At 46.4% G+C, this 115,343-nt stretch carries 116 protein-coding genes, 1 pseudogene and 2 riboswitches (2 of these 119 cut by a window edge); of the genes and pseudogenes, 25 read left to right on the forward strand and 92 right to left on the reverse strand.

The window, feature by feature from the left end; genetic code table 11:
- From K2225_RS03235 to K2225_RS03250, 4 genes are all read right to left on the reverse strand, one after another.
- Positions 1-1,650: the 5' portion of a dihydroorotate dehydrogenase gene (locus K2225_RS03235; RefSeq protein ID WP_220583443.1), read on the reverse strand. The gene continues 114 nt to the left of window position 1, outside the view; the window shows 1,650 of its 1,764 coding nt (coding positions 1-1,650); the start codon lies at positions 1,648-1,650; its stop codon lies beyond the left edge, outside the window.
- A 72-nt stretch (positions 1,651-1,722) separates the two neighbouring features.
- Positions 1,723-2,748, reverse strand: coding sequence for a ribosome small subunit-dependent GTPase A (rsgA, locus tag K2225_RS03240; RefSeq protein ID WP_220583444.1), 1,026 nt, complete (start codon positions 2,746-2,748; stop codon positions 1,723-1,725).
- A 155-nt stretch (positions 2,749-2,903) separates the two neighbouring features.
- Positions 2,904-3,683, reverse strand: a complete 780-nt coding sequence (locus K2225_RS03245) for an ABC transporter permease (protein ID WP_146813374.1) — start codon at positions 3,681-3,683, stop codon at positions 2,904-2,906.
- Positions 3,673-4,641, reverse strand: a complete 969-nt coding sequence (locus K2225_RS03250; RefSeq protein ID WP_220583445.1) for an ATP-binding cassette domain-containing protein — start codon at positions 4,639-4,641, stop codon at positions 3,673-3,675. The genes K2225_RS03245 and K2225_RS03250 overlap by 11 nt, the downstream gene beginning before the upstream one ends.
- Before the next feature lie 781 nt (positions 4,642-5,422).
- On the opposite strand from K2225_RS03250, the gene K2225_RS03255 reads away from it, so the two are divergent.
- Positions 5,423-5,671, forward strand: coding sequence for a hypothetical protein (locus tag K2225_RS03255; protein WP_220583446.1), 249 nt, complete (start codon positions 5,423-5,425; stop codon positions 5,669-5,671).
- A gap of 12 nt (positions 5,672-5,683) precedes the next feature.
- Here the strand turns inward: K2225_RS03255 and K2225_RS03260 are convergent, their stop codons facing one another.
- On the reverse strand, positions 5,684-6,031 hold the full coding sequence (locus tag K2225_RS03260) for a hypothetical protein (protein ID WP_220583447.1): 348 nt from the start codon (positions 6,029-6,031) through the stop codon (positions 5,684-5,686).
- 159 nt (positions 6,032-6,190) lie between these two features.
- Here K2225_RS03260 and K2225_RS03265 point away from each other — a divergent pair, with 159 nt between their 5' ends.
- From K2225_RS03265 to K2225_RS03275, 3 genes are read left to right on the forward strand one after another with little or no spacing between them, the layout of a single operon-like run.
- Positions 6,191-6,868, forward strand: a complete 678-nt coding sequence (locus tag K2225_RS03265) for a hypothetical protein (protein WP_220583448.1) — start codon at positions 6,191-6,193, stop codon at positions 6,866-6,868.
- 12 nt (positions 6,869-6,880) lie between these two features.
- Entirely contained in the window at positions 6,881-7,621 is a 741-nt protein-coding gene (nfsA, locus tag K2225_RS03270; RefSeq protein WP_220583449.1) for an oxygen-insensitive NADPH nitroreductase, read from the forward strand.
- A 15-nt stretch (positions 7,622-7,636) separates the two neighbouring features.
- Complete coding sequence (locus tag K2225_RS03275) at positions 7,637-8,362, forward strand: NAD-dependent protein deacylase (protein WP_220583450.1); 726 nt, start codon at positions 7,637-7,639, stop codon at positions 8,360-8,362.
- A 72-nt stretch (positions 8,363-8,434) separates the two neighbouring features.
- Here the strand turns inward: K2225_RS03275 and K2225_RS03280 are convergent, their stop codons facing one another.
- Together K2225_RS03280 and dacB are read right to left on the reverse strand one after the other, a co-directional pair.
- Positions 8,435-9,646 carry a cation:proton antiporter gene (locus K2225_RS03280; RefSeq protein WP_220583451.1) on the reverse strand — a complete coding sequence of 404 codons (1,212 nt, stop codon included), beginning with the start codon at positions 9,644-9,646 and terminating at the stop codon, positions 8,435-8,437.
- 105 nt (positions 9,647-9,751) lie between these two features.
- Positions 9,752-11,377, reverse strand: coding sequence for a D-alanyl-D-alanine carboxypeptidase/D-alanyl-D-alanine endopeptidase (dacB, locus tag K2225_RS03285; protein ID WP_255574144.1), 1,626 nt, complete (start codon positions 11,375-11,377; stop codon positions 9,752-9,754).
- Between the two features lie 183 nt (positions 11,378-11,560).
- Between dacB and K2225_RS03290 the strand changes: the two genes are divergently transcribed.
- Complete coding sequence (locus K2225_RS03290) at positions 11,561-12,295, forward strand: poly-gamma-glutamate hydrolase family protein (protein WP_220583452.1); 735 nt, start codon at positions 11,561-11,563, stop codon at positions 12,293-12,295.
- Between the two features lie 58 nt (positions 12,296-12,353).
- Here K2225_RS03290 and K2225_RS03295 read toward each other — a convergent pair whose 3' ends face one another.
- Both K2225_RS03295 and K2225_RS03300 read right to left on the reverse strand, forming a co-directional pair.
- The gene (locus K2225_RS03295) at positions 12,354-12,998 is read right to left on the reverse strand and encodes a hypothetical protein (protein ID WP_220583453.1); all 645 of its coding nucleotides are present in this window, start codon (positions 12,996-12,998) and stop codon (positions 12,354-12,356) included.
- 434 nt (positions 12,999-13,432) lie between these two features.
- Positions 13,433-13,882, reverse strand: a complete 450-nt coding sequence (locus K2225_RS03300) for a hypothetical protein (RefSeq protein WP_220583454.1) — start codon at positions 13,880-13,882, stop codon at positions 13,433-13,435.
- A gap of 282 nt (positions 13,883-14,164) precedes the next feature.
- Here K2225_RS03300 and K2225_RS03305 point away from each other — a divergent pair, with 282 nt between their 5' ends.
- On the forward strand, positions 14,165-15,070 hold the full coding sequence (locus tag K2225_RS03305; protein WP_220583455.1) for a VanW family protein: 906 nt from the start codon (positions 14,165-14,167) through the stop codon (positions 15,068-15,070).
- A 58-nt stretch (positions 15,071-15,128) separates the two neighbouring features.
- Here K2225_RS03305 and K2225_RS03310 read toward each other — a convergent pair whose 3' ends face one another.
- From K2225_RS03310 to K2225_RS03340, 7 genes are all read right to left on the reverse strand, one after another.
- The gene (locus K2225_RS03310; RefSeq protein WP_220583456.1) at positions 15,129-15,710 is read right to left on the reverse strand and encodes a DUF4256 domain-containing protein; all 582 of its coding nucleotides are present in this window, start codon (positions 15,708-15,710) and stop codon (positions 15,129-15,131) included.
- Positions 15,711-15,891: 181 nt separating this feature from the next.
- Entirely contained in the window at positions 15,892-17,184 is a 1,293-nt protein-coding gene (locus K2225_RS03315) for an NCS2 family permease (protein WP_220583457.1), read from the reverse strand.
- A gap of 69 nt (positions 17,185-17,253) precedes the next feature.
- Positions 17,254-17,354: riboswitch (purine riboswitch) on the reverse strand.
- Between the two features lie 262 nt (positions 17,355-17,616).
- Positions 17,617-19,155, reverse strand: a complete 1,539-nt coding sequence (locus K2225_RS03320; protein ID WP_220583458.1) for a SagB/ThcOx family dehydrogenase — start codon at positions 19,153-19,155, stop codon at positions 17,617-17,619.
- A gap of 18 nt (positions 19,156-19,173) precedes the next feature.
- Positions 19,174-21,120, reverse strand: coding sequence for a TOMM precursor leader peptide-binding protein (locus tag K2225_RS03325; protein WP_220583459.1), 1,947 nt, complete (start codon positions 21,118-21,120; stop codon positions 19,174-19,176).
- Positions 21,117-23,045 carry a bacteriocin maturation protein gene (locus tag K2225_RS03330; RefSeq protein ID WP_220583460.1) on the reverse strand — a complete coding sequence of 643 codons (1,929 nt, stop codon included), beginning with the start codon at positions 23,043-23,045 and terminating at the stop codon, positions 21,117-21,119. Before K2225_RS03330 ends, K2225_RS03325 begins: the two co-directional genes overlap by 4 nt.
- Positions 23,046-23,107: 62 nt before the next feature.
- The gene (locus K2225_RS03335) at positions 23,108-23,281 is read right to left on the reverse strand and encodes a hypothetical protein (protein WP_220583461.1); all 174 of its coding nucleotides are present in this window, start codon (positions 23,279-23,281) and stop codon (positions 23,108-23,110) included.
- A gap of 397 nt (positions 23,282-23,678) precedes the next feature.
- Complete coding sequence (locus K2225_RS03340; protein ID WP_220583462.1) at positions 23,679-24,137, reverse strand: hypothetical protein; 459 nt, start codon at positions 24,135-24,137, stop codon at positions 23,679-23,681.
- 120 nt (positions 24,138-24,257) lie between these two features.
- Between K2225_RS03340 and K2225_RS03345 the strand changes: the two genes are divergently transcribed.
- Positions 24,258-24,695, forward strand: a complete 438-nt coding sequence (locus K2225_RS03345) for a hypothetical protein (protein ID WP_220583463.1) — start codon at positions 24,258-24,260, stop codon at positions 24,693-24,695.
- A 24-nt stretch (positions 24,696-24,719) separates the two neighbouring features.
- Here K2225_RS03345 and K2225_RS03350 read toward each other — a convergent pair whose 3' ends face one another.
- The 5 genes from K2225_RS03350 to K2225_RS03370 form a co-directional block, all read right to left on the reverse strand.
- Entirely contained in the window at positions 24,720-25,745 is a 1,026-nt protein-coding gene (locus K2225_RS03350; protein ID WP_220583464.1) for a DUF2332 domain-containing protein, read from the reverse strand.
- Positions 25,746-25,783: 38 nt separating this feature from the next.
- Positions 25,784-26,413, reverse strand: a complete 630-nt coding sequence (locus K2225_RS03355) for a hypothetical protein (protein WP_220583465.1) — start codon at positions 26,411-26,413, stop codon at positions 25,784-25,786.
- Between the two features lie 103 nt (positions 26,414-26,516).
- Positions 26,517-27,347, reverse strand: a complete 831-nt coding sequence (locus K2225_RS03360) for an ABC transporter ATP-binding protein (RefSeq protein WP_220583466.1) — start codon at positions 27,345-27,347, stop codon at positions 26,517-26,519.
- 222 nt (positions 27,348-27,569) lie between these two features.
- Entirely contained in the window at positions 27,570-28,571 is a 1,002-nt protein-coding gene (locus K2225_RS03365) for a DUF3231 family protein (protein ID WP_220583467.1), read from the reverse strand.
- Between the two features lie 11 nt (positions 28,572-28,582).
- Positions 28,583-28,801, reverse strand: coding sequence for a hypothetical protein (locus tag K2225_RS03370; protein ID WP_220583468.1), 219 nt, complete (start codon positions 28,799-28,801; stop codon positions 28,583-28,585).
- 619 nt (positions 28,802-29,420) lie between these two features.
- On the opposite strand from K2225_RS03370, the gene K2225_RS03375 reads away from it, so the two are divergent.
- Positions 29,421-29,900, forward strand: a complete 480-nt coding sequence (locus K2225_RS03375) for an SRPBCC family protein (protein WP_220583469.1) — start codon at positions 29,421-29,423, stop codon at positions 29,898-29,900.
- Between the two features lie 4 nt (positions 29,901-29,904).
- Here K2225_RS03375 and K2225_RS03380 read toward each other — a convergent pair whose 3' ends face one another.
- On the reverse strand, positions 29,905-32,259 hold the full coding sequence (locus K2225_RS03380; RefSeq protein WP_220583470.1) for a penicillin acylase family protein: 2,355 nt from the start codon (positions 32,257-32,259) through the stop codon (positions 29,905-29,907).
- Between the two features lie 109 nt (positions 32,260-32,368).
- On the opposite strand from K2225_RS03380, the gene K2225_RS03385 reads away from it, so the two are divergent.
- Together K2225_RS03385 and K2225_RS03390 are read left to right on the forward strand one after the other, a co-directional pair.
- A complete protein-coding gene (locus tag K2225_RS03385) occupies positions 32,369-33,373 on the forward strand; it encodes an aldo/keto reductase (RefSeq protein ID WP_220583471.1) in 1,005 nt (334 codons plus the stop codon).
- A gap of 180 nt (positions 33,374-33,553) precedes the next feature.
- Positions 33,554-34,030, forward strand: coding sequence for a DUF456 domain-containing protein (locus K2225_RS03390; protein WP_220583472.1), 477 nt, complete (start codon positions 33,554-33,556; stop codon positions 34,028-34,030).
- Positions 34,031-34,094: 64 nt separating this feature from the next.
- On the opposite strand, the gene K2225_RS03395 is transcribed toward K2225_RS03390, so the two are convergent.
- Positions 34,095-34,532 (reverse strand): RDD family protein, encoded by a 438-nt coding sequence (locus K2225_RS03395; protein WP_220583473.1) that lies wholly within the window; start codon positions 34,530-34,532, stop codon positions 34,095-34,097.
- A gap of 225 nt (positions 34,533-34,757) precedes the next feature.
- Between K2225_RS03395 and K2225_RS03400 the strand changes: the two are divergent.
- Together K2225_RS03400 and K2225_RS03405 are read left to right on the forward strand one after the other, a co-directional pair.
- Positions 34,758-34,942, forward strand: a pseudogene (locus K2225_RS03400) (IS1595 family transposase); the annotation flags it as partial.
- 68 nt (positions 34,943-35,010) lie between these two features.
- Complete coding sequence (locus K2225_RS03405) at positions 35,011-35,214, forward strand: hypothetical protein (protein WP_220583474.1); 204 nt, start codon at positions 35,011-35,013, stop codon at positions 35,212-35,214.
- Positions 35,215-35,399: 185 nt separating this feature from the next.
- On the opposite strand, the gene K2225_RS03410 is transcribed toward K2225_RS03405, so the two are convergent.
- From K2225_RS03410 to K2225_RS03440, 7 genes are all read right to left on the reverse strand, one after another.
- Positions 35,400-36,188 (reverse strand): TerC family protein, encoded by a 789-nt coding sequence (locus tag K2225_RS03410; RefSeq protein ID WP_220583475.1) that lies wholly within the window; start codon positions 36,186-36,188, stop codon positions 35,400-35,402.
- 27 nt (positions 36,189-36,215) lie between these two features.
- On the reverse strand, positions 36,216-36,596 hold the full coding sequence (locus tag K2225_RS03415; RefSeq protein ID WP_255574151.1) for a sporulation protein: 381 nt from the start codon (positions 36,594-36,596) through the stop codon (positions 36,216-36,218).
- A gap of 516 nt (positions 36,597-37,112) precedes the next feature.
- Entirely contained in the window at positions 37,113-37,577 is a 465-nt protein-coding gene (locus K2225_RS03420; RefSeq protein ID WP_220583476.1) for a helical membrane plugin domain-containing protein, read from the reverse strand.
- Positions 37,577-40,513, reverse strand: coding sequence for a formate dehydrogenase subunit alpha (gene fdhF / locus K2225_RS03425; protein ID WP_220583477.1), 2,937 nt, complete (start codon positions 40,511-40,513; stop codon positions 37,577-37,579). Before fdhF ends, K2225_RS03420 begins: the two co-directional genes overlap by 1 nt.
- Positions 40,506-41,309, reverse strand: a complete 804-nt coding sequence (gene fdhD, locus K2225_RS03430; protein ID WP_220583478.1) for a formate dehydrogenase accessory sulfurtransferase FdhD — start codon at positions 41,307-41,309, stop codon at positions 40,506-40,508. The genes fdhF and fdhD overlap by 8 nt, the downstream gene beginning before the upstream one ends.
- 267 nt (positions 41,310-41,576) lie before the next feature.
- Positions 41,577-42,818, reverse strand: a complete 1,242-nt coding sequence (locus tag K2225_RS03435; protein ID WP_220583479.1) for an MFS transporter — start codon at positions 42,816-42,818, stop codon at positions 41,577-41,579.
- A gap of 60 nt (positions 42,819-42,878) precedes the next feature.
- Positions 42,879-43,469, reverse strand: a complete 591-nt coding sequence (locus K2225_RS03440; protein WP_220583480.1) for a DUF2087 domain-containing protein — start codon at positions 43,467-43,469, stop codon at positions 42,879-42,881.
- Between the two features lie 208 nt (positions 43,470-43,677).
- Here K2225_RS03440 and K2225_RS03445 point away from each other — a divergent pair, with 208 nt between their 5' ends.
- Positions 43,678-43,938, forward strand: coding sequence for a hypothetical protein (locus K2225_RS03445; protein ID WP_220583481.1), 261 nt, complete (start codon positions 43,678-43,680; stop codon positions 43,936-43,938).
- Positions 43,939-44,026: 88 nt separating this feature from the next.
- Here the strand turns inward: K2225_RS03445 and K2225_RS03450 are convergent, their stop codons facing one another.
- The 7 genes from K2225_RS03450 to K2225_RS03480 all read right to left on the reverse strand — a co-directional run bounded on the left by K2225_RS03450 (position 44,027) and on the right by K2225_RS03480 (position 51,100).
- Positions 44,027-44,731, reverse strand: a complete 705-nt coding sequence (locus K2225_RS03450) for a LutC/YkgG family protein (protein WP_220583482.1) — start codon at positions 44,729-44,731, stop codon at positions 44,027-44,029.
- Positions 44,728-46,155 carry a LutB/LldF family L-lactate oxidation iron-sulfur protein gene (locus tag K2225_RS03455; protein ID WP_220583483.1) on the reverse strand — a complete coding sequence of 476 codons (1,428 nt, stop codon included), beginning with the start codon at positions 46,153-46,155 and terminating at the stop codon, positions 44,728-44,730. The genes K2225_RS03450 and K2225_RS03455 overlap by 4 nt, the downstream gene beginning before the upstream one ends.
- Positions 46,156-46,169: 14 nt before the next feature.
- Positions 46,170-46,886 (reverse strand): (Fe-S)-binding protein, encoded by a 717-nt coding sequence (locus K2225_RS03460; protein WP_220583484.1) that lies wholly within the window; start codon positions 46,884-46,886, stop codon positions 46,170-46,172.
- A gap of 78 nt (positions 46,887-46,964) precedes the next feature.
- The gene (locus tag K2225_RS03465) at positions 46,965-47,669 is read right to left on the reverse strand and encodes a FadR/GntR family transcriptional regulator (RefSeq protein ID WP_220583485.1); all 705 of its coding nucleotides are present in this window, start codon (positions 47,667-47,669) and stop codon (positions 46,965-46,967) included.
- A gap of 79 nt (positions 47,670-47,748) precedes the next feature.
- Positions 47,749-49,332, reverse strand: a complete 1,584-nt coding sequence (locus tag K2225_RS03470) for an L-lactate permease (RefSeq protein WP_220583486.1) — start codon at positions 49,330-49,332, stop codon at positions 47,749-47,751.
- Positions 49,333-49,519: 187 nt separating this feature from the next.
- Positions 49,520-50,152: a flavodoxin family protein gene (locus tag K2225_RS03475; protein WP_305038432.1), complete on the reverse strand. Its 633-nt coding sequence runs from the start codon at positions 50,150-50,152 to the stop codon at positions 49,520-49,522.
- An 87-nt stretch (positions 50,153-50,239) separates the two neighbouring features.
- Positions 50,240-51,100, reverse strand: a complete 861-nt coding sequence (locus K2225_RS03480) for a DUF1028 domain-containing protein (RefSeq protein ID WP_220583487.1) — start codon at positions 51,098-51,100, stop codon at positions 50,240-50,242.
- A 262-nt stretch (positions 51,101-51,362) separates the two neighbouring features.
- On the opposite strand from K2225_RS03480, the gene K2225_RS03485 reads away from it, so the two are divergent.
- Positions 51,363-51,710, forward strand: a complete 348-nt coding sequence (locus K2225_RS03485; RefSeq protein WP_220583488.1) for a YflT domain-containing protein — start codon at positions 51,363-51,365, stop codon at positions 51,708-51,710.
- Between the two features lie 38 nt (positions 51,711-51,748).
- On the opposite strand, the gene K2225_RS03490 is transcribed toward K2225_RS03485, so the two are convergent.
- The 4 genes from K2225_RS03490 to K2225_RS03505 all read right to left on the reverse strand — a co-directional run bounded on the left by K2225_RS03490 (position 51,749) and on the right by K2225_RS03505 (position 56,163).
- The gene (locus tag K2225_RS03490; protein WP_220583489.1) at positions 51,749-53,197 is read right to left on the reverse strand and encodes a phospholipase D family protein; all 1,449 of its coding nucleotides are present in this window, start codon (positions 53,195-53,197) and stop codon (positions 51,749-51,751) included.
- A gap of 530 nt (positions 53,198-53,727) precedes the next feature.
- The gene (gene thiT / locus K2225_RS03495; protein WP_220583490.1) at positions 53,728-54,294 is read right to left on the reverse strand and encodes an energy-coupled thiamine transporter ThiT; all 567 of its coding nucleotides are present in this window, start codon (positions 54,292-54,294) and stop codon (positions 53,728-53,730) included.
- An 88-nt stretch (positions 54,295-54,382) separates the two neighbouring features.
- Positions 54,383-54,482, reverse strand: a riboswitch (TPP riboswitch).
- Between the two features lie 81 nt (positions 54,483-54,563).
- Positions 54,564-55,304: an alpha/beta hydrolase gene (locus tag K2225_RS03500; RefSeq protein ID WP_220583491.1), complete on the reverse strand. Its 741-nt coding sequence runs from the start codon at positions 55,302-55,304 to the stop codon at positions 54,564-54,566.
- Positions 55,258-56,163 (reverse strand): SDR family oxidoreductase, encoded by a 906-nt coding sequence (locus K2225_RS03505; protein ID WP_220584003.1) that lies wholly within the window; start codon positions 56,161-56,163, stop codon positions 55,258-55,260. Before K2225_RS03505 ends, K2225_RS03500 begins: the two co-directional genes overlap by 47 nt.
- A gap of 204 nt (positions 56,164-56,367) precedes the next feature.
- Here K2225_RS03505 and yfkAB point away from each other — a divergent pair, with 204 nt between their 5' ends.
- Together yfkAB and K2225_RS03515 are read left to right on the forward strand one after the other, a co-directional pair.
- Complete coding sequence (gene yfkAB, locus K2225_RS03510) at positions 56,368-57,492, forward strand: radical SAM/CxCxxxxC motif protein YfkAB (RefSeq protein WP_220583492.1); 1,125 nt, start codon at positions 56,368-56,370, stop codon at positions 57,490-57,492.
- A gap of 18 nt (positions 57,493-57,510) precedes the next feature.
- Positions 57,511-58,092: a YgjP-like metallopeptidase domain-containing protein gene (locus tag K2225_RS03515; protein ID WP_220583493.1), complete on the forward strand. Its 582-nt coding sequence runs from the start codon at positions 57,511-57,513 to the stop codon at positions 58,090-58,092.
- A 40-nt stretch (positions 58,093-58,132) separates the two neighbouring features.
- On the opposite strand, the gene zupT is transcribed toward K2225_RS03515, so the two are convergent.
- Entirely contained in the window at positions 58,133-58,939 is an 807-nt protein-coding gene (zupT, locus tag K2225_RS03520; RefSeq protein WP_220583494.1) for a zinc transporter ZupT, read from the reverse strand.
- 216 nt (positions 58,940-59,155) lie between these two features.
- Entirely contained in the window at positions 59,156-59,821 is a 666-nt protein-coding gene (locus tag K2225_RS03525; protein WP_220583495.1) for an SIMPL domain-containing protein, read from the reverse strand.
- 123 nt (positions 59,822-59,944) lie between these two features.
- On the opposite strand from K2225_RS03525, the gene K2225_RS03530 reads away from it, so the two are divergent.
- On the forward strand, positions 59,945-61,402 hold the full coding sequence (locus K2225_RS03530; RefSeq protein WP_220583496.1) for a flavin monoamine oxidase family protein: 1,458 nt from the start codon (positions 59,945-59,947) through the stop codon (positions 61,400-61,402).
- Positions 61,403-61,577: 175 nt separating this feature from the next.
- Here K2225_RS03530 and K2225_RS03535 read toward each other — a convergent pair whose 3' ends face one another.
- On the reverse strand, positions 61,578-62,732 hold the full coding sequence (locus K2225_RS03535) for a S1C family serine protease (protein ID WP_220583497.1): 1,155 nt from the start codon (positions 62,730-62,732) through the stop codon (positions 61,578-61,580).
- An 11-nt stretch (positions 62,733-62,743) separates the two neighbouring features.
- Positions 62,744-63,895 carry a zinc-ribbon domain-containing protein gene (locus K2225_RS03540; protein WP_220583498.1) on the reverse strand — a complete coding sequence of 384 codons (1,152 nt, stop codon included), beginning with the start codon at positions 63,893-63,895 and terminating at the stop codon, positions 62,744-62,746.
- A 439-nt stretch (positions 63,896-64,334) separates the two neighbouring features.
- On the opposite strand from K2225_RS03540, the gene K2225_RS20160 reads away from it, so the two are divergent.
- Complete coding sequence (locus tag K2225_RS20160) at positions 64,335-64,829, forward strand: 3D domain-containing protein (RefSeq protein WP_220583499.1); 495 nt, start codon at positions 64,335-64,337, stop codon at positions 64,827-64,829.
- A 113-nt stretch (positions 64,830-64,942) separates the two neighbouring features.
- Here K2225_RS20160 and K2225_RS03550 read toward each other — a convergent pair whose 3' ends face one another.
- Positions 64,943-65,179, reverse strand: a complete 237-nt coding sequence (locus tag K2225_RS03550) for a hypothetical protein (protein ID WP_146813490.1) — start codon at positions 65,177-65,179, stop codon at positions 64,943-64,945.
- 663 nt (positions 65,180-65,842) lie between these two features.
- Between K2225_RS03550 and K2225_RS03555 the strand changes: the two genes are divergently transcribed.
- Positions 65,843-67,090, forward strand: a complete 1,248-nt coding sequence (locus K2225_RS03555) for a YeeE/YedE family protein (RefSeq protein WP_220583500.1) — start codon at positions 65,843-65,845, stop codon at positions 67,088-67,090.
- A 305-nt stretch (positions 67,091-67,395) separates the two neighbouring features.
- Here K2225_RS03555 and K2225_RS20165 read toward each other — a convergent pair whose 3' ends face one another.
- From K2225_RS20165 to K2225_RS03585, 6 genes are all read right to left on the reverse strand, one after another.
- Positions 67,396-67,500 (reverse strand): putative holin-like toxin, encoded by a 105-nt coding sequence (locus K2225_RS20165; protein ID WP_146813494.1) that lies wholly within the window; start codon positions 67,498-67,500, stop codon positions 67,396-67,398.
- Between the two features lie 154 nt (positions 67,501-67,654).
- A complete protein-coding gene (locus tag K2225_RS03565) occupies positions 67,655-68,050 on the reverse strand; it encodes a secondary thiamine-phosphate synthase enzyme YjbQ (protein ID WP_220583501.1) in 396 nt (131 codons plus the stop codon).
- 4 nt (positions 68,051-68,054) lie between these two features.
- Positions 68,055-69,023: a diaminopimelate epimerase gene (gene dapF / locus K2225_RS03570; RefSeq protein ID WP_220583502.1), complete on the reverse strand. Its 969-nt coding sequence runs from the start codon at positions 69,021-69,023 to the stop codon at positions 68,055-68,057.
- A gap of 75 nt (positions 69,024-69,098) precedes the next feature.
- The gene (locus K2225_RS03575) at positions 69,099-71,123 is read right to left on the reverse strand and encodes an iron ABC transporter permease (protein ID WP_220583503.1); all 2,025 of its coding nucleotides are present in this window, start codon (positions 71,121-71,123) and stop codon (positions 69,099-69,101) included.
- Between the two features lie 14 nt (positions 71,124-71,137).
- Positions 71,138-72,148, reverse strand: a complete 1,011-nt coding sequence (locus K2225_RS03580; RefSeq protein ID WP_220583504.1) for an ABC transporter substrate-binding protein — start codon at positions 72,146-72,148, stop codon at positions 71,138-71,140.
- 201 nt (positions 72,149-72,349) lie between these two features.
- A complete protein-coding gene (locus K2225_RS03585) occupies positions 72,350-73,171 on the reverse strand; it encodes a helix-turn-helix domain-containing protein (protein ID WP_220583505.1) in 822 nt (273 codons plus the stop codon).
- Positions 73,172-73,541: 370 nt separating this feature from the next.
- Between K2225_RS03585 and K2225_RS03590 the strand changes: the two genes are divergently transcribed.
- On the forward strand, positions 73,542-73,838 hold the full coding sequence (locus K2225_RS03590; protein ID WP_220583506.1) for a hypothetical protein: 297 nt from the start codon (positions 73,542-73,544) through the stop codon (positions 73,836-73,838).
- Between the two features lie 25 nt (positions 73,839-73,863).
- Here K2225_RS03590 and K2225_RS03595 read toward each other — a convergent pair whose 3' ends face one another.
- From K2225_RS03595 to K2225_RS03680, 18 genes are all read right to left on the reverse strand, one after another.
- Positions 73,864-74,070, reverse strand: coding sequence for a cytochrome C oxidase subunit IV family protein (locus K2225_RS03595; protein ID WP_146813506.1), 207 nt, complete (start codon positions 74,068-74,070; stop codon positions 73,864-73,866).
- A 20-nt stretch (positions 74,071-74,090) separates the two neighbouring features.
- The gene (gene qoxD / locus K2225_RS03600) at positions 74,091-74,465 is read right to left on the reverse strand and encodes a cytochrome aa3 quinol oxidase subunit IV (protein ID WP_206946216.1); all 375 of its coding nucleotides are present in this window, start codon (positions 74,463-74,465) and stop codon (positions 74,091-74,093) included.
- 1 nt (position 74,466) lies between these two features.
- Positions 74,467-75,072, reverse strand: a complete 606-nt coding sequence (gene qoxC / locus K2225_RS03605) for a cytochrome aa3 quinol oxidase subunit III (RefSeq protein WP_206946215.1) — start codon at positions 75,070-75,072, stop codon at positions 74,467-74,469.
- Between the two features lies 1 nt (position 75,073).
- Positions 75,074-77,017, reverse strand: a complete 1,944-nt coding sequence (gene qoxB, locus K2225_RS03610) for a cytochrome aa3 quinol oxidase subunit I (protein ID WP_220583507.1) — start codon at positions 77,015-77,017, stop codon at positions 75,074-75,076.
- A gap of 24 nt (positions 77,018-77,041) precedes the next feature.
- Positions 77,042-77,989: a cytochrome aa3 quinol oxidase subunit II gene (gene qoxA / locus K2225_RS03615; RefSeq protein WP_220583508.1), complete on the reverse strand. Its 948-nt coding sequence runs from the start codon at positions 77,987-77,989 to the stop codon at positions 77,042-77,044.
- 432 nt (positions 77,990-78,421) lie between these two features.
- Positions 78,422-79,456, reverse strand: coding sequence for a zinc-binding dehydrogenase (locus tag K2225_RS03620; RefSeq protein WP_220583509.1), 1,035 nt, complete (start codon positions 79,454-79,456; stop codon positions 78,422-78,424).
- Positions 79,457-79,554: 98 nt separating this feature from the next.
- Entirely contained in the window at positions 79,555-79,998 is a 444-nt protein-coding gene (locus K2225_RS03625; RefSeq protein ID WP_220583510.1) for a GyrI-like domain-containing protein, read from the reverse strand.
- Between the two features lie 39 nt (positions 79,999-80,037).
- Positions 80,038-80,400, reverse strand: coding sequence for a GNAT family N-acetyltransferase (locus K2225_RS03630; RefSeq protein WP_220583511.1), 363 nt, complete (start codon positions 80,398-80,400; stop codon positions 80,038-80,040).
- Positions 80,401-80,560: 160 nt separating this feature from the next.
- Positions 80,561-81,061, reverse strand: a complete 501-nt coding sequence (locus K2225_RS03635; RefSeq protein WP_220583512.1) for a DUF4188 domain-containing protein — start codon at positions 81,059-81,061, stop codon at positions 80,561-80,563.
- Positions 81,062-81,074: 13 nt separating this feature from the next.
- A complete protein-coding gene (locus tag K2225_RS03640; protein ID WP_220583513.1) occupies positions 81,075-81,611 on the reverse strand; it encodes a GNAT family N-acetyltransferase in 537 nt (178 codons plus the stop codon).
- 188 nt (positions 81,612-81,799) lie between these two features.
- Positions 81,800-82,216 carry a hypothetical protein gene (locus K2225_RS03645; protein WP_220583514.1) on the reverse strand — a complete coding sequence of 139 codons (417 nt, stop codon included), beginning with the start codon at positions 82,214-82,216 and terminating at the stop codon, positions 81,800-81,802.
- A 137-nt stretch (positions 82,217-82,353) separates the two neighbouring features.
- On the reverse strand, positions 82,354-82,821 hold the full coding sequence (locus K2225_RS03650) for a thioesterase family protein (RefSeq protein ID WP_220583515.1): 468 nt from the start codon (positions 82,819-82,821) through the stop codon (positions 82,354-82,356).
- 12 nt (positions 82,822-82,833) lie between these two features.
- On the reverse strand, positions 82,834-83,787 hold the full coding sequence (locus K2225_RS03655) for a 3-hydroxyacyl-CoA dehydrogenase NAD-binding domain-containing protein (RefSeq protein WP_220583516.1): 954 nt from the start codon (positions 83,785-83,787) through the stop codon (positions 82,834-82,836).
- A gap of 2 nt (positions 83,788-83,789) precedes the next feature.
- The gene (locus K2225_RS03660) at positions 83,790-84,680 is read right to left on the reverse strand and encodes a beta-keto acid cleavage family enzyme (RefSeq protein WP_220583517.1); all 891 of its coding nucleotides are present in this window, start codon (positions 84,678-84,680) and stop codon (positions 83,790-83,792) included.
- A 468-nt stretch (positions 84,681-85,148) separates the two neighbouring features.
- The gene (locus K2225_RS03665) at positions 85,149-85,691 is read right to left on the reverse strand and encodes a TetR/AcrR family transcriptional regulator (RefSeq protein WP_220583518.1); all 543 of its coding nucleotides are present in this window, start codon (positions 85,689-85,691) and stop codon (positions 85,149-85,151) included.
- Between the two features lie 205 nt (positions 85,692-85,896).
- Positions 85,897-86,085, reverse strand: coding sequence for a hypothetical protein (locus K2225_RS03670; RefSeq protein WP_220583519.1), 189 nt, complete (start codon positions 86,083-86,085; stop codon positions 85,897-85,899).
- 50 nt (positions 86,086-86,135) lie between these two features.
- Positions 86,136-86,687, reverse strand: coding sequence for an ATP-binding protein (locus tag K2225_RS03675; protein ID WP_220583520.1), 552 nt, complete (start codon positions 86,685-86,687; stop codon positions 86,136-86,138).
- A 61-nt stretch (positions 86,688-86,748) separates the two neighbouring features.
- Complete coding sequence (locus tag K2225_RS03680; RefSeq protein WP_220583521.1) at positions 86,749-87,576, reverse strand: helix-turn-helix domain-containing protein; 828 nt, start codon at positions 87,574-87,576, stop codon at positions 86,749-86,751.
- Positions 87,577-87,689: 113 nt separating this feature from the next.
- On the opposite strand from K2225_RS03680, the gene K2225_RS03685 reads away from it, so the two are divergent.
- Positions 87,690-88,898, forward strand: a complete 1,209-nt coding sequence (locus tag K2225_RS03685) for an MFS transporter (protein WP_220583522.1) — start codon at positions 87,690-87,692, stop codon at positions 88,896-88,898.
- 97 nt (positions 88,899-88,995) lie between these two features.
- Here the strand turns inward: K2225_RS03685 and K2225_RS03690 are convergent, their stop codons facing one another.
- The gene (locus K2225_RS03690) at positions 88,996-89,367 is read right to left on the reverse strand and encodes a VOC family protein (RefSeq protein ID WP_220583523.1); all 372 of its coding nucleotides are present in this window, start codon (positions 89,365-89,367) and stop codon (positions 88,996-88,998) included.
- 125 nt (positions 89,368-89,492) lie between these two features.
- Entirely contained in the window at positions 89,493-89,912 is a 420-nt protein-coding gene (locus K2225_RS03695) for an NUDIX hydrolase (RefSeq protein WP_220583524.1), read from the reverse strand.
- A 79-nt stretch (positions 89,913-89,991) separates the two neighbouring features.
- On the opposite strand from K2225_RS03695, the gene K2225_RS20170 reads away from it, so the two are divergent.
- Together K2225_RS20170 and K2225_RS03705 are read left to right on the forward strand one after the other, a co-directional pair.
- Positions 89,992-90,324, forward strand: a complete 333-nt coding sequence (locus K2225_RS20170) for a TIGR04104 family putative zinc finger protein (RefSeq protein ID WP_370632717.1) — start codon at positions 89,992-89,994, stop codon at positions 90,322-90,324.
- 43 nt (positions 90,325-90,367) lie between these two features.
- Positions 90,368-90,670, forward strand: a complete 303-nt coding sequence (locus K2225_RS03705) for a hypothetical protein (RefSeq protein ID WP_220583526.1) — start codon at positions 90,368-90,370, stop codon at positions 90,668-90,670.
- A gap of 20 nt (positions 90,671-90,690) precedes the next feature.
- Here the strand turns inward: K2225_RS03705 and K2225_RS03710 are convergent, their stop codons facing one another.
- Positions 90,691-92,088 (reverse strand): DUF2254 domain-containing protein, encoded by a 1,398-nt coding sequence (locus K2225_RS03710; protein ID WP_220583527.1) that lies wholly within the window; start codon positions 92,086-92,088, stop codon positions 90,691-90,693.
- Between the two features lie 413 nt (positions 92,089-92,501).
- Between K2225_RS03710 and K2225_RS03715 the strand changes: the two genes are divergently transcribed.
- Complete coding sequence (locus K2225_RS03715) at positions 92,502-93,371, forward strand: DMT family transporter (protein ID WP_220583528.1); 870 nt, start codon at positions 92,502-92,504, stop codon at positions 93,369-93,371.
- Positions 93,372-93,460: 89 nt separating this feature from the next.
- Here K2225_RS03715 and K2225_RS03720 read toward each other — a convergent pair whose 3' ends face one another.
- The 4 genes from K2225_RS03720 to K2225_RS03735 all read right to left on the reverse strand — a co-directional run bounded on the left by K2225_RS03720 (position 93,461) and on the right by K2225_RS03735 (position 98,829).
- A complete protein-coding gene (locus K2225_RS03720; RefSeq protein ID WP_220583529.1) occupies positions 93,461-93,814 on the reverse strand; it encodes a DUF2200 domain-containing protein in 354 nt (117 codons plus the stop codon).
- A gap of 97 nt (positions 93,815-93,911) precedes the next feature.
- On the reverse strand, positions 93,912-97,082 hold the full coding sequence (locus tag K2225_RS03725) for a glycoside hydrolase family 113 protein (RefSeq protein ID WP_220583530.1): 3,171 nt from the start codon (positions 97,080-97,082) through the stop codon (positions 93,912-93,914).
- Between the two features lie 193 nt (positions 97,083-97,275).
- Positions 97,276-98,112, reverse strand: coding sequence for an STAS domain-containing protein (locus K2225_RS03730; protein WP_220583531.1), 837 nt, complete (start codon positions 98,110-98,112; stop codon positions 97,276-97,278).
- A 447-nt stretch (positions 98,113-98,559) separates the two neighbouring features.
- On the reverse strand, positions 98,560-98,829 hold the full coding sequence (locus K2225_RS03735; RefSeq protein ID WP_220583532.1) for a hypothetical protein: 270 nt from the start codon (positions 98,827-98,829) through the stop codon (positions 98,560-98,562).
- A gap of 549 nt (positions 98,830-99,378) precedes the next feature.
- Here K2225_RS03735 and K2225_RS03740 point away from each other — a divergent pair.
- Entirely contained in the window at positions 99,379-99,762 is a 384-nt protein-coding gene (locus K2225_RS03740; RefSeq protein ID WP_220583533.1) for a DoxX family protein, read from the forward strand.
- A gap of 289 nt (positions 99,763-100,051) precedes the next feature.
- Here K2225_RS03740 and K2225_RS03745 read toward each other — a convergent pair whose 3' ends face one another.
- The 15 genes from K2225_RS03745 to K2225_RS03815 all read right to left on the reverse strand — a co-directional run.
- Positions 100,052-100,303 (reverse strand): DUF3221 domain-containing protein, encoded by a 252-nt coding sequence (locus tag K2225_RS03745; RefSeq protein WP_220583534.1) that lies wholly within the window; start codon positions 100,301-100,303, stop codon positions 100,052-100,054.
- A 152-nt stretch (positions 100,304-100,455) separates the two neighbouring features.
- Complete coding sequence (locus tag K2225_RS03750; RefSeq protein WP_220583535.1) at positions 100,456-101,457, reverse strand: aldo/keto reductase; 1,002 nt, start codon at positions 101,455-101,457, stop codon at positions 100,456-100,458.
- Between the two features lie 159 nt (positions 101,458-101,616).
- On the reverse strand, positions 101,617-102,717 hold the full coding sequence (locus K2225_RS03755; protein ID WP_220583536.1) for an NADH:flavin oxidoreductase: 1,101 nt from the start codon (positions 102,715-102,717) through the stop codon (positions 101,617-101,619).
- A 222-nt stretch (positions 102,718-102,939) separates the two neighbouring features.
- Positions 102,940-103,296 carry a hypothetical protein gene (locus tag K2225_RS03760; protein WP_220583537.1) on the reverse strand — a complete coding sequence of 119 codons (357 nt, stop codon included), beginning with the start codon at positions 103,294-103,296 and terminating at the stop codon, positions 102,940-102,942.
- A 72-nt stretch (positions 103,297-103,368) separates the two neighbouring features.
- Positions 103,369-103,869 (reverse strand): DUF2716 domain-containing protein, encoded by a 501-nt coding sequence (locus K2225_RS03765; protein WP_220583538.1) that lies wholly within the window; start codon positions 103,867-103,869, stop codon positions 103,369-103,371.
- A 206-nt stretch (positions 103,870-104,075) separates the two neighbouring features.
- On the reverse strand, positions 104,076-104,549 hold the full coding sequence (locus tag K2225_RS03770) for a DUF4367 domain-containing protein (RefSeq protein ID WP_220583539.1): 474 nt from the start codon (positions 104,547-104,549) through the stop codon (positions 104,076-104,078).
- 559 nt (positions 104,550-105,108) lie between these two features.
- Complete coding sequence (locus tag K2225_RS03775; RefSeq protein WP_220583540.1) at positions 105,109-105,588, reverse strand: GNAT family N-acetyltransferase; 480 nt, start codon at positions 105,586-105,588, stop codon at positions 105,109-105,111.
- A gap of 202 nt (positions 105,589-105,790) precedes the next feature.
- Positions 105,791-106,351, reverse strand: coding sequence for an RNA polymerase subunit sigma (locus K2225_RS03780; RefSeq protein ID WP_255574166.1), 561 nt, complete (start codon positions 106,349-106,351; stop codon positions 105,791-105,793).
- Between the two features lie 98 nt (positions 106,352-106,449).
- Positions 106,450-107,073 (reverse strand): HAD family hydrolase, encoded by a 624-nt coding sequence (locus tag K2225_RS03785; protein ID WP_220583541.1) that lies wholly within the window; start codon positions 107,071-107,073, stop codon positions 106,450-106,452.
- A 407-nt stretch (positions 107,074-107,480) separates the two neighbouring features.
- Positions 107,481-110,636 (reverse strand): bifunctional cytochrome P450/NADPH--P450 reductase, encoded by a 3,156-nt coding sequence (locus K2225_RS03790; protein ID WP_220583542.1) that lies wholly within the window; start codon positions 110,634-110,636, stop codon positions 107,481-107,483.
- An 80-nt stretch (positions 110,637-110,716) separates the two neighbouring features.
- A complete protein-coding gene (locus K2225_RS03795) occupies positions 110,717-111,292 on the reverse strand; it encodes a TetR/AcrR family transcriptional regulator (protein ID WP_220583543.1) in 576 nt (191 codons plus the stop codon).
- Positions 111,293-111,470: 178 nt separating this feature from the next.
- Complete coding sequence (locus K2225_RS03800) at positions 111,471-112,673, reverse strand: Bcr/CflA family efflux MFS transporter (RefSeq protein ID WP_220583544.1); 1,203 nt, start codon at positions 112,671-112,673, stop codon at positions 111,471-111,473.
- A 385-nt stretch (positions 112,674-113,058) separates the two neighbouring features.
- Entirely contained in the window at positions 113,059-114,003 is a 945-nt protein-coding gene (locus K2225_RS03805; RefSeq protein WP_255574170.1) for a lipase/acyltransferase domain-containing protein, read from the reverse strand.
- 87 nt (positions 114,004-114,090) lie between these two features.
- Complete coding sequence (locus K2225_RS03810; RefSeq protein WP_220583545.1) at positions 114,091-114,747, reverse strand: methanogen output domain 1-containing protein; 657 nt, start codon at positions 114,745-114,747, stop codon at positions 114,091-114,093.
- Between the two features lie 163 nt (positions 114,748-114,910).
- Positions 114,911-115,343: the 3' portion of a Gfo/Idh/MocA family protein gene (locus K2225_RS03815; RefSeq protein WP_370632718.1), read on the reverse strand. 260 nt of this gene lie beyond the right edge of the window; only the last 433 of its 693 coding nucleotides appear in the window; its start codon lies off the right edge, out of view — the gene reads right to left on this strand; it ends in the stop codon at positions 114,911-114,913.

A 115,343-nucleotide genomic window follows, 5' to 3' on the forward strand; every position in this document is an offset into this window, starting at 1 on the left:
AAAAATTCCTGCAGCAAAGGCGGGGATTCCTCCGATTAGGAACATCCACCAGAACCACCTTTTCCCCTGGTGGTACCCCCACAAAGCGCTCATCAGGACGAGAGAACCGACACTGAAGAGTGCGCTTCCGAATCCGGCGCGGTCGTGAGCGATGACGGGGATCAATCGTTCATTGAAGTTCTGAATCAGTTCAGGCGGCATGCATAAGTATTGGACATCTGTCGGAATAAAGACCCCGGTCATGCCAATATAGGAAATGATCATGCCTCCAAGGACAAACGAGAATCCCAGAACGACAAAGCAAAATTGCCCATAGACACCAAGCAGCCACGTACGATCATTTTTCCGATTCTTCGATGTTGGATTTCCAGACAGACCTCTGGACTTAATCCAACCCGTCACATATAAGGGCAGGAGGATGATCCAGAATAACAGGTGCAGCCAGTCAAAATAACCATAACCGATAAAAAAGAGAATACCTAGAAAACCTGCGATTGCAGCAAAATCAATGGCCTGCTTCCCCCACTTTTCTCCCTTTGAAACAGAAAATCGAGCCAGCCACATGTATAGCAGCCCACCGGAAATCATCGTGCCGGCAAGCGTCATCCGGTCATGGGCCATAAACCAGAGGATCCGTTCATTGAACAAAAGCACTTCCTGTCTCGATATCCCCAGAAATGCTTCATCATAAGGAAGGATGACGGAGGTCAAACTGAACACCAAGGCAAGGAGTCCCCCTAGAAAAACGGCCAGTCCAAAAAGGAAGTACCACATCCAGCCGGTTTCTCTTTCACATGCTTCTAATTTTTCATCCAGCAGCGCTTCATGGATCCGCTTGGGTAATCCAGGGCCAGATTCAACGTATTCGGCTGAGAGAAACACCATGTTTGCTCCTGCGGATAGGAGGTCGAGCGCATCTGCAGGCTCTCCCACCCCTCCGACCGTGATCACATCATAGCCCTGGAGCTTTTCCAATGCATCCTTGTGCGCTTCTATTGTCCCCTCCCTACTGGATTCTTCTAAGATGACCCCTTCCACTCCTTCAAGTCTACGAACTTCAGAAACGTCTCCACTGGGCACTCTTAAAAAAACAGGTTTCCATTTTGAGAGGATATCGATAAGTTCCGGCTTCCACTCATGATGCGGGACACTGAATATCCCGTGAAAAGGCTGTAGTGCTTCTGCCATTTTCATGATTTCCTCTTGGGACCCACGCAAGTGAAAGAGAAAGGGAATCTCTGCATCCACCGTTTCAAGACGTCGGACCGTTTCTTCCAGACCGATCGCCTCCCCCTGATCAGGAAGCAGCAGCCGCCCTTCATTTCTTATGGGGTCGTCCCCTTTCTCTGGTTCCAGTGTCACCGGTCCAATTTCAATCATGCTGAATCCTAGATTACGGAAGGCTTTCGTACCTGATAATCGTGGATCGATCTTTCCTGATAGCCCCACAGGTCCAGGGATCGGCTCTTCTCCTAATGAAGTTGCGAGTCGTTCAGAGATCTCCTCTCTCCCTAGGAAATGAATGATATGCCCGCCTCCTGGAAGAGAGGCAATCCGGTTCATATTTTTATGTAAAAATTCCCTTGAAGTCACAGGGGAAAGTTTTGATAGCCAAGGTTTGAACAACACATGATAAGACCAATCCGGCATAATATCTTCCTTTTCAATAAGAATGTTTCAACTCCATAAGAAAAGAGGCACCGGAACCGGCACCTCTTTTTCCTACTTGATCGCGTTCGGTCCGTGCAGCATCCGGTTTGTGCGATGCGTTCCGTACCGATCCTTCAACTCGAGCCGCTTCAACTCCCGTTTCAACTTGTTGTAGCTTTTCAGACGTGCAACATCGAGTTCACCTTCGTCGATGGCCTGCTGGACCGCACATCCCGGCTCTCGTTCATGCTTGCAGTCTCTGAACTTACAAGATGCGCTCAAACGATCGATATCAGAGAACGTCTGGTCGACCCCTTCTTCATCGCCACCCCATAGCTGCAATTCACGCATGCCGGGTGTGTCAATGATGTAGGTTCCGTTCGGCAGTTCGAACAACTCTCTATGTGTCGTCGTATGCCGCCCGCGTTGATCCTCTTCACGGACGCCCTGGGTGGCTTGTTTCTCCATACCGAGCAGATGGTTGATGAGTGTCGACTTGCCGACACCAGAAGAACCGACAAGGGAAATCGTGTCGCCCACTCGCAATTCAGTGACCAGTTCTTTCATTCCTGTGCCTGTCAAACTATCGACGGCATAGACAGGAACACCAGGGGCGACACTTTCGACTTTAGCGATATGTTCAGGAACCGTGTCGCACAAGTCCCTTTTGGTTAAGACGACGACGGGGCTTGCGCCGCTCTCATAAATTTGCTGGACATACCGCTCTATTCTTCTCAAGTTAAATTCCTGAGTCAGGGCAGTGACGATAAAAACCGTCCCGACGTTCGCTGCAATGATTTGCTCCTGATGACTTCCGCCCGCCTTTTTCCTCGACAAGACTGTCTGACGGTCCAGGACGCGGTGGATTTTTGCACGCGCGCCTGCATCATAAGGTTCAAATACGACCCAATCCCCGACAGCCGGATAATCTTTGTCTACCTCGACGGTATGATGAAACCTTCCGGATACTTCTCCGTTTCGCTCCTGCTCATCATCCACGACCGTGTACAAGCCATGAGTCAGACGGGTGACCCTTCCGATGTGGTCCCCTTCGTGCATTTGTGCTTTGAAAAATTCTGTAAAATCATTCCGTTTCATTCGATTCCTCCTGAAATTTTGGAGGACGTTACGAGTGATGTCCTCCGTGATTTGATTGATTTATATTGGATAGAATGGTTACGTTTGCCATAAAACATCACTCCTAACTTTTTAGTTGGTTCTATTATATCAGAATTTTTGGTCAGTGATTCTATTTATCCGCGGGAAACGGCTTTTTTTGCAGAAACGGCTGCGAATGTGATGGTGATGGTGCATACGATAAGGATGGCAAAAACCCCCTGCATCAAATCCCAAAACACCCAGCCGTCAATAAGAGCCGTGCGCATACTTTCGAAAATGTAGGTCGTCGGGTTGATCGTCGCTGCGATTTTCAGCCACTGGGCTTCAATCAGATCATACGGGACGAACGTCGTACTTAGAAAAATGAGCGGGAAAAAGATAAATGTTCCCGCTTGTGCGGCCTGGGCATTTCCTGTACGGAGCGCGACTCCAGCAGAATATCCGGCAAACGCCAGCCCCCAGCCAACGGCAATCAGCAACACAAACAGAATGCCACCAAAACCGGTGACCACTTCAAGCCCAAGCAAAAAGGCGATGCCTATGATGAGAAGCGTCTGCACGACAAGTTGAAGCATTCCTGCGATGATCGGTCCGAGGACGATTGCCAGTCTCGAGGCAGGTGTCAGCAGCAACCGCGAGAAAAAACCGTTCTCGATGTCTTTCACAATGCTCTGTCCGGCTCCCCCGGCTCCCCCAATGGCGGCAGAGACGATGGAGACAGGCAGAATGAACGCTAAATAGTTCGCACCTTCGAATGTCGGCAGTTGGGAGATCCCACTCAAACCGCCTTCATAAACAAGGAGGAAAAAAGCCGATATGATCAAGTTAGGGATGAAAGAAAATGGATTACGCAACGTCGTTTTGATGTTTCTTACCGTCATGAGCCACGTATCTTTCCATAGATTATTCCCCATCTGCTCTCACTCCCTCTTTTTTCTCACTCGTGATTTTCAAGAAAATATCATCCAGGGTTGGAGAGGAGAGTTGGATGTCCTCTATTTCATAGCCTTCCTGATCAAACAGACGGACAACTTCAAGCAATTGTTTTGTCCCCTCTTCTACATAAATGAGAACCTTATTATGCCGACTGATCACATCAACGTCCGCCATTTGTCCACGTAAGTACTCCACAGCCTCGGCTTGCTGGTTTTCATCTTTTAATGTAAGTGTGATCAAATCATTCCCGATTTGGGCCTTCAACTCTTTCGGCGTGCCTGTGGCTACAATCTCTCCATCATTGATGATGCTGATGCGGTGAGCCAGAGAATCGGCCTCCTCTAAATACTGGGTGGTAAGAAAAATGGTGGTGCCCACTTCTTCATTCAGCCGCCGCAGTTCCTCCCAGATGGCCATGCGGTTCGAAGGGTCAAGCCCTGTGGTCGGTTCATCGAGAAAAAGAATCTTCGGTTCATTGACGAGTGTCAGAGCGAGGTCCAGACGTCTGCGCATCCCGCCCGAATAGTTGCCGATTCTCCGTTCCGCTGCTTCTGTCAGCTGCACAATCTCCAACAGCTCCTGGGCCCTCTTTTTTCCTTCTTCTTTACGGAATCCGAAAATATTCGCTTGAAGCTCGATCATTTCCCTTCCGGTCAGGTCAGGATCCACGCCAGTTTCCTGCAGCGCTACTCCTATATAACGTCTGACTTTTTCCGGCTCTCGAATGACGTCATGACCAGCCACTTCTGCTTTGCCGGATGTCGCATTAATGAGCGTCGTTAAAATTTGGACGGTGGTCGATTTTCCTGCTCCGTTAGGACCTAAAAACGCGAAAAATTCTCCTTCCTCTACTTCAAATGAAACATCTTTTACAGCTTGAACATTTCCTTTTTTGAACGTTTTAGTCAAATGCTCGACAACGATTTTTCCATTCATCCCTATCCCTCCAGTCATCGATCCATATCTCTACTATATACAAAAGTCCCACCATAATCACTTCCCCAAACCCATCCCACTACATTGACTTGTTATTGGGCAGGATTGTGGAAGACTCAGTTTCGAGATGGCTCCGGGATTCGTTGCCTTGTTGAGCGTCAGGGGTGGGTGTAAGAGAGAAACGAACCCCTTCACTGTGGGAGAGGATGCTTTCACTATCCTGGTGTTTGTAAGCATAAAACGCTCTATAATAAGCTTGCCGCATACAGAATAGCTTCATTGGCAGTTCATTCACTTTAAGTTGCCATGCGAATGAAGGCAGCTTATTCCAGATGAGGTTTCGAGGTACTTATAGGCAAAGGGGCGGAGGGGAATGGCGAGACTCCTGCGGGAAAAAAGTGCATGGTGAGACCCCACAGGACGAAGTCCGAGGAGGCTCAAAAGATTAGAGGAAGTTCGATTAAGTTCGGCACGTCCTGTGCCAACATCGAACGACCCCACCTCGTGCGGGGCCCCGCGGAAAGCGAGCTATTCCCCGCAGCCCCATCCACTCAACAAAAGTCTCGAAACTAAGTCTTTAAGAATGGGGAGCTTTATTAAAAGATAAATAAAAATAAAGGATTTGAGGTTTGAAACTGTTTCAAGCGGGGAATCTATATTCTTACGTCACAACGGAAAACCGCCAAAACTAGACGGTTTTCACGGTTGAAACAGGATTTCAAAACGTGATAGAATCTTTAATAATAAGAATTTTCAGAATAAATTTGAGGAGGTGAATACCATGGAGATTACTCAATTGTATCCTTGGTTGATGCCGGCCCTTTTGATCATTAGTATCGGTACGTTGTTCGGTTCATACTTAACGTTTAGAGCAGAAAAATACATGATGTTGATGGCGATTGGTATGGTACAGACGCTGATTAGTACGATGCTTGCAACAAGTGTCGGACCGCTTTTGTTCGGGATTGGGTTGACACAATTCTACGTAGGAATCGTCAACATGAAAAAGGTGAAAGGCTATGAGACATGAGGAATCATCGTCTTATAGTTCTTTCACCTTTTTTTCTATATAGATACATAAATCTCCAAGCGTCGGAAATTGAGATAACTCTCGACCTCTCGGTAGCTCCTGATGGCTGTTCGGAGGGAGCTCCCAATGTTGAATGAGGGCCGCGAACGCTTCCATAAATGGATCACGGTCATTTTTAAAAATGGTGGCAAGTTCGATATTTGTGGTCAAGTGTTCCAGTGGATGTTCATTCCTTTCATCGCTGTACAAATGCACATAATAGACCACACTCCGATAAATGGCGACCGTTGTTCTTGGGTCCTGGGCCTTTTTCTTTTCTTTCTTTGACTGAAAAGCTCTGAAACTGTAGATTTCCCCCATCCCCCTACCTCCTTGTTTCTCTATGAAGATATATTTCTTTTTTTCATTTCCTTAATCCTTCAAGAATGCAGATATTCTTTGTAAAAGTTTCACCCTCATGAATTTTTGCCTGTTGTGGTATCCTGTAGAAAAGAGCTTTTTTAAGTGAGGGAATAATTTATGATGATGAAAAACGCGGGGTGGATCGGCTTGTTCCTCCTTTTGTTGGTCGGATGCAGTTCTAATGCAGATGCAGAGGACACGTTAAATATAAATCCACTTGAAGGAGAAGATGCCCTCACAGAGGAAGAGACAGCTGAAGGGAATGGAAATAAAATGCAGCTCACCCTCGATGGAGTTTCTTATCCGTTCACAGCCAAGGATTACCCGATTTTATCCCAATATATACATAATTTTGATCAGCCGGAAGAATACCTGCGCAAGCTTCCTTTTTCTAAAATAAGAGAAGATCAGTATTTAGTGGAGTTTGCCTGTCATGAGAAGCGCTGCTCACATTTATTGATTGATTTTCAACAAAATCACTCGTTTCTCATGAGTGATTTGAGCCAACTGGTTTCAAGCCACATTTCTCCTGATCAGCAGTATGTGGCGTTCCTTTTCGAACGCACGCATGAAGAAATGGCGGTACACCAGTTGGTCGTCATGGACCTGGATACGCTCGAACCGATTGAGCTTGAACCCGGAGAAGACCACCTCCTCCCGAAACCGAATCAGTATCAATACGCGATCCATTCTGTTACTTTTATGGATGAAGAACGTTTACAAATCACAAGTGACGATCCAATGGCAGACTCGGATACGAAGGACCCGGTCCGGACGCAATGGATCTACCAATAGGAGGACAGAATCATGAATCAAACCATTGAAACGATTTTGAACCACCGTTCGATACGAAAATTCAAAGATACACCAGTGACAGACGACCAGCTGAACACGATTTTGTCTGCGGCCCAGCAGGCGTCCACATCGAGCTACATGATGGCTTACACGATCATTGGCGTGACAGATGAAAAGAAAAAAGCACAACTTGCGGAAATCACCGGTCAAGGGTATGTGAAAGATAACGGTCATTTGATGATTTTCTGTGCTGATCTTTACCGTCATACCCTTCACGCCTCTTCAGAGCAGTACGAGGAGATGCTTTCCAATCTTGAAAACAGTGAACATTTTCTCGTTTCTGCGATTGACGCAGCCCTTGCTGCACAAAATGCGGCGGTTGCTGCAGAGTCGATGGGGCTTGGTATCTGTTATATCGGAAGCATCCGTAACCAGCTCGATAAAGTGGATGAAATCCTTGGGCTGCCGAAGCATGTGCTTCCATTGTTCGGCATGGTGCTCGGGGAACCTGCTCACCAGCCTGACAAGAAACCGCGTCTCCCGAAAGAAGCCATCTATTTTGAAAATGAATACAAGCGCGACCATAAAGATGAGCTCGGTGCTTTTGACGAGACGATCGCCGCCTATTATCAGTCTCGCCAGACGAATACGAGAAATGACTCCTGGACTGACCAAATGCTGCGCCGCTTCACAAAGCCAATGCGGATGGACGTCACCAGTATCGTGAAAAAGAAAGGCTTCAACAAGCAGTAAGAGGAGTTGCCATCTATGTATGAAACGATTGCTCTTAACATAAAGAGTGCCGAACGGATCGCCGTCCTGACGGGTGCCGGGGTGTCGACGGCAAGTGGAATTCCGGATTTCCGCTCAAGCGAAGGGTTATGGACGGAAGATCATGATCGCGAGTACTATATGTCGACCGATTACTTTTTCCAAGACCCCGAGGACTTCTGGAAGAAATATAAGGCGATCTTCCGGATGAAGCTGTTGAAAAACTACCGGCCGAACCTTGTCCATCAATTTATTAAAGAATTGGAAACCGATGACCGTGAAGTCTCGGTCATCACGCAGAACGTGGACGGACTTCACAGCCTTGCCGGAAGTTCCCGTGTCCTTGAATATCACGGGACGTTGAACCGATCGAGCTGTCCGGCCTGCGGCAGATCCTATTCGTTGGATGATGTCATGAATGTCGCTGTACCGGTTTGTGAGGATTGCGGGGCGGTTTTGAAGCCGGATGTTCTGTTGTTTGGTGATCTGATCACCGCTCATGATGAGGCTGAATCGATCATTGAAAAAGCTGATCTTTTGCTCGTCATGGGCACGTCGCTTTTCGTCACTCCTTTCAACTTGCTCCCCTACCTTGCCTATGAACAGGAAAACACGACAACCGTTCTCATCAACAACGAACCGACAGATAAGGACCGTCTTTTTGACTATGTCCTACACGAAGACCTGTCAGCAGCGATCTCGAGAATAAAAGAAGCCATGTAAAAAAAAGCCTCCTTCAGCTGAAGGAGGCTTTTTTCCATTATCTGTATGACCTGGTACACCAGATTATGGATATTATATTAATCCAAGTTTTTTGATGACTGGTTTTAAGGTGAGTCCTTGGACGATCAGGGAGAAGAGGACGACGGAAAAGGTGAGCAGCAGTACTTGTTCCCGGCCGTCGAAATCCATGGGCAGACTCAAGGCGAGAGCTATGGAAAGACTTCCTCTCAACCCACCCCAGTTGATGAGGATTCTTTCCTTGGAAGACAGTTCTTTCACCCATCCTGTTCCGATATAGACGGCGATGGTACGTCCAATGAGAACAATAGCGATCGCTCCGACAATATAGCCCCAGTTCCCTGCAAGATCAATGTTCCGAATTTCAATACCGACCATCAGGAAGATCAGTGCATTCGCAAGCAGGGTGACACTATCCCAGAATGTATTGATATTCGTTTTCGTTTCTTCCGACATGCCGATCTTTGCGCCGTAGTCACCGAAGACGAACCCACCGACGACGACGGCGATGACGCCTGAAGTATGGAAATGTTCAGCAATGAAGTAACTCCCAAAAAACAACAGCGCACTAAAGGCCACTTCCAACGGATAGTCATCGTAGACGCGAATCACTTGTGAGAACACATAGCCCAAGATAAGTCCAATAAGGGCACCACCGACGGCAAACTTCAGGAACATGAACACTCCACTGCCAAGACCAGCCCACCCCATTTCGATGTAAGTCAACAAGTAGATGCTCGCAATTTTGAAAAGGACGACAGCAATGCCGTCATTAAACAGCGACTCCCCTTCCATAATCGTCGACATTTTTTGTTTCACACCGAGGGATTTGAAGATGGAAAGCACACTGATCGGATCCGTTGCACTCATGAGCGCAGCAAAGGTAAACGCGACAGCAAGCGGCAGGTCCAAAAAGAAATAAGCCGCTGCCCCGATGCTGAGCGACGATATGAACGTCCCTAAAAATGCGAGCCCCAACACCGTTTTCTTTTGGGAAAAAAGATGATGAAAAGGAAGCTTCAACGTCGCATCCCCCAGTAGAATCGGAAGGAAAAGGGAGATGACGGTCGCCTGGAATACTTCCGACTGTGTAATGTAGCTTTCCGCTTCTTCAATGAAAGGCACCTCGGTCAGGCCGAGGACGAGACCGACGAGAACTAAGGCGATCGAGTCTGGTTCTTTCAATAGTTTAGCGATGGCGATGACCGTGACAGAGATGGCGAGCAACAATAGAATTTGAATAAAAACATCATGAAATCCGTGCATGAAAAACCCTCCCGGTATGAAATAGCTACAGTTAGTCTTTCCCTTCTTGGTCTCCCCTTACCCATAAAAAAACGGACGTAAGATACGTCCGCGCTTCCGTTATTCCTATACTGACAGCTGATGCTCTGAAAGGATGACCGCCAACCGGTCTTCGATCTCGTCTACATCTTCTGATAAGAAATGATTGAACACCATCGCAAAAATGAGCGGTTCCCTGTCTTTTGTGGTTACATACCCGGAAAGGGAGGAAACACCACTCAGCGTCCCTGTTTTCGCCCTGACATTTCCTTCCGCACTGGTTCCCTGCATCCTTTGGCGCAACGTGCCGCCGACAAACCTTCTCTCATTCCCAGCCACAGGCAGCGACCGTCGGAATTCAGGGAACCATTCTTTCTCTTGAACCTGAAATAGCAATTGGGAGATTTCATGAGCAGGAATGAAATTTGTCGCTGACATCCCCGATCCATCATTCAGCTGTATCGTATCCATGTTCACTCCTAAACAGCGCATTTTCGCTCCGATAACTTCCAATCCTTTTTCCCAGCTTCCTTCATCGTGAACGACCTTGCCCATCTCCTTCACTAATACTTCCGCATGCCCGTTGTTGCTCAGCTTCATAAAGGGAAGAAACAATTCTTTCAAAGGCATGGACGAATGCTCATACAAGCGAGTCGCCCGTTCTGGCGTTTCAGCGAATGTAGTGCGTGATCCTTTTACCCGTACACCCTGTTTTACTAACGACTGGTGAAAGAGTTCAGTCACGAGCCCTGTCGGTTCAAAAACCGCAACCCACGATTTAGAAACAGGATCACCGACCTCCAAGGTCCCCTCGACCAGGATCTTATTGGTCCCGTGCTCCCTCTCCACCTTTAATTCATCTTCTGTTTTGGCCTTTCCAGTCTTTGTCCTATTCAAAATGGCTACATATTCGTTATCCGGGGTCACTTTGATCGATGCTGGTTGTCCCTCTTTTTTTCCAGGTGTGACACGGATTAATACGGTCCCTGCATCATAATCCTGATCCGGAGACACCGTCAAGGCAGACACTTGCGATGCGTAGTACTCACTTTCCTGCGACCATAGAATCCCAGGAGACAAGCGGATCTTGTCATACCACGAATCATCCGCTATGACATCTCCTGTCACTTCTTTGATGCCCTTCTCCCGTAAAGAAACCGCCATCGCATCCAAGTCTTCTACTGTCAGGGTTGGATCTCCTTTTCCCTTCAAATATAGGTTTCCTTCCAGCGTGCCGTCATCGATCCCCCCGTCCGTCCACAATTCAGTTGTAAATGTGTACTCGGATCCAAGCGTCTCCAATGCGGCAGCTCCTGTAAACAATTTTGTGTTCGAAGCAGGCGTCAACCTTAGGTGGGCATTCTTTTCATAAACCACCTCTCCGGAGTACGCGTGGCGTATGCTCACCCCAGCCACCGCCCCGTGTAGAGCCTCATCTTCTAATAAACGATCCATTTTTTCTTTCAATGCCGTCTCCCCTTCCGAGACCTCCTTTTCTTCTTGCGTCGTTGGATGTAAAACCAACATCCTAACAAGGGGAAGAAAAGGGATGACAAGCTGCATTCTCTTTGGTGTCGACATCTCTATGTACAGGCCTCCTGAAATCTTGCCTACGTTCATCGTAGCAGAGCAGACAGATTTTGTAACTTCCTCTCTGTTCCTATCCTGCCACTTCTTCAAGGTATATAGGACTGTTTTCACGGCTGTTTTCATATGCTATCCTCTTCCTGAAGCTTTTTTGAAAAACTGATGCCCCACAGAAACTGCCTACTTATCATAGATGTCTAACGCATGCATACGTGCAAATTCTCCTTCATTCCCTTCATGGATCAAGCATATGGTTATCCATATGCCCCCATTATTGATAGAGTACCTTTAGAAGGAAGAGGTGTAGAAATGAAGCTGAAAATCACCCTGGCCGTCGCTGTTACCGTTGCAGCACTGCTATGGTTTTTAAATGAAGACAAAGAAAAAAGCTCACAAAAAGCTGAAGACGACTGTTCCGGAGATCGGTTCTGTTCGTTTGAAGAGCTGACTGCGGTCTACGAAGAAGGAAAAGACTGGGTCATTGCCACAAGTACAGAAGGGAACCAGCAATGGCTTGTCAGCGCGATCCATGGCGGTGGGATTGAAGAAACGACCTCGACGCTTGCAGAAGCGATTGCAGGAGATGATTACCCCTATTACGCATTCAAAGGAAGGTTGGCATCCAATAATTTCAGAAACTTACATATCACTTCAACAAACTTTGATGAGCCTCAAGCCCTTGAAATGGTCGCAAAAGCCAATCATCACATTTCCATTCACGGAGCAGGCGGTGATGAGCCTAAAACACTGATTGGCGGTCGGGATCAAGAGTTGATGGGTATTGTAAAGCATCATTTAGAAGAAGAAGGTTTTGCCGTCGAAGAAGCTCCTGAACACCTGGACGGCGATCACCCCGACAACTATGTCAACAAAACGAAGACAAAGAAAGGGGTGCAGCTTGAGATTACCCGGGCCCAAAGAAAGGCGTTTTTTAAAAACGGGGACATCCGTTATTCATCAAGGAAGGATGCTGCAAATAAGACCGAAGCGTTTACATCTTATGTAGAAGCCATTCAGAAAGCAATGAAAGAATATCGAGACTAGCAAACGTAACGCTCCACCAGGTGTGGAGCGTTTTAACTGCTAAGACTTACACAACCATTCACCCTTTTATCCAATCAAATTCACCATTCTCAATCACTTGTAAAAGGGTGTTCTCTCCCTCGATTTTATATTCACCGCCCACACCTTCTCCATCCATACGCCCCCAAATACGGACGGCATCCTTACCGACTACGATTTGAATCTCGTCTTCGTAAGATCCTCCTTCCAGCCAGATCGAATAAAGGTGCGTGGATAAGCCCTCATCCGAGGTCACGAGAGTCATATCCGAAGGGATCTGCAGCAAGCTTTTCATCTCTTCGGGACTTTCCAAAGTGACGGATTTGAATGGTTTCCCCATCTCACTGTAAATCTGGATTTCCGTGATCATTTGTCCTGAGCTTATGTGATTCGGGAGGGCTTCGCCGAATGTGGTCGTTGTTGGTTTGTTGATCAAATAGAACACAACAGGTGTAGCCAGAAGAAAAGCAAGCATCAATCCGATCACCAGTCCTGTCTTTCTCCTGAAGAGCAAGGATAAAAAGGCGAAAACGGCTGCTCCTATGATGCTTATGAGTACGAACACATTTCCAATGTTCACATCATCCTTAAAGTAGGCCCCTGTCGCCCCCACGGCAATCAGTGTCACGGCGGCCATGATGGGGAGAACAATCAGCGCTGTCTTGCGTAAGCGTTCGTCTACCAAGAAAATCCCTCCATTCTCCATACCTTTTACAATTCCATCTCCGGCTTCAAAAAGATAGAGAGGATTGCTTCCCCACCTTTTCCGAAAGTCGAACTTCCAATCCAAACATTTAAAAATGAGCACAAGAAATTAAAAAGAAGCTTCCATTTCCTAAAAAGCCTCTTTGAATGGAAATTCCTATGATGATCAAGTCATTTAACCGTGACAAGAAAGGTCACAGGGTGTTCTTTCGCTTATTTCTTATTCTTTTTAAACCCACCGATAGCCAGGAAAACGATGAAGAACAAAATGATCCATGAACCGATACCCATCTATTCTCCCTCCCTAAAAGTTTCATTGACTTCTTTACGTGCCAGAACGATAAAAGTTTCATGATCCAGGCTGTGCTCTTATTCCTTTCTATTCATCGGCAGGTGATTCCCTCCGAGAAGTCATCAATAGAAGGAACCTTCCAGGATTTCTTTGATTCCCCCCAAATGCTGGATGAGGGATAACCCGGAGAAAAAAACGTAAAAACAGCTGAGGACAAGCACTTTCCCGAGTGGTTTCCCTTTAAGGACATCCATCCCCACCCAGAAAATCGCTACTATAATGGCCGTGAAAAAAAGGTGGTACTCCATCGCTTGAGACTCAATACGATCGACGAGCGCTTTCGCTCTCCATTCATCCCCTTCAGGCGGTTGATAAGTGACCCTCTTTTCTTCAACCCCCCACGCATTCATAGACTGTACAACGACTGCATTCCCCTCTTTTTCCAACACATCATAACCGAGCGGGGAATACCCAAAAGGATAAGCGAGGAAATAGGATAGAAGAAATGCGGCCAGAAGAAACGCGATGTATAGAAGGATGCGTCTGGCTTTATTTAGCAACTCTTCATTCATGATCATGCCTCCTTATGCCATCCAGACTAAAACCTTCCCCTCCCATACGAGTTCATCCTTAAAATGGTTTCACCCTATGTTCCATTCACCCCTTGAATGAACATCCCTTTTCATTCCAAGCTTAACGTTGTTTCAGTATGTAACTCTTCTCCGAACCATCAAGATTCAAAATTTTATTACCACTGTATGCAGATCGTACCTTTAAAGACTGCCAACCCTTTCCTAAAGTCTTTCACATGATTCCTACAGCACCTACTCATACTAACTTCAGGAGGAGTCAGGATGAAAATTGCCATTCTTTCACTATGCTTATTAATCAGTACCCCGTTCATTCAGGAACAGCATGCATCGATCACTCATGACGGTGAAAAGTTAATGACCGTTAACCGTGAGGATTTCAAGGATGACATGTTAGGAAAGCCCTTTATCGATACAAAAAAAACCGCGCAGTTGATTGCCGCACTGGAAACTGAAATCAACCGCGAACCAGTACCCGCATCAATTGGAGAAGCTGAGGAAATCATCCCCGGTAAACCAGGAGCCAAGGTCGATCAAAGAAAGTTCACTGAAGAATTTTATCGCTATTTAAATAGTAACGGACCCGCGGTCATCCAAACCCCCACCCTCCCCGTTCACCCGAGAGTGGATAGTGAATTGCTAGCGACCATCCGCACGAAACAGATCGGCCAATACGTCACTTATTTTAATAAAAACAATCACGAACGCGCCCACAATATCCGTCTGGCTGCAGAAGCATTGGACAGTCATGTCGTCTTTCCCGGAGAGGTTTTCTCTTTTAATCAGGTGGTTGGGAAAAGGACAGTGGAAAAGGGATATAAGAAAGCTCCGGTCATCGTCAAAGGAGAAGTGACAGAAGGGATCGGTGGAGGTATCTGTCAGCTATCTTCCACATTGTTCAACTCGGTAGACAAAGCCGGTGTGAAGATTTTAGAACGCTATTCGCACAGCAAGCGTGTCCCTTATGTACCGGAAGGGCGTGATGCGACAGTGAGCTGGTACGGTCCTGATTTCACATTCCAAAACCCGTACAACCAGCCTTTATTGATTCGTTCGAAGGTGTATGGCGGACAGATGATTGTAAAAGTCTATTCTTCTGATGTGATCAATACGGAACCAAAGGAAGTTCCTGATGCAAGCAAGCAACTTCCGGAAGAGATGGTGCAATGAATACAAAAAAAGCCTGTGCCCCTTGAAATGACAGGAGATACAGGCTTTTCATATGAAATCACACCAAGAGGGATCCCCGGAACCCTCTAGCCTTATAATAAGACTCAGCTCCATTGTGATACAAGAAGACGTGATCGAAGCGGCGATCACAAAAAAGCGCCCCGCCAAGTTCTCTAATCTTCGCAGGAGTATGAACCCAGCTTGATGTTTTCAAATCAAATTCTCCAAGCTCTTGCAGGGCGCGATACTGTTGTTCGGTCAAAATTTCGATTCCTATTGAAGTAGCCAGATCCACCGCACTCGTTTCAGGCTTATATTTTTTTCTCGACTCCAGGGCAGCACGATCATAACACACGCTTCTGCGGCCTTTAGGACTTTCCTTTGAACAATCATAAAAGATGTAGGCGTCCTTCTCTTGATCGTAACCGACAACATCTGGTTCGCCGCCTGTTCTTTCCATTTCGTATAGAGACCACAATTTTTCAGGCTGTTCCTCAAGTTTGGCCCGGACTTGGTTCCATTCCAGCTCCTCATGACGATTCCTATACTTCTCGAAACGTGCTTCTAATACTTGAAGCAGTTCTTCTTTTTCTTCTTGTGAAAGTTGCGATTTTTGACTGATACTCGTGTCCTTTGTCATCTTCCTTCCTCCCCAATGGTTGATATCTTCTATCTTACTATAAAGAACTTATTTAAGCTCAAGAGTGTCCTGGGTTATGTGAGAGGACACACGCGTTTTGTGTACGCTGAAACCAAAAAAATCTGCCTCAGACTTTATCAAGTCAGGGCAGATCTTTTTCTCCAGCAGTATTCATGAATATTTATAGGAATACAAAGTACATAATGAACAGGCCACCAAGCGTGTACATAATCGGATGAACCTGCTTCCAATCTCTTTTCGCAATCATAGCAAATGGATAAAGAATAAACCCAAGCGCAATACCTGTCGCGACACTGAACGTGAGCGGCATCATGATGATCGTGACAAACGCCGGCACGACGATTTCAAATCGGCTCCAGTCGATCTCTTTCACTTCTGTCGCCATCAGAGCACCAACGATGATCAGCGCAGGGGCCGTCACTTCCGGTGTGATGACACCGAGGACAGGAGAGAAGAACAAAGCGATAAAGAAACAAATCGAGATAACCACGCTTGTAAATCCTGTGCGGCCACCGACAGCAACACCTGCGGATGATTCGACGAAGGAAGCCGTTGTCGATGTCCCGAAGATGGCCCCCGCTACTCCGGACGTGGAGTCAGCTAAAAGAGCACGGCCTGCGTTTGGAATTTTGTTGTCTTTCATAATTCCCGCCTGGCTGGCTACGGCAATAAGCGCGCCTGCCGTATCAAAAAACGCGACAAACAAGAAGGTGAAAATAACCGCTAAGACTTCCGGTCTGAAGATATCCCCTAAATGCTGAAATACTACGCCGAAGGTTGGCTCAAGGCTTGGAATTTCTCCCACGACCGATTTAGGTACATCCACCAATCCAACAATCATGCCGATGATGCTGGTAATGACAATCCCGTAGAAAATCCCTCCACGAATACCACGCACAAGCATCATTAGTGTAACGATAAAGCCGAACGCGGCAAGGGCCGTTGTCGGTGAGGTCAATTGCCCAATGGATACGAACGTCTCTTCGCTCCCAACCACGATGCCGGCATTTTTTAAACCGATGAACGCAATGAAAAAGCCGATGCCTCCTGCAATCGCATGCTTCAAGTCCTTCGGAATCACATTGATGATCTTCTCCCGGATCTTAAGCAGACTGAGGATCATAAAGATGATTCCAGCGATAAAGACGCCGGTCAAAGCCACCTGCCATTCAATCCCCATCCCGATGACTACAGAAAAGGTGAAGAATGAGTTCAGTCCCATACTGGGTGCGATCCCTACAGGAAAGTTAGCAAGAAGCCCGATTAACAGCGATCCGACAATGGCGGATAAAGCCGTAGCCGTAAAAAGTGCCCCTTTATCCATCCCCGCCTGACTCAGAATGATCGGATTGACGACTAATATATAAGCCATAGAAAGAAACGTCGTAATCCCCGCGAGCGTTTCTTTTTGAAAGTTCGTTTCACGTTCTTTGAATTGAAAAAAGTTTCTCATGATGTCCCCTCCTAACAAAAACAAAAAAAGCACCGGCCATCTACCGGTGCTTATACATAAGGAAAGGAACATAGACGTTCCATCCCTTGTAGACGAGCTATTTCCGGTAGCTGGTAGAAACGTTCAGGCCGTATTCCTGAACTTATACAAGGTGCTGCTGTTTTGAATTATAGGGAGAATCATAACAATTCAATAGTCGGGGGTCAATGGATATGGAAAATGTCCGGGAATTCACTTTTTTCTGATTTCTAATCCGAATTTCCGCATGACTTTTCCCATTCATGAAAGAGCTTGTCCAAATTTCCTGCAAGAGTGAGCCGTACACACAAGGCCTAGGTCTAACTGCTCAACCACCGGATGAATTCACGAGTATTAATTCCCTTCACTATCTTGTTGAAAAGCGGTGACTGCCCCAGGCAGGCACCGCGATGATCAGGTATGCAAACTTCCAAGCAGACAGCTCTTCGGGTGGTAACGGCCTAGAGGGATTTGAATAAGTGTCGTTTCTCCGCACCCTTCCAACTGATAGATCCGATCACAAGCCTTCGCATCATACCCAAGCAGCGGATGCCCGTTCATACCAAGGGCACTGGCTGTTAACAGCAGTCTTTGAAGGAGCATGCCCGCTTCCATCTGCTGAATCCGGTACCCCCTGTACCCGAACACTTTTTTATAGTGAGTCCGTTCTCCAGCAATATGAAGGCAGATCGGTACTTGATGGAGATTGACGTTATCGAGCTTCATCGCTTTCTGCAAGGGAAGGCGGAAATCCCCTTGATCGACTTCAATCAATGAATGAGTTTGAGCGTCATAGCGGTAGGCGCCGTCAGGCAATCCTTCCATTCCATGAAAACATCCATAAATCGTCATGGAAGAGCGGTGTTCTTTCTCATAAAGGTCAGTAGAATATGGTTGGACTGTCCCTTTTAAAAGCAGAGCAAGCTGCTTCAAAGAAATCTTTTGGTTGATAAAATCCAGTTCTGGTGAATGCCGCTTCCGGCAGGCTTCAGCCAGATCGTAGTCCGGGGGTTCAACATCCGGTAGCGGCTGGGCAGGCTCCGTATGGCGGACGTCTTCTTTGCCTGTGAGTAGACGAAATTGTTGAGGAGAATCAAACATGGACTGTTGATTGATTTCTTGGATGTACGGAAAATCCAGCACGTTTATGGAACGCTGGTAGTGACGGGTCTCGACTGCGGGAATGTCTCCGCTCCATTCTGAAAGAGGCATCTCCTCTCTTATGAATTCTCTATCAGCGAAAGGAACGATGGCGTAAGTGGTCTCCTCCCCCTCATCAACCCCCAGCAGATGATTGATCCGACGGTCAAGGAATTGAAAATGAACGTTAGTAGAAAATCCAGCACGGGCGCTGACTTCCTGCCACTGTCCGAGAAGCGCTCCCGCATCCAGGCCTTGAAGGCGATAGGAGAAATGATTGTATTTAAAAAAGTTCTTCCAAAACATCGTCGTTACGAATAAAATCCCCTGCGCATCAGTTCCATCCCAGCGATTTCCAAGAGCTCTCCTCAAATAAGAATCCACATTCCCTTTTCTGATCAAAAGCAGACGGTGGTGAGCGGCATCGTAATGGTAGATGCCTTCTGGGACATCTTCCATTTTCAGATAGATATAAAGTTCACTCGGATACAACCCGCCGCCCGAAGGTACGAAACGACGGAACGCCTGCATGGTCTCGGCGCCCAAACCGTCCGTACCCGGGTTTGCGGTTTCGCTGTACCGGGTCTGCCCGTACGTGTACCAAAGTAAATGACCGAGTCTTTTAAGCCCCGTTGTAGAGGCCAATGACTCTTCATTGATTGAAAATGGGAGGTCACAGTCGAGCGGGACTTCCTGTAGATGCTGGTAGAGTTTATAGGGAAGCGGCGCATCATCCCACGCGGGCTCCCAATCCGCAGGAATCACCCGCTCACTCTGAAATTGCAAGTGGTATAAGAACCGGTCAAGATCCATCACACGCCTCCTTTGCCATTAAGGGAATGGGTGCGGATAAGGGTTAAGCTCATCAAGAGTCAGAGGCCGATTGGAATAACCGAGCTTTTCAGGGACTTCCAGGACTCTCTTCAATCCTTCGAGACGTCTGAGGTGATGTCCGAAAGTCATCGGCAGCATCCCCGGAATCAACACTTTGACACAGGATAGTCCATTCCTTTTCAATTCACTTGCGGTCTGGTCTATGACGATGACATCCAAGTTCATTTCCCGGAAAATATCCAGCAGATCTTTGACATCCTCTGTAAGGTCAGGATGTGTCTGCTTCTGATGAAAAGCTTCTTCGAAAGTCTGCACAGGACCATCCTGATTTAATAAAAAGCCGAGGCGTTCTTCTGCTTCCGGGAGTCCATACACCATTCCGTGATCATCCATTTTTTTCACGAGGGAAGAATCGTGAAGCATTTTCACGTATTTCTCTCTGTTCTCTTTGAACTCTTTATTCAACGGCTCAATCATGCCGGCACTTTCAAATACCGCACTCTTCACGGCTTTGACAGGATCCAGATGGGCTCCGGCGGCACAGATCAGATTCAAATCTCCGGAATCCGTTTTGCTCTTCTTGATCACGGTCAGGATGCAGGGAATGCCGTGTTCCATCGTCGCATTGTACAAATAAAGATCGTATCCTGCAATCTCTTTCATCCGATCGATCATCAAAAGCAATTCCTGGTCACCGGATGAAGAAGGATCCAGACGAGGAAGCGGCAGTTCTGCATACCAGGATAAGAGAAAAGAATCACGTTCCAGGACTTCCATCATCCCGTGGAAAATAGCCTCTTCCCTGCTTCCTCCGATGGCGCATCCGTTGGAGGTTTCAAAAATGAACCCGCCGCTACAGCCCATGCTGTAGTAAGCAAGTCTTTCCGGTACTAAGATCGGGGTGTTTTTCTGTAATGAGTATCCCCACACCCAGTTCATTTTTTTATCGGGATGATAAGGGGTGAAAGGAAAATCTTTTGTTGCATACTGTTCATTCGAATGCACACCGACATCGAGAGGATTAAGCGCTGAATGGAGGTTGCTGTAGCTGTCATAGACAAGCGTTCTTTTTCCTTTTGGATCCATCCCGCAGAAGCGCTCGAGGCCTTCCAGGATGGCCGTCCTTTCACTGGCCGCATAGGAATTCGTCCTCCCTGCCGACCCTTCATTGCCGTTCAAGAGCGGGAGATTCACTATCACATCAGCGAACGGGGTCTCAAAATCGATCATTTTATGGTTGAGAATTCCTGTACGCGGGTCGAGGTAATCTTTGGTCAGGAAGGTGCTCAGCTCCTCTATCGACCTTGATCGGTAACTGCCTTCACTGATTTTCAAACTCGGATTCAGGACGATTTCAGCATGGGAAGCGGCATCCTCTATGACTGTGCTGCAATACGGGCATTGGGAATCGGGCAAAAAAGGATGGCTTGAGCTTTCCAGGGTCCTCATGTTGATCAAATGGACAGCCTTTTCTGTAAGGGGGTGTTTCCCTTCGCTCCAACGCTGGACCTCATTTTTAATCAAACAAGCCATCTGCAGGGCTCCGTTGAGAGAAGCCCATTCATCCGGCCTTGCCTGTGTATGCTCCATAAGGGTTTGTTGAATGTTCCAAAGGTCTTTGCGGTCGCCTGCTGTCATGGTTCTTCTCACATCCGCACATTGCGAACACCCTTCAGCACCAGAACGCACAAACGGGCCGATGACTCCTTCACCAAAAGCAACAAAACCTCTCAGCCAATCAATGCCATATTCCCGCGCGATCCTTTCTCCTGTCAGAGAGGCGGCCGGACTCCAACCATCCTCTAACACAAGAAGTAAATCCGTGTTGTCTGGAACTTCTTTTTCAAAACTTGATAAACGAGTCATTTCATAATCCGTCTTCAGTTCCTTGACGACACAATCAAGCAGGACACCTCCGCCTACAACCGTAATCAAAGTGCTCATCGGCTATCCTCCCTTTCCATCCATACCCCGCAAAGGTGGATCATCCCATCCGCTTCGAAAGGATCCATGGATATTTTGAGAAAGCAAGGTCTGCACTGTCGTTTTTCCAACTGTGTGACTGCGCGATGAAGGACCTCCTGGTTATCATTCGCTTCCATAGAAGCAAGATCAAAAGAGTCCATCGATTCATTTTCAAAATATAGCTGCGAGCACGAAAGGAAGGAGTAAGCGGATGGAAGGCCTCTATTTTGCTGCTCCATGAGAACAAGGAATAACGCCTGTCGGACTGCCAAGGTCTGATGCAGCGCAACCGCCCCTCTCCACTTGCTGCGGCGCGTTCTCATCCACACCACAGGAAAGCCGAAACTATCTTCTGATATCGCAAGCTCAGGTTCTTGATCCATTGTCTGGAGAGCCTGCCAATAATAACGGCAATGTTCATCTTCGATTTTGTTCAAGGTGATCTTTCTTGCTTTTTTGACTTTGTGATGGTCCCCGATCATCCAATTCCTTTCAACTGCTTTCTGCAGTGCTCTGAGGCAGGCCTCTGTTTGATTTTCTCCTGAACCGATGGAAAAAGCATCTTCAGAAACCGGTTGTGATGATTCCGTGTGAGGGTTTGAAGTTTGTAAGATTTCCCGTTTCAGCGGCTTCACATACGTCTCCACCCCCATGAGACCCGCTTCCCGTCTTGCCTCTTCATGGGTTCTCCCGCCGGCAATGATTTCTGGATTCAATGGCTGTGAGCGGACATGGACGACTTGAACGCCGCATTGGGAGAGAGGGAGCTGTTCTAAATCATTTTCTTCCCAATGATGGAAGACCCCAAAAGGGCTCGCCGCCAGCTCACCAAAATAGTAGAGGCATTCGTTCTGGTCTTTGTTATGAGTGATTCTTTCTTCCCCAGGAGCCATTTTTTCTGTCGAGATCTTCTTTGTAGCAAGCGGATGCGGTTTAAAAGGATGCCACCTTCCTTCGAGAGTTTCCATGTTCATCAGATAGACGTGGTTGGTCTGATGAGGGTCCTTTACTCCTGTTATCTTCTTGAACAGTTCAAAGACCAGGATCGTCGAAAGCATGGATTGAGCGGGACCAGAGACATTCAAAGTGGATGCTTTTTTCATAGGATGTGGCAGGCTCCGCCAGGCTGATTCCCAATCTTTTTGTGAAGCTTCATCTATATGGGGCCCCGCGATTCCATAAGCTCCTAGAACGACAGCCGAAAGGAAACCTTTGTCATTTTCCAGACAATGGTTCATGATGCTCTGAAGTTCTTCCACCTTTTCTTCTTGTGATACGTAGAGAACCGCATCGTAAGGAGCGATCTCCTCCGCCCAGGAAAAAGACTCTTTTTCAACAAAGATATTCACTGATACATCAGGGTCCACTCTTTTGGCTGCTGTTTCTAATTCCGATAACCGGTGTACGTTTGTTTTCTTAGGATCTGTAAGAAAGACAGAGACATCTCCTAATCCGGATTGAAGCATGGCGGATACGAGTCCCGTCACCATCGTCCCTTCACCAATCGCCAACACTTTGCTCTGCCGAAACTTTTGGAAATGATAGGCTGGGGAATCAACGAAACTTTCTAAGTATTCGATTTGGGAGACGAACGCTTCCACTACCTGCTCTTTCAATTCATGAGGCCGTTCCTGACTGACATCTAAAAGGAACCCGTTCTGATAAAGGGTATCGGTAATGTCATAAAGCCGTTCACGATAAGGATTCGGCAGGCCATCCGTCAGACTTTCCATCGAATGACTTCCGTCCAGCATCGGGATGAGCTTCTCAATCCACTGCTGGATCATCGGGCCTTCCATCTGGAATGAACCCGCATTGTTTCTGAAATAAACACGGTCGGTCTCCGGCATAAAGAACGTACCCTTTTTGATTTTCAAACACATGGAAGGTTGGACCTTTATCATGACGTTCCTCCTTGCCAACTAAGGTAACTTCCTAACCGATTTTATGTAGGCTGATACCGGGGTTATGCGTGGACAACACTGAAGAACCCCTGTCGGAAGATCCAACAGGGGTAAGTATTTTCATTGATCGCATTCTTCACCGTCCAGGCATCAGCGTCCTCCGCATCGTCCACATCCACCACAACGGGCACAGCCTCCACAACGAGCGCAGCCTCCGCATCCGGCACAGCGGGCACAACCTCCGCATCCCGCGCAGCGGGCGCAGCCCCCACATCCACCACAACCAAAGCAACTGAAACAACCGAAACATCCTCCGATTCCGAACCCAAGCCCTACACACAGACGTGCGTCATTCGAATAAGCTTCTTGCTGCTGACTCGGCACCAATGGTTGAGCCCGATATTCACCGACGTCTAAGTTTTGAATTTGATTTTGAAATTCATTCACTTTGTTTTTCCCTCCATCGTTCCATCCTTTGTGAACTAAAAACACAAAGCACTACGTTCACAACAACGTATGATGAAAGCCTAAGGATTGTTACTGTTCAGGTGGTCGTAACAAACGAAGTGGGATTGGGAAATGGTTGGCGTGATCCCGACCGTCTGCCAAACAAAAAACAGGATCGCTTTCCATTTAAGATAAATTCCTGATCCTGGAGATCTGCCCTATATTCATACCGATCCATCCTCCCAGCATAGGAAAAAAATCGAGAGGAAAGGTCAAACTTGCCTCACCCAAGTTAAACGTAAACAAAGCCACGATGATCCCAAGGATTAAAACTAATAGGAAGATCAATTCTATGATTCTTCTTCTTTTCCATCTTTTTTTCCCCATGTGTTCGATATCAAAAGCAAGCACCCGCTTATACGTCTTCGTTCCTACTGCATGCCCCGTTATAAGTGTGTACAACAAATTGGCCGCATAAATGGATAAAACAATACAGCATATGCCAATGACAACCGTAAGTGCGCCACCATTTTGAGAATATATAACGAAAAGAATAAAAAAGAAAAGCAAGAGAAGGTTGGAATGAATCAATTGTTTCTTTTTTAAACGTTTGACTTCTTGCCTATCCCATTCCATTTCACCCATACTAAATCCCCCCTTTTCCACTTCTCAAAAAGATTTTGATTTCCCTCACAGCCGTCCCCTTTACATGCAGCATAGACATAGAGATAATTGGGTGTAATCAACGAGTAAGGGGGTGAGCGTATGCGTAATTTCTTAGCCGTTTTAGTGGTCTGGAACTTCGCATTTGTGCTCATACAGTTTTCCAACCCGCTAAGAGCCACTTACGAGCATGCCTCTGTCCCATTCACGCCAGGTGAATCGCATACCGTCTATCTAGCGGTGTTTCTATTACTCATGCTTGTTTTATTCCCATTATCTTTTTTAATGAATAGAATGGTCGACCGCTTGGAAATCGGACGTTTTTTCATCAAATTAGGCTTATACGTAACGGTATGTTCGTTGATATGGATATTCGTTGATCCCTATTTCATTTTCTTCTACGAAATGATTGTCGTTGTTGCTTTGTTTGCGGTCTTATATGAATGGCTCGGCAAGGTCTCCCGCAACGTTTTGCTTAAGCTTGTCAGAGGTGTATTAACCTTCAGCTTTCTCGTTGCCTTTATTCTTTTTGTGAGTTAACTTGAGAGAATCGTTTTTCATAAGTCACCAATGCCAATCAAACCACCGTCCATGCCCGTCTGTTTCACCAATCGTCTTTGTCATAAAACGGCCGCTGATAAAAGCATCCACGTGGAGCATTCGATCATTCATATTGTTGTAGATATGGAACACGTCTCTTTTCTGTCCGATATGACTCACTTTACGGAGAAGCTCTTCTTTTACGCTTTCCGGCATCTGGTTGGCGACATGGGTATGGAAGATACATAAAGTAGAATCATCTGGAATGGCATCAGCGATTTGAGGCAGCATGACGACTCCATCCCCCTCCATTAAGGCTGGTGGGGTCGTTCTTACTTGCTCGACGGCCGCTTCAAAATTTTTTCTTCGTTCTTCATGTTCCGGCCAAATGAGCGCCTTCAACCAATGAACATCTTCCTCCTGAGTTAAATCACTCACATGTAAGTCGATCCCGACTCTTTTTTTCACAGAAGGCGTGCGTTCTAGTAAATTTCGAGAAAGCGCCCCTTTTCTTACCTTCGACTTGAGATGAACGAAAGCGTCTGGGTTTCCGTAAACCTGGTCGTCCCCGTACGAATAGCTGTACTGATCCCACAATAATTGCAGTCCGGCACTTGTACCGATTTCAATGAGGGATAGAGGCTTTTCCGTTTGTTTATGCATAGAGCAAAAGACAGGGTAAAGATAGGCGCACCTTCGAACCTCGTTGGTCTGGACTCGTTTCGTTTGCAGCCGTTGAACAATGGCTTCCTCCTGTTTCATGCAAAAAGATTTAAAGATTGGAAAAGGATTTCGCTCGGTATCCGGATTGTCGGTTACGCTTTGGTAGAAGCTTGATAGTTCATGGTCGGCCCCTTGCAAAAGTAAATCGTGGACAGCAGCGAAGAGCAGGTTGGGAACAGGCTGTCCTTCCCCTGATTTCATACACAATTGTAAAACATACTCATCTTCAGCAATTTGTAGAGACAACTGTTTATAAAGATCACTCGATCCTTCACACTCTTCCCTTGCAAAATCTATGAATCTTTCAGCGATCCTTTGTGTTTTCATAGGTTTTCCTCCCTTTCAACGAACCATACCGCATTTCTTTATCTTTTCAAGACCATGGAATCAATCACTTCTCCATCCGGCTTATGTAAAAGTTTAATTTCTTTATGGGAATGGAATGATTTTTCAATGTACCAGACATACAAATCATTCCACCTGAGCTTTATGAACTCACTTTCTTCTGGAAGCAAAGATTTTACATTCAACATCGTTGCTTTTTCATCTCCCACCTTCACAGATCGCTCGTCGCCTTTTCGAACAAGGCTGTAAACGAGATCATCCCCATGAACGAAAAGACGATTCAATTCCCCACCAATTCTTTCCGTATCCAAAAGGTTCATGGACATCATTCCCGCCTTCCAGCCAAAGATCCCTTTTTGAACCTTAGCCGCTCCTATATGACGGTCATCCTTGATAAAAAAGAACAAAGCTTCTTTATCCACTTGTTGAACGGGAATTAACGTGAGCCCTTCCTCAGTGGCGTGGAGGGCTTCTTCAGGTTCATCGTAGGCACCTGCTTTTCCAACCATCATCCATACAGCTAGTAAGAGGAGAATTGTTATTGCGAAGGAAAGAATTCCTCTTTTTTTCAAATGCATCACCTGCTTATAAAGGTAGTACTGATGGTGCATCCTTATTTTGGAAACACCCTCTTTCAAAACATAACACACGGTTTCTCTCCTGCAAAGAAATACAAAGACGAGGGAACGAGGAGCCGGGCCATGCTCAGCAAATAAAAAAAAAGCCTGGAGGAATTTCCTCCAAGCTTGTTGTTCATCCATAGAGACTGACGGGCTTTGTTTGTTCCGTTCCGGCCTCTTGTCCGATCAAATCATAAGTAATCAGTGCTGGACGGTGGGTCCGTGGATCGGTGACAATCGCGGCATCAATATTGAATACCCGTCTCAAAACAGAAGATGTCATCACTTCATGGGCGGTCCCTTCCTTAATGATCTTGCCACCATTCAAAGCGACCAAATGATCAGCAAAGCGTGCCGCATGATTCAAATCGTGCAGCACCATGACGATGGTGCGGCCTTCTTCCTTATTCAACTTTTCCAAAAGCGTGAGGACTTCTAGCTGGTGAGCAAGGTCCAAATAGGTGGTCGGTTCATCCAATAGCAGCAAATCCGTCCCTTGCGCTAAAGCCATCGCAATCCACACTTTCTGCCGCTGGCCGCCGGATAAGGCATCGATTGGACGTTCCGAAAATTGTTGCACGCCCGTGACCTCAAGCGCCCATTGAATGATATCCCTGTCTTCATCCGTCAACTTACCAAAGCCACGCTGATGTGGGAAACGACCATAAGAAACGAGCTCATAGACCGTCAATCCACTCGGTGCCTGAGGGGTTTGGGGGAGAACCGCCATCTTCTTGGCAATTTCCTTCGTGGATTCTTTATGAATCGCTTTGCCGTCCAAATAGACGATGCCCGACTTTGGTTCAAGCAAACGCGACATCGTTTTCAAAATGGTCGACTTCCCGCACCCGTTCGGACCGATGATCGTCGTGATTTCTCCTTCAGGGATCTGCAAGTTCAAATCCTCGACAATTTTCACTTCACCATAGGCAATGCCTAAGTCCTGCATGGACATTCTCACCATTCCTGTGCACCTCACCTTTTCAATTCAAAAAAATAGATCCGTTCATTGGAGATAGTAATAATCATTCTCAATTAATCGTATACGCAATTTCCTATTTCGTCAAGGAACAACAAAAGCTCTTGCGCCGGAAGTGGCTTATTCGATATATGTGATCCACAGTGCCCCTCTTTAAATTTTTCTAAGCCATAAAAAAAAAGCCTCTTGTTGAGACAAGAAGACTTCTCAGGACAGTTGATCACGGTCAGGGGCAAGCGGCGGTTGTTCCAGCCATCCCTTCTTAATACTCAGGACCGCTCCGTCGGATGCAAACTTGGCTGTTTCCCATACGAGACGGGCAAAGGCCAGGGATAAATCTTTTCTTGCGATTTGTGATAAAGCCGTTCCATAATTGCCCAACCCGCTCGCTGAGGCCAAACCTGTATGATAATGCATCAAACGATCAGAGAATGGAGGGATTTTTGATTCCGTCACTTCCGGATCCCACAACTGCGGGGCAGGCAGATCCTCAGCTGTCAGTTGATTGATAAAAATGTCGATATGCTTATGGGAGATCTTCTTCCCCCGATGCAAGTATTGCTTCAGGTCCTCTGATTTTGCTGACTGGCTGAAGGCAATCATCAAAGACTTCCCAAGCATGTTCGTATCCAAGTTAACGTAAAGCTCCTTGATTTCCTGCGCAGAAATAGCTCTTTGCTTGCCTCTTAATTTACCGAGAAAGGACGTATCTTCGACAAAGGAAACCTCTGTCGGTATCGGAATGCTTGGCGTACGAATGACGATTCCTTTTTCAAGCAGCGCTTCAATCGCATCATTGAAGACCTTCACATATTCCTCCATGTTCTTCTTAAGGAACATCCGAATGTCTCTTCTGTGGGAAGCGAACAACGCGTTGGAATAGTTGATGATGGACGTCCGGCTCATTTCTTTCAGATAGAACAAATAAAATTTGTCTGAGAACATCCGGGGCGCATCCAGAAAAACATCCTGCTCGCCGAAACCATGGGGAGTTTTCATCCCCTCCTGCTTGAATAATTCTTGATAAGCTGAAATTCTTTCCTTGATCAGGTTCGCGTTATCTCCAAGTAGTTGTTTTGCATCCCGGTCCACGACATGATGCTGAAAACTCTCCATGACCACATCAAGCATCGTTTCTCCTATGTATCCGGCCCATAAGACCCCGATCTCCCCTGAAGTTAATGGAACAATACGACCATCCTGACTCATGACTCGTCACCTCACTTATATCGTTGGGCTGTTGAAAAATATTGAAACCAAAAACGGAATTCATCGAAAAATACTTCCGGGGTCAATTCGATGTTATCGAAAAAGTCCTCCAACACCTCTTCCTCCACTTCATCCAGCAGGCCTGTCACGTATAAAGGGGTTTGAAAACGGCCGTACATCTCCGCGTATCCGTATGTTTCAAAAACGTCTTTCATTTGTTCTTCCGTCATAAGCGCACACTCCTTTACTATAGGGTGGCACGATTTCTCTATTCATATTCCATTTTCCTTACAAACGGTTCAAGTACCTGGCAGGATTGTGGAAGACTTGATTTTGAGACTTTTATGGGAGCTTAGGGGCTCCGGGAAAAGGTTCGCTTTCCGTGGGCGAGTGATGAGCCTCCTCGAGCTAACGCTCTGCGGGGTCTCATCTACCACGCACTTCCCACAGGAGTCTCACCGTTTCCCTCCGCCCCTTTACCAAATGAGGTTCTCCAAATCCCTCTTATAGAAACCTGCCTAGTTGTGTTGTGAAATCCTGCTTAATCTGCATCGGTATAGGGTTCCTAACTACAAAAGCTCTTATTACTGGAAGGTAGTTTCGAGAATGTCTTACGAAAAGTGGGCGGAGGGGAATGGCGAGACTCCTGCGGGAAAAAAGGGCAGGGTGAGACCCCACAGGACGCAGTCCGAGGAGGCTCACCGCGCTCCCGCGGAAAGCGAGCTATTCCCCGCAGCCCCATCAACTCAACTAAAGTCTCGAAACTGCGTCTTCAAGTAAAGGGAGCTTATCTGGAAGAATGGTGTTGCGGTATAATGATAGGAAAGTCAGGGGGAAGGAGTGGTTAGAGTGCCTGTGATTATTCATCGGACTTTTATCGAAGCACCTGCGGAGGTGTGCTTCGATCTTGCAAGAAATGTGGATGTGCACACGCAAACCACCAGCAACACAAAAGAAAAAGCCGTGGCTGGGGTGACGGAAGGGTGGATGGAAGAAGGAGATGAAGTGACGTGGGAAGCGAAACACCTCGGGATCCGGCAACGACTGACTGCACGGATCACAGAAATGGATCGGCCGCATCGTTTTGTCGATGTGATGGTCAAAGGAGCCTTCCATTCGTTCACTCACACCCATGAGTTTCTTGAAGAAGCAGGAGGCACGATGATGGTGGATACGTTCGCCTATCAATCACCACTCGGGCCCCTAGGTCTTATGGCCGACCGTCTTTTTCTGGAGAAATATATGAAAAGTTTTATCGAACTTCGTGCCCTTGAACTGAAGAAGAGGGCGGAAAACAAAAAAGACTCAGAGTTGAACTCTGAGCCTTGAATGATTACGGAGTGAGGGTCAAAACTTCGCCATCCACTCCATCGGTGGATGTCAGGTGGTACTCCCCTTCCACCCAATCGTCCAGTTGATCATGGTACCAGTCGCTCCTGAAGTGGCCGGATTGTCCCGGGCCGACGACATGGTAGGCTTTTGTCGAATCATCCATGTTGATGACAAACCGCCACGATGCTCCGTGATTGACGAGGCCTTCGCTGTTGAAACCAGCGGCACGCACCGTTACTCGGCTCCCACTAACAGGATAAGGATCACCCGGATTCAGGAATCGTTCCAGGAATCCGATGCTTGAAAGCGGATGGGTGAATTCAACGGCATGTGCATCTCCCCACGCCCATTCAGAAGGGTTTTTTCCAAACTCCTCTTTCACTTCAGTCAACGTCGCTTGAAAAGCCTCGGAAATCACGGACTCCATACCTCCCGCTTTTTCTACCCAACGGGACTCCTCGCCCATCCGCAGCAATTCATCCGTCGTTTGCCCAGAACCTTCGAAGAATTTTTGAATGTCTCCGGACAGATCAACATTGTAAAGTTCATCCTCGATGTTCGCCATCCAGCGGTGGAAAATCAACGGCTGCGCCAGCGCTCGGTCATCCTCCCTGTTCCATTCTTCCATCAGTGCAATGGTTTCTTTTTCCATAGAAGTTACGGGTTCAACATAATCAAGCAGGAGAGGCAGGAACTCTTCTGCCTGGAGGTTTTTCACATCCATCTGCATCGCTTGGAATTGCTCCGGTGTCAGTTCATTTTCTCCTTCGAGCATCTGACTGATGCGCGCGTAACGATAGGGCTGCGCCCAATTGTGGCTGATGTGGTAAGGGTAGTCCTCCGCTGTAATTTTATTGTTTGCCGTTGCAATGAATCCTCCCTCAGGGTTGACCACTCGCGGCAGCTCGTCAAAAGGAACGAATCCCTGCCACTCATCCTCAGATTCCCATCCACGCATAGGAAGGAGGGCATCATCCGGTTCATTGTAAATCGGCACTTGACCATTCGCCTTGTAGGCAATCGTTCCATCTTTACTTGCAAAAACGAAGTTCTGTGCCGGAACGAGGAATTTTTCCAACCCTTTTTCAAACGACTCCCAATCATCCGCGCGGTTCATTTCGAGCACCGCTTCCAGTTCTGTCGTCGCATCAAGGGCGGTCCATCGTAAGGAGAGCAGCGTATCTTTTCCGGACTCTCCTGCATAGTCGCTGATGACAGGACCGTGACGGGTCTCTACGACCTCAAGTTCCACCGGATCCCCGTCTTTCACATCAATCGTTTCTGTGAAAACATCCGCCTCTTCCCATTCGTCTTCATATAGAAATTGGTTCGGATTCTCTGGATTCCTTTTTTCTAAGTACAGCTGCTGGACGTCGGGCCCAACGTTCGTGACCCCCCACGCGATATTGTCGTTATGGCCGAGGATAATGCCGGGAACCCCTGCAAAAATCACCCCGGAAACGTTATAACCAGGGGCCTCCAAATGCATCTGATACCAGATCGATGGGGTGGCCATTCCGAGGTGCGGGTCGTCAGCGAGCATCGGGGAGCCAGAAGCCGTCCGATCTCCGCTCACGACCCAGTTGTTGCTGCCATTGAACTCGTTCGGAATGATGACGTTGGCAAAGCTTTTTTCAATATCAACGGCTTCTGCATCTGCCAGAACCGTCGGGGCGTCTTCAGGGTACGTCGGAAACAGTTCATACGCTTCTTCCTCTGAGAAATTCTGCAGTAAGTAATAGTTGAACGCCTGACGCTCCCAGTGGCCGCCAAGGTCGAACGCCATGTATTTGCCGATCGTCAATGAATCGAGCGGGGTCCACGGGTCAGGATCGATGTTCATCATCGCAAACTCCGGAGGCAGCGGTTCGTTTTCCATGAACGCGTTGACTCCTTCTGCAAAAGCCTCCAGCCGCTCGGTGGCTTCGTCTGAATAAACGGCTAGCGATTTTTCTGCAGCTCGCCTGAGGCCGAGCGTCCGGAAATAACGGTCCTGATCAATCGTTGCTTCCCCGACTACTTCACTTAACCTCCCGGAGGCCTGCCTGCGCGCAAGCTCCATTTGAAACAGCCGATCCTGCGCCTGCACATAGCCTTGAGCGCGAAAGACATCAAGTTCACTTTCTGCCTGAATGTGAGGCACCCCCTGCTCATCCCTCGTCACGGTAACAGAGGCTTCCAGTCCGGTGAGTGTTGCCTCTCCATTTGTATCTGGCAGACTCCTTAGTGTGTAAGCGTTTACAAAAATGACGGCACTAACCAACAATAACAAGATGATTCCAAGGGTCAGCCAGGTCGCCTTTTTCCAACGTGGCTTTTTCTTTTTTTGTGGATCGATCTGTCTAGCTGTCTCCATTCCCCCACCTCCAGAACTTTTCTCCATTATATCTCATTTTCGAGAAAATAGATTAAAAAACTTCGGAACGGGAATGAGACGAATGTGCTTGATTATGGAGGTGTAAAAAATGGAAAAGATCAAAATTAGCGATACATCCATGGAAGCGAGCCGCATCGGCCTTGGCACATGGGCGATCGGCGGCTGGATGTGGGGAGGCACGGATGAAGAACAATCCGTGAAAACCATCCACTCCGCGCTTGACCAGGGCATCAACTTAATCGATACCGCCCCTGCTTATGGGTTCGGACGCTCAGAAGAAATCATCGGAAAAGCTGTGGAACAATATGGACGACGCGAAGATCTTCTGCTTGCGACAAAAGTGGGCATCGACTGGAACGAAGACTCTGTTTTCCGTAATGCCAGCAAAGAGCGTATCCATAAAGAAGTCGAAGATTCACTGAAACGATTGAAAACCGATTATATTGATATTTATCAGGTCCACTGGCCGGATCCGATGACACCGATCCACGAAACAGCGGAAGCTCTATCTTACCTGTACAAACAAGGAAAAATCCGTGCGATCGGCGTCAGTAACTTTTCACCAGAACAGATGGATACTTTCCGTGAAGCGGCACCACTGCACACGTTGCAGCCACCGTACAATCTGTTTGAACGGGACATCGAATCGAAAACCCTGCCTTATGTCCAGGACCATAATATCACGACCATCTCATATGGCTCTTTATGCCGAGGACTGCTGTCAGGAAAAATGTCTACGAAGCGAGAGTTTGAAGGCGATGATTTGAGAAACAATGATCCGAAATTCCAACAGCCGCGCTTCAAACAGTACTTGAACGCCGTCAACGAACTGGAACAGCTCGCTGAAAACCGTTTCGGCAAGAGTGTGCTTCAGCTCGCCATCCGCTGGGTGCTTGACCAGCCAGGATCCGGAATCGCCCTTATGGGAGGCCGGCGCCCGGATCAGCTAAACCCGATCGACGGTGTCGACAGCTTTACCATCGATGAAGAAACGAAAAGGGATATTGATGAAATATTGCTGAAACACGTGAATGATCCGGTTGGACCAGAGTTCATGGCTCCCCCTGACCGTCAAGAATTAGGATTAAAATAGTTGTTGAGCGGGCCCTCTCTCGTATGAGGGTCCGTTTTTACGTTGCAGGACATTGGAGCGGAGTTAGAGGACATGAAAAGATTGAACGAGCACCGGCAACTAGAAACCAATAAAGTTTAGAAACTTTTATTCTCGTCAATCGTATATAGGAAAGAAACAGAAATCAGGAGGTACACGTTTATGGATATTTTAATATGGGTGATCATCATTGCCTGTTTCATCGCTAGTTTTGCAAGCGTCATTTTTCCAATCATCCCGGCACCGCTCGTGCTATGGATCGGATTCCTTGCCTATGCGTTCTTTATCAATGGCAGCGGACTTTCGGTCTTCTTCTGGGTCGGAGCGGTCGTTTTAACCATACTGCTTATCGTCTCTGACATTATCGCCAACAGCTATTTCGTGAAAAAGTACGGCGGAAGTAAATGGGGCGAGCGTTCGGCGGCCATCGGTGTCATTATTGGATCGTTCATTATTCCGCCGTTCGGCATCATCGTCATTCCATTCGTGCTTGTCATCATTGTGGAACTGGTTCAGAAACGATCGTCGGAAGAGGCGTTCAAAGCCGCCATCGGCTCTCTGTTCGGATTTCTCAGTGGTACGGTTGCCAAGATCATTATTCAGGCGATTCTCATTATCTGGTTTTTCTTTGACATTTAAATTCCAAAAAAATCTCAGAGCTATTGGCTCTGAGATTTTTTGTATGTAGTCTTATGAATAGCGTTCAAGCTTGAACTTCGTCGTGTTCGCTTCGATTACGATCATCAGGCGCATTCTTCGTTACATAGGTTCCGCCAATCAAATCATGGATCCCTCTTTTATCTTCTCTCAGTCCGACCATAAAGGCACTGACAACCAGAGCGATGCCGAACGTCACAAAGTACAATAAGCCACCAACGAGCTCACGTAAGACAATGTTAATAAAAGTAATCTCTGACCCATCGGCTTTGACAATTCTGTTCCCCAAAGCTCTTCTGCCGAGCGTATACCCATGCCAGATCGGTGGTAAAAGAAGAGCATAAAAGATCGACAATACATCGGCAACTGTGAAACTCTCCTGTACAACGAACTCTCCCGTAATGACACCGAAAAAGCCCGCTAAGATGAACCCATCCAAAAATCTTGCTCCAAGCCTGTTCCAGAACCCGGCCGGATTTTCCATACCTCTTCCCCCTATGCCTCTATAGGACTATCTATGTATATAGACATATTATCATGGATGATCTTGGTATTTTCAAAGATTACCTACTCGAAACCCACCTAACAAAAATAAAAAAGATCTCAGGGATTAGATATCTGAAATTTTTTTATACATTTTCAGTTCTTCTCTCTATGCTTTTCTTTTATTAAGACTTTCAATAAGGCTCTGTTAAAGTTTAGATTGATATGGATACAGTGTTTTAACGGCGTGGCAATGAAAGATCTCAATCATTACCTGACCTGGTTTCAGGCATTATAGAGTATCCATCATCAGCGTAATGAAGTGACGATGCATGATATGATAGTAAAAGGAATTTATTCCCAAGTGCCAAAACCTATGATACCCTTAGATTATCTACTTTTACTGTGTAAAGGTTATTTCTTTATTCAAGGATCTGAACAAATTCTTTAAAGAAGAAAAATTTATGAGGAGTGTCTTGGTGGGATTTTATTATTTATTCTTACTCGTTATCGGAATTGTACTAATTGTAATTGGAGCACTTAAAAAGGATGTGCCTCGTTCAGTTAAAATAGTAATTTTTCTATTTGTAATTGGTATTGGGTTTATAGTAATGTCGTTATCATTATTATTGCTTCCCGGTAGCTCTGACGTTATTGCTGAACTTTTGAAATGGGAAGAATAAGTTTCAATTTTTCTGAAATCCCTATAAAACCAAACAGAACTTCCATCTTTACGGAAGCTCTGTTTTTTTATATAAATATCAACATTAAACTTTAACAGAGCCTTCAATAAAGACTTGATTTCCTGTACATCTTCCTTCTGTTTTTCAACTTCTTCTCCATATAGCTCACATGGAAAAAGAGATTATTATGATACATGTTCTTCGGCAGACATGTTCTTCTCCGAGCTCTTTGTCTTAGATAAGAACCAACCGCCGATAGCGATCAACAAAAGAATGGACCAGAATGTGATTTTCCACAGCGCACTCTTCGCAAAACCTTCGGATAAAACCGCGATTTCCGGGTGGGCCATCGTATAGACCGCAAGCTTGACGCCTACCCAGCCCACGATCATGTAAGCCGTTGTTTCAAGACCCGGACGGCGGTCGAGCAGGCCGACAAAATAACTGGCAGCAAACCGCATGATGACTAGACCGATGATCCCACCAGCGAGAATGACAGCGAAGTGACCGCCATCCAAACCTCCGACTTGCGGGAGACTCGTTAAAGGTAAGGTTACCGCTAAAGCAACGGCTGCGAGAATGGAATCAACCGCAAAGGCAATATCTGCAAGCTCTACTTTTATCACCGTAGCCCAGAACCCGGATCCCTTTTTGACTGATGTTTTTGTTTCCTTCACCTTAGGTTTTAACACATGTTTCTTCAACAAATGGTAAGCGGCAATACCAATAAGATAAAGGGCTCCGATCGCCTGCACCTGCCAGATGTTGACAAGGTATGAAATGAGGAACAAAGAACCAAAGCGGAATAAAAAGGCCCCGGCCAACCCGTAAAACAAGGCTTTCTTTCTTTTTTCCTCTGGAAGGTGTTTGACCATTGTCGCAATCACAAGCGCATTATCCGCAGCAAGTACCCCCTCAAGTCCGATCAAAATCAACAACACCCAGCTGTATTCCATAACTAAACCAAAATCCATTTTCTTTTCTCCTTATTTATAAATTTTTTAGTTTACAAGGATCTCATCATGATCAAATCTTTTGGCATTGTTTTCAAAGACCAGACGCGTCTGCAGTTTGTAAGATTTCCCCTCTGACAGAAGAGGAAGGTTTCTTGGCAGTTCATAACGGAAGGGATACACGTCGGATCCTCCCGCTTCCATCGTCCGGGTCATAAGGACAGTGGTCACCGGTTCTACAAGGATCGGCTTCTTCCCCCTCTCCACTACCACCAAATCGCATTCGAGACGCTTGATATTCTGCTTTCTCCAGCTGCCGGACAGATAAAAAACACCTGACAGAACATAGGGGTCCTCCCCTTTTGAATCAAGGACTAGATCCACCTTAGGACCCATGATTCTGAATCCATTCATCCATTTGCTTAACAATGAAAATCCCTCCTATGAATATAAAAAAACCTTTACCAACAGATGGTAAAGGTTTTTGAGAGTTCTTCATTATATCCCTTTACCACTATGGCAAAGGTCTCGCGAACAACGTTTAACGTTGCCAGGTATGCCGGAGGCCGATGGGCCACGTAATGACGACATAACTGTAAGCTACTCCCCTTTGGAGTTATATAAGCTCTATAGAGCACAGTTTTCACTCGCTGACTGTAGCTTAATCATAATGAGTTTTCAGAAAAATGTCAATTCTTTTTTTTAAGCTTTTTGTATGATTACGATTTTACCAGCGTTCTCTGCAAGCGATGGATCGCGCTCGTACTTATCGGTGGTTTCTACCCTTTTATCAGTGGGTTTCGAGTTTTTATCGGTGACTTTTGAGCTTTTATCGGTGGGTTTCCCACATTTATCGGTGACTTTACCGAGTTTATCAATAAGTTGGCCTTAAAGCCTAGTTACTAAAGGAGGGTGAAGCCATGATGGCTTCACCCTCTATGTTCGTTACCTTCCCATCCCCTTCAAAAAATGGAGGAGCATCGTGATGCTGCGGTTGATTTCCGGATCTTTCAAGGCTTTGGCAAGGTCGAAGAACGACGTCTTGTCTGTCGTCCCTTCCCCTTCCATCGCTTCCAGACCGTGATTCAGTCGTGAACTCAAGTCACGGATCCCGGTCACATTGATCTCGCCAAGCAGGAAGACGAGTTCAGGCAGGTTGCGCAGCAGAGGTTCGTATTGATCCTTATCGATTTCCTTCACCACGTTCGCAAGGGCTTCATCCTTGGCTTTTACAAAAGCGGTCACGGAGTCCAGCGTACCTCCGTTGTCGAGCGCCTTCATCAATTCGATGCCCTTTAGGATGGAATCTTTGTTGTCAGCGACGGCTTCTTTCACTTCCCGAACGTCCTGTTCGACTTGATCCTCACGAGACACTTCATACCTTTTGATTTTCGAAATGGCTTTGGCCATCATCGTCCCCCCTTGCCTGGGAATATATAATCTTCACGCTTCCATTTTTCCTGTACTTTGACACCTTTTTGCGGAACTGGATTCCCACGGCGGTGGTTGTTGTGCGGAATCGGTGACTTGCCTTTCTTCTTCAACACTTTCATCTTCACCGCGATTTCTTTGTATGCCGGTGTATTCGTATCTTTATCGACACGATTATCTGTGAGGAAGTTGATGGCTGACTTGCCGTTGTCGTTGAGCGGCAGGAAGATTTCCTTTCCGCGTACACGGTCGGTGACGGTGACGACGCCTGACGCTTCCCCTGCTTCTGAGATCAGCTTCACTTCGGCGCCTTCTTCAATGCCTCGTTCTTTTGCAAGCTCTTTCGACACTTCGATAAAGGCGTTCGGCGTTTTGCGACGGATGCCTTCCGACTTATACGTCATGTTCCCTTCGTGGAAATGCTCGAGCAGACGTCCGTTATTGACATGCAGGTCGTATTCTTCATTCGTATCGTACTTCATCTCGTACGTCAGTGGATACAGCTTCGCTTTCTTATCTTCAAAAGGAAAACCTTCCGTGAATAAGAGCGGCTGATCGGACCCATCTTCAGCAACCGGCCATTGCAAGGACTTGTAGCCTTCAAGACGGTCATAGTGCACACCCGCGAACAATGGAGCAAGGCCTGCTGCTTCGTGCATGATTTCAGAAGGGTGCTGGTAGTTCCAGTCACGACCGAGTTCTTTGGCGATCAACTGGATGATCTGCCAGTCCGGCTTCGTTCCTTCGAGCGGCTCAAAGCTTTGATACAAACGCTGAATCCGGCGCTCGGTATTCGTGAATGTTCCTTCTTTCTCAAGGCTAGGTGATGCAGGCAGTACAACATCCGCATATTCAGCTGTTTTCGTTAAGAAAAGGTCTTGAACAATGAAGAGATCTAATTTTTCAAACGCATCGGTCACGTAGTTGATGTTGGCATCGACGATTCCTGTGTCCTCACCCATAACGTACATCATGGAAAGCTCACCATTATGGATCGCCTCGATCATTTCGTGGTTATCCATGCCGGCCTCTTTTGGAATGGTTGCATCCCACGCTTTTTCATAACGGGCGCGAACCTCATCGTCTGATGTCGCTTCATAACCAGGGAAGAAGTTCGGCATGCTTCCGAAGTCACTGCACCCTTGGACGTTGTTATGGCCGCGGAGTGGGTAAGCTCCTGTGCCTGGCTTTCCGTAATTTCCTGTAATGAGAAGCAGGTTACTGATCGCTGTACTTGTATCACTTCCGAGCATATGCTGCGTGACACCCATCGCCCAGCAGACAACGACCGATTCCGAATGGGCGATTTCTTTCGCTACATCCTTCAACTCCTGTTCAGGAATGCCGGTCAACTCTGAGGCATACTCCATCGTGAACGGCTCCAGGCTTTCGCGGTATTCATCAAAACCGTTGACCCATTCATTCAGGAAGCTCTGATCTTCCCAACCCTGGTCAAGAATGTACTTCGCTACAGCGGAAAGCCACACGAGGTCCGTCCCTGTCTTCGGCTGATAAAAGCGGTCGGCGCGCTTAGCCATTTCGTGCTTTCTCAAATCAAACACGAACAGCTTCTGGCCGAACAGCTTTTGAGAACGCTTGATTCGTGAAGCGAGAACCGGGTGGGATTCTGCCGTATTCGAGCCGATCGTCAAGACCAGTTTACTCGAAGCAATATCGTCGATGGAACCGGAGTCTCCTCCATATCCGACCGTACGGAACAAGCCTTTCGTTGCCGGTGCCTGACAGTAACGGGAACAGTTGTCGACGTTGTTCGTCCCGATCACTTGGCGGGCTAATTTCTGCATCACATACGATTCTTCGTTCGTCGCTTTGGAAGATGAAATGAACGCAAGGTGGTCCGCGCCTTTTTCTTCCTTAATCTGTGTCATGCGATCCGCAACGTGAGCGATCGCCTCATCCCATTCGACTTCTTCAAAATGATCGCCGCGACGGATGAGCGGCTTCTGCAGACGCTCTTCACTATTGACGTAATCCCAGCCGAACTTCCCTTTCACACAAGTGGAAATGCCGTTGGCCGGAGATTCGGCACTCGGTTCGACTTTGAGGATTTCTCTTCCCTTCGTCCATACATCGAAGGAACAGCCGACGCCACAGTAGGTGCAAACCGTTTTTTCTTTTTCGATGACTTCTTCGCGCATCGCCGCCTCTGTATCCGATACAGCGAAAAGCGGGCCGTAACCTGTCTCCACTTTCTTCGTCAAATTGATCATTGACTTCAGGATACCAGGCTCCGTGTCCGTCAAAAAGCCGGCATCGCCTTCCATCCCTTTTTCCATCATCGCGTTACAAGGACAAACGGTGGAACACTGCCCGCAGTTGACGCAGGAGGATTCATCGATCGGCACATCGTTGTCCCAGATGACACGCGGTTCCTTCCGATCCCAATCGATCGTCAGCGTTTCGTTCACCTGCACATCCTGGCAGACCTCCACACAGCGACCGCAGAGGATACACTGATCGGGGTCATAGCGGTAAAAAGATCCGGAATTGTCCTTTTCATAACTGGTCGGCTGGAAAGGTCGGGATTGGTGTTCCAGTCCAAACTCCGCCATCGTATTATGAATCTCACACGATCCGTTGTTGTAATCACAAACCGTACAGTACAATTCGTGTTTCTCCAATATGCGGTCCAACGACTCCTTCTGTGCCTTATGTACATGAGGAAGTTTCGTTTGGACTTTCATACCGGCTTTCACACTCGTGCCACACGCCCGCGTCAATTCGCCATCGACCTGGACGATACACGTATCACACGTCTGGATGGGTCCCAGTGATTCGTTGTAGCAGATTTGCGGTACCTGTTCTTCCGCCTCGTTCATCAGTTGAAGCAGATTCTGACCTGGTTCCGCCAGAAATTCTTTTCCATTGATCGTTACTACTGTGTGTTCATTCAATCGTTACTCCTCCTCCACTAGCTGCAGCGATACGCCTCGGATGAGTGTACACATTCATCCGCTCCCCCCGTAAAAATCCGACAGCCGTAATGTTTAAATCATCCGCAAGCTGAAGGGCCAAGTCTGTCGGTGCCGACTTCGACAACAGGACACCAAACCCCATTTTCGATATTTTTAAAAGGACCTCCGAAGAAATCCTGCCTGTAAATAAAATGATCTTCCCTTTTCTGCTTACGTTTTCTTTCAATAAAAAGCCATACAATTTATCCAGCGCGTTATGACGGCCGATGTCCGCATACGCTTTCAGTATTCCATCTTCCGAAGCGATGGCTGCCTGGTGCACCCCGCCCGTGCGTTGGAACAAACCCGCCTGGGACTGGAACTCTTCCATCAGTCGAAAGCACACATCCGGATCGAAGGTACTTTCATCCATGGCTGTCCGTGCCGTCGCCGCATCGCTTTGAAAATAAAACGCCCGGCTTTTCCCACAGCAGGATCCGAGCCATCTTTTTTGACCGCCTTGCATCTGTGGAAGGCTCTTCGCCGTTTCCACGTAAGCGAACCCACGGTCTTCATCGATGGTCATCCCTTTGATCTCCTTCACATTCCGAATCAAACCTTCAGATGCGAGGAAACCGATGACCATTTCCTCTTTGTCCATCGGAGTACAGACCATCGTCGCGAATTCCTCCCCGTTGACGGTCACCGTGAGTGGATACTCGATAGCGACTTCATCTTCCTCAGAGGTCCATTCTTTCTCTCGAAACCTATGAATCTGCCACGACCTCGTCCCCAATTTTTTACCCCCTTACCAATCGTTCCCTAACTTATTCCCGTTCTTTCGACAAAACAAACACCTGTCTATGTAAAAGATGGACAGGTGTCTGGGTGATGGTTCTATTCTTATATTTTTCTCTTTTTTCATTTCTTTTTCCTTTATTGTTTACGTTTGAATTTTCAAAAAACAGGAAATGAACAAATACTCAAACTAAAAGAAGAGGTGAGGACAATAAATATTTTGGAAACTTTTCTTCAGATCCTTCGAAGAGTACGCGGAATCTTCTTATCCATCGTCCTGATTTTTATCGTTCTTTTTGCGCTCTTTATTGCCGCAGGATACATCACTTCCCTTTTCAACTGATGCGAAAGTCTGCTTTCTGTTAAATAGAAAATAGAAGAATAGCAACAAAACACCACCAGTAATGCCGATTCCACCTCCCCACATACCAAGAGTGCGGGCACTGAAAGCATCTAAAAACCACCCGGAGGCGAACATCATGAGTCCAAGCTGGACATTCGTCCATGATTCAATCCAGCCGAAGACACGTCCTTCTTCTCCTGCCTTCACATTTTTCATGAGAAAAGCGTCCAGGAAGGCCCCTAACACCCCACCGGTCAAGGCAATCGATATAAACGTCAGCCATAATCCAGGAAAAAGGGTCATCCGGCTCGCGAGCATATGGAGCCCCCCTTCAAGAATGAGGAGACCCAGACAGAAAGGCAGACCATAAGTTTTGATCTTGCTGGAAATAAAGAAGCTCGCCACCAGTCCCGTGCCGAGGGCTCCATACAAGAAACCGACGCCAAGTTCGCCAAGCTGAAACGTTCCCGCTCCATACACACTGATTAAGACATTGAACGCCCCGTCCATCGTAGCGCCGACGAGCTGGATGGCAAATACGAACATTATCCACCCTTCCCAACGGACGCGTTTCGTACTTTCTCTTTTTTCGAAAACGCTAAGCGTTCTGTTTTCCTTCAAAGGAAGAACCAGTAGAGCTGCTGCAATAAATGACAGACCGTTCAGCCAGAAGGCGAAGGAAGTACCGAAGATGTAGGCGACCAATCCCCCTGTAATCGAACCTGCGATCAAGACCACTCCGAGAAGAAGCTGCTCCCAGCCATTCACCTTCAGCAAATCCTCTTTGTCTACGATCGTAGCAATGAAGCTTTTCCGCACAGGTTGATAAACGGCCTCTCCGCAGGCCAGAATGAACATCCCCACGAAGACCAGCCACACCATCTCCTTCGTATCCACTAGTAAAAAGCTAAGAGCAAACGGAAGCCTGAAGACATCAGTCAGCACGAGCATCCATTTTTTGTGAAAACGATCGGCAAGCTTTCCACCGAGTGGGGAGAGGAGCAAGTAGGGAACAACTCTCAATCCAAGAGCCATCCCTACGGCCACCCCTGAACCTGTCAGTTGTAATAGAAGGGTTAAAACAGCGACCTGACTGAACCGATCACCAATCCCATTGACGATTCCTGAATAAAACAAAAAACGGTAAGAATGTTGGCGAATCATAAAAACCACAACCAGTTAGATATACATCTAATTAGATATTCGAAAAAAGAAGCCATGCCGTCACCTTTGGACGACGACCGGCCACATTTCTACAGGGTTTAGTTCATATTGATTGTTTTCCCTGTACATGAACTGCTGCATGATCCATTCCCGTCTGACGGTCGCAAAATCATCGAAGAATGTTTTAATATATTCATTGACTTCCTTCTCATCATAGGTTTTCCCATGCTCAAACCATTGGACAAAATAAGAAAGAATGACGTTCTTCTTCTTCAGCTGGCTTGGCATCTGTTTTAATCTGCCTTCCACCGTGATAAAGTTTTTAATAATCTTCGCCTGATCTTTAGCATCTACTTTCAATTCTTCGGCTACCACTCGTTCATCATCTCCAATCCTTAAAATTGCGGTCGTCATGAATTGCAAATTCTGTTCATTCAAATAAAAATAAATCGTATTTTTATCCCTTCTCGAATAGACCGCCCCTGTATCCTTCAACTTTTTCAAATGATGGGTAATCGTCGGCGGACGCAGTCCTAACTTCCCTGCAATCGCCTGCCCGTGCAGCGGTCCCTTCCTGAGAAGAGCAATGATCCTCAGTCGTGTCGGATCTCCGACTGCTTTATGAAACGCGACCATTTTTTCTAATTGCATTTTTCCACCCCACTAATTAAATGAATATCTAATTAAACAATAGTCTAATTAGATGATAGTGTCAACGATGATTTCTGCTTCAAGTCTTTGAAGAAGGGAATGTTTCATACTAAAAGATGCACAACTCCCAAGCCGTTTGTATAATTTTTCTAGTTCTGAAATAATAGAATAGAAGCTCTAGGTCTGGAAAATGAAGGAGGAAATTCTTATGAAGAAGCTGCTTTTCTTATTCCTTTTATGTGTGAATGTATTTTATATCGCGCATGCTCTTCTAGATTTTGGACTACGGTTCTCCATGGAGTGGAATATCCTGCTCGGATCCTTATTTGTCATCAGCCTTGTTTATTCCAGCATCCATCTTTTACGATCCATAAAGCACTCTTTGTTGAGTGTAGCGGTCTTATCCCTCAGTTTCGCTTCCCTTGGCTGGTTTACGTTCATGAACTTCCTCTCCATAATCATGGGATAACTGAACAGTGGGAGAAGAAATCCGTCTTGAAGGATCCCCTCACTTTTTTCATAAAAAAAGCACCCCACTTCTGAGATGCTTTTGCTGCTTATAAATCTTCCACCAGCACATAGGTCGCTTTCACAGGTCCATGAACACCGACGATCAGGTTCATTTCAATATCTGCACTGTTGCTCGGCCCTGTAATAAAGCTGACGCATGACGAAACAGGGTTCCCTTTCTGTTCCTGTTCATGAATGACTCTCGCCGCCTGCGTCATTCTCGGTACCAGCGTACTTTTCGGAATGATAGCGATGAACGTTTCCGGGAGAAGGCTGATGGATCTGCCGTTATGTTTATCGTTGAAAAGGGTCACCGTTCCGGATTCTGCAAGGGTGATGTCACTGAAGACGATCCCGACGCCTGCCTGTTCAGCGAATGTGACATCCCCCTCTTGTTCATTCCAGATACGGAGGTCAAAGCCACCTTTCCCAAGCGCTTCATAAATCCCCCGCATGCCGAATTCATCCAATCTCGGACCTCCTGCGCTGATGACTTTTCTGGAACCTTCAAATGCTGCGAGTACTTTTTGAAGGGAGTCACCTAGAGCGGCCAGCGTTGTCCGCTCAAAGGAAGTATGAATGATGCGGCATTGGGCTTCGAGCTTTTCGATGAGCTCCGCCTGGGTAGCCCCTTGGAAAACGCGGTCCTGCGGCTTTACGGAATAAGAAGGGGGCTTCACTTCTGTGCGCCGCTCCCTTCCGAGGTTTTCAGCGACACGATCCAGAAACGATGTCCGGTTATGAATCGTCATGCCTCTCCCCTCCTTTTTTCCCGTTGTTTATACCATTCACGGAAGTTCTTCTTGGCGGGAGCAGGAAAATCTCTGCTTTCTGTCCACCCTTTCAGCGGCCCCGGGCCGTTTTCGATTTGACCGTCTTTCGTCCATGGCTTCATTGCTGTCCTCGCCATTTTTGTACTCAGTTTATAGGCAGCAGGCGTAGAAGCCCACTTGGCGAATCCTTTCATCATCCACTCTTCGGACTTCGCTCCCATGTGTTCGCGCTCGACGATGATCTCACGGTGGCGGATCAAATGTTCATGGAGCGGAATTTTCACAGGACAGGCCTCTGTACAGGCAGCGCACAACGTGGACGCATAAGGCAGGTCTTTATGGTCTTCGTACCCGTCAAGGAGCGGCGTCAGGACGGCACCGATCGGCCCTGGATAAATCGATCCGTACGAGTGGCCACCAACATGACGGTACACCGGACAAGCGTTGATACAGGCCGCACAGCGAATGCAATGCAGCGCAGACTGAAATTCTGTTCCTAATATTTTCGAACGTCCGTTATCGACAATGACGAGGTGGAAATCCTCCGGCCCGTCTGTTTCGTCTTCTAACCGAGCACCCGTGAGTGCGGTGATATAGCTCGTCAGTTTTTGGCCGACAGCCGCTCTCGTAAGTAAGCTGACGACGACTTCAAGCTCTTCCCACGTTGGGACGACGCGTTCCATGCCCATGACGGCGATGTGGGTATCAGGGAGAGAGGTGACCATACGCGCATTTCCTTCATTCGTAACGAGCGTGACCGCACCGGATTCCGCAACAGCGAAATTGCAGCCCGTCACACCTAAATCCGCTTCCAGGAAATCTTTCCGGAGCTGTTCGCGGGCAAAAGCGGCCAGTTCCTCGGGCTGATCGGTTTTCGTGTACCCTTTCTTATTCGCAAACGTTTCCCGGATCTGCTCTTTATTTTTGTGAAGCGCCGGGGTGACGATGTGGGACGGTGGATCTTCATCGAGCTGTAAAATCCATTCTCCCAAGTCTGATTCCACCACTTCGCAGCCACTTTGCTGCAACGCTTCATTCAAGCCGATTTCTTCTGTGACCATCGACTTTGATTTCACCACTTTGCGTGCCTGCTTTTTCTTCGCAACTTCCTGGACATAAGCATTCGCTTCCTCAGCGGTTTCTGCAAAAAACACTGTTCCGCCCCGCTTTTCCACCTGCTCACTGAGCTGGTGCAAATAGTAGTCCAGGTTTTCCATCGTATGATGCCGGATCTCTTCGCCAAGCGTCCGCCAATCTTCCCAATCTCCGAGGTCTTCCGCTGCTTTCAGACGTCCACTTCGGAAGCGGCCCTGAGCGGAAGATACGGCCTGTCTCATGAAGCTGTTTTCAATCCCCGCCTGAATCCGTTCGGCATACGGCTTATCCCCAATTCTTATTCCCATGTGCTCTCTCCTTTCTATTGACTGTTCAGCACTTGAGCGATATGCAGCACTTTCACGTCCTGTTTATTGCGGCGCAAGCATCCACCCATATTCATCAGGCAGCCCATATCACCGCCGATGAGATATTCCGCCCCGGTCTCATCAATATGCTGGGCTTTTTCTTCCACCATTTGACCAGACACGGCGGCATTTTTAACGGCGAACGTTCCCCCGAACCCGCAGCAATCTTCCTTCAGCGGCAGCTCGATCAGATTCAACCCTTCCACGTTTTCCAGTAAAATTCTCGGTGCATCCTTCACTCCCAAGAGACGGGTCATATGACAGGAAGGATGATAGGTCGCGGTCCCTTGGAACGTGGACTTCACATTACTCACTTGTAAAACTTCCACTAAAAACTGCGTCAGCTCATACGTCTTTTGTGCAACAGCCTGGGCACGTTCGCTCCACTCAAGATCGTCCTTCAACGCATGGGGATATTCTTTGATCATCTGTACACAGGAACCAGATGGTCCTACCACGTATTCGGACGCTTCAAAAGCTGTAATCATCTGCTTCATCGCTTGGATCGACTCTTGTTTGTACCCGCTATTGAAAGCCGGTTGCCCGCAACAGGTCTGGTTTTCTGGAAAATCCACCTCGCATCCAAAACGTTCGAGCAGTTGGACGGTGTCTTTCCCGACGTCTGGGGTGAACGTGTCACAAAGACAGGTGATAAATAACGATACTTTCACGGTTATGTCCTCCCTTTTAAACATAAGGTCATCAGATGACTTGTTTTTTGAGAAAGGATACTGACAACAGAATCCTTTTCATGATAAATATTCAGCTAAATGTTCTTCCACACTTTGCAAGTGGCGGACCATCGCCTCTTGGGCCAATGCTTCATCCTGAGCTTTGACGGCGTCGAAAATTTGCTTATGCTGCTCAAGCAACCGGCTTGTTCCTTCAGGCGTATGCAAAAGTTTGCGGGTTTCCCTCATGGCCTGCATCATAATTTCCGATACACTGTTCATCAGATTGATCAAAATCTGATTCTGCGTCGCCTGGACAAGTGCGATATGGAATTCAAGGTCCGCTTTTTCACCCAGCTCCCCGTTTCCTTTCGCTTTTTCCATATCTAACAAGGCCTGCGCCATCGCGCGCAGGTCATCCTCCTGCCTCGTCCTAGCAGCTGTCCCGGCCGCCCCTACTTCTAAAATATGTCTCACTTCCATCAAATCTTTCATATCTTCCTTTTTCATTAAAAAGGCAACAGAGACGGGTAAAGAAAAGCGCGAAGGATCGAAAGCCTTCACATATGTCCCTTCCCCCTGACGCATTTCGAGAATGCCCATGGCTCTCAGGGCACTTAGTGCTTCACGGATCGCCGACCTTCCGACACTGAAACTGCCGGCCAGGCTTTCGACACTGTCCAGTTTATCTCCCGGCTTCAATTCCCCTTTTTTCAATGAATCCAAAAGAGAATCGGCTACTTGTTCGTATATTTTCTTCGTCCGAATCGGTTTATAATTCATGCGGTTTCCTCCAAAGTTTCGCTTGTTTCTTCCTTTTATTCTAATCGAAAAACAAACCCTTTAAAAGAGAAAGCGATTTCTACGTGAAGAAGAGATACACGAGAGCGGCGGTACCGACAAGCAGTCCATACAATAAGGCAGGGCCAATCGTTTTCCTTATAATATCCCCTTCTTTTCCTGCGAGACCTACGACCGCTCCTGCCGCTACGACGTTATGGACACAAATCATATTGCCTGCAGCTGAACCGAGGACCTGCAAAGACAGGACCGTATCTTTGGCCAGGGCTGTTTCTTCGGCAATGCTGTACTGAACAGGTGAAAACGTGAGAGTCGATACTGTTGCGCTTCCGGTAATGAACGCTCCGAGCTGTCCTAAAAAAGGCGCAACCATGACCCACATGGAACCGAAGCCTCCAGCGAGAGTCTGGGCAATATACTGAGGCATGCTCACAAGGTCTTGGGCGTTCATTCCTGAATTCGTAAACACCTGGACAAGAGCGAGTGTCGCAACTAAAGCTAAAGCCGCATCCTTCATGGAAAGAACAGATTCTTTCGCTGCCTTCGTGAATCGGTCAAACGATTTCCTTTGTACAACGACTGCCATCATAGCAGCAAAGACTAATACAGATCCTGGAGAATAAAGCACTTGCCAGGATGAGGTAATGCCTTCCACACCTAAAATATCCGCCCAGGTAAGATCCACCCAGGTCAACGTGAAGGTTTTGACCGCAGGAACGATCCTTGTCACAAGCAGGAGGAGGACAATGATTACATAAGGTGCCCATGCCGCCCACAAGCTCATAGATACTGGCTGTTCGGCTCCTTTTTCCTCTTGAAGCGCCTCCTGCCAAGGTTCATCAGGAAGTAGAAAACCTTTTCTCGCCGTCAGAGTGGCCACAAGCAGTCCGGTCAAAGAAGCTAAAATCGCTACGAACTCATGACCGAACAGACGGGCATAAAGATAAGCGGATAACGTATAAGTGAAACCGACCAAAAGTGTCCATGGAATCATTGACTTTATGTCTGACAGCTGCCGCTTCTTCCCAAAAAAGACGGTTAATATGACCACTAGAATAAATGGAATGAAACTTCCGGCAAATAAATCAAAGAAAGCGATGTGTACTCCGATTTCTTTGTAAAAAGAAAGGTCTGCACCAGGAATATTACTCAACCCGACCTGGATCGGGGTTCCGACAGCTCCATACGAAACGGCTGAACTATCCGCGATCAGCGCTATGGCCGCGGCAGCCAATGGTGAAAATCCTAAAGCCACCATCAACGGCCCTGTCACAGCCGCCGGTGTCCCAAACCCTGCAGCTCCTTCAATCAAAGCACCGAACAAGAAGGCCACGATGACAATCTGCACCCTCATGTCTTTGGAAATGCTCCGGAACCCTTGATTGATCCGGTCCACCGCTCCAGTGTTTCTCAACGTGTTCAAAAGAACAATCGCACCAAATAAAATAAACAGGATCGTCAACGTCTTATGCGCCCCCTCCAATATAGAGGCAGCAATCACCCTTTCCCCCACACCCCAGATGAAGTAAGCAAGACCGATCACAATGAGCGCGCTATACAACATCCCTTTTTTTGCCGGCATCCTTAAAAGGACCAAAAAGATAAAAGGAGCGAGTATCGCGCTTAAAGCCACGAACAAAATCATGTTCATCCTCCCCCATCACACGAATTGACAACGCTTTCAACATAAGTATAAAAGTAAGGTCATCAGATGACCTGCTTTAATTATATTTTATACGTAAGGTGGAGGTTTTGCAATCGCTTTTATGACAATCATGGAAAAAGACCAGTAGCTTTTGAAGCCCTGGTCTTGTCCACTCCTTGAGGAAGGATTACTCCATCTGGTTTCCCTCTGCCGGAATCGGATTTTCATTTAACATCCGCGCAAAATGAAGCGTATTGTAGGCGAGCATTTCAACATGCTTTTTCGTGAATTCGTTGTTTTGACCTTCTCCCTCTAAATAAGAAGGTCCAGGTCCTGCTTCACCCACCCAGTACGCATCGACATTCGGCGGGACAACAAAACCGATGTGCGACATGCCGTAAAGCACAGACGCAGCCGCATGCTTTGCGCCATCTTCGTTTCCTGTAATGATGACGCCTCCGACTTTGTTGTAAAAGATTGACTGCCCCTTGTCATTCGTTTCCCCGCTGCTGCCGTATAAGCGTTCCATCGCCACCGTAGCGAGACTGCTTTTCTCACCAAGCCACAGCGGTGTTCCGAACAGGACGATGTCGGCTTCTTTCACTTTTGCAAAGATTTGCGGCCACATATCCCCACCACCTAAATCTCCGCTGATGCCATAGGGAATATGATAATCCGCCAGGCGGACGATTTCTGTTTCCACGCCTTCTTTTTCAAGAATCTCCAGTACTTCACGGCTCAGACCTTCTGTATGGGAAGGTTCTTCTGCCTTCGTCTTTTTCAAAGATGCATTCAGAACGATCGCTTTCAATTTTGTCATGTGATCAACCTCCTACCCTGCCCCTTTCCCTTTCGTAAAAACGTTCAATCAAAAAGCCGCACATCTCGTATGTACGGCTTTTCTCCATCATTGATTTTTCATGTATTCAAAAACTTTCAAGTCCATCTTTCCGCGCTCCTGCTCACGTCCTTCAAAGTTTTCCGTGTGCAGGTAGGTCGTGAATGTATCGTGGAACTCATCGGAAGAGACGTCCTCTGAAGTGAGGTACCCGAGACGGCGCAGATGATGCTCGACCTCTTTCTTAACGTCCCCTTCCACTTCCACGACTTCATCAGGATTCGATGCTCCAAAATAGAGTTGTTGAAGCTGAAAGATACGGTCAAGCTCTTCAATCGGTTCCGGATGATCATCCACACGGAGATCGACGGCGACGTCACTGAGCCCTCCATATCCAGCTTTATCTTTCACGACGAGGATGGCTGCCGATTGCTTCCCACGACTGTCGCCCCCTGCACGCTGAGCTGCTTTGATCGCAGTCATCAAACGATCGGCAAGAGAACCTTCGGCCTGCTCAAAAACTTCCCCCATATCGGTGACAGTCTCTTCATTCACAAGGATATTTCCTTGAGCCGCATAATGCTTGCCGACTTTTCCGCCCGCCCACTCGTAGCACTCTTTGCCTGTAAAGGTAGCCCCGTTTCCTTTTGCATCGACAATTCCGACTTGACGGTCTTCCTTTTGAGGATCCCCGGAAGTTAACCGCTCGATCACTTCTTCAGCTGAAAGGCCTTGTTCAAGCAGCTTCAGGCCGTCCGGTCCGTACTGCGGGTTGCCAAACGCCTGGGTAGCAATCGCCCCGACACCTGCCTTTGCCCACGGCACAATCGATCCAACACCTAAAAACTTCGACTGCACAGCAACGCCCCACTCTCCTGTTTCAGGATCGTGAGCACAAATAGAGAACGTAGCAATTATTTTTGATTTCATTTTCTTCCCTCCAATCTTGTATGTAATTCGAGATGGTTGGACAATTTCCTGCAAAATTTCATGTTCCGATGGATCTATGAGAGACTTCATCGTTCTTCTCTGGTTTTAGTTGATATCCTAAAATGTTTAATTGATATGATTATAATTTGATCGATATCTCGTTCGATTTGATTGAAAAAACCATAGCGCATTCAAAAGTTTATCCCATTTCCATCCGGGTACATTTCATAACGTAGCAGCTATAAAAAAGGAGCGATCCAATATGAAACCAACGGTAAGAGAGTACACAAATGATGAAAAACTGATGGAAGATGTGAAGCGTCTTAAAGATGAGGGCATCGACAACAAAGACATCTACATTCTGTCTCACGATGACGACCGTACCGATCGCATTGCCAAGAACGTTAACGCCAATACCATCGGCCTCTCAGAACAGGACGTCAAAAACGTGATCAGCAATCTCTTCAGCAAACAGGGCGATGAACTACGTACAAAACTGCAGGAAATCGGATTTTCTGAACAGGAAGCAGAAGAATACGAAGAAGACTTGGATGAAGGGAAAGTTCTCCTGATTGTGACAAACCCGGCTAAAGCGGAAACACTATTATAATAAAGAAAGGAGCGCACGGAATGTGCGCTCCTTTTTTATCAATAGGTCGTAAACCATGTCCATTTTTGCAAATAGTAAGTGGCATAACGAATGAATGTTAAATTATCCTGGTATTCTTTATAATCAGCGGTGTAATGTCCTTCTTCATTGTTCCAAATACGGGTAAAGTAATCATTCACATCCTGGAATACATGCTCTTCCCCATTCCCTTTGATGACAACATCGGCTTCCAAGTTTAAGTTGGAAAGGTTACGGCGCGTATAGTTCGCCGACCCGGCGATGATGACATCCTCCTCGGGATGGTCGATATAAAGCATCTTCGTATGGTACTGCTCAATATTGACATCATACCAACGCAAATGAATATTTTCGTTACCCAAATTCTGTAACTCGGCAGCCACAGGTAAGTTGGGTATGCCGGTTTTTTCGTGACCAAACGCTTTTTTGTTTGGATCCATCACAATGTTCACCGTAGCTCCGCGGTTAGCTGCCTCATCAATGGAATTCATGATTTTTTTATCGGCCAAGTAATACATGCCAAGCCAGACGGTGTCTCCCTCACCAGCTTTCGAAAATTCTTCGAGAATCGATTTGTAGATCTTTCCTTCTGTAACAAACCGTGTAGTGATCGGCCCTTCCTGCTCCTCCCAATTACGATTTTCATAATCAGGAAAATCAGCCTCACCCGAATAGTTCACCACCGCTTCTTCAGCTTCTAAAATATCTTTGATGATCGGCCCCGTCATCTTAAACGCAACGTTTTCATGATACCCACTGGCGTCATGGGGATTGGCTGTTGAGACAATCGCAGATTTTTCTGTTACGAGAATCTTCCTATGGTTCGCTTTGATATTCATCAATTTCATATAGGACCTGAGCGTCACATCTGGAGCTTCCTTGGCCATAGGGTTACTGATCCATCCATTGTCTCCGGTACCCATCCATGAAAATAAAAGCCGCCATACGCTTGAGTATATAGGATTGGAATCTCTCAATTTATTCAAATTGGTCAAAACAACATCCACCCCGCCATCCTCGAGGCGTTTGATCGTCTCCGACTCATAGGATCCGTAAACCGTATTGATCCGATCCGTAATGAAAACGACCTTCAAATCAGGAACTTCTTCTTTTCTTTTTAAAATGGCGTCCACTAAATTTTTGGATATCTTCGGGAACTCATTTTTTCCGTTCGTGTAGCCATTAAATAAAAACATATCCGCTACAATAAAGTCCTCAGCTTCTGAGATCGTCTGGTTGATTTCTTCAAAAACCTGAAGGTCATGCACCGTCTTACCTGCTTCATTTTCGTATGTTAAATCACGGAAAAATTCGATGTTTTCCATTTGGTGTGTTTCTCCTTCATAAGAAATCCCTTCGGGCAGAGCTTTCCATGAAGTGTGATAAGCAATCGTGACACTTAAAATAGCGATAATGATAACGATGATCCAAAACCACTTGCTTTTTCCAATCCGCTTCAAACGGTCCATTATGTAGCCTCCTCAACTAGAGTGCTTATTCTATTTTCACTTTAATGGCCCGTTTCAAACCTTGATCGGAGAAAAAAACGAATAAAGCGCCATTTAATGAGATGTTTCGAGGTTCGTTTGCTGTGCTGAGAGTCAGGGATGAGTGAAACGAACCTCTTTACTGTGTATGATTGTCTCTCGCAATTCCTTATCTATCGTAATAAAGCACTCTATAGAAAGATTTTATATCTAAAATAACGGCTTTGGAAAATTCATATCCCCCCTTTTCTTTGATAGTAAAAGTTTTTTATTTCAGAATTGTTTTCGAGAATCTTCAATGGAAGGGGCGGAGGGGAATGGCGAGACTCCTGCGGGAAAAAAGTGCAGGGTGAGACCCCGCAGGACGCAGTCCGAGGAGGCTCACCGCGCTCTCGCGGAAAGCGAGCTATTCCCCGCAGCCCCCATCCACTCAGCAAAAGTCTCGAAACTGAGTCTTTAATAATAATAAAAATCCCCCTCTCGATGTCGGAGCATCGAGGGAGGGATTTTTGTTAATGGCTTAATAGTTTTGGTCGTTTTACGAATAGGAGACTGACGACGATACTGCTTAAGATAAACGCAGGCAGCATGTATCCGCCATTATAGATAAGGGAATACAACCAGACCGGCTGGCCTTCCGGGGCGAACTCGCCGTAAAAAACGATTCCTGCGAAAAAGTGGCCGAAAAAGCGCAGCACACTTCCGATCAGGCAGCCGACAATGATCCATCCGACCAAACGACGGGACTCTTTCGTTTTGATCGCATTCCATAGTGGTTTCGCCACTAAGCCAGCCCCTCCAATCACAGCAAAGGCAACGACATAGTCCAGAAACGCCTGGAGAGGGGTCATGATATAGGCACCTGTCATGATTTGATAGATTCCCAGTAGCAGACCGGTGGTGACGCCCCCTTTTAAGCCCCAGCGAAAGGCCATGATGAACACAGGGACCATGGCAAAGGAAACCGAACCTCCCTGCGCCCATAGTTTAAATGATAAAAACGGGATGATATCCAACAGTAATGCGAGTGCTGAAAAAATCGCAACTTCTACGAGAAATAAAACGCGACGATTTCTCATTTCAACATTCCTCCTAAAAAAAGACACAAAAAAAGCAACGCCAAATAGGGAAGCTTCCTGATGGAGGAGTCCCAATTTTGCATTGCACCATCAAAAAAGCCGCCATCCCTACGCCAGTGCTAACTGACAGGTTCGAAGGGTCAGAACTATACGTTCACTCTCAGCCGGAGGCTCCCCTTGAAGGCTTTATACCGTTTACTTTTCTTGATTTGTCTCTATTATAATAAACTTTTTACTAGATTACAAAACCTTTTCTATTTCCCGGGCAATCACTTGGTGTTCGTGTACATTTGGAAAAATTCAAGCGTACGCTCGATGATCATATCCTTATCATGATCAAGGGTAGCCACATGGTAACTGTTTTCCAGATGGATGATCTCTTTATGTTCAGAAAACACAGATTCGAAAATGACTTCTGAATTGTGAGGTGGAACGACGTGATCTTCATCCGAAACGAAAATCATGATCGGACAGTGGATTTCGTCAAGCCCGTCCTTCACTTTACCCATCAAGGTGACAAGCTCTCCGATCGATTTCACCGGTGTGCGGTCATACGCAAGTTCAACGGTTTCCGGATCCTTGATATCCGATCCGATCGCATCAATAAAGCGTTCGTCCATTCCCTGTGTATTTTCAAGTGCTGGTATATCGATCGCCGCATTGATCGGAATGACGCCTTCAATATCCCGGTGCTGACTCGCCATATACAAGGCAAGGGTTCCTCCCATCGATAACCCGACTACAAATATTTTCGAACACCTTTCTTTCAACCAGGTGTAAGCTTCTTCTACGGACTGCACCCAGTCCAGATGAGAGGTCGATTCCATGTCCTCCGGGGTCGTTCCGTGCCCTTTCAATCGCGGACAACAGACCGTGTAACCTGACCTTGCATACGCTTCTACTAGCGGCTTCATGCTTTGTGTTGATCCGGTAAACCCGTGAGAGACAAGAATGCCTACTTCATTACCCTCGAAGCGCATCTCCTCCGCTCCATGCATCACTTTTTCCATTCAACCCCACTCCTTTGGCTTTCTCTTTTCCTAAAATTTTTTGTAACACCGTTTTCTCAAGCCACCTCCACGGCAGCAAACGCTTGAACCACACATTCGCCCGCACACCGGCACCAATTGGGTAGCGCAGTTTCACAAGCGTTTCTTTCTCCATTAGTCCGGTCATCAGATCAGACACGTCCTGAGGGTTGCCATGGGATTCACTGTTCAGAGCATTCCACAACCCTTTTATGTAATCGGCATATGGAGATTCAGGATCCTGGACTTCTTCCGGCATTTCAAGTCCTGTCGACCAAATATTGGTCTGATAAGAGCCGGGCTCGATCAGCGCGACATCAATCCCGAACGGTTTCACTTCGAAACGGAGACTTTCCGATAATCCTTCCAATGCGTGTTTGGATGAAACATAAGCCGATAAGCCAGGAAAACCGATCAATCCGCTCACACTGCTGACATTTAAAATCTTCCCACTTCCCTGGGCACGCATCAGTGGAAGAACCGCTTTCGTAACGGCAATCACACCAAAGACATTGGTATCAAACTGCTTACGGTATGTTTCAAGCGGTACCTGTTCAAGAAATCCGCCGACCGCATAGCCCGCGTTATTCACGAGGACATCCAGCCTTTCCAGCGTATTCACTTTTTCTGAAAAACGCGCGATGGATTGTTCATCCGTCACATCCAACGGCCACACTTCGATGCGGTTGCGCACTTCCTCATCAAGTGTTTCGTAGGCGGCAGCCTTTTCTACATTTCTCATCGTGGCGATGACACGAAAGCCTTTTTCGGCACATTTCACGGCTGTATGGAAACCGAATCCACTGGATGCTCCGGTAATGAGTACGGTTTGTTTCATAATCTGACTCCCCCTTGTGCTAATCGTTACCCCATATCATTCGATGTCACACCCTTATTCTCCTCTTTCCCGGAAACCTAAACAGCTCCACATCGGCATATCACGACATAATCCCGATTCATAATGTATGGTTTTAGGCATATTAATGATAGAATGGTAAAGGTTATCGACCTAATAAATTTGAATAGAAAGGAAGTTTCATATTTTATGAGTACGAACATGAAGCTTCAGGCGCTTACCCCTTCTTATGACCCCTGGGAAGCGTATATGGACGTGGAAGAACACGGAAAAATGACGTTATCGAACATTGAATTTACGACGACGACGCTCTGCAACATGCGTTGTGAGCACTGTGCGGTCGGATATACGTTAGGGGCGAAGGATCCAGAGGCTCTGCCGATGGACCTGCTCAGGAAGCGGCTTGATGAAATCCCGCACCTCAGGACGCTCAGCATCACGGGCGGGGAACCGATGATGTCTAAGAAATCAGTAGAAAATTATGTCGTTCCTCTGCTGAAATACGCCCACGAGCGCGGGGTACGTACACAAATCAACTCGAACTTGACGCTTCCTTATGAGCGTTACCTCCCGATCATTCCTTATTTGGACGTTTTACATATTTCCCACAACTGGGGAACGATCGAAGAATTCATCCATACCGGATTTGCGCGTATGGAACGGAAACCTTCCGAAGAAAATCGTAAAAAGTTCTTTGACCGGATGGTGGAAAATTCCCAGCGGCTTTCTGAAGAAGGGGTAATGGTTTCAGCAGAAACGATGCTCAATCGTCGTACGTTCCCTTACCTTGAATCGATCCATGATCATGTCAAGGAAATGAAATGCGCGCGCCACGAGATTCACCCGATGTATCCCGTTGATTTTGCCAGCAGCTTAGAGACGTTGAGCCTGGAACAAATGCGGGAAGGCATCAATCGTCTTCTTGACCATCGGGATGACGGTATGTGGATGTTGTTTGGAACACTGCCGTACTATCCATGCAGTTCTTCCCAGGACGATCTCGACATGCTGACGCGCTTGTACAGTGAAAAAAATGTGACGGTAAGAAACGATCCGGACGGGCGCTCCCGCCTGAACGTGAACATCTTCTCGGGCGATATTATCGTGACAGACTTCGGCGACGAGCCTGGCCTCGGAAACATTCAAGACACGAAACTTGGCGATGCCTATGAGAATTGGCTGTCAACAAAAACGGCGCAGAGCCTCAACTGCCACTGCCCTGCTGTGAAGTGCCTTGGTCCGAATGTGCTTGTGAAAAACACGTACTATGAGGGAGTCGATTTCCAAAAACGGAAAACGAACATTACGTTGTAACCTAGAAAGGAGAGCGCCATGCCGACTTTAACTTTTGGAGAGAAAACTATTGCTTATACTGTAGAGAGGCAGGACGTCTCTTTTATTAAAATCTACCTGGATGATTTGAATGGAGTAAAAGTGACCGTATCCCCTCATAAAGAGGAAGCAAGAATCCAGGCTTTTGTTGAGAAGAAGGCGGACTGGATTTTCGATAAATGGCAGCAAACGCACGAGGATTTATACGCCGTTGATGCTCTTACTGCTTCCGATCACGAAAAGATCACTTACCTTGGCCGCTCCTATCGGCTGAAGACTGAACATCAGGATGAAGCGCGCTTTGCTTTTCAAAAAGGAACCTTCCTTTTTGCTTATCCTGAAAAATGGACAGAGGAAGAAGCGAACGGACACCTTCGAAGAGAGGTGAACGGTTGGCTGTTCCGTAAAGCCGGTGAAAAATTTCCGACACTGTCCGATTGGCCAATAGAGGCAGAAGAAGATGAGGTGAAGCTGGGAATGAAAGAGGACGACCACATTCACCTCAACTGGCGGCTAGTCCAGAGGTCCAAACAGAAGATCCAAAAGACCATTGAAGACCTCATCCACGAAAAGACGTGCTAACAGAAAATGCCCAGCAGGCTTCAGACCTGCTGGGCATTTTTTATATGAATAAGAGGAGACTCAAGGCCATGACTGCCATACCAGCGACGACCCCGTAAATCGATAAGTGCGCTTCTCCATATCTTCTTGACGCGGGAAGCAGTTCATCCAGGGAAATGAATACCATGATCCCTGCCACCCCTGCAAATAAAATACCGAACATCATATCGTTCAAGAATGGCATCAGCAATAGATACGCTAAAATGGCGCCGACCGGTTCAGATAAACCACTGAGAAAGGAAAGCTTGAACGCTTTTTTCTTATCTCCTGTGGCATAGTACACAGGGACAGAAACGGCAATTCCCTCCGGAATGTTATGAATCGCAATCGCAGCCGCAATCGCTAAGCCCAGAGCTGGGTCATTGAGGGCTGCCGTAAATGTCGCGATCCCTTCAGGAAAGTTGTGAATGGCGATCGCTAAAGCTGTGAACGTTCCCATCTTCAATAAATCAGGATCTTTCACGGCTGTTTCCCGTTTCGACATGTCTTCCACTTTTTTCACTTCGTGAGGGTTTCCTGATTTCGGTATGAATTTATCGATGAGTGCGATGACAAGCATTCCCCCGAAGAAGGCGGCGACCGTCGTCCACTGACCTGCTTCGTTCCCCATCGCATCGACGAGTGAATCCTGGGCTTTGAAAAAGATTTCCACCATAGATACATAGATCATCACCCCTGCCGAAAAACCGAGCGCAAGGGAAAGGAACTTCGTGTTCGTCGTCTTCGCAAAAAATGCGATCAAACTCCCTACACCTGTAGCTAATCCGGCGAGTAAAGTCAGCCCGAAAGCCAATAACAAGTTTTCCATTGTACCTCTCCTTCAATTCGAACATTTTCTCTAAGCACATTGTAACGAAGGTTTTTCCTTAGAGCAACTTTTTTAGTTTCAGTTATATTTTATGAGCCCATAAAATAAGTGCTACACATTATTCTTAACTTTTATATTCATATTTTGAGGCTCCCGTGCATAACCTTTCCTTTTTTGCCCATAAAAAAACCACCTTCCGCTCAGGAAAGTGGTGACTTACGGCAAATATTGAAAATGGGCTTCCACCCTGGCGACAGTTTCCAGCGTCCCCGGTTCAATCGGGGTGGCGGTTGCTCCAAGTACGTCAGCCTTTTGAAAGCTCTGTACAGGAACGGCGGGCGTGGTACCAATTTCGATGATTTTGACAGGCGTTTGGTCCAGGTTCAATCCCATTGTATTCGCGATCGTTTGTGCGTTGGCTAACGCGTTCCCGAGGGCGATTTTCAATGCTTCCTGATAATTTTGATACGGATCACTCACCGTAAACGCAATACTTGAGATCCGGTTCGCCCCGGCTGCTACTGCTGTATCAATGACATAACCGGTTTGACTGACATCGTCAACGGTCACTTTCAATGTATGGGTAACCTGATATCCACGGAACTCCTGCTTGCCGTCTACATAATCGTACTCAGGAAAAATGAAGTAGTCCGCCGTCTGAATATTTTCTTCGGGGATCCCGGCAGCAACAAGCTGATTGCGGACGTTTTCCATCGTCCGGGCATTTTCCTGCTGGGCAGTTTCCAAGTTTTTGTCCTTTGTCACGACACCGATATTCACATTGGCAACATCCGGCCGGACTTGAACTTTTCCGACACCATTCACTTTGAGAAGCCGGCTCTCGCCCTCTCTGGCCAATTGTCTCATACCTGGGTAATACATCTCGCATCCCCCCTTTTTTATATAATGAAGGAGAGCAAAGGAATATGTCCTTTCTCAGATAAGGATTTCTCCTTATACTTTTATTTCCATTTTTTGAATAGATAGTAAAAGGGGGTGGCGTCGATGCAGCGTGTCTATGAAGAAAGTGTGAAAGAATATAAATCCTATATTCTGGAGGGGTTACCCAAATTCGGGAATAAAAAACGAATTCTGATTTTAGGTGCGGGCATGGCCGGCCTTGTCGCCGGGTCTCTTTTAAAGAAAGCCGGCCATGACGTTGTGATTTTGGAAGGGAACGACCGAGTCGGTGGAAGAGTCCATACGATACGGGAGCCTTTTACTAACGGAAACTACATAGATGTCGGTGCCATGAGGATTCCGAAAAATCACCAGTACGTCCAAACGTATATCGCTAAGTTCGGGCTGTCGACCAACCCCTTTATCAATTCCAAACCCAACGACCTGTTTATGATCAATGGCCAAAAGGTGTTTCGATCTGAATATGAACAAAATCCTGACCTTTTGCAATTCCACCTCCTTCCGCACGAACGAGGGAAAACGGCAAAGCAACTGTTTCTTGATGCGGTCCAGCCATTCCTGGACCTTTACCGGAGTAGTTCGGATCAAGAGAAAAAGAAACTGGAGGATCAATTTTCTAATTTTTCGATGGGAGAATACTTAAGAAACAACCCTTACGGTCCCTCGATGTCCAATCATGCTGTCCGTATGATTAAACTCTTGCTTGGCATTGAAGGGTTTCCTGAGTTTTCTTTTCTCGATATTTTAATCGATATCACGTTTCCCATCTTTAATGGTCAAACAGAATTTGTAGAAATTCAAGGTGGCAATGATCGGCTTCCCCATGCTTTTCTACCTGAATTGATCGATAATATCTATTTTGAACAAAAAGTCACAAAAATCGTCCACAACCATAACCGCGTGACTGTCCATACGGAAGACCAGCGTTTTTCGAAGCCATCCTGTTGGAGTGGTGATCTTCTGCTGACGACCGTTCCTTTCAGTGCTTTTCAATTCATAGACATTTTCCCCTTCGGATGCTTATCGCTTAAGAAATGGCAGGCCATACGAGAAGTCATCAACGTACCTGCCGTTAAAATCGGCATTGAATTCAAGTCTCGTTTTTGGGAAAGATATCCAGTCGGCAACCTCATTTCCGACTTGCCGATTCGCTTTGCTTATCAGGCGAGCCATCATCAGGGTATGCCGGGGCCCGGCATTCTACTAGCCAGTTACACATGGGGCCAGAACGCCCTTTTGTTCAACAGCCTTGGTCAAAAAGAAGCGACCAAACAAGTCCTTGAGAATCTCGCTCGTGTATACGGAAACGTTGTCTATGAGGAATACATGCAGAGCGTGGTTTACAATTGGAGCCAAAATCCGTTCTCCGCCGGCTGCTTCACCTTGTTCACTCCAGGGCAGAGCCGTGATCTTGAAGACGTGATGCCACTACCAGAAGGCCGGATCCACTTTGCAGGCGAACAGACATCCTCCTACCACGGTTGGATTGAAGGAGCGATCGAATCCGGCATCCGCGCTGCGAAAGAAATGAATCACAGGTGATACGGGTGGTTGATGTTGGAGGGGTGCCTTTTGGAGGGGGCCTGACACCGCCTTTCACTTTTTGGTGCCTGGCACCACAATAAGTCTACCTGGTGCCAGACTTGCTGTTCACCATTTCACATCCACCCACAAAAAAACCCCTTCCACCGTTCAAAGTGGAAGGGGTTTTTTATTCTTATGATGCTTCTTTCTCTTCAGTACTCAGCTCTTCACCAGAGCCGCTCCAAATTTTGACGGATTGGTTTTCTTTTTTGACTGGATACACGACTTTGTATTTCTTCATCTGCACTTCGCCATCCACCGTTTCTTCCGCTGTCAGGAAAGCGGTGACTTGGACGGTATCGCCCTGAGGGTCTGCAACGAGGTTATCCACCTTCACACTGAGCGTATTGTTGTAGCCGGATCGGAAATCTTCAAACGAAATATCCTCCTGCCAGCTTGCGCTCAGTAGAGAATAAGCCGTGACGAAATCGCCCTGATTGATGCTGTCATAAAAATACTGCACCATATAACTCGCCTGCTCGGCATCCGTCCCTGTCACAGGGGAGTAGACTTCACCGGTAAGTTCCGGAAATTCAGGAAGCGAGCGCATCGGGGATTCACTCCAGCGCCTTACCATTGGTAGCACATCGGCAACCGGAATGCTGAACCCGATCGATTCGTCATCCATTTTTGCGGAGTTGATCCCGATCACTTCACCGGTTTCTCTGTCAAGAAGGGGGCCTCCACTGTTTCCTGGTGAGATCGGTGCTGAAATTTGGTATAAATTTTTGTAATGGAAAGGCTCGATGTCAAGCGTCCGTTCAAGGCCGCTGATTTCCCCGCGTGTGACGGTGTTCTGGAGCCCGAGTGGACTTCCAAGCGCCAGTACTTCATCGAGAAGTTCTGCTGAATTTTCTTCTCTGATCGGCAACGGCTCTTTTCCTTTCAAGCCGGGCACTCGTACGACAGCCACATCAATGTCGCGGCTGACCCCGATCACATCGCCGGGCATTTTTTTACCATCGGATGTAATGACATTGACACTTTCAGTATTCGCAACGACGTGTGCGTTCGTTATGATATCTCCCTGGTCATTGTACAAAAAACCAGAACCGACAGAACCATCTCCGAGCTCTAATTGCACGACAAGCTTCTGCGATTCAAATATAATCTCCTGGGTTTCTTTCGGTACTTCTCCCTCTTCATCATCCTCATCAGGTGGCTCATTTAAAACAGCCGAAACCGTGACGTCCTGTTGAACGGTATCCATCACGTAGAAAACGCCTGCAATTCCACCACCGAGGATAAGAAGAGTGGCGAGAAGGCTGATGATCCAAGAGCGCTTCATCTTCCATCCCCCTATTCTACGAGCCACTCCATCTCGGTCATTTCGACGGAGTAATCTCCCTCTTCCAATTCATAATGTACTTTTTCAAAAGTCCCCTGATCTCCAGGGTTCATATAGTTCGGGAAAACTTTCACAGATTCAGAACGGACGACCTTTCCATCTTTATCGAGGATGTCGTACTTCACGGTCACCGTACTGATGATTTGAGTAGCCACACTTTTCAGCGACCCCGCTACTTTATAATCGCCGAATTCATCTTTCGTAATCGTGAGATCAACAAGTTCAAGCGCCTGAGTCTGGTTACGTAATTCATCCTGGGCTGCCTGCTGCATCGCACTTTCAAGCCTCTGCTGTTCCGCCTGCTCGAAAGCCGTTTTCTCCTGTTGGATCCGTTCCTTCAACTGAATCAACTTTTCATCATTGGAAACGTACTGCAAGCCCTGATCGATGAGGGCGATCGCTTCTGCATAGCGTTTCTCTCCCGCTGCTGCTTCCGCTTTCTTCGTCGATTGGTTCACGATTTTTTCAAAAATTTTGTCCCCTACTTTGGAGGCTTCCTCCAAATTAAGGCCGGATAATGTATTCAGTTTCCCTGCCAGTTCATCCACGTTTGTAATCTTCGAAAGTTCCTGATTGACTTCCTTCAACGTCAGTCTGGAATCCATTTCATTCATTTTCGGAATGAGCGTGACAAGTAGACGGCTGTCTTCCTGTCGTAAGGACTCCTGGATGGCCGTGAGCTTCTCACTCGCTTTTTTCAATGAACCTTCTTCAATCCACTGGCCCACCTTCTCAAGCTCCTGGTCCCACGTCAATGCTTCCTGCACAGATCCGAGCTCCTGTTGAAGGGCTTCCACCTCTGGACGGCGGTCAATCGCCCCGACGAGCAGCTTTTCCGCTTCCCGGTACTCCCCGGCAAGGGCTTCCTGCTCCGCTTCTTTTTTCATAGCGACCACTTCGGCATTCACATCTTTCTGGTAGTCATAAACAAAATAAAGGGCCACCCCCATTACGACCAGCATGACGAAAGGCGTAATGATTGGCAACCACGATCGTTTAGCCGTGCTATTCTGTTCTGGTGTTCGCATCAAGTTCTTTCCGCATTGAGAACAAAAACGGGCACCGTCATCCATCACATGTTGGCAATGAGGACATTCAGTCATGGTCCCGTCCTCCTTTTCTATCACTTTCATAATTCTGGAATCTCTAAGAATCCTTATCTATTATAGCATGCCTTACACTGGATGAGAAAACGACATAGGTCCCTTTTTTAAAAAAAGTTCCTTCATGCAGGATAAGCGCACGGCCCGTTCTCATTTGTCCGCATAAAATGGTATATCTCAAACCCGAGAGGAGGGTCCTCATGTCGAATCATCCTAATGAAAACAAGCCAAGCAGAAAGCCCTCAAAACCGTGTTGTGGACGTAAACGCAAAGGAACGTCCCGCTGAAAATAGCTGGAGCCGCAACGCATAGCGGCTCTTTTCAAAAAGGTGTCATTTGTCACAGGAATGTAATCTATTTGTAGGTATTTTGTCTTTGTATATCAAAATAGCGGTTGTTACAATGGGCGAAGAGAAACAACGAAAGGGGACATTTACTTATGAACAAACGTCTATTTTCCCTTCTTCTTTTGCCTATGATCGTCTTTGGCCTTGCCCTTCCGGCTTCTGCCGATGAAATGGACAAGCCCGCTCAAAATATAGAAACGAAATCCCTCTCTTTAGATAAGAAAACCAAAGATCTCGAACGTTTTCCTGACAAAGAAAAGAAAGCTGTCACAGCCTCTTCTGAGAAAGATGATGTGAAACGTACGGTTGCTGTTGAAGCCACTGCCTACACCGCCTTTTGCGATGGATGCAGCGGCATCACTTATACAGGCATCGATCTCCGTGCCAATCCGGATCAAAAAGTGATCGCGGTCGATCCGAACATCATTCCGCTCGGCTCTGAAGTCCGCGTGCCGGGCTACGGCACAGCCGTTGCTGGTGACATTGGCGGAGATATCGAAGGTCACCGCATCGACCTCTTTATGGCACAGGAAAAAGATGCCTTCGACTACGGTCGTCGTCAAATAGAAGTGGAAATCTTGAACTAAACTCTTCCTTATAGGGAGAGTTTTTTTATGGTCTGTATGGAACCTTCTCTATCCCCACCTTAACAAAAGAAATAAAAAACGCAGCTTCCTTTTCATAAGAAAGCTGCGTTTTTTTAATCTCTGCTGAACCTTGTTTTCTTCGCACACTTGTCTAAATAAAAACTTTCAACCCCACTGGTATGAAGCGCGACGCCATCTTCTAAAAACCACCATGTACCCTTGTCCAGCTGTTTGGTGATGAACTCAGTAGCTTCCCGCTCATTCATATCTTCGCTCAATTCCAGGTCATGCGTCACGACACGTTTACTGTCCAGCAGGAAAATCACGTGCCACTCTTTTTTTGATGCCATGTTAATCACTCCTTTTCCTATATGTAACTTACTATTACTTACCCACCTGCTTTTTAGTTTAATCTTAAAATTAAAACTCATACATCTTTTTCAAGGGACATAGGTAAAGCCTCTGTGCTTCTCGTTATTTATTAGCAGCTTTCGCAATTATATTAGCACGTTCAGTGAATATATTAGCAACTTTCCTGGGTTTATTAGCAGCTTTAGTGAATATATTAGCGACCTTCCTATATTTATTGGCAGGTTCAGAATATATAAGCCACACCCTCCTTTAGTAGCGTCTATCTCAGCCTGAAAAACAACAAAAAAGCCACGCCGAAAGCGTCGCTCTGATCAGTTAGTATTTTGGGGGAGGTGCGCCAGATGTACGCCAAGAAGTTCTTCGATTTGCTTTCCCACAAACAAAGAAAAACCAGCGAGTGACATATGAGCGAGCGACAGGTATAAGACATCCCTCCAATAAGTGTTTTAGGTCGTCCTGTCTACACATTTATTTTACCACTTGTCCTCGTTGAATCATGTTAATTCTACGTAAAGACTGGTCTTTGTTCTCTTTGTACAACCATTGTATGCAAGAGGATTTACAAATAGACGAGTCTCCGTTACAATACCAAAAGTTCAGTTAATACTAAGTAAACAAATCGGATTTAGGAGGAATGAAACATGCAACAACAGACTGTCCAGCAGACGGTCGAGGAAAACAACCGTTCGACCGTTGTCGCTCCGTTAGATCCGGTACAAAAACCATTCGTATGGATCGGAGCGATCTTATCGCTGCTTTTATTTATAACGATTGTATCTGTCACTACCTTCACGCAGGGCGTCTTGTTCTTAATCGGCCTTGCTTTCGGACTGGTGCTTTTGCATGCACGGTTCGGCTTCACTTCAGCCTTCAGACGGCTGATCTCCGTCGGGAATGTGCAGGGACTTCAAGCCCACATGCTCATGCTCGCTGTAGCGACAACGCTCTTCGCCATCATTTTAGGAACAGGATTCAGCTTTACAGGTAACGCGCCCCAAGGGTATGTGTTCCCTGTCGGCATCAGCGTCGTCTTTGGTTCCTTTATCTTCGGAATCGGCATGCAGCTCGGCTCCGGCTGTGCATCCGGAACGCTTTACACCGTCGGCGGAGGTAAATCTTCCATGATCCTCACGCTGCTCGGTTTTATCGGAGGATCCGTGCTGGGTGCTTATCACATCGGATTCTGGCGCGAAACGCCGACGCTCCCGGCTATTTCTTTAGCGGAGTCCACAGGCTTCGGTTATTTCGGCGGCTGGATTCTGCAGCTGGCGATTTTCTTAGGCATCTATGGCATCACGGTTAAAGTGGCTCGTAAAAAAAACCCGCCGAAAATGGCGCCACTGAAAACGGCGACCGGTTTGAAGAAATTATGGCGCGGCGCATGGCCGCTGCTTCTTGCCGCTGTGATCCTGGGCGTATTGAATGCCATCACCCTTGCTGTCCGCGGCAATCCTTGGGGCATTACTTCCGCGTTTGCGCTTTGGGGATCCAAATTCATCCAGATGTTCGGCGTCGATGTCGCGAGCTGGACGTACTGGTCCAATGATCCGGCACCACTCAATCAAACCGTCCTTGCCGATTCCACAAGTGTGATGAACTTCGGGATCATCCTTGGTGCGTTCATCGCGGCAAGCTTCCAAGGCAACTTCAAGCCTGGAAAAATCAAACCCGGCATCGGTGCGGCATCCATCATCGGTGGTGTGCTTATGGGCTATGGCGCACGCCTTGCGTTCGGATGTAACATCGGCGCCTACTTCGGCGGCATCGCCTCCTTCAGCCTGCACGGCTGGGTCTGGATGATCATGGCGCTCGCCGGCACGTACCTCGCTCTGTTCCTGCGGCCGTTGTTCGGGATGAAAAATCCGAACCCGAAAGATTCGATCTGCTAAGTGAAAACCTCCAGCTTCCGGGCTGGAGGTTTTTATAACCTGTTGATATATAGAATATTCAGCCGATATTTACCTGCTCTTCATTGATATATTGGTGATTTAACCGATATAATCTTAATTTAATTGATACCTGTCCAAACCACCCACCTGTTTCTTTTTCTGAAAATGTGGTATGATAAGAGCAGATAAAGGATACACATAAGAAAAGGACCACAGCTGGCACTGCGGTCCTCCCGGATCAGCGCTTCAGCCAAAGGGCGCAGCCTTAAAATAGACTCACCCGCATTCACGTCAGAATAGGGAGTCTATTTTTTTATGCGTAAAATCGCGACTACTAAGCCGAGAACGGAAACGATGAACGAACTGAACGCGATCATCACCATCAACGATTCATACATACTCAGAGGCATCACCCCCTTTGCTGTGGGGTTAGCCGACACCCTATTCAATTGGCGAAAAGCGTGATCCACTTTAAATTATACCATGTCCTTCCATAGAATCAGACAGGCTTTTTGGACTATCCCATTAAAAAAGGAAGACCCTACCTCGGGCCTTCCTTTCCACTTATAACAACTTCGCAACAAACTTCCGGCTCCTCGGCCCATCGAACTCACAGAAATAAAGTCCCTGCCAAGTGCCAAGCACAAGACTGCCATCTTCCACAAGCAGCGTCTGAGCATGTCCGACCGTGCTCGTCTTCATATGGGCAGCTGTGTTCCCTTCCGCGTGGCGATCTTCCGGGTGGTCCCATGGATACACTTCACGAAAGCGGCGCAGCATGTCTGTCTTCACGTCAGGGTCGGCGTTCTCATTCACCGTCAGGCCTGCCGTCGTGTGCATCGACTGCACAACGACAACGCCGTCCTTGACGCCCTCTTCTCTGATCCAATCCTGAACTTGACTGGTTACATCGATCATTTGGTCATGGTGATCGGTTTTCACATGAAACGTCTTCAACATATCCTCAACCTCCGATTTCTGAAGCGGCAAACGCTTCTAGTTTTTCATAGGTCGCATTTTCTTCTTCAAAAAATTGTTTCTCGGAAACTTCAAAAGTGCGGGCTTCCCAATCGATGTCGACTTCTGCTTGATAGACATTGGTTCCATTCCCGCGCAGCTGGATGGAGAAACGTCCGTCCTTCTTTTCTACGACACAGTTGACGAGTCCACCTTTGTTGATGACGACGATCGGTTTATCCAGCTCATTCGGACCTAGAATCGTTGATACTAATGAAGAAGCGCTCATTGCTGTGCCGCAAGCATTCGTCAAACCAACCCCTCGCTCGAATGTCTGGACGAAGATTTTATTTTTCTCTAACACCTGGACGTAGCTGACGTTCACGCCGTTTGGAAAAACATCCGGCAGATTGTTCGCCTTTTTCCCGACCGCAAGCAGCTCCTCTTGATCGACGGAATCGACGAGGCTCACGATATGCGGGTTTGGTACGCTTAAGGCTGTGAATGTGCGGGTATCGGACAACTCTGGAATCTGCACATCCACCGCTTCTTTCCCCTCAAAAATCATCGGCAGGGAGTCGACCTCAAAACGGACAGGCTCAATCATGACAGAGAACGTATCGATCTCCGGGAAGATTTCCTCCACTTGTGAAACGGGAAGGACGGCCTTTTCTGTTTCTATCGCGATTGCCTTTTTGCCGAGTTTCTCAATCATATGGCGTGCCACACAACGCAGGCCGTTGCCGCACATTTCCGCTTCCGTTCCGTCTGAGTTGAACATCCGCATCCGGCCTTCTGCTTTATCACTCGGCATCACAAAAAGAATGCCATCCGAACCGATCCCCTTTTCCCGGTCACATAATAATAGCGAGAGTTCCTCGCGCTCTTTTTCTGAAAAACGAAAGTCGTGTTCAATCTCATCGATCAGGATGAAATCGTTCCCCGATCCGTGGCATTTGATGTATGGAATCTTCATAATAAACCTCTCCCCTGGCGTTCATTTTTTCATTATCATAGCATACATACGCGTAAAAAAAGAAGCGTGTGACCGTTAAGCCGCACGCTTTTTCATCAACCATAAAAAGTAAGGCGCACCAATCAGGGCAACGAGGATCCCTGATGGAATTTCATTCGGAGCAAGCAGGGTCCGGCTGAACAAATCAGCGACGACCAACAGCGCACCGCCGATCAACATCGTGACAGGCAGGAGCTTCTGATTGACACTTCCGACAAGCAGTCGTGCCAGGTGCGGCGCGATCAGGCCGACGAAGCCGATCGAACCGACCGCAGCGACACTGCAAGCGACAAGGAGTGTAGCGATCAACGCCATTTGGAAACGGACGTTCACGACATGCAGTCCGAGTCCTTTGGCCGTATCATCCCCAAGGGACAGGACGTCGAGCGTTTTAATGTAAAACGCAAGCAGAGGGATGAACAACAATACCGGCCAGAGCAGGTATTGCAGCAGTTCACTCCACCCTTTGGCATAGGTCGTCCCGGAAAGCCACGTTAGTGCAGAAGCTACACCGATATCCGCCTGGACGACCATGATTTGAATCAGCGCTGAACCAAAGGCCGACATCCCGATTCCGAGTAACGCGAGCACGGTCGGCTGGAATTCTGCTTTCGCCCCTAGAGCCATAACGACGATGAAGAACACGAAGGCCCCAGCCATCGCACCGACTGGAATCCAAACGGCCGACACACTGAACCAGTACATCGTCATCAACGCACCGACACCTGCTCCTGAGGTGATTCCTATAACAGAGGGATCAGCAAGCGGGTTCCGTAACACTCCTTGGAAAATGAGCCCACTGACCGCGAGAATCGCTCCGCTGAACAATGCAACAAGCGCACGAGGAAGCCTCAAGTCGATGATCAAACTTTGAAGGAAGGTGTTCGCTTCCCCGAAGAACGCGTTGTAGGTGACCAACGGTTCAAATCCGTAGTTTCCAGAAGCAAGGCTGACGAGCAGCGTGACCGTAATGACCGCAAGCAAAACGGGCAGCAATTTTTTCATGGAAAGGCTTGCGGAGTTCTTCCCTGCCATAATCGCCCCACTGTCCTGGCTGCCTGTCCGCTTCATGCGCATGACAAGCCAGATGAGCCATGGTGAACCGACAAGTGCGGTGATCGCTCCTACCGGCAGTTCGTTGAAGGACGGATCGATGACGCGGGCAAGGACGTCCGCTAACAGCAGCAAGTTTCCTCCCCATAAAAAGGACCCTAAGATAAGCGGCAGGTGGGCACGGTAACCGATCAATTTGATCAAGTGCGGCGCGACAAGTCCGACGAAGCCGATCGGTCCGACGATACTTACCGTCACACTCGTCAAAAGCACAGCAGCGATGATGTTCACCACTTTTACACTGCGCACATTCTGCCCGAGCGCTGTCGCGACATCGTCCCCTAAAGTAAGCGTGTCGAGTTTGCTTGAGTAGATCAGCGTCACGACTACTCCGACGATGATGACCGGCAGTGAAAACGTAACGCCATCCCAGTCATTCTGGATTAACGTCCCTGAGCCCCACAAAAACAGTCCCTGCGTTTCATTTTCATAAAAAATCTGCAGGACGGATGTGAGCGCTGAGAACAGGAATGTGACGATCATCCCGGCAAGCACCATCCGGACAGGTGTCGCATCCGAACCTCCGGATAGAACGTAAACGAACAGGAACGTCAAAATACCGCCGAGAAAAGCGGTCATGATTCCGTTCCCTACCATAGCCGCCGGCAGGAAGATCGTTGTGACAACGACAGCAAAATACGTTCCGGAATGGATGCCGAGCGTACTCGCAGACGATAACGGGTTTTTGGTGACGGTCTGCAGAATCACACCGGATACAGCAAGTGCACCACCGGCGATGATTCCCATCACGGCCCGCGGCATCCTGAGTGTACGAACCGTATGGTGCTGCAGCGTATCCTGAGGATTGAAGATCGATTCAACGACGACACCCAGTGGGATCTCTACATTCCCCTGATTGATATGTATAAATGTTAAAAGACACAACAACGCGGTCCCACCTCCGAAGGTGAGAACCGCAATCATTGTGTTCTTAAGCGTAGAATTCATAACATCCACTCACTTTATTTTTCTTCAAGTGCTGCGTTGACCACTTGTTCAGCTAGGACTTCTGCAGATAGTGGTCCACCGAATGTCCAGGCATCCCCTGGCATTTGATACGTGCGATCTTCTTTTACGAACGCAAGATTTTCCCATACCGGGTTGCCAGCCAGCTGATTTTCAAAAATATTGTCTTCTTCCTGAACGATGTAGAAGAAGTTGGAGTCCTGATAGTTTTGCAGCGCTTCGACGGTCGTTTCCGTATAGCCGTACACTTCAAGCTTTTCGGACTCATAATCGTTCTTCATGCCCATGCTGTTCATGATCTGTGCGACCATGGAGTTGTCTGTGAACAAGCGAAGCGTCGGCGTATCCTGCATCGTGAACGCTTGAGTGATCACATAGTTCATGCCATCTTTTCCAGCCTCTTCAAGACGGGCCTGCTGCTCTTGGAATGTATCCTCCATATCAGAAAGGACTTGTTCAGCCTTGTCCTCTTTATCGACGATTTTCGCCATTGTGTTGAACTCATCCTTCATGTTCTGGAACTGATCCTGTGCTGCCTCTTCAGAATACGGGGCGAACATGACTGTTGGTGCGATGCTTTCCAAATCCTCTTTGATGGCATTGTGACGGAAATCAACACCAATGATCAAATCAGGGTTCAAACGGGAGATCGCTTCCAAGTTCGGCTCCTGACGCGTTCCTACATCCTCTACTTCTTCACTAAACGGAATACCAACGTTGACCCAGTCGCCGTATTGTTCAAGACCAGCGACCCCGACCGGCTCCATTCCAAGCGCCTGAAGGTTTTCCGCATAGGTCCACTCGAGGACAACGACTTTCTTCGGAGTACCTTCAATCGTTTGTTCTCCGTTCGCATCTTCAATCGTCACCGAGCGAGTTTCTTCTTCTGTTGTTTCTTCTTCCTGATTGTCAGTTCCTTCACTCTCTGAACCTTCCTCAGATCCGCCACCGCAGGCAGCTAAAACGACAAGCCCAAGCATAAGGGCAAATAGCCAAAACTTTTTCATGATTGACATCCTTTCACACATTTCTATTATGTAGAACCCTTGATCAATCGCTTCATCTTTATACCCTTTTATAAAACTTCAACGAATGATAAAGATTCTCATTATCATTACAAACATTATCCTACCTCAGACTCAAATTTCTGTCAATGAAAACTTTTCTCAATTAAGAGACTGTGGAACGTTAGGACGCGATCCACACGATTATGAATCCATCTCCCCCAGCCAATCATAAAAAATCAATCCTTTCCGAGACTCAAATCCTTCCTTCCGCACCAGCTGTTTAAACACTTCCATTAATCCACCATAAAAATAGCGCAGCAATTCTGTACGCACCATCCCTTTCTTATAAGCAAAAACTGCCTGTTTAAATGTCTCATTAATCTTATCCAAATAATGCTCGAGCGGCTGATCCAGCTTCCATTGTTTAAATGCACTCTGGACCGTCCGCCAAGCCGGTAACACCTGCTCCACGCCTACGAATGGCAGTGTGGTTTCAATAAAAGAAGCCGGGATGAACGATGGCAGAAATGTCGCATCAAATGGTACAACATTACTAATAGAAGATTTCCACTGTTTTTTCTTTGTTTCGGGTGTAGATTTGGGTGGTTGAGGGTTGTCCTGTTGGGGAGTTGCCGTTTTTTGTGGGGTGGCAGGAAGGGTGTCATAAGGGGTGTCATCCGAGGGTAAAAAAAGATCCGGCTGCGGGAGGAACACGAGCAAGTTGCCCCCCTGCCGTCCGTTCGGCTTTTTCGTTGTCACTTTTTCAATCAGGTGCTCGGCCACCAAACACCTTAATGAACGAACGACTGTGCTCTCACTCAAGCCAGTTCCTTTCACGATTGTCGCTCTTTTCGGAAAAGCAACACCCGGAAACTTGACAGCATGACGCCAGATGAAAGTGAGTACCTTGAGTGTCCCTTCTGACAAGGCTGCCTTTCTTTTGTACAAAAAACTGCGCACATGCAGGTCGAGCTCTTTTTTATCTTTGAAGCGCTGATGATCCTTTACGCTGTTCCAATCCATTTTTCTCCACTCCCATTTAATGGTCTCAAACTATAATCGATAGAAGTGAGAGTTTGGTGTCTAAGAAAATGAATTTTTTCATAAAATTTAGTGTTCGGACACTTTGGATTGGCGTTAAGTCACTTTGCATAAGCGTTCGGTCACTTTCCCCCGACGTTAAGTCACTTTGATTCCCCGCCCGGGCACTTTCCCACAGGACAAGCCATCCTAAATCCTTCGAAAAAACCTGTTTAAACAAGCCTCGAAACGGTAATTCTAAAATTGTCGGCCCAATTTATGAACATTTTGTGTCCAAAGTGCGAATTTTTTGTTACAATAATATCAAAGAAAACGTTTACATTAAGGAAACATCAATAAGGAGATGATTTTCATGGGTGCGATCGTAATGTTCTTGATTTTGGCGACAGTGGCTCCATTTCTATTCTTACAAGCGAAAAAGATGGCGTTCGCCGTCGCGCAATCGATTCTGCTCATCGGCATGTGGTTGTACTTCTTCCAGGTGACGATGTACACAGATCCGGGAGCATTCTCCATTACATGGTCAATGTTCTATCTCGGTTTGATCGGCGCGCACGTGGCCTGGGTGATGTTCATTGTGGCAACGGTGAAATCAAGCCCAAGTTATCAAGATAGCTTAAACAAAGAAAAAGAAACGCTCCTTTCCTGATTTCAGGAAAGAAGCGTTTCTTTTTTTAGTCTCTCGGCTGAAGTTTGTACAGTTGGATCATCGCCTGTACGAAACTGAAACCAGTGAGAATATATAAAACAAATTTAGGGTCATAGGAGGAATAAAGCGCTCCGCCTAAGGAAAAGGCCGTGAGCAATATGCAAAGAACGAATCCAACTAAATCTTTCCAAGGCCATCCGGCCTCCATCGGCATGTTTTGTTTTTGTTCCATCCTGATAACCCCCATTTGTTTTAGTGACCGCTATGGTCTTCTGATTGCTGCTCTTCGTGCTGTTGGTTCTCGCCCATATCCCCGTGGTCTCCATGGTCATGCCCGAAGGACATAACGAAAAGGGAGCCAGCGACTAAGATTCCAGCGAGTGCAAAGCCGTGAAACATCATGTTCCATGGCACATGTCCATTTCCGCTTGAAGCTTCCGTGACGTGCATAAACATGAACAATTGAACGCCTGCCTGCAAGAGAGCCAAAATCATGATGCCGATAATGACCCATGTGACTGGCAGATCAGATTGAATCGCTGCCCAGGCGGCAACCAGCGTCATCACGAGTGACAAGATGAATCCAATGACGTGATTCATCGGTACGCGTTTTTTAGAATCGGCCATATTAAATCACCATCCCAATCAAATAGACACTTGTGAAGATGAAGATCCAAATGACATCAAGGAAGTGCCAGTATAAGCTGATGATAAAGAATTTACGGCTTGTGACATTCGTCAGTCCGCGCTGCTTGATTTGGATCAAGAGCAGAATCGCCCAGCCGATACCAAGTGTGACGTGCAGTCCGTGTGTTCCGGCAAGGATGAAGAACGCTGACCAGAAAGCACTGGACTGGATCGTCGCTCCTTCATGCGTATAGTGGACGAATTCAAAAATCTCAAAGCCAAGGAATCCAAGACCAAGAGCTAACGTAATGATCATCCAGAGCATCAGCCCTTTGACCGATCCCCTTCTCATTTCGTGAATCGCAAGACCACAGGTGAAACTACTTGTCAAAAGCAGGAAGGTCATGACAAGAACGATGCCCGGTTCGAACAATTCGCTTGGCAGCGGTGCATCGGCCGTACGACCGAACAACACCGCATACGTTGCGAAAAGAGTAGCGAAGAGGACGACTTCGGCTCCAAGGAAAATCCAGAAGCCCATGATGCCCATCTGACCTTCTTGGGTGCGATATTCTAAAGGACCTGTTTTCAGTTCTTCCGCAGCCATATCATAACCCCCTCGCTTTTTTCTCTGTGCGTTTGATTTCTTCTACCGGTACATAATACCCGTCGTCATAATCGAAGGAACGGCGGATCATCATGAACACGGCACCGATTAATCCGAAGACGGCGACATACATCCATTCGAAGACGAGACCGAAACTGGCAAGTCCAAGGAGGGCCATCATGATGAACGGCTGTCCTGTATAACTTGGCATGTGGATCGGTTTCACTTTGTCTTCTTCAAACGTCGTCTTGCCTTCTTCTTTCATACGGATATATGGATCGATTTCATCGACATATGGAACCGTTGCAAAGTTGTAATAAGGTACTGGTGTCGTTGTCGCCCATTCAAGCGTACGACCATTTCCATTCCAGGAGTCGCCTGTTGTTTCGCGCTCGCTGTAACGGAAGCTGTAGTACACGTTGTAAACGAACACGATGAAACCAAGTCCCATTCCGAAGGCACCGACAGTTGAGATGACGTTCAATGGAAGCCACTCGGCGACGTTCGTGATGAACAAACGACGCGGCATGCCGTCAAGGCCTAGGAAGTATTGCGGGAAGAAGCAGACATGGAAGCCGAAGAAGAACAACCAGAATGCCCATTTACCCAAACGCTCGTTCATCTTGTGACCGAACATTTTCGGATACCAGAACACAAGACCTGCAAAGCAGGCGAATACAGTACCAGCGATCAGCACGTAGTGGAAGTGCGCGATCAGGAAGTACGAGTTGTGGAACTGATAGTCCGCTGCTGCCATACCGAGCATGACACCTGTGACACCACCAAGGATGAAACTTGGGATGAAGGCCAGAGACCACAGCATCGGTACGGTGAACTCGATTTTCGATTTATACAAGGTCGCAAGCCAGTTGAAGATCTTCACTCCGGTCGGTACGGCGATCAACATCGTCGATACAGAGAAGACGGAGTTGACGAAAGCGCCGGCACCCATCGTGAAGAAGTGGTGGACCCATACTAGGAAACTGAGCAATGCAATGACGATCATCGACCAAACCATCACATTGTAGCCGAATAGTCGTTTTTTCGCGAATGTGGCGATGACTTCGGAGAAAATACCGAAAGCAGGAAGAATAACGATGTACACTTCCGGGTGTCCCCACATCCAGAACAGGTTCGCCCACATCATCGGCAGGCCTTCCCCTGTCAAAGTAAAGAATTGTGCACCGAAAACTCGGTCAATCGTAAGTAGCGCAAGAGCTACTGTCAAAATCGGGAATGCGAACACGATGATGAAACAGGTCACCAATGTCGACCATGTGAAGATCGGCATATGGAAAAGCTTCATGCCAGGAGCACGCATTTTCAAAATCGTAACCATCAGGTTGATCCCTGTAGCAAGGGTACCAATTCCGGATAGCTGCAGTCCCATAAGGTAGAAGTTTTGTCCAGGTCCAGGGCTCATCGCTGCACCGGAAAGCGGGGTATAACTTGTCCACCCGGCATCCGGAGATCCTCCGATGACGAAGGAAATGTTGAAGAGCGCCATTCCGAAGAAGAAGGACCAGAAACTTAAGGCGTTCAAATATGGAAACGCGAAGTCACGCGCTCCGATCTGTAATGGAACGATGATGTTCATGAGTCCGATCAAGAACGGCATCGCCATGAAAATGATCATGATCGTTCCGTGCGTTGTGAAAATTTCGTTATAGTGCTGGGAGTTCAAGAATCCCAAATCAGGAAATGCCAGCTGCACCCTCATCATCATGGCGTCGACGCCACCACGGAATAACATGAGAAGGGCACTTAAAATATACATGACACCGATTTTCTTATGGTCAACGGTCGTCAACCATTCGCTCCAAAGCCATTTCCATTTTTTGAAATACGTCAGAATGAAAAGGAGGGCGATCCCTACTAGGGCCATCGATACCATGGCACCATAGATGATCGGTTCACCGGTGACTAGAATATCTGTAATGTGCATGTCTTCACCTGCTTTCTTTACGTTCTATTGGAAGCTTTCTTGTTTCTCAATTTCATATAAATGAAGCTTCTCTTTGAATTGTTCACGGTAGTTTTCTACCACGTAGCCCATACCATCTTTCGTATGGTGCTTCACATACTCTAAGTGCGTGTTCGAGAAGGATTCAACATCAGTCAAACCAGGCTGCAACAATTCATTGTAGCGATCAGCCGTCAACTCAGGGGCTTCGTTTTGAATCTCTTGTGCCCAAGCGTTGAACTCTTCTTCACTTTCGGCATGCACTTTGAAGGTTTGTGCAGCAAAGCCTTCACCGTTGAAGTTGGAGTTACGTCCATCGTAGACGCCTTCTTCATCGGCCTGCAGATACAACTTCGTCATCATACCTGCCATGTTGTACTTTTGACCGCCAAGTGCCGGAATCCATAGCGCAGACATCGAGTCTGCCGAAGTCAATCGGAATTCAATCGGGCGATCGGTCGGGATGTGTAAGTAGTTCACGGTTTCAATATCCTGTTCCGGATAACTGAAGAACCATTTCCAATCCGCAGTTGTCGCATAGACAACGAGCGGCTCTTTCACCTCTTCACCGGCAGCGGGCTCCGGAGGCTTTTCCAAATCGAACAGTGTCGTAACCGTTGGTATGGATAATAGGACGACAATAATAATAGGAATGACCGTCCAGATGACCTCGATGGTCGTATTTCCATGCAAGTTCGGGTCATAGTCACTTTCTTTACGTCCCGGTCGGTTCTCACGGTACTTGATGAGCATGTAGGCAAATAGAGCAAACACGACAACAATGATTCCAAGCATGAACCAAAGGGAGTATACAATCAGGTCATATTGACTTTGAGCGACCGGCCCTTTGGGATCGAGCACAGTCATTTCCAACTGCCCGCACCCGCTTAAGAAAAGAATCAAGCCGAGCGGCAGCAAACCTAACCATCTATTACGGAGATGTTTAGCTTTCATGAATCTTAACCCTCCTATCAATCTGTTAAATTATAAGTATAAAACTCGGAAACTAGGAGCTGTTATACGTATCAGGGCTTGACTGATTATATCAGATTTTGCGGAATTAGAAATACAAGTTCACAACTTTGTCATACATCGTTCAAAAACTTTTAATAAATCCGCCACATGATTGACGCTTTCAAGGAAATTACTAACAATTTAATAAAAAATAGGATGGAACTGCAGGAAGGAGCTGTCATTTTCAAACGTCGAATAAACAGGAATAAAGGGGGATGATGAGCTTCCCACTCTCCTTACCCATACAGCTGATGGAACGAAACCTTTTCCAGCCAATAGTGCCTTACACAATTTTCAACTTTCTACTAAAAAAATAAGAACCTGTATCACTTTTGATAGTGATACAGGTTCTCTGAAATGATGAAACACCTTTTATGGAAGAAGGACGATTTTTCCTTTTTTGCCCGATTCCTTGAAATACTGCTGCGCTTCCTTTGCTTCCTCTAGAGGGAACGTTCGGTCGATCACAGGCTGTATTTTCTGTTCAGAAATCGCTTTTAACATGCGTTTGAATTCTTCCCGTGTACCTAAAACCGATCCATACATGGTGATGTGTTTCAGATAAAGGGTACGGAAATCGAGTTCTGTCTTTTGACCACCGGAAGAGCCGGATGTGCAAAACTTGCCGCCCTTTTTCAGCACGGTCAGCGCTGTAGAGAACAGTGCATCGCCGACGACGTCGAGCACCGTATCGATCGGACCGCCGTTCGCTTTTAAAATTTCTTCCTCCAGATTCTCGGATTTATAAGACAGGACATGAGTCGCTCCGAGTTCCTTCATTCTCTCTTCCATACTCAAATCCCCGACGAGTGCAATGACGTCTGCTCCGAATACTTTTGATGCGATCTGCACGTTCAGCGAGCCGACGCCGCCGTTTGCTCCTGTGACCATCACGGTTTCGCCTGGTTTCGGCTGCACTTGTTCGACCATATGCCAGGCTGTCATACCACTTACAGAAAACACACAGCTTTCCGTGTAATCTTCAAGCGGCATATCAAAGCAAAGCTCTGCCGGCCACACGACATACTCGGCATATCCGCCATCATACTCGGAGCCGATGAAGGACATGTCTTCTGTAATGTGTTCTTGTCCATCGGGACCACTGGATGTGAATGGGAATAGAACGACATCTTTCCCCATCATTGTTTCATCGACTTGTGCACCGACCTGGACGACTTTTCCGGTAATATCAGAACCCGGGGTACGCGGGAATTGAACGCCTTCCGGACGCCAGCCTGACTTGCCGCCTTGTCCATAAGCCCCTTCCCTCATCCAGATTTCTGTATTATTGATGGCACAGGCTTTCACCTGCACGAGCACTTCATTTTCTTTCGGTTCTGGCGTAGGGATATCTGACAGCTTTAACTGATCCACATCGCCATATCCGGTTACTTGAACAGCTTTCATCTCGAGGCACCTCTTTCCGATTCGCTTTTCTTAACTAATATGCGACATTCATCATAAGACTATTCAATGCTTCCATCAAGTGATTAGCTCACATTATCTCATTCAGGATCCAAGACAGGAAGGAACACCTCAACGTCTTCTCCGTTTTCCGTTGGGTGATAAGTTTCTACAATATAAGTGAGCCAATCCCGCGTGAGATTCTGTTCCATTCTCCACTGCCCCACTTGGTTGTAGAGGAGGTCTATGCAATCGATGGATCCTTCAGCCGATACATAGGTTCCGGATACCTCTAAATACTCCATCCCTTTAGGCACCTGACTCGGCCTATCTTTCACCAAAATGCCTACATAATAGTGACCCTCAAGATGATCATCATTCATCTTTGGCTCAAAAAGGGCGATTTCGATATTGGTATGGTTTTCGATTTCTCTCGTCCGATGTAAAAGCTGTCTCGCAAAGTCCGGGACTTCGGTTGCAAAATTTTCAAAAGCTCCATGGCCTTTGATGGCGACAATTCGAAAGGTTCGTTTCAATGTACTCATGTAGAACTCTCCGTTCTGAAGGAGCCTCTTATATAACCCTTAGAGATCCTTCTTTAAATAATGATGTTTAAATTCTCTTCCGACCTGATCCAGTACACCAAACTCTCGATATCCATGCTTTTTGTAAAAATCAAGCGCTTGAAAACTGAGGGTATCGACTTTGATAAAATCGCACGCCTTTTTCCTTGCCATTCGTTCTGCTTCCATTAATAGCTTTGATCCATGTCCGGAACCGCGAAGCTCCTTATCCATCATGAGGGTATGAATCTCCAGCCAGTTCCAGCAGATTTCACCAAGCAGTCCTCCACGTACATAATTGTCTCTGTCTTTTACATAAAGCTGGACTTCCTCATACCTGCCTCTCCATTCTTCCGGAAAGTGTTTCAGATTGTATTCGTACAATCTTTGGTCGACCTTGTTTTGTTATCGCTGTGATGTTCACGCGATAATTTCAGCTGCATCATTTTTCTCCATCCCTCGATTCACATTTAGACGAGTTTCTTCCATTAATAATCCCTAATCTCTGTGAAGATGCAAATGGAAGGAGAGTTCTCCCCTTTTATTATCGGGAATCCACAAACCGTCCTTCTTCCTTTTTTCTTAACCTTTGTTTAGCTGAAGCTGTATGTGGGAGGACAGGAATATGCTGGTACGCTTTGGCGAGACCAAACAAGGGCATATTTCCATATACGACTTCATGCGCCCCGTCCGTCACTTTATACGTTTCATGGTAAATCCCGACCGCCGGGTTATCCTTCACTTTTCGATTGAAATTTCTCCACGCCTTCAAATGCTTCGGAGCTTTGGCATATGCATAAAGTTCCTCTTCCGACCGCCAATATTGGATCATCAATGTCGTCCTGGGATTGATGAAGTTTTCCGCAGAGAAGAATCCATTGTCTTTCTGCGAATAAAGTTCCTGAACCATCGGAGGCATGGCAAGTAGCACCGGCAGCCATTTATGGACAGCCCACCATTTGTTTACCCTCATCCCAATTAAAAACACGACCACCTCATCCTCTGCTTCAGCTGTGTAACGTCCAGGAAATACTTTAGCACCCATCCGCTTCCTCCTTTTATGTAAAACGCGCCATCAATATCGTCGAATAATAATTCTTATCAGAAAGCCGCTTGTCTTTTTTCAGCACCCCTTCCACCTTAAAGCCGGAACGCTTGTACATTTCAATGGCTTTCTCGTTTGTTTCAAGAACACGTAGGGTTATTTTCATGATTTGGTTGTTTTCAGCCCATCGGATCGACTGCTGCAAAAGCTCTTTCCCGACACGGTATCCCCAGTAATCTTTTAACACTCCTACACCAAACTCCACTTGGTGGGAGAGCCTCTTCAAATCACTGCCCGCACATCGGCTGAAACCGATGATGGACCCTTGTGATTCAGCCACCAGGAATAAACGGTTCGCCTCGGTTCGATCCTCATTGATGAGCTCTTTAAAATCGGTCTCACTTAAAAAGTCCTCTCCCTGTTCTCGATCCAGGTATTCGGTTTCCCCGTCAATCTGAAGCCTGACTTGAGAAAGTTCCTTCGCATCCGCTTCTTGAGCGATTCTTACTACATAAGACAGATCACGAACCACACATGTACAGTCTTCCATCTTCTCCACACACCCTGCCAACATCATAGAATTCTAAATATTCCCTTAATTATAACATGACTCGTGAACAATCATCAGATGGATGAAAAAGTAAGACCTGGTCACCCAAGAATTGGGTGACCAGGTCTTACAGATTATCCCATAAATAACCCAACCCTCTATCAGAAGATAAAGGGCTATTCTTCTACTCAAGAAGATTTCACACTTTCAGAAGATTGCGTGCAGAGCCTAAATTTCCTCGCAGATAAATAAAAATTAAATACCATCACAATTCCGGAATACAATATGCTTGATCCTTGCAGCTGCACAAAAGAATGATCGTAATATTCCGCTCCCAGATGATGTTTGAAGATGGCAATATTAGCAATAAAGATGAAAGAGAAAAGGACTCCTAACAAGAGATTGCCGTTTCTATCGTTGAACACTACGGAGGCGATAAGAAACAAACCGGTGGATAAAGTAAACATCACATGTGTGGTCATCGCTTCTGCAGACGTATAAGAAACAGGAATATCCGAAGTAATCAACCACTTATAAAAGATCGCTATTCCTGCAACAAAGAAACCTAAAACTAACAGAATACTAGTAGACAAACTTCGTATCATAAATAAAAGCCTACCTCTCATAGAAAATCATTTCCAATTATATCAAAAAGTGAAAATAACTTCTTCTTTATTCCCAATAAAAGTAAGACCTGGTCACCCAAGAATTGGGTGACCAGGTCTTACAGATAATTCCATATTCATTTCCTACGAATGCCGATCGTACGGCCGACTTGTTTGGGTTGTTCTTGGTCGGATGTCTTCTCATACTCCGCTTTCACGGTGGCAGCCACTTCTTCTGGGAATGGTGCTGGTCGGCCTTCGTTCTGGTCGATGCCCATCAGCATCTCTTCGAGCGTCGCAGCAACTTCCCCGTCAGCATTGTGCATTTCCAAAAACAGATGAATACGCTTCGCATCAAAGTCCAAAACGCGGGCGGACACATCAAAGGCCGCCCCTTCATGCATCTCTTTCAAGTAACACGTATGTGTCTCCAGCGTGAAAATCGTGTACTGGTACTGCTCACGCCCTTTTTCATCAAGCCCAATCCAATCTATAAACGCATCGGTAGCAAGACTGAACGCACGATTATATTCCGCATCGTTCATATGTCCGTTATAATCGACCCACTCACTCGGGACGGTCTGTTTGTAAGAAAAGGATGACATAAAAACCCTCCTTTACACGTTTGTTTTTTCTGTTTCCTGCGGCCAGTATTCCTGCACGAGATCATACAAACGGATCAGGAATTCATTACGGTTCTGATCGAGTTCAGACATGCTCATGCCGTTCGCCTGCTCTTCACAACCGGACACGACTTTTTCGTACAGCTCATCTGTCAGTTCCGGCGCTTCAAGCTTCGTCCATGGTTTTTTCAATGCCGGCCCGAACTGTTTCAACATGTGACGCATGCCGCCTTCTCCACCAGCCAGATGGAACGTGAGGAACGGCCCGTACTGCGCATAGCGCATGCCCGCCCCATGGGTGAAGGCTTTGTCCACTTCCTCTGTCGTTGCGATCCCTTCATTGACGATATGCAGGGATTCTCTCCAAATCGCTTCGATTAGACGGTCAGCAATGTGTCCTTCAATCTCATGACGCACAAGCAGGACACTCATGTTCAAGCTTTCATAAAAAGCCTTCGCTTTGTCTACGTTCTCCATTGTCGTCTGTTTTCCTGCCACGACTTCCACAAGCGGCAGAATATAAACCGGGTGGAACGGGTGCGCGACGACCACGCGTTCCGGATGCTGCAAGTTCGCCTGCAGTTCAGACGGCATGATACCTGAAGTACTGGATCCGATCAGGGCATCCGGCTTCGCATGCTGATCGATGTTCTTCAGGACCGTCTGCTTCAACTCTTCCACTTCCGGTACGTTTTCCTGGATAAAGTCCGCATCCTTCACGGCATCCGCCAATTCTTTTTCAAACGTCAAACGGTCTTTGGATGCTCCTTCTGCAAGCCCAAGTGCTTCAACATAAGGCCATGACTGATCGACTGCACGGCGCATGCGCTCTTCTGCTCCTTCTGCCGGATCTGTCGCGACAACGTCATACCCCTGTGCAAGCATGCGGGCGATCCAGCCGTTTCCGATAACTCCTGTGCCGACGACGGCTATTTTTTGTACAGTCATGATTACTTCCCTCCGCGTGGATTTCTAAGATTGTAATATTCACGTGCTTCCTGAGGCGTCATTGGCTCAAGATCAAGGCCACGCAGCATCGTTACCGCTTTGTCGACAAGCTGTTCGTTTCTGGCCACCACACCCTTAGATAGGTAAATATTATCTTCAAGACCTACACGAACGTTGCCGCCAAGCATTGCCGCTTGCGACGCCATCGGCATTTGCATACGGCCAATGCCGAACGCGGACCAATGCGCATTCTCCGGAATACGGTTCTTCATATAAAGCATCGTTTCCGCATCGGCTGCTGCTCCCCACGGGATGCCAAGACAGAATTGATACATCGGATCGCCGTCGATCAATCCTTCTTCCACCAATTGATTGGCAAAACGGATGTGGCCGGTATCGAAGCATTCAAGCTCAGGCTTTACACCACTTTCCTGGATCAATTTCGCCTGATCACGCAGCCAGTCGGTCGGGCTCATGTAAATCATGTTGCCGAAGTTCGTACTTCCACAGTCAAGCGTGCACATTTCCGGTAAAAGTTCCCCTACCGGTTCATGACGCTCCGCCGGCGTTTGGATGTCTGTTCCATCGCCTCCAGCTGCCGGTGTATTCAAACTTGGAATAAAATCACCGCCGCCTCCGGACGTGATGTTAATGATGACATCCGTTTCTGATTCACGGATGCGATCGACGATTTCACGATAGTGCTCCAAATTATGACTGATCCCGCCTGTTTTCGGATCGCGGGCATGGACGTGAGCAACCGTCGCTCCTGCTTTAGCCGATTCAATCGCAGATTCTGCAATCTCTTTCGGCGTTACAGGTACATGTGGATTTTTCTTCATTGTATCTCCCGCTCCTGTCACGGCAGATGTCAGCAATACTTTATTTTTCATTCCAAAGGTCCTCCTTTGAATTTGTTTGTTTGATCAACCAGCACAAACTATACCATCTGGACTGTTTAGTTTCAAATGGTTTTACTTGAATCCTCTCCAGGTTGTCCTCCCTCACCCTATAGAAAATGCTCCAACATTTCATTCCTATGGGGATCTTCATATTTCAAAATCATTGACCATAGGGCACACCTTATTTTTACACGACCAGTCTTCAACTTTATCATGCCTTAAACGTGGCTTTATATGCTCGTCATAAACACCACCCAAGCTAAACCGTCTGAATGGTATAGTTTATTTATTTTAAAATCGAAAAGGTTCAACAGAAATCAAACGAGCGATTGTTATGTGCAAGCGTCGCAGTCCTTCATGACGAAACAGACTGAATAGCTACACCTTAAACGTGTTGTTTATGTCAATGAGACCTTACCATTAAAAAAATCACCAGCTCACGTTTTGAGCTGGTGATTCCTATTTAGATTTATATGTTTGTTCGTTCAATCGTTCAAGAACCTGTTTTCTAAGCGTTGGCGGCAAAGTTCCGAGGCCGAAAATCTCGGACAGCCACAACCCATCGACAGCAAGACGCAGGATCGTCGCATCCACCTGGTCGAGGCCATCATGCTCAATATGGTTCTGCCAATCGGCATATGTATCCTGCAGAGGTTTCAACAATTTGGGATTGATCCCTTGAGCGGCGAGCATCCCGGAACTGAGCGGACGGTTTTCCGTACTTTTATCGTGCATGACGTTAATGAACGACCGTGCCCATTTCCCTGTGTCCTCCTCATCGTTTTCTACTAATTCTTCCACATTCTCCCGGTAGACATCGTTCATGTACTGGACAAGACCTTCTACGAGCGCTTCTTTTGTGGAAAAGTGATACAACAGTCCACCCTTGCTCACTTCTGCGCGTTTAGCGACAGCGTCCAATGTGAGCGCATCGCTCCCCTGCTCCCGGACGATGAGTGCGGCGGCTTCCAAAATCTTTTGCCGTTTCGACTCTCTTGGCATGTGCTTCCCTCATTTACGTTCATTTTTCTTCATGTTATCAGTATTCAAAAGGCTTTTCAATTTGAGAGAGCCCGATAGCGATTCCTTTGCCGCTTCTTTTCATATGCAAACCAAGTAGGCAAGATTACTCCAAGCTTTAATTTTTTAGGTAAAAAAAAGCCGAAGGTACACTTCAGAAGTGTACCTTCGGCTTTTACTCCCGGACTCACGCGTGACTCTTCACATTCTCAAGCGCCATAAAATAATTGAGCACAAACTGGCGCACTTCCCATTCTGGGACTTCATTCACGCCATCCGTAAACACCGACTGATGATAAGAATAATTTCCGAAATGACGGCGTTTGCCTGAAATCAAATCAGCCATCACTTTGTTCGTCTTCTCCATGTATTGCATGCTCATCATCCTTTCTATCACAAGCATAGCCAGAATACGAGATTCTTATACTAGGAAAATAGAAGTCCTGCAACCTCTACAAGCACGGCGTTGTCTTCCTCTTCTCTTTCAATGGTAAAAAAGTGGTCCGCTTCTTCAGGAGACGGAACCACAATATAAGGGGATTCTTCCTGCTGGCGTCGCAGGACCTCATCAAAAGAAGAGGCGGTTCGCAGCACGGATGGATCACAGTTTCTTTCTGCTACACGTTTTTCAAGGAGGGAGTCCGGCACATTGAAATATACGAGAATCGTAGAAAAACCTTTGCTTTTAAAACCTTCCAGCAGCGCTTTCCTTGCCTTATGATTCCGGTTTGAATTGCAGATGATGAGGTGCATCCCTGTCTCTTCTACCGCGTAATCGACGAGCACTTTCGTCATCTCATATTTGATCGTATTGGGGCCATCTTCAGGAACCAGCCGCGGATATCGTGTATTCAAAAACGCCGCCTGATCGTCCTGGTCAATGACGATCGTGTTCTTCACCTTTTCCTCCAGCTGCCTCGCAAATGTCGTCTTTCCACTATGCGTCATGCCTGCAGTCATGATTACAAACCTTGCCATTTCCAACCTCCTCTTACCGTGAAAGGAAAACCTTATTGAACCCATTCCTCTTACTTAAACCCTACGTCCCTATTTTATTTCCCCTGACATACTGAGATGGGGTAACACCATATCTGCTCTTGAACGTCCGGTTAAACGTACTGACAGACTGAAAGCCAACCCTGTAAGCGGCATGAGTCACATCCACCTTTCCTGAAAGCAGGAGATGGGCTGCTTTCTCTAAACGCACCTGCAGCAGGTAAGCTTTTGGTGTCAGACCTGTCTTCGCTCTGAAAGAACGATGAAGATGGTACTTACTGATGTTCATCTCTTCTGCCAGCCGATCGAGGGTCAGGTCCTCTTCATGAAAATCCTCAATAAAACTTTTCACTAAATAAGCGGAATGGTCGGAATCATAGTTTTGTTCCGCTTTCGCCTTCTGCCAGCCTCTTGAGTGGGATCCTGCCATTTGATCAAGGATCACGCTTGTGAAAGCCTCCTCCTGTTTCATTGCCGCGTCGACTCCATCGAAAGAGGCCGTCTGAAATAACGCTTTCGCTTTCCTCACTAACAAGTCGGAGTTCATTTGAATGGGAGAAAAATCAAGATCCTTCGAGGCATTCCCTGTAAAAGAAGTGTACGCACGTTCCATGATTTCCTCATTAAAACTGATTAACATGATCTCTTTCCGCGATCCTGAAGCTTCATGTTGATGGGTATCTCCCGGGGGGACAAGCAAAACCTCATCGTGATGGAGAACGGTACGCTTGTGATTATGGTAAGTCAGCAGATCACCGGTGAGCGGTACGCTGATTTGATAGTGATCATGTGGGTGAGTTTCGTCTGCTTCTCCGTCTTTAAGATCAAAAACCAACACCCCTGTATGTTCGAGGTCGAGTCGCATTTCCATCTCTTCTTCCCCTTTCGCAAATTCTGCTCACCGATCAGCAAGAATTGCATAGTTTCCTAGAATCTCTTTCGTTATTCTGTTCTTATTCCTAAAAAGAACAGGAGATGAACGCCATGAAATCTTATCTTCACCAGTTTCCGAAAATCGTTTGGATACAAACGGCTGGTCATGCGGTCACCAGCTTTGTGTCCGTCATTCTTTTACCTTTTTTGACTTTGTATATGTATGATCAGTTCGGAAATAACATCCTGCTTGCGACGCTCGTCATCGGTGTACAGCCTCTGACCGAAGTCTTATTCACTTTCCTTTTCGGAGGGTGGATCGACAAAGCAGGCCGTCGAGCGGTCCAATTAGGATCGCTCATGATCCAAGTCGTGGCTGTTGCAGGTTTTGCCCTTTCTGATCAGATGGGGGTGTTTATCTTTTTCGCCTTTCTCAACGGCCTCGGACGTTTTGCCTACATTCCTGCAGCAAGAGCTCAAATTTCAGAAACTGTCCCCATTGAAAGACAATCAGAGACATTCGCCTTGCTCAGTACAGCTTCCGGCATAGGAGCGCTCGGCGGTCCGGTGATCGGAGCGGTTCTTTTTTATCACGACCCGCGTTCCTTATTCTACCTATTGAGTGGCGTTCTCCTCGTTTATTTATTAACCGGATTAAAATGGTTACCAGAATCAAATCTCCGTGCAAAGTCAAAGGAACCGGTTCCCCGACTTAACAGGCGGGATTATCGAACCATTGGGTGGCTGCTTGCAGGGATGCTGCCTCTCTCTCTGTTTCATGCTCAAATGGAGACCAATTGGCCCGTTTTCCTTAAAGAGAATATCGTCAACTATTTATTCGTTTTTTCTTTAATAGAGACCATCGGTACGATCGTGTTCATCTGTTTAGAAGTTGTTTTAGTCAATCGTACCAAGCACATCCCCCGCCTTCACGTCGTCCAAGCGGGGTACACCTTTTATGTCTTTGCCGTTCTTGGATTTGGATTTTTCCACCATATCTTTGCGTTCATTGTATCACAATTGCTTTTCTGTCTGGGAGCGATCCTTACGTTGAACCATATGCAGACAATCATCAGCACCCTTGCTCCCAGTGAACATAAAGGAAAATACTTCGCTTTGTTCGGCCTCCACTGGGACATTTCCAGGTCCACAGGCCCCTTACTTGGGGGTATGGTTCTGGCTATATTTGATGGACACATCCTGTTTCTTTGTTTAGCCCTACTCATCATCGGTGGAGCCTTCATTCAAACCAGGACGATCCGTTCCCTGGTTCCATCCGCCCTTAAAGATGACTGTCCCTATGATGGGGAAGTAGGATGAGGGATTTGTTTTTCTTCATATGAAACATAAAAACGGCGGGTCCAGGAAAGGACCCGCCGTTTTTATTGTCGTTTTTTGGAACACTCACCAAACACGTTTATCTGTGTTGATCGATAAGGATAGGATTACCATCAGGATCTTCAATCGTAAAACTTTCCGGACCCTCCCCTGCTTCATCTGCTTCTGAGAGGATTTTAATCCCCTTTCCTTTCAGCTGTTGCTGCAGATCGCGCACATCTGTAAACGAATCGATGTTTTCTGCTTCTTGATTCCAACCCGGATTGAACGTCAAAATGTTTTTCTCGAACATTCCTTGAAATAAACCAATGACACAGCTGCCATTTTTCATGATCAGCCATTGCTGCTCAGGATCTCCTCCAAAAGCCTGAAATCCTAACTTCTCATAAAAAGCTTTTGATTCGTTTATATCTTTCACCGTCAAACTTACTGAAAACGCACCTAGTTCCATAGAAGATCCTCCTTCAAAAAATTTGCTCTATGGAACATGTTCGCTTTCATAACAGAAAAACCCTGCCACTCGTTTTCTTTGCTTAAGGAAGAGGTGAAGACTATCAAACCATTCAGAGGGAGGGGTCAGGTGAAAATCAGGTCTAAATAATCTCCATGCCCTCTGATCAGTTCAACTTCATTCATTGAAGAAATCCAAAAGAAATGAAAGGTAAGCCCCTCTTCTTCTCCCCCACCCATCGGTTGCTGCTCCCACTCATCCTCAGCATCCGAGATCATCAGTTTATAGAAGAACCGGTGGTGGATCGCACCATCATCATTTTCCCATAGATCATCAGCGAGTCGTTTTTCGACATGCAGGTTTCTCAATCCTGTTTCTTCTTCCATTTCTCTTAGGACCGCATCCTGAGTATCTTCGCCGGGCTCCACCGTCCCTTTGGGGATTTGTACCCCCGCTTCAGGGATCGGGTGTTGGAACACTAATACTTGTGTTTGACCATCTATGATTCTTGTTACGTAACCATAGGCTTTCTTTATTGGTGTCATCTTTTCTATCCTCCTCTCCATGTTCAACTAACGGAGCAGGCGATCCTCATGAGTATTGGTACATTTTTCAACTGAAAACATGAGGTTTCATTATGTTAACGTTAACCCAAAAAAGGATGTTTCTTTGGGGATACAAAAGTGTAAGTCTTGCGGCCATACATTCACATGGAAAGAAGTGCAAAAAGCTATTCAATGGACTTTTAAGCCTCTAGTGTGCAGGATGTGCAAAACAGAACATCGTGTTACGAAAAAAACACGGACCGTTTTTGCCATCCCGTTACATGTAATAAGCGGTGGGATAATTGTTAGCACCCTTCCCATATTAATCAAAATCGCGCTTCTTCTCATGATTACCATACTAGCGATCCTCATCTTTCCATATATAGCTAGTTACGAAATGAATATAGATTGATTTGTTTTCCTATTGTGCAGAAGCTTACAAAACGAATAGAAGTGTGGTGGACTATATTTTTGCAGCTTTTTATGATTTCATTTTGCCTTTACTTGCCATTGGGATTGTTGTCTTTTCTTCCATGTACTTAAGTGATAAAAACGAATGTAAGAAGCAACTTCAAAAAATACGGAGATATAAAAGTAACGTCTCCTTTACAGTTATTCTTGTTGTTCTCTATCCATTTGCCATTTTTCTTTTCATTTATTACTCCAAGCAGATGGCTAATGTAGTTGATTCATTCGATTTTTCACCAAGCGGCGGTATTCACTTCCTAGGTAAAAATGTAGGAGAGGGGCATCTATAGGATTAGATGCCCCTCTCTTCTTAAAGGGAAGCTCCCTCCTCTGTCGCACTCTTTGAACTCACCCGCTTCAACATATATTCAAGCAGGAAGAGATAATCCTGCTGATGGCCTGTTCGTTTAGAAAGCTCCGACAGCTGCTCTAAAATATACAGGCAGTCATTTTCATACAAACTGTAATTATCAAACCCTAAGATCGTCTGACGGGCAAATTCCCATAAGTCTTCGTGAACTTCCTCATCCATCGTTTTACTGAGCAGGGACATCATAGTCAAAAGCTCTGTCATTACGGTCGAATTCTGGTTCGCATACTCCCGGATCGAAGCGAATCCCCTATGAAGGTAATAGCGGAAGTTCTTTTGATTCAGGATGATGCGAAGGTTCTTTTCATTGTCAAAGAGATAAGGAGAAAAATTCGTAGACTGACCGATGCTTTTCAGCAGATCCGCAATTTGATGAATCGTATTCGTAACGGTGAGCGGGTCATTATGCCCTAAAGCCTTGATGGCTACTTCGGCAAGCTTATTCAAGCCGTACTCCAGGTCTTGGATTTCTGTTTGTTTGACTCCGATTTCGATCGACTTGAAATAGCGGTCGGGATCGACCGTTTGACCACGTTCCCAATACGTAAGGATCGGTGTTCCCTCTAAAACAAATTCTCCGATTCTAACATCGAACCTCAGCAGACTGTCATCATTTTTCGCCAGCTTAATTAACCTCGAAAAGTCTGCAACTTGAAAATAACCAGACTGCCTCGTACTGATTACCTTTCCACCTTCTTCAGCAGGAAGCGCGCTTACGTCAACCTCCTTTTCCAGGTGATAAGGTTTTAATTCCTTTTCCAAAGACGCCTGGACCTGTTTGGACTTGGCATTCATATTGAAACTGATGTTATGAACCTGCATCCAGGTGGTGGTATGGTTGATGAAATAAATGAACGTGACCGCTGCTGTAATGGCTGTGAGGATAGATAGAACCGGTGTCGCAACAATATACTCCTCTTCTTCATGCGTCACGTACAGGAAGTTCAACAGTACATAGATGAAACTTCCGTTAAAAATACCAAGCACATGCTGAGTAGCCCGGTCACTGACGAAGTTCACCAGCATTTTGGATGAAAACTGACCGCTGAACGTCGTCAGCGCTACAAGCAGGGAGTTAATTGTAAAGGCACTCAAGGTCAGCACCCCTCCGACGAGGGCACTCAAAAGCACCTGCAGCGTCTGCCCGCTGAAACCGATGGCCGCCGGCAGGTGTAACCCGACATCGACCACATAATCCAGATAAAAGGTGAAAGCGGACAATCCGACCGCACCTACGATATACCAAAAAGGCATGAACCACAGCGTTGACTTCAATTCACTTTTTCGCTGGCGTCTCGACATCTTAAAATATTTTTTTATATAGTAAAAGAGCCCCATATGAATCCCCATTCTGTTCTTATGACTTTTGAATCCTTCTAACTCCTACCCTGATGATAAGGAAGTGAACCTGTTTTTTCGTCCTTCCTTGAAAAATAGGGAAAAATGTTGAAAACACTCCTGGGTTCATTAACCTAGAATGATTTTCCCCTCAACTTTTTTCAAAAAAATCCCAATCCAATCGAAGCCACTCATGAAGCACCTTCTCCTTTTCTTTAAGAAAAATTATCCACATCCATGCAACTTAAGGCACGTTTAGGTTAAAGAAATTTGAGGAACTGTCGTGAACACGTTGAATATAAGTTTCGGGTCCGTACGGTAAATGGAGAGGGCGCCCCATCCATTGAGGTCTATAACACGGACTTTCTACGATTTAAGAAAAGTACGAAAACTAAATGATTAGGAGGCTCATCATGAGATTTGCAGGGGTAGGATTCGTCATATTAGCTGCTGTATGCTGGGGCATTAGCGGGGGAATTGCAGATATTTTGATGAACAAGGGATGGAATCCTATTGTCATTTCCTTTTATCGGGGCGCCGTTGGTTTCCTATGCTTTTTTGTATGGTTTCTCATCCGTTTCAGCAGGAAGTGGGTGTACACCAGCCGCTTATATCTTTGGTCCCTGCTGGCTGGTGTCGGTGTTGCCGGGAATTTCACTTTATATTTTCTGAGTATCGAAGCTTCAAGTGTAGCCGTGGCTGCCACTCTGATGTACACGGCACCTGTATTTGTCCTTTTGATCTCCTTCCTATTAGGGATCGAGCGTTCCACGTGGTTGAAATGGGGCTGTATCCTTGGCGTACTCATAGGAATCATCCTTCTTACAGGTTCCTACAATATCGAAACGTTATCCGCGAGTTTTCTAGGGACAGCCGCCGGACTCGGGGCCGGCATCTGCTATGCCATATTCATATTCGGATTTAAAAAGGCCTCTCATACAGGCAGCGTGGAGACAGCTTTAGCCACCGCCTTTTTCTTCTTTACTATCATTCTCTTTGTTTTTACAGACAAGCAGGAAATGACAGATGCGTTGACGTCCAGCGACATCGGATGGTTTGTTCTGTTAGGGCTCGTTGGGGCTGGTGTTTCCTTTATCCTCTATATCATCGGCATCCGCAAGACGGCTCCATCCACGGCATCAATGGTCGCTATGGTCGAACCAGTCACAGCGTCCTTATTCGGTGTCCTGATTCTAAAAAACCAATTAAGCTTGATCCAGCTTATCGGTATGGGGCTCATCTTGTTTACAATCACTTCCCTTAGTGTGAAGCAGTCCGAATGAAGGAATTTGTGCCGGGCTTTGTACGATTATATAAAAAAGCACGGCCTCTATCCGTTATTTCCCATAGAGGCCGTGCTCTTCATTTTTTCTTATGATTTCCGCAAAATCTTCTCTATCGCCTTCCCTTTTGCCAGCTCATCAATCAGCTTATCCAAATAGCGGATTTCCTGCATCAACGGCTCCTCAATCTCTTCCACCCGGATGCCACAGATGACCCCTTTGATCATTTTCCGGGAAGGGTTCAGTTCCGGGGCTTCCGCAAAGAATGTTTCAAAGTCTGTCTTTTTCTTCAACAGCACCTCTAACTGTTCTTGACTATACCCCGTCAACCAGCGGATGATTTCATCAACTTCCTCTTTTGACCGTCCCTTTTTCTCTGCCTTCGTCACATAATGGGGATAAACACTTGCAAAACTCATCGTATAGATCTTATGTTTAGCCACGAGCCATCCTCCTTTTTTCCTTATGACCATCCCTATTTATAAGTATATCACTTTAAGTTCCTTTGATTTAGCTACCTTGAACAGGAAGAGATCATGATCACTTCACCTTAGAAAAAACACCTCTGATAGACGGGTACGATTTTTTAAGGCGTTCTTTATAAAGAGGTAAATCCCAGCTATCCCACGTGTAACGGGCTGGATGATCAAACCCAAATGAGTCCACGATTTTCCCTTGTTCTATGACAGACGCGGTGATATCCAAACCATCAATAGTCATGGAAGAATTCAATCCCTCCTCGTACAAGTTGCCGATGAACTCCTTCTGACTAGGATCTTTTGCATTTAAAAGCATCCACGGAAGGCGGATTTCCAGAATCCCTGTCTCCTCCGAGTAATAATAATCGGCGAGAGAATCATAGTCTTCCGATGTAGGATCGCCGATCCCATAGCGAAGAACGCCGGTCTCATAAGAATCAAAAGGAAACTCTTCCCCGGTATCCGGGCGGACGAGTCCTTTGTTGAGTGCTAGACGAATGGGACGGAAATCCTCATCCGCATGGGGATCCTCGGTCATGTCCTTTTCCTGGACATATTGATAATGAAACACATCATAGTCGCGAGCTACTTCAATCTTTGCATTTTCTTTCCCTGGAATCGTGACACGGAAGTCTGAAACGAGTTTTTGATTCTCGAGCTGAATTCCTTTTTCAGGCCGCACGCTGATATGGAATTGAACTTCTTTCTCTTTCCAAAATCCTTCCGTGCCGACTTTCGCTTTGAGATAAAGATACCGCTCATCATGGTCAGCCATCAAAGACTCGAGATCGCCTTTTCCATTCTCATAGAGGATTTCTCCTTCTTCCCAATCGTCCTTCCCATCGACTTTCACTTTCAGACGATCGAAGCTTAGGAGTCCAAACTGCTGTTCATTGGTCTGCGCATTGGACCAGTACGGTCTGCGGTCCGGATTGTCATAATCCATCGTATTCCACGTGCGTTTGAACCACTCATCCTGCCAACTGAACACAAGACCTCCGAGCATTTCTTCATGTAGAATGTCTTCATACAGACGCTTGACGATCTGCCCTTGTTCTTTTTCTGAAATAAAGCCTTGGTTCCATCCAAACGGATTTTCATGCGTCTTCCCTCTCGAAGCCGGAATGCCGAATTCCGCAATCAGAATCGGAAGTTCATGCGAGTCATGCAGATCTTTCAAATATCCGGCATAGTTGTTCTTTTCCCCTCGATGATCCTCAAATTCCGTATAGGATTCCTCCATGTTGAGAAAATCCGGATAGTACGGATAAACATGATAGGAAGCGAACATTCCGACGGACTCCGCCTCCCCTTTTGGAAAGATATGATTCGGATCGATACTGGCCAGATCCTCCTGTTCCAATGGTTCTGCCGGCTGATCCAGATTGTCCGTCGTGACCCAGTTAGTGAAGCTTAACGGACGCATGCTTTCATACTCCTCGATTTCATAAGTGGTGAGGACATCCATCTGCTCTGCCAGCCAGTATTCCATTGGACTTGCGCCTTCGGTCCTCGTGTAAGTGCCATCATAGTCGCCAAGGTCAGGGTAATCCTTTTTCATCTGATCGACCATATAGGGATACCATTCGATCCCGATGATCCATCCAACCACATAAGGAGAGATGTCTTTCGTGTAAAGTCCCGACGCATGACCCGTCTGTGCCGGTATTTTTGCTTCGCCGTGGATGACGTCCACGATTTTTTTCATTTCCTCCTGAAACGCTGCTGTACTTTCTTCATGAAAAGCATCTTCCGTCTCTTCTAAAGGTCCTTCATCGATCCAAACGCCATGAAACACATAAAGGGGCTCCTCGGCATCTGCATTGTATTCCGCCAACGCTTCATAAAAGCCGGGTGGGTGCAGGGTGTACACACGAATGGCGTTAGCGTTCATCTGGCCGATCTGGTCAAACCAGCGGGCGTATTCTTCTTTCTCAATCGCCGCTTCCCCGGGAAAATATCCGGGTTTCCCCATCCCGATATTGACGCCTTTGATCGTCATCGACTGCCACTCGTTGTCCTGGAAAACTTCGATTTTCTGATCATGGACACGAGAGGGATGAGAGATATTTTCTGTCACCGCTTGCGGCGCAGAAACCGTGCTCGTTTGCTCCTCCGTTACCGCCGAGGAAAGAATACTCTCCATCATGGGACGGTAGGTACTCCAAAAAAAGCTCTCTTCCGAGTCAGGTTGGAAGTTCGCGACCCACTCTCTCACCTTCGCAAAGCCTTGATACTGATAAATCGAAGGGACGTCTGATAGATCAGCGTAATCCCCGGAAAAATAATAGCGATCTGATTCTTGTTCCTGATGATAGGTGACAGCGGGAAAGGTGGAAGGGATGCCATAGCTTCCAAGCTTTTCTTCCCCTTTGTCACTCGTTTGAATTTCATATTCCGCCAGAACTTCCGCTCCTTCTCTGGGCTCAAGGATATCGAACCAGTAAAGGTATGGGGTACTTTGCTGCAAGTTGAAGTGTTCTTCCCCTTTTTCATTAAAGATCGCGAGGATCTCTGCCTGCTGCAAGTCTCCTTCTTCTACGGACAAGACAACAACCTCCCCTGAGAATTCATGGATGAGAACCACTCCCTCTCCTCCATACGTCCATGCCTCTCCCTCTTCTTCAAAACGTGAAACAACCCAAGCGGGGACTTCCCCACCTTCGCTTAAATCCGGAAAGTAACGGCCGATCCAGCCCTGCCAGTCCACCTTCAAAAAGTCGGTCACGTCGCTGCGTACCGCTTCACTTGTGGGAGAAGCAAAACTGTTAAACTCCATGACTAAATCTTTCCCATTGGATTGGACCTGCTGCTTAATTTGCTGCCATTCGTCCATGGTCAGTCCGCCATTAATCAGAGCAGGAGACTCTGCAGCATCCGTTTCCTCAGCCCAAGGGACATCTTCTTCATAAACTCCGTATGTATCGGCGATGTAGATCAAATCCGTGTCCCCGAGGTCTTCCGGAAGCGGTCTTGCTTCAATGGTTTGCTCCGCTTCATCAGGAACTAAACCATAGTAATTCTTAGCTTCATAGGATTTCTCCTCATTCGTCGTGTATTTGTTGTAATTTAACAGCCATGTCAGGCTTTTATGTTCACGAGCGCTCTCATCGGGAACCGTCTTATCAAGAATCGTTACATCAAGCGATGTGGACGGCGAAAACAGCCAGATGACAGCAGGAAAAGCTAAAACAAAAAGGATGCTAGCTACAATCGAAAAATTCTTTTTCATTACGTCCCCCCATAACCGGAAAATGATGCTAGTGTTATGTTCATTATAATAGATATGTAGAGCAATGAATATCAATGAACAACCTTTGGTATGGTTACAGTAAAATACATGGGATAAGAAAAGGAACCTCCTGATTGAGGAGGTCCCTTTTTTATAGTATGAAAGGATTGTGATCCCTTTTAATCATCCCGTATTAAACCACGGCTTTTTCATCAAGCAATTGTAATGAATCAATGGCCCTGTGGAGGCTGCTGAATGTATGGATCCCTTTCATATTGATTCCAAGGCTGACCATTGTCTGGACGATATCAGGACGGATACCACTCATAATTCCTTCTACACCGGTTAGTTTTAAAGAATCAATTACTCTAAACAATTGATGAGCCACCATGGTATCAATAATACTAACGCCGGATAAATCTAAAATGATCGTTTCAAGTTCGTATTCTTCCCCTTGCTTCAATGCATTTTCCATGAGGAGCTGAGCCCTTTTCGTATCTATTTCCCCAACGATTGGAATGACACCCACGGTCTCTGTGACACGAACGATTGGCACGGAAAGTTCATCCACTGCATAATTAGCCGTTTGTATAGTATTTTCGAAGTCATCCATATACGATTGACTGACAAATTGAACCGCTTGATCAACGGCATGATTAAAAGGAGTAAGGATATCATAGAAATCATCAAAGGAAAGGTTTTGTGCTTTTGCTTCGTCTTTAATAATCGCACCTATGACTTCTCTATACTCACTTATTTCGACCAGGGCTATGTTCAGTGGTAATCTTAGTTCTACAAGTTCACCTGACACACGATCGCTCCACTTTTCCAGATTTTGAGTAACCTCCTCAGAATCCTGAGTGAAAGAAATGGCATAGGCTTCAATTAATTCCATTCTCCAAGTAATTAATTGTTCTGAGACTCCTTTACCTATTTCACGAGGTATAGCAACCGCACGGGCCAATTCTTCTTTCTGTTCCAGTATAGTAGTCGTTACAGGCGTTAATGTTGCTTCTTTTTCAGCCGTCATCTATTTTCCCCCTCAAAAATGTCGATCAATCATATAACTCTATTTTAATTACCGAATGATATTCATAAATATATTACAATAATATGAGATAAATTTCGAGTGGAAATAAGTATTTTATAGTATAATGATACATCACTGTTTTTTAGTACTTAGCGATTTTCAATCAAACCTATGATGTAGAAATAATGAACCTATATATCATCCTATAGAAAAACGACGGTTTATTAGCACTATATGACTAATCAATCATTTACTAAAACGGATTCTCTTTCAATATAGATAGAATCCTATATTCGGACTCATTTCCCTTACTTGAATGATTCAGTCAGCTCTTCTAGGTAGTTTATCTTTTCCCTCTATTAAATGGTCTCCCCCTCATTTGAGTAAAGCCCCTATAAATCATCACGTTAGCACTCTAGAAAGAGCTTGCTCATCCAACTTTGCCCCTTACTCTCCTTTCATGTCCTTTTTCTTCAACGTAAATTTCATACCGGCCTCACCTGAGAAATCCACAAACAGCTTAGTTGCCCCCCCAGAATCAAGAGCCCCTGTCACGTGCAATTCAATCGTGTCAAGCTCAAACCCATGAAAAGAATTGACCAATTCCGTCAATTCATCCGGTAGAAATTCTAAATACTTTTGGCTTGAGGTGTCTGCAATAGACGCCTCTTTTTGTTGGTCAGGCAGCATAAACGTAACCTTTTTTACTTCACTCATTCTGCACACCTCCGATTTTACGTATCATAGTACTTGTATGTAGATCTTTAATAACCCTTGAATGATTTCTTTTATCGTAAGAGCATTCTTCACAAATAAATGTCCATTCGTTTCTTAAATAAGCCTTGAGCTCTATAAATCTTATTTCCTAGGGTCATGCATGTTCACGAAAAACCACTTCAACCTCTTTGATTTCTTTTTCACCATACATGCATGGAGGTTAATCCCAGCTCAAAAAAATTCTCCCTTCATATACTTTCTATTATCAATATCAAAATCCTTTATAACAAAATGAATTGAGCCTTTCCTCTTTCCTATTCATGTATTCTCTGTTAATCCCCCTCAGAGTATAAAGGATTTATTCTCTTACCCATCCTGCCTTGTATCAAGACAGCACGAGAGGAGACCCTAATTATTACCTGGATCCTTATACCTTTGTAATACACACCTTAATGATCAGATATCCATTCACACAACAAAAAGATGTAAAAAGTGATCCAAATCCTTTTTCTGAACGTTAACTAGGAAAATCATAAAAGAGGTGTAATCATGGAAAAAAAAATGGAATGGGGTTTACTAGGCGGAAGAATTGTACTTGGCGTAATTATGCTGGCCCACGGCATTCAGAAGCTTGGGGAGGTAAGCGATACCATTGCAATGTTCGAGAAAATCGGTCAGCCTGCGTGGCTTGCGTATGTAACAGCATTGATCGAAGGAATCGGAGGGCTATTTTTACTTCTTGGAATCTTTGTAGTGCCGTCAGCCATTTTACTTGGACTAACAATGGTAGGAGCTATCGTTCTTGTAAAACTCCCGATGGGTTTAATCGGTGGATTTGAATTTCCGCTGTCTTTGTTGGGTTTATCCTTTATTTTAGCTATGACAGGAAGTAGAAAATTCGCTATTTCTCAAATCATTACTAAAAAAGAATGAAAATAATATGCCCCAGCTAGTGAGGTGCACTCACTTACACAATCTATAAGAATTAGTATCGTTTCCTTAGTATTTCCGCTTTGAAAGAAGCGGTTTTCAATATATAACACTATAGAGATCAAAACAAAACTGAGTAGCCTCTTCATCTACTCAGTTTTTTATGATGACTATTAATTATATCTTTAGATCAATACAGAAGGTTAAGGAAGAAACTCCTTTTTTAGACACTATTTGCTTTCCACGTTCACCTTTTTCACTTAAAGGAAGGAATGGTGTAATGTATTTCGACTTATTCCACTTTTTCAATTTTACCTACTTCTGATTGCGCAGGGTACGATTCTGATGCACCTTCTACTGCCCATACCTTTACTCGATCGCCTTTCTTAAGACCTGAAAAGTCATCAAAAAAGCCACTAGGTTTAAATGAGAAAGGATGGTATTTACTTTTCTCTTTTTGGGAAAAGCCGTTCCAATTTTTGTTTTCAGCCTGGGTTTCTGTTATACCTGCCACAACCAATATATAATCATCTTCTACTGACATGATCTATCCTTCTATGGTAGGATCACCTTTGAATTGTTCCTTGCTATGGCCGCACCCTGTGGTAGTGAGGATCAAGAGCGGAATGATGATTAACATAAGAATATGCTTTATACCCAACCCCCTCTGAAAAGAAAGGTTTTGGTCCATCCCCCTTACAATTCTGAACGAACAGGCGGCCCGTATTCTTTTAGTGTGCCGTTTTCTAGATCATCCACATGGTTGTATAGAATATCATCGATTTCACGCAGCTCATCGTTGGTCAACTGGAACTCGTCGGTTTCGTTGACACCATCCAGCTGAGATGGTTTACGCGCGCCCCATAAAGCAACATCTGCGCCTGGTTTATGGTCGAGCAGCCAGCGGATCGAAAGCTGGATAATGTTACGGTCGCGTTTTTCAGCGAAATGTTGAAGTTCCTCCACCGCGTCAATCAGACTAGGGAAACGATCGCCCTGGAACAGTTCAATATTACTTCTGAGGTCATCATCCGGGAACGAGGCATCTTTGGAATACTTTCCTGTCAGCATGCCGTGCGCGAGGGATCCCCAGGATAACGTAGAAATTTCGTGGTTGTGGCAGTATTCAAACCACTCGATTAAGTATCGCTGCAGCATATTTAAATGCATCTGCGAGGTATGAATCGGGGCATATTTCTGCCACTCGTCCATTTGTTCAGGGCTGAAATTACTTACACCAATGGCACGGATTTTCCCTTGTTCATAAAACTCTTTCATCTTCTTTGCCGTCTTATCGATTGATTCATCGGTATCCGGCCAATGGATTTGATATAAGTCGATATAGTCGGTTTGCAGACGATCCAAGCTTTTCTGCAGTTCTTCTTCCAGATGAGCAGGTCTACTATCCCGGTAGTTGCCGTCATCAGTGAAATCGATCCCGGCTTTTGTAGCCAGAACAAGATCCTCCCGGTTTACCTCCGACTGAGCAATCGCCCTGCCAATCAATTCTTCGGATAACCCCTGCCCGTAGGCGGGTGCGGTATCGATCGTAGTCACACCTTGATCTATCGCTGCTTTTATTGTATCAATCGATTGTTCTTCATCTGTACCACCCCATCCGGTACCGCCGATGGCCCATGTACCCAGGGCTATGCGTGAGGCTTCGACGTCACTGCGTCCTAATTTTACTTTTTTCATGAAAAGTCCCTCCTTATAATAGACGTTTTTCCTTCATGGAAGACAACGAAACTTTTGAATCGTCCAACCTCTTTAAAAAAGATGCAAAGCTTCTTTGCTGTTTACCTAAACTAAATAGAAAAAAACAGACGTCCTGATTGAAGGACGCCTGTCATATCATTAGTATAGTTTTTTCAGCGCTTCTTTATTGAATGCTAGAAGATCATCCGCTCTACCTTCATGAACTTTCTTCACCCATTCAGGATCCATCAATAAAGAACGGCCAATGGCCACAAGGTCGAACTCCTCACGATCCAGTTTCTCTACTAAACCGTCCAGACTTGTTGTACCAGCACCAGAAAAGTCGGTGAAGACACCATCCAGGCCGACAGAACCAACGGAAATGACCGGTTTACCTGAGAGTTTCTTCGTCCAGCCGGCAAGGTTCAAGTCGGAACCTTCAAACTCAGGCTCCCAGAACCTGCGGGTCGAGCAGTGGAATATGTCCACGCCTGCTTCAACAAGCGGCTGAAGGAAACGTTCAAGCTCCTCTGGTGTGTGGACCAGTTTCGCTTGGAAGTCGTTCATTTTCCACTGGGAAAAACGGAAAATGATCGGGAAATCTTCTCCGACTTCACGACGGCATGCTTCTACGATTTCGACGGCAAACTGCGTGCGCCCAACGAAATCCCCGCCATAACGGTCGGTGCGTTTATTGGTGTTTTCCCAGAAGAACTGGTCAATCAAGTACCCATGAGCTCCATGAATTTCAATCGCATCAAAACCGAGGCGCTTCGCATCCGCTGCCGCTTTGGCATAGGATTCTACTAAGCCTTCTACTTCCTCTGTAGTCAATGGTTCGGTCACCTTCTCCCCATCCAGGCTCAGGCCTGATGGCCCCACCGGCATGGCCTCTTCATTTGGAAGGTCTCCTTTGCTGCGAGTCATTCCTACATGCCATAGCTGCGGAGCAATTTTACCGCCGGCCTCATGTACTTCTTTCACTACATTCGCCCAGCCGTTCAATGCCTTCTCTCCATGAAACACAGGAATATTCCCACCAGATACAGAAGCCGGATGGTCGATCCCTGTTCCTTCTGTAATTATCAAACCGACTTCATTCTCCGCACGTCTGCGGTAATAAGCCGCCACTTCCTCATTAGGAACGTTCCCAGGGGAGAACCCACGGGTCATCGGTGCCATCACAGTCCGGTTCGGAAGGTTTAATTTGTCACTCGTAAACGTATTAAATAAAGGTTTCGTTGTTGTTTGGTTTGTCATTGATCTGCCTCCTTTTGCAACGGTATCTTTCATTATTACAGATAAAAAAAGGCAGCGAAAGAAATCTGCTTCGATCCAGCACATTCTTTCACCACGAGAACAGGTTGTTAAAAAATCGCGCTTTCTCAAGAATATAGATCTAGCAGCAAATGAGATTTCCACTAACAAAAAAATGCACTCCTAAATAGGAGTACATTTCCATTACGATTCCTCATTCCGATTTTATGATCTAAAATTATCGATAGTAAAATGAAACCATTTCACTCCAGTAAAGGTAGGAGAAGAACATATTCCTTCGAACTCCACTTGCTTTCCCTCGTTTAAAAAAGGGCCTCTCACAAGAACTTCCCGCCCAAGCTGATTTGCCTTTTGTAACACCTGGAATACGGCTCTTTCCGGATTTTCCAATTGCAGATTGGTTGTACATCCGATTTCAAAGAGCTTTTCATCTTTCCAGTACCGCTCAAATTTCAATACATGAAGCTCTCCAATTTCTTGAGAGAGTTTTTTCGTAACTTTTTCAGCTTTCTCTTTAGATGATGCTTCTATGAAGATCCGCCAATGAATGGTCTCAAACAAACGAACGACCTCCCTATGACACACTCAGGTTCATGTTAGGTACACAACGATCATGGACTCAACGATGGAGTGTCATGCTTTTAATTTCTGCCGAATGATTTTTAGAAACATGGCTGGTTTGTTTTTCTCCAATGAATAGAGGAGATCTTTCCCGTATAAGGAAATGCTGCCTTCCCAAGGATGACCCAAAATTCCCCAGTTAAAATCTTTTTCAATGAAAAAGTAATAATCCCCGTCAGGAAATACCGGAATGATCCACTCTTTCCATTCATTCTTGGGAAAGTTCAGATGAGGATTGACCCGATAGCCTTCATGCTGCCATTCAAGAGCTAACAAAAACTCGTCTTTTGGAACAAGCTCTTGAAACATTTGTAATGATTTCTCTTCTAGATCCCGATAAACATTCAAGTTTATGGATGCCCCATAGTAAGCTGAAACATCATAGGTAACAAAAGGGGAAGGTAAATGGAAGGATGGAAATTCAGAGACGCTGGGCTGAAATTTGAATTCCTGATCTATCCTTCTCCATACTTCCTCATAGGATTTACTAGAAAGTGCCTGCCAATTCCTCATAAATCACCGCCTGCTCCTTTTACGATTCCTAAACCCTTAAAATTCTTGACCATCCGTATGATTCCCTATTTTCATAAGCTTATTTACCTTCCAATTCTTCTCTTACATTTTACTGTTTGATGATCCAATCAACGTTTTTATCTCACATACATCTTCACGCAAACCAAAAACGCCACTTGAAACTTCGCCTGGGTGATCGAGAGCTTTTACTCAAATGACTCTGCCATTTTGATCAAATCTGCTTTCGAAACATCACTCTCAGACCCCTGATCCATAGACTTCAACACATATTGAATGTCCCCTTCTTGCCACCTTAACGTTTGATCACCTGAATCATTGATAAAATATCCCCCGGAGATGTGATCTATTTCTACCTCTTGATAGTCCTCTTCAGAGGTTGAGCTTACTTCACTTCCATTCACGGTTAATAAACTAAGGTGTTCATTTCCCTCTCCATAAAAGTCAAAGTTTAGCGTATTCACCGGTTGCTGTAATTCAGGAGGCCGACTGAGGTCTGCTTGCTTCACTTCAAAGGGCAGTTCCGTAGGGAGTTGAGGCTGAAAAGAAACTTTTTCTAATTCTTCGTTTAACCCTGTAGGATCAAACTCCTGCAGTCCATCTGTAGAACCACATCCAACGATGAACACCGGGAGAGCGATAAGTAAAATTAATTTCTTCATGTCATCTTCCTTTCTTCAATCTTTCCTATTCCATCTAGGAAAGTGATGGGTTTTCTGCATCTGCTTTCCATACTATTCCAAAAGACAGACCTGGTCTATCTCTAATCATCATTACTTCCTTTTCCCTATGTGCTTCTAATCTAAAGGATTTAATTCTTTTTCCTCCATACTCCTTTTCCGTACCCTACAGCAAGAACACTAAATAGACTACCAACTAAAAGAATGATCACAGTCATCGTTTACCTCCCAACCAAAGTTAAAATGTAGAGTCTGTTTATTGCCTATACGACTGAAGATGGATCACGTTTCATAGAACCTTCAATGAGTCATCAAGTAATCTTTAACCTCTATAAGAAAGGGATAGACGTATCTTCTATATACTGCGACGTGATCGTAGAGTTACGCGTTAGTGGGGAGGACATTTCTGTAAAAATTCCAAGGGTAGGAAAGCAATGAATAGACTTCCGATCAACAATCGTCCGCATCTCATCCAACATATTTAAGAAAAAAGGCAGCATAAAATGCTGCCTTAAGATCATACGTTCACCTCAGATCAATCTCATAAAGCATCTTGTTTGTTACACCGAATCTTAAATACATCGATCCTGTCATTCCTTTTATCAGAAACCGTTTCAACAAAAGTCCAGCCTCTACGTTTATAATACTCAGAAGCGTCTTCTGTTCTCAAAAAGACGCTATCAAAACCCAAATCGCTGCACACCTTCACTGTTTTACCCACCAGTTCTTGTCCGATCCCTCTTCCGCGATGCTCAGGGGGAGTATAAAGCGAAGCTAGCCAAGGTGTATAGTTCTCTCTTCCTTCAAGGTCATGTTCAAAAAGAGAGACCGTCCCCACACAATCCCCGTTTTCTAGAGCAACAAGCGTTATAGGAAGCTTCCTTTGCTTGGTATACGAAAAGTATTCGACTACTTCATCGAAGGTTTTCTCACTTCCCGATTCGAGAACAAACGCATGAAAAATCATCCTTGAAACATCTTTTATCTTCTCAGGATGGTTGGTTAAATAATCGATTTTCACTTTCCACACCCCCTTACGTTTTCATTTTCGTATAGGCCCATGTCTCATTGATAAAGAGGTCTGGACTTTGAGATTAATATCATCTTCATCAATGGATAAGCTGTTAAGGACCATGACTTTTCTTCCTTTCACGCAAGAATTTCCAGCCGTCTCTTTTCCTTTCTAACTTCTAAGAGATTGTGCTTCATTAGCCCAATCAAAGCTACTGAATTGGCATAAAAGAAACTTTCCAGATTCCGCTTTGATCTTTTACCATAGAGAACCCACGGGATCCATCTTCATAATCATACTTAATCCAGCCATGAATATCGTTCTCGATCATAAATTCACCGTCTTGGATCCCGTTATAGGTTTGCAGAATACTCTCTTTCGTTCCTCTATCTATTTCAGGAATTTGGTCATCTTCCTCTTTTGTCCAAAGGATATGATCTGGCCTTGTGGTATAGAGAGCATAATGAACATCATAGTCTTTCATCAAATCCGCATACACAAAAAGTTTAGCTATACTGATCGGGGTTAAACCCTTTAGATAGGCAGGGTCCATGTTTTTGGAAAAATTCTCATAGCTCTCTTTTTCTTTTTCCGTAAGAGAGAATTCCATGGGGGCGGTCTCTTTCTCAGCCGACTCTTTACCAATTTCTTCTTTTTCAGTTATTTCTGCTTCTTTATTTACTAAAGCACTTGAAGTTGCGTCTTCATTGGAAGCACAAGCGACTAAAAATCCTGCTGCCAGAAGAGATAAAAATAAATGGTGTTTCTCCACATCTACACTCCCTCTCGGTAAAAAACAAACACGTGTTGTAATCTGTATGGTGTTCCCATCTACGATTCACATACAAAAAACGAACATCCTTGAAGCTTTCAAGTTGCGTATAATTTCAGAAGATCATTAAACGTCTCAATGACCTCATCATACTCACTTACTCGGCCAAAGCCGTACCTTGCGTAAACAAAGGGGATGCCAGCATATCTCGATGCATTCAAATCACCTTCTGTGTCTCCTATGTAGATAGGGCTTAAAAGATGATTCCTTTCCATGACCAATTTGATGTTCTCACCTTTTGAAAGACCCGTCCTACCAGGATTTTCAAAGTCAAGGAAGTACTGTTGCAGGTTATGGTACTCGTAAAAGGCTTCAATATACCCATCTTGACAATTGCTTACAATGAAAAGTTTATAATGGTGAGAGAGAGTACTTAGCACTTCCTCCACCTTATGAAACAAGTCGCCCCCATGTTGCCTAATATATCCCTGTTCGGCAGCACAACAGTCCCTGATCAGTGATGAACGTACATCTGCAGCTAAAAAAGGGAACAACTTTCCACTGATTTCATCCATTTGTAATCCCATTGTTCCTTCAAAATCCGTTCTGGTAAGTTCTTTCTCCATCTGCTGGTTTTCTTTAATTTGACTATTCCAAGCGGTCAGCACAGTATCAATAGGGTCCCATATCGTCCCGTCTAAATCAAAAATGATACTATCCATAGATCGTTACCTCTCTCCCTATCCAGCGTCTTTTATGTATGGTGCTTTCGATACCGGATCTGTTATGTTAGGACTCCCCAGCTATTCCACCACTATATAAATTCGAGTGATGTAACCTTAGATTAAACCCTCCTTTCCATAAAAGTGATGTTCATTCCAATTATTTCAAACTCCAGTATTGAACTCAATCATAATTAGAAATAAATCAAAACTTATGTATCTCACTTTCTTCACCATTGAGGAAACAGCTTAAAGACATTCAAAAGAAAAGACCAAAACCCGATAGCCAGCTATTTTATAACCTCTAAAAAAATGAAAACCCCTGATTTCTATAAAATAAGAAATCAGGGTTTATTTGAAAAGACGATTAAGAACCCGTCTGCTCATCCATCAAGTATGATCGTCTTTTAAGAACCAGCCCAGACATCTTTCGCCAGTCGGCCAGACTTTTCAAGCTCATCCAACCAAGAAACAGCTTCCTGCTCACTGACTTGATGAAGGTCACGGTAACATTCCACAAGCGTATTCGTTACTTCAGGAGCCATTTTGCTGCCATCCCCGCAAATATAGAGACGACCTCCTTGATCTAATAGAGAAAGGATCGCTTCCGCATGTTTCTTCATCACATGCTGGACATAAACCTTTTCTTCATCCTTTTGCCTGGAGAAAGCGGTATGCAGATCAATCAAGCCGAGACGTTCCGCTTCTTTCAGTTCCTCTTCATACAAAAAGTCTTCCTCCGGTCGACGGCACCCGAAATAAAGGTGGGCTTCTCCGAGCGTCGTTCCTTCCTGCTTCATCGATTTACGCGCCTGGATAAATCCACGGAAGGGAGCGATTCCAGTCCCCGGTCCGACAAGGATCATCGGTGTTTCAGGATCCTCCGGCAGTTGGAAGTCGGATTGAGGGGTACGGACGAAACAGGCGATTTTGTCTCCGATTTCTCTTGATGCCAGATAATTCGAAGCTACTCCTTCGTACTCCCCATTGCCGCTCCACGCCTCTCCTCGAACGACACTGACCGTCACACTCGGTTGATGGGCATCCACACGAGGGGAACTGGAAATGGAATAATATCGGACTTTCAAAGCTGGAAGCAGGGATAAGAATTGTTCGAACTCCATTTCACAGGATGGATATGCCTCTAACAGCTCAAGCATCGTCTGACGTTTTTCTAGAATTTCAGTTTTATAGTTTTCGTCCTCAACGAGTTGTTGTAGTTCCATTTTGTGTGGCGGACAAGGGTTACTCGCGGCAAGCGCACGGATTTGCGCTCTTGTTGCTGGTTCCTGTAATTCTACATAAGAGGAAAGCAATTGTTTGAGTTGTACAGGCTCGCCTGTAGGCAAATGAGCGGCACGGCCGGTACCTTCACTCAAAATCACATGCTCTTCTCCTTTCATTCCGAACCGGTTCAGCACCCTGTTAATAAGAGCCGGCGTGTTTTCCGGTACGACACCTAGATGATCCCCCTCTTGGAAGGTCACAGCTGCAGGAAGTTCAACCTCCACGTGACGGGTACTGCGTTCCTCAGAGTTCAAAAGTTCCTTGTTTTCAAGGACAACGGCTGTAGAAGCGTCATAAGTGCGAGCAACAGGCGTATAGCTCGTGCCACTGACGAATTCCATGGAAATTTGGTTGGAGGCATCCTCCCCTTTTTCCAAATCCAACTTGAAATGGTCGGCTAAAGCGGGCCATAGCTTTTCTTCCCATTTTTCCAGATCACCATCAAAGTCTTCATTGGCATCTCCTTCGCCCCGTTCAAGCAGTCGAACAGCCCCTTTCGCATCGAGCTCTCGATCGATGGTCGCAGGCACCCGTTGATAGGTACTCGCCCAATTTCGGTCGCCGCAGCCAAAAACAGCGTAAGTTACCCCGTCAACTTCTCCTTCCTCAGCAGATGTCAGCCACTGAACAAAAGAGGTTGCGTTGTCTGGTGGATTGCCGTTATAGGAAGCAGATACGATCAAGGTGGCTCCTTCTTTCGGAAGGTTTCCCGTCCATTCATCGAGCGACGCTGTCGTTACGGAAAAGCCTTGATGGCGCGCAGTTTCTGCAAGCTCCCGGGCCACCCCTTCTGCTGTCCCCATGTTCGACCCGTACAATACGAGGAATGGGGTGCCATGGGACTCGCGGGCGGGCATATCCTTCGTATTTTCCTTTTCTTCCGTTTCCTGGGTCTGGAAGCCGTTGAATGCTCTTCTCGTTTTCACTTTCATCGTCAGCCCGTCCGGCTTGAACGTCAACGTTTCTTTGACATCCAGTTCATAATCCGTATGATCGACAAGGTCGAAATGCTGCAAGACCATACCAAGAACAAGGGTCGCTTCATGGAGCGCGAACTGCTGACCGATGCATGCTCTTTGTCCATTGCCAAAAGGCTTATACGCATGATGTGGAATGCTTGCCGGATTTTCAAAGCGTTCTGGATTGAATTCTTCCGCATCGTCTCCCCAGACGGTGGTATCGCGGTGAAGCTCCGGAATAAGCAGGGTGAACGTTTCCCCTTTTTCCACCTCGTATTCGCCATCCAGCGTAGTATCTTCCTTCGCATAAACGGAAAACGCAGGGGCTGTTGGCCATAGACGTAACGCTTCGTTTAAGATCATCCGCACGTATTTCAGCTGCTTCACCTGCTTAAAAGATGGGGTGTCGTCACCAAGCACTTCATCCACTTCCTGATAGGCTTTCTGTAACTTTTCCGGATGTTTCAAAAGATAATACGTAGCGAAAGAAAGGAGCCCGCTCGTCGTTTCGTGACCGGCGATGAGGAACGTGATGATTTGAAAACGGATATTTTCATCATCAAGCGCTTCCCCGGTTTCAGGGTCTTTCCCTTTCAGCATGTGCCCAAGAAGGTCGTCCTCTCCCTGATCTCCTGCTTGTTTTCTTTCTTCGATTAATTGATCGACTAAGTTGAACATGTAATCGATATCTTCTTTGAATTGACGTTTGGATCGGACCATCAGCTTATCCTGGATCCCCAGGCGCTGGGTCTGACTCATCGATTCATCAAGTGCGCGCACCATTTTCTCTATAAAAGGGTGGGAATCTTCGCGATAGAAGCTGTTGAAACGGTAATTGAATCCGCACAAACCAATCGTATCAAGCGTCAGGCGTGTCATATCATCAGGAACATCAACTTCTTCATTCGGATTCAGTCTCGCCCATTTCTGGATCAGCTGAGAAGCAAGGTCGATCATTTTTTCATGATAGCCTTTCATGGCTTGCTGGCTGAAACTTGGCAGCAGGATATTATGGGCCTTCTTCCAATTCGGTTCACCCGTCCCACTTGTGAACAAACCATCTCCGCCAAAGGCACGCACTTTTTGAAGCGCAGGTCCGATTTGTTTATCAAAACGCGTCTCGTCACAGATTTCAGCAGCAAAACGTGCGTTTGAAATAAATGTACTGACCCGGCCCGGGAATTGGAGTTGATAGATCGGCCCAAGCTCCCGGGCATGCTTCATAAACGACTGCACGGGTCTTTCTTTATCGATGGCCGGCAAATTCCCGAGCGGTCCATAAGATTTCGGTTGTGGCAGATTTTCTGTATGATTCATGGACTAACACCTCTTTAATCGTATTGAAGATACCGGAATGAATATTCATTCCGAATATAGGAGAAGAAAGCTGAACCTCATCACGCATGATGACGTACAGCATCCCAGCAGGTTTCTTCGGCCCCTGTCAATAGTTCATCCGTCTCTTCGATTTCACCTGCTCGGATCAATTTGAACAACTCAAGAAATCCACCGAAAATGATCGCAATCAATGCCTTCGATGGCAAATCTCTGATTTGTTCTTTTTCCTTCCCCTCATCGATAAAGCCTTCAAGAATCATCAATAGATGATTGAATCGACTCCGGCTTGTCTCGTCAAGGAAATAAGCGGCATTATGGGTTTTGATAAAATAAAGCGCGTGCTCGTGCTCATTTGTAAACCGCACCATGCCTTGAAACAGATGATGAAATTGATCGCGGATGCCTGCTTCCTGGGGGTAATCTTCTTCAAGTGTTTTTGTGAACAAGTCGACGTAATGCTGGAATAATGTATTGACTAGAACTTCTTTGTTCTCAAAATAACGGTAAATCGTTCCCGCTCCCACGTTCGCATCACTGGCAATCATCGGAATCGTTGTCGCATCGAAACCGCGTTCTGCGAATAGCGACAGCGCACTGTTTAGAATATGGTCGCGTTTACTTGTTGATGTCGCCATTTGAAACTCCCTCCTATGCGGAATGAACATTCATTCCTGTTCAGCTTAGTATATTTTTCCTTTTCATTCAATCAATCGAAAGTCTCATCATTCTTTTTGTATTAAAAAAATCGTTGCCTGCCCCCGCTCCTTTACTATTGTAAAAGAACGGGGAGCTGGCACCGATTCTGAACAACCATCATGCAGCGGCTTGTTTTTTCGTCAATGTAAAAAAGATCACAGCACCAATGGAAGCTGTCGTAAACAAAATGGCTCCCATCGGTACAGCTGTCGTCTCATCAAGTCCGACCAGCGGGGAAACCGTCGCACCAAATAATAACGGCAGCATCCCGAGGACCGCGCTGGCACTTCCTGCCCGGTGCCCCTGATGCTCCATCGCCAAGGTAAACGTACTCGTCAAAACCATCCCCATCGCGGTCATGTAAATGAAGATAGGAATGACGATCGCAAACAACGGTCCTTCGACTATGGTCATCACTAAAAGGAAACACGTCGCACTAACGGCAACGAGTACGGCCGTCCGCAGCAGACTTCTTTCATGGAAGATCCCTCCGAGACGACCAACTAAAAAGCTTCCTGTAATGATGGCCAGGCCATTGATCCCGAATAAAATGCTGAACGCTTGAGGAGACACGCCGTAAATGCCCTGATAAACAAACGGCGTTCCCGATACATAGGCAAAGCTCCCCCCATGGACAAAACCGATCGTGAGCGCATACCCGATGAACGAGCGGTCCTTCAGCAGCCGGCCGATGGTCAGGATCGATTCTTTTACAGAGCTTGGGATCCGCTTTTCCACAGGAAGGGTCTCTGGTAATTTCCCTGCGACTGTCAAAACGATGGCTACTCCTACGATACTTAAAAAGAAGAAAATCGTTTCCCATGTCGCAAAAGGTAAAAGAAGGATCGCCCCGCCCGTCATCGGGGCAATCATTGGGGCTGTCGCATTGATCACCATCAATAAGGCGAAGAACTTCGTCAGCTCTCTTCCTGAAAACACATCACGCACGACCGCCCGTGAAAGGACGACTCCGGCAGAGGCCGTGAATCCTTGGAGGAAACGAGCAATCACGAGCACAAGGATATTCGGGGCAAGTGCACACAGGAACGAAGCCAGCGCAAAGAGGGAAAGGAAAACGATGAGTGGTCTTCTCCTCCCCTGTGAATCACTGATCGGACCTACGACGATTTGACCAACGGCAAGACCAATCAAGCACGTCGTCAAACTAAGCTGGACGAGAGATGCATTTGTTTCTAAATCAGAAGCGATGCCCGGAAAGCTGGGCAGATACATATCAATATTCAATGGACCTAGAATGCCAAGCATGCCCAGTAAAAAGGCAAGACCTATTCTTTCTTTCCCTGTTGGATTATGTAACATTGTTCAACACCTTCTTCTATTCAATCTACTACCTGAAAGCTCCTTGAATATAATCCCCAAGTTCTCCCGGCTGTTAAACTATTAATTTTATCTTCATTCATCCTCGAAGTCTATCCCTACGCATTAAAAACCTCTGTCCCGGTTGGCAGCAAAGAGAACCTCTCTTCAAACATATTAAAGCGCCAATCGTTAGGATTGGCGCTTTTGGTTCCATACTTTTCTTCTATTTTGAGGGATGATCCCACCTGTTGTATCTTTATCCACCTTCAGCATTGGTCACACGAATCGATGGTTATCTAGGAAAAGAAGTGCAAACATCCATGATCGATATAGCTGCGGTCCGAGGAAACAAAAGCTTTTGAGTTTTGGAATGCTGGGATCATCCCTACCGTCCAATCTTTTGGCGAAGAATGTCCTTGGATTTATAGAGGACCTCAATATGTGTTCCCTCCACCGTGTAATGATCCCCGTCGAGCAGAAACACACTTTCTTCAATAGCATCCCCGTCCCCCTCATTTGTATAGGCAGCAGCGGTAACCTCGCCATCCACCCACGCTCCCGTTCCTTTATAGGGGACAACTTCCAAGTACTTGATTGATTCTGCCCCTGTCCCTGCGATGACCGTCACATCAATGTTCCGTTGATCAACAACCGCGCGTTCGGCATTCAAGGAATCGAGAAAAGCATTGGTTGTCTTCATATGAGTGTAAGGAAGAAGTGCCCGGTTGCTACCATCCTTCATTATTAAATAGTTCTGGTAATCACTCCCCGGCACGATATCTAATAAACCTGGAAAGTGCCTATGGATCACTTCCATCCGGTTCCCCTTGTAATGATGGCTCAAATACTCCAAGTACCACTGCATATAAAAATGCACAAAGTTGACCTTCCCCTTTTGCCCTGTCGGCAGTTCTCCTCCGGCCCAATAGCTGTAGTTCGGTGCAGAGCCAGCATTAGGGGTACAAAGCTGAATCAGCTGATCGACATCATTCTGGTATTTGTCCCCTTGCACATACGCTCTTGCGACTAACCCTCCCATGCTGTGACTGATGAGATTCACACGCTCCGCCCCTGTCTGCCGTTTAGCCATAGCCACCGTTTTTGCCAAGTAATGGCTCGCGGAATGTTCGATCTTCTGACTCCAGTCATAAAAGCAGATGAACAGGTCTTTTCCCCTCCGGTACCCCATCGTTTCCAATATGAGAACAAAAGGTTCATAGACCATCCCGGCAAGACCGAAACTCCATCCACCTGTTCCAGGAATGATCTCATCGCTCATCGATCCGAATAAACCGGGAATGACAATTAATGGAGCGTGGCCTTTCCCCAATGTTTCTCCTCCTCTCCATCACTTTTTAAAATATATGAACAGGAGGGGGAAAACATTTTTATAGCCACAACAGGTCAATGAAAAGATTCAACGAGGAGGGGATGATGGAACTTTACTCTTCAACTCCTCTACTTCCGTTTGAAGCCGCTCCAATTCTCCAAGTAATTCCATCACCATGTCATCACTCTTACACAATTCGTTCCCTAGAGCGGTGATCGTCTCCTCTTCCCACGCAAAAGGATCTCCTTGTTCAGGGGTGATTGGAATATCTTCATAAATGAGCCCTTCCTCTTCTGTCGGTGTAAAGAAGACAGCCACTTCACACTCGCCATCACCCGCTGCGATCCGCTTGCGTAAGTTCACTTTTCCGTACCCCATTCTTCTGGCTGCTATCCCACCAAAAACACTCGACGTCATCATACACAAATGGGGAGCCTCGTGCACCGCTCCCCCAAAAGGACAGGCGGATGCTTTTACAATGATATGATCTTTATAAACTTCGGATATCTCAAAATGGCCACCGATTGAATTTTTCAAGTCGACAATTACACGGGCATATTGATCCGGGGTCCATGCCTGCCCTTTTTCATCGTAGAAAGATTCAAACCATTCACCTGTCCTGATTCCTAATTGGCGGATATATTCCTCGGCTTTTGTTCCGACCGTACGGCTGTGCAGGTGAGCGTATTGGGCAATGAGTTTCGACAAGAATATCGTCCCTGAAAGTTTCATCGGCTCTGTCATCGCAATCTCCTCTCTCCTCTATTCTTTACTCTTATTATAGATGATAGAGGAGGGGGTTCCTAATGAAAAAGTCCGACAGATTTCTCGTGTACGCTTCAATCATTGGGATCGTCTCGATCAAAAAAGCCGTTTCATGTCTAAAATGCACGAAACGGCCTGATGATTATTTGGTTGTTTCATAATACTCACGGACGAGCGTCTCCATGACCTCATTCGTCCGGAGAGCGGTCATCCCCGTACTCGGACACATCCCTCTCCCAAGCAATTCATTGACGACCGTCTGGATGTGACTATACTGAATATGTTCAGGGTGCTCTACATAAAAGGATTCTTCAGCTGAATCCGTAGAAAGAATAATCGGCTTGTCATCAAACGTTGAAAATTGAATTTCTCCTTCTGTACCGACAATCCGGTTATCGTCTTCCTTTTTATAGGAAGAGAAATTCCATACTCCTGTGCCGACCGCGCCGCTGTCGAATCTCCATACCCCACTTACGGTGTCCTCCGCAGGATAGGAATCGGCGAGATTATAAGCAGAGCCTTTTACATCTTTCAACGGTCCGAGTAAAAAATCGAATAAATCAAGCGTATGTGAG

Origin of the sequence: Halobacillus sp. Nhm2S1 (genome assembly GCF_019599545.1) — a bacterium.
In the GTDB taxonomy this organism is placed as follows: Bacteria; Bacillota; Bacilli; order Bacillales; family Halobacillaceae; genus Halobacillus.

Excerpts from the sequence above, each read along its gene's own strand:
- K2225_RS03575 (WP_220583503.1), bottom strand. The coding sequence starts at position 71,123 with ATGAATTCTACGCTTAAGAACACAATGATTGCGGTTCTCACCTTCGGA.
- K2225_RS03455 (WP_220583483.1), bottom strand. The coding sequence starts at position 46,155 with ATGGGAATAAGAATTGGGGATAAGCCGTATGCCGAACGGATTCAGGCG.
- K2225_RS03500 (WP_220583491.1), bottom strand. The coding sequence starts at position 55,304 with ATGGAAAAAGTGATGCATGGAGCGGAGGAGATGCGCTTCGAGGGTAAT.
- dacB (WP_255574144.1), bottom strand. The coding sequence starts at position 11,377 with ATGAAAACAGCCGTGAAAACAGTCCTATATACCTTGAAGAAGTGGCAG.
- qoxB (WP_220583507.1), bottom strand. The coding sequence starts at position 77,017 with ATGCACATTACAGATATTCTAGTCACCGGTGAACCGATCATCTATGGT.
- K2225_RS03540 (WP_220583498.1), bottom strand. The coding sequence starts at position 63,895 with ATGACTGAATGTCCTCATTGCCAACATGTGATGGATGACGGTGCCCGT.
- qoxD (WP_206946216.1), bottom strand. The coding sequence starts at position 74,465 with ATGGCCGATTCTAAAAAACGCGTACCGATGAATCACGTCATTGGATTC.
- K2225_RS03555 (WP_220583500.1), top strand. The coding sequence starts at position 65,843 with ATGCAACAACAGACTGTCCAGCAGACGGTCGAGGAAAACAACCGTTCG.
- K2225_RS03790 (WP_220583542.1), bottom strand. The coding sequence starts at position 110,636 with ATGAATCATACAGAAAATCTGCCACAACCGAAATCTTATGGACCGCTC.
- K2225_RS03345 (WP_220583463.1), top strand. The coding sequence starts at position 24,258 with ATGCGTAATTTCTTAGCCGTTTTAGTGGTCTGGAACTTCGCATTTGTG.
- K2225_RS03300 (WP_220583454.1), bottom strand. The coding sequence starts at position 13,882 with ATGAATGAAGAGTTGCTAAATAAAGCCAGACGCATCCTTCTATACATC.
- K2225_RS20160 (WP_220583499.1), top strand. The coding sequence starts at position 64,335 with ATGAACAAACGTCTATTTTCCCTTCTTCTTTTGCCTATGATCGTCTTT.
- K2225_RS03245 (WP_146813374.1), bottom strand. The coding sequence starts at position 3,683 with ATGGGGAATAATCTATGGAAAGATACGTGGCTCATGACGGTAAGAAAC.
- K2225_RS03665 (WP_220583518.1), bottom strand. The coding sequence starts at position 85,691 with ATGCCAAGAGAGTCGAAACGGCAAAAGATTTTGGAAGCCGCCGCACTC.
- K2225_RS03620 (WP_220583509.1), bottom strand. The coding sequence starts at position 79,456 with ATGAAAGCTGTTCAAGTAACCGGATATGGCGATGTGGATCAGTTAAAG.
- K2225_RS03675 (WP_220583520.1), bottom strand. The coding sequence starts at position 86,687 with ATGGCAAGGTTTGTAATCATGACTGCAGGCATGACGCATAGTGGAAAG.
- K2225_RS03755 (WP_220583536.1), bottom strand. The coding sequence starts at position 102,717 with ATGACAAACCAAACAACAACGAAACCTTTATTTAATACGTTTACGAGT.
- K2225_RS03680 (WP_220583521.1), bottom strand. The coding sequence starts at position 87,576 with ATGGAAATGCGACTCGACCTCGAACATACAGGGGTGTTGGTTTTTGAT.
- K2225_RS03585 (WP_220583505.1), bottom strand. The coding sequence starts at position 73,171 with ATGGATTGGAACAGCGTAAAGGATCATCAGCGCTTCAAAGATAAAAAA.
- K2225_RS03670 (WP_220583519.1), bottom strand. The coding sequence starts at position 86,085 with ATGCAATACATGGAGAAGACGAACAAAGTGATGGCTGATTTGATTTCA.
- K2225_RS03715 (WP_220583528.1), top strand. The coding sequence starts at position 92,502 with ATGAGATTTGCAGGGGTAGGATTCGTCATATTAGCTGCTGTATGCTGG.
- K2225_RS03635 (WP_220583512.1), bottom strand. The coding sequence starts at position 81,061 with ATGGGTGCTAAAGTATTTCCTGGACGTTACACAGCTGAAGCAGAGGAT.
- nfsA (WP_220583449.1), top strand. The coding sequence starts at position 6,881 with ATGAATCAAACCATTGAAACGATTTTGAACCACCGTTCGATACGAAAA.
- K2225_RS03625 (WP_220583510.1), bottom strand. The coding sequence starts at position 79,998 with ATGAGTACATTGAAACGAACCTTTCGAATTGTCGCCATCAAAGGCCAT.
- K2225_RS03515 (WP_220583493.1), top strand. The coding sequence starts at position 57,511 with ATGCCGACTTTAACTTTTGGAGAGAAAACTATTGCTTATACTGTAGAG.
- K2225_RS03800 (WP_220583544.1), bottom strand. The coding sequence starts at position 112,673 with ATGTTACATAATCCAACAGGGAAAGAAAGAATAGGTCTTGCCTTTTTA.
- dapF (WP_220583502.1), bottom strand. The coding sequence starts at position 69,023 with ATGAAGATTCCATACATCAAATGCCACGGATCGGGGAACGATTTCATC.
- K2225_RS03260 (WP_220583447.1), bottom strand. The coding sequence starts at position 6,031 with ATGGGGGAAATCTACAGTTTCAGAGCTTTTCAGTCAAAGAAAGAAAAG.
- K2225_RS03290 (WP_220583452.1), top strand. The coding sequence starts at position 11,561 with ATGAAGCTGAAAATCACCCTGGCCGTCGCTGTTACCGTTGCAGCACTG.
- K2225_RS03305 (WP_220583455.1), top strand. The coding sequence starts at position 14,165 with ATGAAAATTGCCATTCTTTCACTATGCTTATTAATCAGTACCCCGTTC.
- K2225_RS03440 (WP_220583480.1), bottom strand. The coding sequence starts at position 43,469 with ATGCAATTAGAAAAAATGGTCGCGTTTCATAAAGCAGTCGGAGATCCG.
- K2225_RS03390 (WP_220583472.1), top strand. The coding sequence starts at position 33,554 with ATGGATATTTTAATATGGGTGATCATCATTGCCTGTTTCATCGCTAGT.
- K2225_RS03315 (WP_220583457.1), bottom strand. The coding sequence starts at position 17,184 with ATGAGAAACTTTTTTCAATTCAAAGAACGTGAAACGAACTTTCAAAAA.
- K2225_RS03655 (WP_220583516.1), bottom strand. The coding sequence starts at position 83,787 with ATGACTGTACAAAAAATAGCCGTCGTCGGCACAGGAGTTATCGGAAAC.
- K2225_RS03395 (WP_220583473.1), bottom strand. The coding sequence starts at position 34,532 with ATGGAAAATCCGGCCGGGTTCTGGAACAGGCTTGGAGCAAGATTTTTG.
- thiT (WP_220583490.1), bottom strand. The coding sequence starts at position 54,294 with ATGAGAAATCGTCGCGTTTTATTTCTCGTAGAAGTTGCGATTTTTTCA.
- K2225_RS03410 (WP_220583475.1), bottom strand. The coding sequence starts at position 36,188 with ATGGATTTTGGTTTAGTTATGGAATACAGCTGGGTGTTGTTGATTTTG.
- K2225_RS03275 (WP_220583450.1), top strand. The coding sequence starts at position 7,637 with ATGTATGAAACGATTGCTCTTAACATAAAGAGTGCCGAACGGATCGCC.
- K2225_RS03660 (WP_220583517.1), bottom strand. The coding sequence starts at position 84,680 with ATGAAAAATAAAGTATTGCTGACATCTGCCGTGACAGGAGCGGGAGAT.
- yfkAB (WP_220583492.1), top strand. The coding sequence starts at position 56,368 with ATGAGTACGAACATGAAGCTTCAGGCGCTTACCCCTTCTTATGACCCC.
- K2225_RS03810 (WP_220583545.1), bottom strand. The coding sequence starts at position 114,747 with ATGACAGAGCCGATGAAACTTTCAGGGACGATATTCTTGTCGAAACTC.
- K2225_RS03485 (WP_220583488.1), top strand. The coding sequence starts at position 51,363 with ATGAAACCAACGGTAAGAGAGTACACAAATGATGAAAAACTGATGGAA.
- K2225_RS03735 (WP_220583532.1), bottom strand. The coding sequence starts at position 98,829 with ATGAGTGAAGTAAAAAAGGTTACGTTTATGCTGCCTGACCAACAAAAA.
- K2225_RS03745 (WP_220583534.1), bottom strand. The coding sequence starts at position 100,303 with ATGTCAGTAGAAGATGATTATATATTGGTTGTGGCAGGTATAACAGAA.
- K2225_RS03385 (WP_220583471.1), top strand. The coding sequence starts at position 32,369 with ATGGAAAAGATCAAAATTAGCGATACATCCATGGAAGCGAGCCGCATC.
- K2225_RS03765 (WP_220583538.1), bottom strand. The coding sequence starts at position 103,869 with ATGAGGAATTGGCAGGCACTTTCTAGTAAATCCTATGAGGAAGTATGG.
- K2225_RS03750 (WP_220583535.1), bottom strand. The coding sequence starts at position 101,457 with ATGAAAAAAGTAAAATTAGGACGCAGTGACGTCGAAGCCTCACGCATA.
- K2225_RS03280 (WP_220583451.1), bottom strand. The coding sequence starts at position 9,646 with ATGCACGGATTTCATGATGTTTTTATTCAAATTCTATTGTTGCTCGCC.
- K2225_RS03530 (WP_220583496.1), top strand. The coding sequence starts at position 59,945 with ATGCAGCGTGTCTATGAAGAAAGTGTGAAAGAATATAAATCCTATATT.
- K2225_RS03730 (WP_220583531.1), bottom strand. The coding sequence starts at position 98,112 with ATGACGGCTGAAAAAGAAGCAACATTAACGCCTGTAACGACTACTATA.
- K2225_RS03650 (WP_220583515.1), bottom strand. The coding sequence starts at position 82,821 with ATGTCATCCTTTTCTTACAAACAGACCGTCCCGAGTGAGTGGGTCGAT.
- K2225_RS03580 (WP_220583504.1), bottom strand. The coding sequence starts at position 72,148 with ATGAAAAAGTTTTGGCTATTTGCCCTTATGCTTGGGCTTGTCGTTTTA.
- K2225_RS03330 (WP_220583460.1), bottom strand. The coding sequence starts at position 23,045 with ATGATAAAGGTCCAACCTTCCATGTGTTTGAAAATCAAAAAGGGTACG.
- K2225_RS03795 (WP_220583543.1), bottom strand. The coding sequence starts at position 111,292 with ATGGCGACATCAACAAGTAAACGCGACCATATTCTAAACAGTGCGCTG.
- K2225_RS03365 (WP_220583467.1), bottom strand. The coding sequence starts at position 28,571 with ATGAGTCAGGATGGTCGTATTGTTCCATTAACTTCAGGGGAGATCGGG.
- K2225_RS03435 (WP_220583479.1), bottom strand. The coding sequence starts at position 42,818 with ATGATTCGCCAACATTCTTACCGTTTTTTGTTTTATTCAGGAATCGTC.
- K2225_RS03785 (WP_220583541.1), bottom strand. The coding sequence starts at position 107,073 with ATGGATAGTATCATTTTTGATTTAGACGGGACGATATGGGACCCTATT.
- K2225_RS03360 (WP_220583466.1), bottom strand. The coding sequence starts at position 27,347 with ATGGTGAGAATGTCCATGCAGGACTTAGGCATTGCCTATGGTGAAGTG.
- K2225_RS03265 (WP_220583448.1), top strand. The coding sequence starts at position 6,191 with ATGATGATGAAAAACGCGGGGTGGATCGGCTTGTTCCTCCTTTTGTTG.
- K2225_RS03250 (WP_220583445.1), bottom strand. The coding sequence starts at position 4,641 with ATGAATGGAAAAATCGTTGTCGAGCATTTGACTAAAACGTTCAAAAAA.
- rsgA (WP_220583444.1), bottom strand. The coding sequence starts at position 2,748 with ATGAAACGGAATGATTTTACAGAATTTTTCAAAGCACAAATGCACGAA.
- K2225_RS03690 (WP_220583523.1), bottom strand. The coding sequence starts at position 89,367 with ATGGAACTAGGTGCGTTTTCAGTAAGTTTGACGGTGAAAGATATAAAC.
- K2225_RS03710 (WP_220583527.1), bottom strand. The coding sequence starts at position 92,088 with ATGGGGCTCTTTTACTATATAAAAAAATATTTTAAGATGTCGAGACGC.
- K2225_RS03595 (WP_146813506.1), bottom strand. The coding sequence starts at position 74,070 with ATGGAACAAAAACAAAACATGCCGATGGAGGCCGGATGGCCTTGGAAA.
- K2225_RS03685 (WP_220583522.1), top strand. The coding sequence starts at position 87,690 with ATGAAATCTTATCTTCACCAGTTTCCGAAAATCGTTTGGATACAAACG.
- qoxC (WP_206946215.1), bottom strand. The coding sequence starts at position 75,072 with ATGGCTGCGGAAGAACTGAAAACAGGTCCTTTAGAATATCGCACCCAA.
- K2225_RS03420 (WP_220583476.1), bottom strand. The coding sequence starts at position 37,577 with ATGGCCAAAGCCATTTCGAAAATCAAAAGGTATGAAGTGTCTCGTGAG.
- K2225_RS03740 (WP_220583533.1), top strand. The coding sequence starts at position 99,379 with ATGGAAAAAAAAATGGAATGGGGTTTACTAGGCGGAAGAATTGTACTT.
- K2225_RS03310 (WP_220583456.1), bottom strand. The coding sequence starts at position 15,710 with ATGACAAAGGACACGAGTATCAGTCAAAAATCGCAACTTTCACAAGAA.
- K2225_RS03445 (WP_220583481.1), top strand. The coding sequence starts at position 43,678 with ATGAAGAAGCTGCTTTTCTTATTCCTTTTATGTGTGAATGTATTTTAT.
- K2225_RS03725 (WP_220583530.1), bottom strand. The coding sequence starts at position 97,082 with ATGAAAAAGAATTTTTCGATTGTAGCTAGCATCCTTTTTGTTTTAGCT.
- K2225_RS03380 (WP_220583470.1), bottom strand. The coding sequence starts at position 32,259 with ATGGAGACAGCTAGACAGATCGATCCACAAAAAAAGAAAAAGCCACGT.
- K2225_RS03590 (WP_220583506.1), top strand. The coding sequence starts at position 73,542 with ATGGGTGCGATCGTAATGTTCTTGATTTTGGCGACAGTGGCTCCATTT.
- K2225_RS03640 (WP_220583513.1), bottom strand. The coding sequence starts at position 81,611 with ATGGAAGACTGTACATGTGTGGTTCGTGATCTGTCTTATGTAGTAAGA.
- K2225_RS03320 (WP_220583458.1), bottom strand. The coding sequence starts at position 19,155 with ATGGATCTTGACCGGTTCTTATACCACTTGCAATTTCAGAGTGAGCGG.
- K2225_RS20170 (WP_370632717.1), top strand. The coding sequence starts at position 89,992 with ATGAGGTTTCATTATGTTAACGTTAACCCAAAAAAGGATGTTTCTTTG.
- K2225_RS03465 (WP_220583485.1), bottom strand. The coding sequence starts at position 47,669 with ATGAATTATAAACCGATTCGGACGAAGAAAATATACGAACAAGTAGCC.
- K2225_RS03770 (WP_220583539.1), bottom strand. The coding sequence starts at position 104,549 with ATGAAGAAATTAATTTTACTTATCGCTCTCCCGGTGTTCATCGTTGGA.
- qoxA (WP_220583508.1), bottom strand. The coding sequence starts at position 77,989 with ATGAAAGCTAAACATCTCCGTAATAGATGGTTAGGTTTGCTGCCGCTC.
- K2225_RS20165 (WP_146813494.1), bottom strand. The coding sequence starts at position 67,500 with ATGCCTCTGAGTATGTATGAATCGTTGATGGTGATGATCGCGTTCAGT.
- K2225_RS03475 (WP_305038432.1), bottom strand. The coding sequence starts at position 50,152 with ATGACAAAATTGAAAGCGATCGTTCTGAATGCATCTTTGAAAAAGACG.
- K2225_RS03480 (WP_220583487.1), bottom strand. The coding sequence starts at position 51,100 with ATGAAATCAAAAATAATTGCTACGTTCTCTATTTGTGCTCACGATCCT.
- K2225_RS03550 (WP_146813490.1), bottom strand. The coding sequence starts at position 65,179 with ATGGCATCAAAAAAAGAGTGGCACGTGATTTTCCTGCTGGACAGTAAA.
- K2225_RS03470 (WP_220583486.1), bottom strand. The coding sequence starts at position 49,332 with ATGATTTTGTTCGTGGCTTTAAGCGCGATACTCGCTCCTTTTATCTTT.
- zupT (WP_220583494.1), bottom strand. The coding sequence starts at position 58,939 with ATGGAAAACTTGTTATTGGCTTTCGGGCTGACTTTACTCGCCGGATTA.
- K2225_RS03350 (WP_220583464.1), bottom strand. The coding sequence starts at position 25,745 with ATGAAAACACAAAGGATCGCTGAAAGATTCATAGATTTTGCAAGGGAA.
- K2225_RS03535 (WP_220583497.1), bottom strand. The coding sequence starts at position 62,732 with ATGAAGCGCTCTTGGATCATCAGCCTTCTCGCCACTCTTCTTATCCTC.
- K2225_RS03340 (WP_220583462.1), bottom strand. The coding sequence starts at position 24,137 with ATGGGTGAAATGGAATGGGATAGGCAAGAAGTCAAACGTTTAAAAAAG.
- K2225_RS03490 (WP_220583489.1), bottom strand. The coding sequence starts at position 53,197 with ATGGACCGTTTGAAGCGGATTGGAAAAAGCAAGTGGTTTTGGATCATC.
- K2225_RS03325 (WP_220583459.1), bottom strand. The coding sequence starts at position 21,120 with ATGAGCACTTTGATTACGGTTGTAGGCGGAGGTGTCCTGCTTGATTGT.
- K2225_RS03645 (WP_220583514.1), bottom strand. The coding sequence starts at position 82,216 with ATGATACGAAGTTTGTCTACTAGTATTCTGTTAGTTTTAGGTTTCTTT.
- K2225_RS03695 (WP_220583524.1), bottom strand. The coding sequence starts at position 89,912 with ATGACACCAATAAAGAAAGCCTATGGTTACGTAACAAGAATCATAGAT.
- K2225_RS03370 (WP_220583468.1), bottom strand. The coding sequence starts at position 28,801 with ATGACGGAAGAACAAATGAAAGACGTTTTTGAAACATACGGATACGCG.
- K2225_RS03450 (WP_220583482.1), bottom strand. The coding sequence starts at position 44,731 with ATGACGATTCATAACCGGACATCGTTTCTGGATCGTGTCGCTGAAAAC.
- K2225_RS03255 (WP_220583446.1), top strand. The coding sequence starts at position 5,423 with ATGGAGATTACTCAATTGTATCCTTGGTTGATGCCGGCCCTTTTGATC.
- K2225_RS03565 (WP_220583501.1), bottom strand. The coding sequence starts at position 68,050 with ATGTTGAAGACGTTTCATGTGAAAACCGATCACCATGACCAAATGATC.
- K2225_RS03525 (WP_220583495.1), bottom strand. The coding sequence starts at position 59,821 with ATGTATTACCCAGGTATGAGACAATTGGCCAGAGAGGGCGAGAGCCGG.